Consider the following 115,343-nt stretch of genomic DNA (forward strand, 5'->3'; position numbering starts at 1 on the left):
AAAAGGTGAAAGACTAAATCACCCAGAGGGTATTACAGTTGATAATAGTGACCATACTTTAGCAACTAAGTTATACCAAAACAATGCGAAGGTTCATTTCAATGACCATATGATGAAATCTACTCCTATGAAAGAGAGATTAATGTATGGTGGAATTGTTATCTCTATGGCAAGAGCAATTTCATTTAATGGCTTACAAAATGCACAATGGATGTATGCTATTAATAGTGGAGCTCATGCTAACCCAACATATGCAGGAGATACTATCTATGCATACACAGAAGTGATTGATACTATTGATCATAAAAGAGATGATATTGGTTTATTAAGATTAAGAACAGTTGCTGTTAAAAATCAAAAACCCCAAGAGATTGAAACACCAAAAGGTGAAGATGGTAAGTACTTAAAAAATGTAGTACTTGATTTAGATTACACTGTTGTAATCCCAAAGAAAAAAACAAAAAAATAAGTTAATTAGAATTGTTGAGACAACTCGTTGTCTCCTTTAGAGTTTTGCTTCTTTTAACGGGAATTTATTTCCCGTGTTAAAAAGAAGACAAAGAATAAAAGGTCCCATTTTTAAATTGAGGGACGAAATTAAAAAAAGGAATTTATTATGACACACCCTAATGAAGCACTATTTGAATCTGGAAAATCTTTACCGATTATTCCTACTTGTGAGCACTTTGCAGGAAGCGAAAAGCTAATCAAAAAAGGTTTTGAGATGCAAAGAAAACTTGGACCTGTTTTTGATATCACTTGTGATTGTGAAGATGGAGCTGAGACTGGTAAAGAAGTTGAACATGCAGAAATGATTGTTAGAGTTGTAAATTCAGAAGATAATCCATATGCAATGGCAGGTACACGAATCCATGATTTCTCTCATCCAGATTGGAGACAAGATGTTGATATTTTAGTACCAGGAGCTGGTGAAAAATTAGCATATATTACATTACCAAAATCTACTTCTTATGAAGATGTAAAAACTCAAGTTGAATATGTTCAAAAAGTGGCAAAAGAAGCTGGTATTTCAAGAGAAATTCCAATTCATATCTTAATTGAGACTCATGGTGCATTACAAGATGTTGAAAAAATCGCTACATTACCATGGTTACAAGTATTAGATTTTGGTTTAATGGACTTTGTATCAGGATACCAAGGTGCTATTCCTGCAATTAATATGAGAAGTCCAGGTCAATTTGACCATAGATTAATTGCAGCTGCTAAAGCAAAAGTTGCACAAGCTGCTATTCAAAATCATGTTATTCCTGCACACAATGTAACATTAGACCTTAAAAATCCATACCAAACTTATAAAGACGCCCAAAGAGCTAGAAATGAGTTTGGATTTATGAGAATGTGGTCAATTTACCCAACACAAGTACAAGCTATTGTTGATGCAATGAAACCAGACTTTACTGAGTTAGAAGCTGCACAAAATATTTTATTAGCTGCACAAGATGCTGAGTGGGGACCAATTCAATATGATGGTGAGTTACACGATAGAGCAACTTATAGATATTTCTGGGAACTAGTTCAAAGAGCAAAATTCTCTGGTGCTAAATTATTAGATGATGTTGAAAAAAGATTTTTTGCATAATTTAAAGATAAATAGTATAAAATGCCATTAAATTTTAGATAAGAGACTTTTCTCTTATCTAACTTAAATAAAAAAAGGATAAAAAATGAAACTCTTAGCCATAGTCAAGGTCAGAAATTCAAGTGAGATTAGATTTACTCCCAGGTAGAACATTAGACAATATAACTACTTAGTAAAACTTCTCAAAACTCTCACTTTAAACAATCACCCAAAATAAAAAACTTATTGTCAACATAAAACAAAAGAGGTAAAAAAATGAATAGATATCATTTAAATATTGAAGAATTAAAAGATTATTTAGGTTTTGGTGTTGCAGGAAACTTTGCAAATCATTTAGGTGAAGCAGGAGAAGCTGACGAATTTTCTGTTATAAAAACAGAAGAAAAAGATGCTCCAAAAGGACTTTTCCCTTTTTATATTCCAAATCATAACAGTTTTTTAGGTAACTTTCCTATTAGTTCAGATAAAGTAAATCATAACAATATAGAACATCTTCAAGTTGAAGCTGAAGTTGCCCTACTTTGTGATTTTGTATATGAAAATGATAAATTAATAGATATTATTCCTAAATATTTTGGAGCATTTAATGACTGTTCAAATCGAATTCAAGATGGAAATAAATTAAGTACTAAAAAAAACTGGGGAGAGAACTCAAAAGGAATTTCAAATGATTTAATAAAAATTGATTCTTTTGAAGAAGATGGAATTTTAAATAAATATCATATTGCTTCTTTCATTAGAAGAAATGGAATTTTAAAAGATTATGGAACAGTTAGTGCAGTAAGATCATACTCTTACTTTTTTAAACAATTAAAAGATTGGATGATTGATAAATTTAATACCCAAGAAGATATGGGACCATTAGAAGAACTTAAACCTTTTATAAAATATATGAATAAGTATAAAGGTCTTTTAATAGCTGCAGGAGCAACTGCTTATACTGATTTTGGGAAAACTCATTTTTTAGAAAAAGGTGATGAAATTTTTGTTTATGTTTATGATGCACACTTTCATTCTTTTGAAGATATAATGCAAGATATGTCAGGAATGGATTTACATCTTTCTAAATGTAGTAAATTACATCAAATCGTAGAATAAAATCACAGTAAAAACTGTGATTTTAATATTTACAATCATTTTTATAGAATAAGTTAATCTTATAATTTTTTTTCATAATTTGGATACTTTTTAAATATAATTGCTACTGTTTTGATACTTTTCTTTGCTATAATTAGAGTATAAATACATTTAGGAGTAAACAAATGTTAAAAAGTAATAAAATGAGTTTTGGAAATAAACTTCTATTTTCAATCATTGGTACAACTTTAATTGTCTTTAGTTTAACTATATTCTTTGTTACTAAATATTCTTATGAAGCAACACAAACAAGTGCGCAACAGTATATACAAGAATTATCCAATAGTTATGCTTCAAAGGTACAAGGGGAAGTAAATCTTTCAGTAAAACTGCTAAAAGCTTTAAAAACAAAGTTCCAAGAAGCAATAAATCATGACACTATTCTTAATAAAAAAGAAGTAATTGCCATGTTAAGTACAATATTAGAAGATAATTCTCAACTAATAGGTATTTGGTGGGGGATGAAAGATAAGACTCTACTTTTTGAACCTAGAGATATTGCTGAAAACTCTCCTAAATCATGGTATACAGAAGATAATGAATTTTCTCCTTATATTACAAGGGGAGAAGGTGGAAAAGTAATATTACAAAGTTCTTCTACTTATAATGAAGAAAATGCTTGGGTAAAAGGTCCTAAAGAAAGTGGAAAACTTTTTATAACAAAACCTTATTTATATCCTGTAAATGGAAAAGATGTTTTAATGAGTACAGTAGCTATTCCTTTATATAAAAATGGCACTTATGTTGGTGTTATGGGTATAGATATATCCCTTGATACTTTTGTAAAAATGTCATCATCAAAAAAAGTATATGATACAGGTTATACATTTTTATTAGATTACTATGGAATGGTATTAGGTCATCCAAATAAAGACTATTTAGGTAAAAAAATTCTAGATTTCTCAAAAAATGATAAGGATTTTACAAAAATAGTAAATGATAGTAAAAAAGGATTAGATTACTCATTTATAAAAGAATCATTAGATACTGATATAAAATCTTATTATTATGCAAAACCTTTTGAAATAGGTAGCACAGGTAAATTTTGGACTTTTGTAGTATTAGCTCCTGTTGAAGAATATTTATCATTAGCAAACTATATTAGAGACTTTTCTATTGTTGGTTCACTTTTCGGTATTTTAATTATTGCTTTAGTAATTTACGTAAGTATTAGAAAGTTAAAAATAAATTTAGATTTAATTAGTTCAGGACTAAGTTCTTTCTTTAAATATTTAAATAAAGAAGACAAAGATACAAAAGAAATAGCTCTATTTTCAGATGATGAATTTGGAAAAATGGCAAAAGATATTAATAGTAATATTGAAAAAATCAAAGTAGGTATAGAAGAAGACAATAAACTAATTAACAATGTTAAAACTATTGTAAATAGAGTTTCAGATGGATACTTAGATAAAAAAATAGATGCATCCACTTCAAATGATTCTTTAAATGAATTGAAAAACTTATTAAATGATATGCTTTCAAATCTAGAAGAACTTATTGGAAAAGATTTAAATAAAATAAGTGATATTCTTGCAAAATATACACAAAGAGATTTTACTGCTAAACTTGAAATTGAAACATCAGGGAAAATAGGAAAAGAGCTTATTGAAATGAATAGAATGATGACTAGTATGCTTCAAGATAATCAAGAAGATGGTTTGTCATTACAAAAAAGTTCTAACGAACTTACATCAAATGTTCAAACATTAAGTAGTAATGCCACTTCACAAGCAGCAAGTTTAGAGCAAACAGCTGCCTCAATTGATGAAATTACTAGTAATATTGAAAGTACAAGCCAAAAAGCACAAGAAATGTTAAGTATTTCAAATGAAACAAAAACTTCTGCAAACCAAGGTAAAGAATTAGCAACGAATACAGTACAATCAATGGATGAAATAAATGAAACGGTAATGACTATTAATGAAGCTATCACAGTAATTGACCAAATAGCATTTCAAACAAATATTCTATCACTAAATGCAGCAGTAGAAGCAGCAACAGCTGGAGAAGCTGGAAAAGGTTTTGCAGTTGTAGCACAAGAAGTTAGAAATCTAGCATCAAGATCAGCTGAAGCAGCAAAAGAAATTAAAGATTTAGTTGAAAATGCAACAGCAAGGGCAAATAATGGTAAATCAATAAGTAGTAAAATGATTGAAGGATTTAACCAATTAGAAGAAAAGATTGCAAAAACAAATAGTTTAATAGATGATGTTTCAAATGCAGCAAAAGAACAATCAATTGGAATGACACAAATTGCTGATGCTATGGGACAATTAGACCAGTTTACTCAAGAAAATGCATCAATTGCCGATAAAACAAATGGCATTGCAAGACATACAAATAGTATTGCAAATGATGTAGTAAATAATGTTAATAAAAATAAATTTGAAGGTAAAGAACTTTAGTTAGAGTTTATACTCTAACTAAATTAAAAACTTTTTTTCTCTCTGATCTTCGAACTTTCTTTAAATAATAGTATTCTTTTTTAGATTTTATATTGACATAAACTTATTTTAAATATATAATCCTTTTAAATATTTTTTTAAGGAGTTACTATGAAGGGTTTTGCAATGATGAGTATAGGACAAGTTGGATGGGTAGATAAAGAACGTCCAAATTGTGGTCCAATGGATGCAATATGTCGTCCGATTGCTTTAGCTCCATGCACATCTGATGTTCATACTGTATGGGCAGGAGCACTAGGAGATAGACATGAACTAATTTTAGGTCATGAATCTGTAGGAGAAATTGTAGAAGTTGGTTCTTTAGTAAAAGATTTTAAAGTTGGAGATAAGGTTTTAATTCCAGCAATTACACCAGATTGGAACTCATTAGCAGCCCAAGGTGGATATTCTATGCACTCAGGAGGTTTACTTTCTGGTTGGAAATTTTCAAATTTTAAAGATGGAGTTTTTGCTGAGTTCTTCCATGTAAATGATGCAGATGGTAATCTTGCTTTATTACCTCAAGGAATGGATTTAGCAAGTGCTTGTATGCTTGCAGATATGGTTCCAACAGGCGTTCATGGAGTTGAACTTGCTGATATCCAATTTGGAGACAAAGTTGTGGTCATTGGTATTGGACCTGTAGGACTAATGGCTGTTGCAGCAGCTTCAATTAGAGGAGCTTCTGAAATATATGCTGTTGGGTCAAGACCAAATTGTGTTGCCTTAGCTAAAGAATTTGGAGCAAGTGAAATTATAAATTATCATGATGGAGATATTGCTGAACAAATTTTAGAAAAAGTTGGATTAGTAGATAGAGTAATTATTGCAGGAGGAACAGTTGATACTTTTGCTCAAGCAATTAAAATATTAAAACCTGGTGGAAAAATTGGAAATGTAAACTATCTTGGAAAAGGAGACTCTGTAAATATTCCTAGAGTTGAATGGGGATTTGGAATGAGTCATAAATCAATAGTTGGTGGTTTAATGCCAGGAGGTAGACTTAGAATGGAGAAATTAGCTTCATTAGTAACTTCAGGAAGATTGAACCCAGGAAAACTAGTAACACATACTTTTAAAGGTTTAGAAAGTGTAGAAGAAGCACTTTTATTAATGAAAGATAAACCAAAAGATTTAATAAAACCTTTAATTCTTTTATAAAATATATTTGTAGAAGTTTTTACTTCTACAAATCAACCATAGCTTTAAAAAAAGCTCCACTTCTTCCTACATTTTCCACATGAACATGAAATCTTTCATCTAATCTTCCATCTTCTATATATTGTTTTTTTACTTCAAGTATTATTGGTGTTGTCTTCCCAGGAATATCAACTTTTTGGTAAAACTCACAAAAAAGTGCTGTTTGAGTTGAACTTATCATAGGGGGAAAGTCATTAAGTGGTCTTTCTACTTCAATTTCATACTTTTGCACTTCACTATCTTCTTTATCTAAATTATTAGCACAAAGCTTTACTTGCTCTGTATTTTCTTTATTTACAAAACATATAGTTGCTTTTTTATGTTTTAAAATATTATGTAAACTATCTTTGGGTACACCTTTTTCCTTTTCTCCAATTGATACAATTACTACAGCAGGATTACTTGAAAGAGGAACAAAATAAGAAAATGGTGCAGCATTTATTACTCCATCATCTTCTGTAACAATCCAAGCAATAGGTCTTGGAACAACAGTATCTGACATAATTTTATATCGATTTAAGTCATTTACTTCTTTATAGTCAATAATCATCTAAATTCCCTTATTTTAAATAAATTTTATAATAATAAAAACTCTTTATAAATAGCTTAAAACTGTAGTTTCTATTTTAAAAACAATTTGATATAATCTTAGCAAAAAAGGTATTATAAGTGAAAGATGTAATAGAAATCTTTAAAGAACTTACAAACTTAAATAGATGTAGTGGAAACTATAATGATTTTATAAACTATATAAAAGAGTTTGCAAACAAGTATAATTATGAATGCTTAATAGATAATTACAATAATATTTTATGTAAAAAAATAGATTCAAAAGCAATATTATGTATTCAAAACCATTATGATATTGTTTGTTTAATTGACAATTGTATTCCAAAAATTATTGAAGAAAATGGATTTTTTAAAGCAGAGAATTCTACTCTTGGAGCAGATAATGGAATTGGATGTTCTTATATGTTAAACCTTATGTCACAAGATTATGATTGTGAATTTTTATTTACAAGTGATGAAGAAATTGGACTTATTGGAGCTAACAATTTAGAGCATAAACTAAATGCAAAATATATGTTAAATATTGATAGTGAAGAAGAAGGTGAAATCTGTATTGGGTGTGCAGGGGGAGTTGATATTTTTGGAAAAACCTTTAATAAAGAAATTATAAAAAATAGTGATAATTATGAGCTATATGAAATAAAAATTTCAAATTTACCAGGAGGTCATAGTGGAGTTAATATTCAAGAAAATAGACCAAATGCAATTAAACTGTTTGGAAAACTTGTAAAGGAAAATAGTGGTTTATTGTTAGACATAAATGCAGGAGAAAGAATAAATTCAATCCCTGTAAATGTAAAAGCAATAGTAGCCTTTAAATCTTATCCAAAAAATTTCAATGAAGATTTTGTGTGTATAGAGAAAATAGATACTAAAAGCGAACATCTTACTGTTTGGAATAGTGATATTACTAATTTCATTTATACATTTGCCAATGGAGTAAGAGCTTATGATGAAAATTTAAATGTAGTTTTAGACTCTATTAATTTAGCAAAAATCACTACAAATATTGACTGTATTGACATTGAATTAAGTGCAAGATCAATGGACAATGAAAATTTAGAAACAATCAAAAAAGAAACAAGTGCTCTACTTGAAACTTTTGGGTTTGAAGTCACTACAGCAGGAAAATATCCAGCGTGGAAACCTGATGTAAATGAATTTACAAATGAGGTTTTAAATATTTATAAAACTTATGATTCTTCTGCTTCATTAGAAGCAATTCATGCAGGTTTAGAATGTGCTATTTTTAAAGATAAATTTCCCCATATGAAATTAGCTTCTATTGGTCCAAATATTTTTAATCCCCATTCAAATAAAGAATCAGTTGAAATAAATTCTATTGAAAAGGTTTATAAAATAGTAAAAGAAATAGTTGATAAATTTAGACCTTAATATGAAAACTTTTTACATAAACAATAATTGGGAATATCATAGTTTAGAAGAAAAAATAAAAGAATTAGAAAAGTTTTTTTTCTCTTTAAATAAGGAAGAAGTTACTTTTGATTTTTCTTCTTTAAAAAATATTGATTCTTCAGGAATAATACTTTTAATAAAATATATAAAACTTATAGAAAAAACATCAAAAGTAAATTTGAAAAATATTTCAAAAAAACATGAAAAAATGCTTAATTTATACTCTTCAAACTATACACATGAAGAAAGTACAAAAGAGTATAAAAGTAATTTTATTGAAAACATAGGTAAAGAAGCAATTTCTAATAAAAATAGTTTTCTTGACTTTATGTCTTTTATTGGAAGAGTTTTTACTTTTTTTATATATTTAGTTTTCAATCCATCAAAATATAGATTTAAAGCAACTATTAATCAAATGGAAATTGCAGCTATTCATATTTTACCTATTATTGCCCTTGCTCTTTTTCTTGTAGGTTTTGTAACTGCTTACCAAGGAGCTGACCAATTAAATAGATTTGGAGCAGCAATTATTGTAATTGAAATGTCTACCATGTCAATGTTTAGAGAAATTGCACCTTTTTTAGCAGCAATTATTGTTGCAGGAAGAAGTGCTTCTTCTTATACTGCACAAATTGGAACTATGAAAATAACAGAAGAAATAAGTGCAATGAAGACAATGGGTTTTGATCCTGATATTTTTTTAGTGATTCCTAGAATTGTAGCTTTAGTAATAGTTATGCCTTTATTAGTTTTCTTTGCAGATATTTCTTCACTTTTAGGAGAAATGGTAATTACAAAGATACACTTAGGTGTTTCATACACCCAATTTATTGATAGAATTTATGAATACGTTGAAGTTAGACATATTTTATTAGGTCTTTTTAAAGCTCCATTATTTGGTCTTTTAATAGCTCTAATAGGATGTTATAGAGGTTTTCAAGTAAAAAGTGGAACAGATATAGGGAAATATACAACAAAAGCAGTTGTTGATTCTATCTTTTGGTTGATTATTATTAATGCTTTAATTTCATTATTATCAATTGAGTTAGGATTTTAAAATGATAAAAGTAAAAAATCTTTCTACTTCTTTTAATGATAAAATGGTACATGATAATATCAGCTTAGAAATAAACAAAGGTGAAATTTATGGTATTTTGGGAGGTAGTGGAAGTGGGAAAACTACTCTACTTCGCCAAATCATAATGTTAGATAAAATACAAAAAGGTGAAATAACTATTTTAGAACAAAATATCAATAAATTAAAAATAAAACAAAGAGAGTTTATAAAAAGAAACTGGGGTGTTTTATTCCAATTTGGTGCCTTATTCTCTTCTTTAAATGTTGTAGAAAATGTTGGTATTATGTTAAAAGAGTATACGAAGCTACCAAAAGATTTAATTAATGATATTGCATATACAAAATTAAAAATGGTAGGACTAGATTTAAAAGTAGGAAAACTTTATCCCGAAGAACTAAGTGGAGGAATGAAAAAAAGAGTTGCACTTGCAAGAGCTTTAGCTTTAGATCCACAAATACTTTTTTTAGATGAACCTACTTCAGGATTAGATCCAGCTAGTGCAAAAGCCTTTGATGATTTAATTTTAGATTTAAGAGAAATGCTAGATTTAACTGTTGTAATTATTACCCATGAATTAAATACTATTAGAAATGTACTAGATAGATTTTCTATTATTTCAAATACAAAAATAGCTTTTTCAGGAACCTATGAAGAGGCATTAAATCTAAATAACGATACAATTAACAAGTTTTTAAAACTTTCAAAGGATAAAACTCTTGGAAAATAAAGCTAGATATACAGTTGTTGGGCTATTCTTAATTATTTTTGCAAGTGCTATGATTGCATTTGTTATTTGGTTAGCAAGATATGACATTGATAAAATCAATGCAAAAGAGTTTAGACTTTATAGTAAAAACTCCATTTCAGGTTTAACAGAAAACTCAATTGTTATTTATAAGGGCTTAGATATAGGAACTATTGAAAAAATAAGAATAAATTCCCAAGACCTAGAAGAGATTGAAATTATACTAAAAATCACAAACCCAAATATTATAAAAGAAAATAGTTATGCAATAATTCAATCACAAGGTGTAACAGGAAATAAAATTGTTGAAATAGATGGAGGTACGCAACAAGCAAAACCACTATTTAAAGACAATAAAAAATTTGCAATAATTCCTTTAAAAAAATCTTTCATTGAAAAGTTAACAACAAATGCTGATAGTATTGGTATAAAATTAGAATCAGTACTAAAAAGTTTTGAAAAAATGTTAAATGATAAAAATCTAAAAAACATTGAAAATATTTTAAATAATACAAATAAAGCTTCAAAAAACTTTGATACTACAATTACAAAGATTAATACTCTTGTAGATAGCTCATTATCAAATACTTTAGAAAAAATTGAAAAGCTAACAGAAAATATAGACCATATGGTAGAAAATGATGTGGAAAATACTTTAAATAATTTTAATAGCTTAAGCATTGAAGCAAAAAAAGTTATTGAAAGTGATATTAGATTATTAATTTCTGATTTAAGAGATACTACGAACTCTACTCAAAATCTAGATGTGATTTTAAATAAAGTAGAAAATACACTAGAAAAGATTGACTCAACAGTAGATGAATTTAATCAAAATGGAGGGAATATGATTTTTAATACTAGAGCATTAGAATATGGACCAGGAGAGAAGAATGAACTTCCTTAGAATTTTAACTTTAGTAATATTTTTATTTTTATTTTCAGGATGCTTTAGTTTAACAAAAGAACTCCCTCCTCAAAAAACATATACTATAGGATTAAATAATAAAGAAATTAAAAAATCAAAACTAAACACAAAAAAAAGTCTTAAAGTATATGAACCAAAAGTAATTAATAGTTTAAATACAAAAGCAATGAATTATATAAAAGACAATATTTATAAATCATCATATGTTCTAAGTAAATGGAGTGATGAACCTTCAAGAATGATTCAACAGCTAATAAGTAGTTATTTAAATAAAACTCAAATATTTGAATATGTAAGTAGCTCAGATTTAAGACTAAAAAGTGATTACAAACTTTTAAGTGAACTTATAAGCTTTGAACATATCTATATAAAAAACAACTCCTTTGCAAGTTTAGAAATACGAGTTTTTTTAATTGATAATAAATCAAAAAAGACATATTTTCAAACTTTTTCATATTTAGAAAAACTTCCTGAGAATACCACAAAAGAGTATGTTGTAACTATGAATTCAATTTCTAAAACCTTTACAGAAGATTTAACATTATTTATTATTAACTCTTTAAATAATCATACTATAAAATAGAATATTCATTTAATTTCTTTACTATTTTAGGATATAATTTAGTAAAGGATAGATATGAATAATAAAAATGAATTAACAATTTTAAATATAATAAAGTACGGTCCTATTGTATTTATAATCTCTTTATCATTAATAATTTTTGTATCTTTATATTTTAATTATAAGAATACTTTCTTGGAAGAAAAGAAATCAATTGAAAAACAATATATAGAAAAAAATAAATTAAATATAAAAGAAAAAATTGAAGCCACATATAGATATATAAAAAATGAACAAAAAACAACAGAAAAAAAGCTTCAAGAAAATCTTAAAGAGAAAGTTTATGAAGCTTATAACATTGCAATGAATATTTATAAAGAGAATAAACACTTAGATAAAATAAGAGTTCAGAAAATGATAACTGATGCATTAAGAACTATTAGATTTAACAATGGTAGAGGATATTTTTTCATATATTCTTTTGATTATGAGTGTATTATGTTACCTTTAGCACCACAATTAGAAGGAACAAACTTTTATAACTTTAAAGAAGGAAAGGGTTTATATCTAACAAGAAATATAATAAAAAGTCTTGAAAATAAAAATGAATCTTTTTTAAAGTGGTGGTATTTTAAACCAAGTGATATGAAAACCCAGTATAAAAAACTAGGCTTTAATAAAAAATTTGAACCTTATAATTGGTATATAGGAACAGGTGAATATATTGATGATTTTAAAAATGATATAAAGAAACAAGTTTTAGACCACCTTCTAAATCATGAGTATACAAAAAAAGGGTATATCTTTATTTTTGATTATGATAAAAATTATTTACTACATAAGGACGCTTCTTTAATTAATAAAAATGCCAAAGACTATAACGATAGAACTAGTTATAAAATTGTTGAAAATTTAATTAGCAAAGCAAGAAAAGAAGACTCTACTTATATAAATTATATTCAAAACAAAAGACCAAAAACTAATAAACCAGCAAAAAAAACTAGCTATATTAAAAATATTCCTAATTGGCAATGGGTTATGGGTATGGGCTTTTATGAAGAAGATGTAAATAAAATAATAGAAAGACAACGAAAAATTCTAGAAAATAGATTTGAAAATGATGTACTAAGACTTTTTATCTTTTCTTCTATTTTCACTATTATTTTATTAATGATTTCAGTAAGAATATCAAAATTCTTAGAAAATAGATTTGATAAATACCAAGAACAAATTAGAAAAAACCTTGAAGAGATTACTCATCAACAAAATATCTTAGCACAACAATCAAAAATGGCAGCAATAGGTACTATGATAGGGAATATTGCCCACCAATGGAGACAACCTCTATCTTTAATTTCAACTGCAGCAACAGGTATAAAACTAAAAAAAGAGATTGGGGAATTAGATGATAAAGAACTTTTTGAAAATTTAGATTATATAAATGACTCTACTCAATACTTATCAAAAACTATTGATGATTTTAGAAACTTTTTTACAAGTAATAAATCAAAAAAAGAGTTTTCTATAAAAGAAGCTTTTGAAAATACTTTTAATCTTATTAATGTTCAATTTAAAAACTATGATATAAAGATAATAAAAGATATAGGAAAAACAGAAATTTATGGAATACAGACAGAATTAGTTCAAGTTTTAATCAATATTTTAAATAATTCAAGGGATGAACTTTTAAAAGAGAAAATAGAAGATAAACTTATTTTCATAAAAACCTACGAAGAAAATAACTTTTTGTTTATAGAAATAAAGGATAATGCAAAAGGCATAAGTAAAGAAGTCTTAGAACATGTCTTTGAACCATATTTTACAACAAAACATCAATCTCAAGGAACAGGTATAGGATTATATATGAGTCAAGAGATTATTGTAAAACATATGAGAGGTCAAATTGAAATGATGAATATAAGTTATACTTATGAAAAGAAGCAATACCTTGGAGCTCAAACAATTATAAAACTACCTCTTAAATAAGTATATGTGAATAAGAGTAACTAAAATATATTAGAAATAAGATTTCTTAAACTAGCACTTCATATCATAAACACTAATTGGATATAATCAAGTTTAAATTTATTCAAAAGGTTATAGAATGGGAAAGATTACTGAAAATGATATTATTAATAGTATTGCAGATGCCTGTCAATACATCTCTTTTTATCATCCAGAAGACTTCGTAAAAGGGATGGTTGAGGCTTATGAAAAAGAGGAGTCTGAATCAGCAAAAAATGCAATAGGTCAAATTTTAATAAACTCTAAAATGTGTGCAATGGGACATAGACCTTTATGTCAAGATACTGGTTCTGTAAATATTTTCATCAAAGTTGGTTTAAAAGCCGATTTAGATATTTCAAAAGACTTAGAAGAACTTTTAAATGCAGGTGTAGCAAAAGGTTATACTGATCCAGATAATACATTAAGATATTCTGTTGTATCTGATCCAGCAGGTGAAAGAAAAAATACAAAAAACAATACTCCAGCAGTAATTCACTACTCAGTAGATGCAAACTCTGATAAACTTGATATTACAGTTGCAGCTAAAGGTGGAGGAAGTGAAAACAAATCTAAATTTGCAGTATTAAATCCATCTGATTCTATTTATGATTGGGTAATGTCAAATGTTGAACAAATGGGTGCAGGATGGTGTCCTCCAGGAATTTTAGGTATTGGTATTGGTGGAAACCCTGAAAAATCAATGCTACTTGCAAAAGAAGCTTTAATGGGACATGTAGATATTCATGAACTTAAAGCAAGAGGTCCTCAAAATGCCCTAGAAGAATTAAGACTCAAATTATATGAAGATATCAATAAAATAGGAATTGGAGCGCAAGGGCTTGGTGGTTTAACAACAGTTCTTGATGTTAAAATTTTAGATTATCCATGTCACGCAGCTTCTTTACCTGTAGCTATGATTCCTAACTGTGCAGCAACAAGACATATTCATTTTGAACTTGATGGAAATGGAGCAGCTAAATTCAACAAACCTGATTTAGATCTTTGGCCAGATATTGAACTTCCAATGGATACAATAAAAAGAGTAAATATTGAAGATTTAACAAAAGAAAATTTATCTCAATTTAAATCTGGTGATACTTTATTGTTATCAGGGAAAATTCTAACAGCAAGGGATGCAGCTCACAAAAAAATTGTTGAGTATAAAAATGCTGGTAAACCACTTCCAAATGGTGTTGACTTAAAAGGTAGATTTATTTATTACGTTGGACCTGTTGATCCAGTAAGAGATGAAAAAGTTGGACCTGCAGGACCAACAACTTCTACAAGAATGGATAAGTTTACTAAAGATATGATGGAAATTGGTATTATGGGGATGATTGGTAAAGCTGAAAGAAAGCAACCAACAATTGATTTAATTAAAGAGTATAAATCAATGTACTTAATTGCAACTGGTGGAGCTGCTTATTTAATTTCACAATCTATTAAAGATGCAAAAGTTCTAGCATTTGAAGAAATGGGAATGGAAGCAATTTATGAATTTGAAGTAAAAGATATGCCTGTAACTGTAGCAGTTGATACAGAAGGTACTTCTATTCATACAACTGGTCCAGCTAAATGGAGAAGTATTAAATAAATACAATAAGAGATTTTTCTCTTATTGTTTCTATATTTCACTCTTCCTTTTTTTCTTCTTATATTTTTGATAATAATTATTGCAATTAAATTTAACTTTGATATAATCTTTTTTTAACAATTTATTAAAGGATAATTTATGAATTATAGAATTGAAAAAGATACTATGGGAGAAATGCAAGTTCCAAATGATAAATATTGGGCAGCTCAAACACAAAGAAGTGTAGAAAACTTTCCAATTGGAAATGAAAAAATGCCTAAAGAAGTTGTAGAAGGATTTGCTTATTTAAAAAAAGCTTGCGCTATTGTTAATAATAAATTAGAAAGATTAGATAATACAAAATGTGATGCAATAAAACAAGCTTGCGATGAAGTAATAGAAGGGAAACTAGAAGGGAATTTTCCTTTAGTAGTTTGGCAAACGGGTTCAGGAACTCAGTCAAATATGAATATGAATGAAGTTGTGGCAAATAGAGCTAGTGAGATTTTAGGGAAAGACTTTAGAAAAGAAAAAGCTGTACATCCAAATGATGATGTAAATAAAGGACAAAGTTCAAATGACACCTACCCTACTGCGATGAGAATTGCATTTGTTCTTGAACTACAAAAGCAATTAATACCTGCAATTAATAAACTAAAAACAACATTTGAAAAGAAAAGTGAAGAGTTTAAAGATATTGTAAAAATTGGAAGAACACATTTACAAGATGCAACGCCACTTACATTAGGTCAAGAATTATCAGCCTATGTTGATATGTTAGATAAAGCTTTATTACAAGTAGATGATAGTATGAAATATTTAGTTGAACTTGCTATTGGAGGAACTGCTGTTGGAACAGGATTGAACTCTCATCCTGATTTTTCACCTATGGTTTGTGAAGTATTAAATGAACAAACAAATACAAAATATAGCTTTAAATCACATCCAAATAAATTCCATGCTTTAACTGCACATGATGGGGAAGTTGTTTTAAGTGGAGCTTTAAATGCTTTAGCTTCAAATCTTATGAAAATAGCAAATGATATTAGATGGTTAGCTTCAGGACCAAGATGTGGAATTGGAGAACTTAATATTCCTGAAAATGAACCAGGAAGCTCAATTATGCCTGGAAAAGTAAATCCTACACAAAGTGAAGCTATGACTATGGTTGCAGTTCAAGTTATGGGGAATCATACAACAGTTTCAGTTGCAGCTAGTCAAGGTAATTTTGAGCTAAATGTATTTAAACCAGTTATTGCTTATAATATTTTACAAGCTATAAAATTATTAAGTGATACAATGCTTGCTTTTAATGATAAATGTGCAGTAGGAATAGAAGCAAACAAAGAAAATATTAATAAATATTTAAATGATTCTTTAATGCTAGTAACAGCACTTAATCCATATATTGGATATGAAAATGCAGCAAAAATTGCAAAAACAGCTCATAAAAATGGAACAACATTAAAAGAAGAAGCTATTAAACTTGGATTATTAAGCGAAGAAGAGTTTGATAAATATGTAAAACCTGAAGAAATGACTTATCCAAAAAAATAATATTTATAAGTACAAAGCTTTAGGCTTTGTACTTTGATATTTTAAATTAATAATTAATACTTTATAATTCCAAGAAAATGCAGATGTCTCTTGGAAAAAACGAATAATTACTTACTAAATATTTTTACAAATAAACTTTACAAATATACAAATAAAACCTATATCAACTTTATAAAAGATATATTAAAAGATGATAATTTAAAAAAGTACGAGATTAAAAATATTTACTTAGATAAATTTAAAAAAAATATAAGTGTTCAAAATGAACTTTTTATTATTTTAGAAAATGGAAGACTTCAATTCTTAAATGAATACAATTTAATAAAATTTGAATATGAGAATAAGTGCAAAGTCAACTCTTTATTAAATATAAATATAAAAAACCAAAAAACCTATGAACTTATAAAAACAATCGAATCCCTACAAAAAGCTTTTTTTATATCTAATGATTTAAAAGATATAAAGTATATAAGCCATGATAAAATCCTTAATACCCATAAAAAACTATTTAATAACTATTTATCAAAGCCATTAATAAGTCTAATTTTAAATAATACAAAATATAAAGACAAAAACAATAATACTTTCAATCTATCCTTTCTAACTCCTAAAAAACATTTCATACAATATATTCAAATAAAATATATAATTAATATTTACCCCTTTGCAACGGATATACTTTTAAAAGAGAAACTAAATAAATTTTTTTCTACAGACATATCAAGTGTACAAATTTCAAAAATAAGAAAAAGGTATTTTATTCCAAATATGTATAAAAGAGTTGATACAAACTATGAAAGATTTGAGTTTTATTTTACTTCAAGAAAAATTCTTTGTAGTGAAAATTTATTAAAATATAAAAATATAGAAGCTGTTTATGAATTAGTAAGTAATCAAGATATTAATTATACCTATAAAAGTTCAACAACTATATACATAGGTTCAACAAAGAATTTATATAAAAGGTTAAACGAATATATAAATAAAAAAGGGCATACTACAAAAATAAAAAATTATTTCAATAATAATAGTATATATTTTAGAATAATAAAAACAAAACAGTTTAGAAACTTAGAGATACTTTTACTCCATGATTTTAAAGAATCTTATGGAGAACTTCCTCTTTTAAATAGTAACAATTCTTAATTATTTTTAAGATTAATCAAAATTACTATTAACTTTAATTATAAGATAAGATAAGATAAGATAAGATTCCCAAAATAACAAAGAGGAGTATCAATACAATGCTAAGTAGGCTAACAACAAAGGCTAAACTAATTTTTTTTCCTGTATTATTTATATTAATAGTACTTATATCTGCTGTTACATTCAGTTATTATTTTAAGATATCAGAATCAAGAAATAATGCAGCTTTAAAAACTGAAATATTTATTCAAGATATATTAAAAACAAGAATTTTAGTTTATCAATTTCTTTCACAAGCAAATAAAGAAAAATCACAAAAAGTAGTTGAGAGTTTAAAATTATTAAATAAAGATATTGCAACTTTTAGAGATTCATTAAGTCAAAAAGAGAATAGAGACTTATCAAATAAAATTCTAAAAACCTTGCAAGAATATTTAGTAAATTTTCAATTAGCGGCAAAAATCAAAACAGAAAATATTGATGATAAAAATTACTCTAAAGTAATCAAAAATATGACAAATTCAGGATTAGAATTAGAAAAACTTTTATTACAGATAAATAAAAGTGCCATAAAACTAAAAGAAGAATCAATTGTAGAAATGGAAATTGTTCTTTCTTTATTAGCCTTATTCTTTACTATTATATTTATCCTTGCTTCAACATTGATTGTTAAACAAGTTATTTCATCACTAGATGATTTTAAACATGGATTAGAAAGCTTTTTTAAATACTTAAATAGAGAAGTAAATGATACAAAACTCTTAAATGATTCAAAAGAAGATGAATTTGGACAAATGGCAAAAATTGTTAATCAAAATATAAGTATAACAAAGGCATCAATAGAAGAAGATAGAATACTTATTGATGAAACTATTGCAGTTTTAAGTGAGTTTGAACAAGGTGATTTATGCCAAAGATTACATATGAAAGTAAGTAATCCTGCTTTAATGCAACTAAAAGATGTCTTAAATAAAATGGCTAATAATTTAGAAGGTAATATTGATAATGTTTTAACTATTTTAGAACAATATAGTCAATATAACTACTTAAATAAAATTGACCAAAAAGGTTTAAAAGAGCATTTATTAAAACTTGCAAATGGAGTTAATGGTTTAGGAGAGTCTATTACAGAAATGTTAATAGAAAGTGAAAAAAATGGAACTACCTTAGATGAGAGTTCAAATGTTCTTATTCAAAATGTAGATACTTTAAATGTAAATTCAAATGAAGCTGCTGCTGCTTTAGAAGAAACTGCTGCTGCTTTAGAACAAATTACAGGTAATATAGTAAATAATACTGAAACTGTAGTGAAAATGTCAGAATATGCAAAATCATTGACAAGTGCAGCAACAAATGGACAATCATTAGCAAACCAAACAACAGAAGCTATGGATGAAATAAATGATAAGGTAACAGCAATAAATGAAGCAATATCAGTAATAGACCAAATAGCATTCCAAACAAATATTCTTTCATTAAATGCAGCAGTAGAAGCAGCAACAGCAGGAGAAGCTGGAAAAGGTTTTGCAGTTGTAGCACAAGAAGTTAGAAATCTTGCAAATAGATCTGCTGAAGCAGCAAAAGAAATAAAAGATTTAGTTGAAGATGCAACAGAAAAAGCAAGTTTTGGAAAAAATATAACTGATGATATGATTAAAGGTTATGATACATTAAATGATAATATCTCAAATACAACAAAACTTATTTCAGATGTTGAAATGGCAAGTCAAGAACAAAAACTAGGAATTGAGCAAATAAATGATGCTATTAACTCTTTAGACCAACAAACACAACAAAATGCTGCTATTGCAACACAAACCCACGAAGTTGCAGTACAAACAGATGGTATTGCAAAAATGATTGTTGATAGTGTAAATGATAAAGAGTTTAAAAGAGATCAAATAAAAACACAAGAAAATAATCTTGTAGTATAAAAAGTGAAATAAAATGCCCACAAGTTTACTTAAAAATTCTTTCGATTTTATTGTAGATGAAATTGATGCTTTAGTTTATGCTATAGATATAGAAAACTATGAAATATTATATACAAACAAAAAATGTAAAGAAGAGTTTGGAAATATTGTTGGGCAAAAATGTTATAAATCTCTACAAAATAAAAATAGACCTTGTATAGAATGCCCAACAAATAATAATGAAAAAAAAGAAGTTAATCACTCTTATAAATGGGAACATACAAATGAATTCAATAAAAAAACTTATTTATTTAGTGATAGAATCATTAAAAGTCACAATTCAAATAAATTAATCAAAGTTCAAGTTGGGATTGATATTACCACACAGAAAAATTTAGAAAAAGAAGTAGAACAACAACAATTAAAAACACTAGAAACTTTTGAAGCTTTATTTAACTCAACAATCGAAGCTTTAATTATTTACAATATGGATAAAAAATGTATTAATGTAAATGATATTGCACCTCGATTATTAGGTTATACAAAAGAAGAAATGATAGGTAAAGATGCCCTTAGTTTTATTGCCAGTGAATCACTTCATGTAGTTTCAGAAGCTATAAATAATTCAGACCAAGAACCTTATGAAGCTCTAATGTTAAAAAAAGACAAAACAACTTTTCCTGCATTAATTAGAGGTAAAAATATAACTTTAAATAGTAAAACAATTCGTATTTCTGCAGTTATAGATATAAGTAAAATTAAAGAAAAAGAAAAAGAGATATCAAAATTAGCTTTTTATGATTGTTTAACTCTCTTACCAAATAGAACTTTATTAAAAAGAAAAACTGAAAATTTAATTTCTTATAATAGACGACATTCAGATTATTGTTCTTTTATTTTTATTGACCTAGACCATTTTAAAACTATAAATGATACAAAAGGTCATCTTATTGGAGATCTTATTTTAATCCAATGTGCTAAAAGACTAGAAAATTTACTAAAAAAAGGAGACTTTATAGGAAGATTTGGTGGAGATGAATTTATTATTTTAGTTAATACTTATAAAAAAAACAAAGAAGAAGCAAAAAAAGAAATAGAAAAAATCACAAAAAAAATATTAAATACTATAAAAGAAACCTTTACAGTAAAACAAAATCAATACCAACTTAGTGCAAGTATTGGTATTGCAATGTTCAATGAAGATATTTCTTTTCATGAACTATTAAAAAGAGCTGATACAGCAATGTATTTTGTAAAAGATAAAGGAAGAGATGATTTTGGTTTTTTTGACCCAAAATTACAAAAGTCTTTGGAAAGAAAAGCCATTGTTTTACAAAGATTAAGAGAAGCAATAAATAATGCTAAGATAAATATTCATTTTCAAAAACAAGTAAACTCAAAAGAAGAAGTGATTGGAGTAGAAGCTCTTGCAAGGTGGGAAGATGAAGAGTTAGGATTTGTAAGTCCTGCCGAATTTATTCCAATTGCTGAAGAAAGTGGTTTAATTATAAGATTTGGACATTGTTTAATAGAAGAAACTGCAAAAGTTTTACAAGAGTGGCAAAATGATAAAGAAAAAAAACATTGGAGAATTTCCATAAATGTTAGTTTAAGTCAATTTCAAAGAGATGATTTTGAATATTTGATTAAAAATGCTATCTTAAAATATAAAATAAATGCTAATTTGCTAAGATTAGAAATCACAGAAAGTCTTTTATTAAAAAATGCAGATAAAGCTTTAGAAAAAATAGATTATCTAAAAGAATTAGGATTAACTCTTTCTATTGATGATTTTGGAACAGGTTATTCTTCTTTAGCATATTTAAAAAAACTTCCAGTTGATGAATTAAAAATTGATAAATCTTTTATTGATGATATTGTTACAAATAAAAGTGATGAAACAATAGTAGCTGCCATATTAGAAATAGGAAACCAATTTGGATTTGAGGTAATCGCAGAGGGAGTTGAAACTAAAGAAATATATGAGAAACTTTTGAACTTAGGATGTAAATATTTTCAAGGTTATTACTTTGCAAAACCCAAAAAAAAAGAAGACTTATAAAAAACACAAAGCAATAAATGCTTTGTATTTTTAAGAATGACTTTTAGCACCTTTATGATTTTTAACTATTGCTAACAACTCTTCTTCATTTAAAATTTTTAAACTTTTATTTTTATATTTTTCTATAACTTCATTTATAGTAACTCTATCATCACCCGCATAAAGTACTTTTATTTTTGTATTTTTAACTTTATTAAAAGGTTTGATTCCCATTTCTTTTATAATTAATTCTTCAATACCCTTACTTAAAAACCAATCAATTAGCATTGAACCTTTATTATATGGATTTGCTTCTATATCTAATTTTTCACCATCAAAAAAAGCAAAATATTTTGCTTTTCCAAAAAGAGGTGAAACCGCTGAGTTTTCTTTTTGTGTTTTTACTGGAAATACTATCATTTTTTTCTCCTTATTATAATAATGATATATATCTTGTGAAAGATTTATGAAAAGCATCAAAAAAAAGAAATATATAAAACTTTTTTTCATCACTTGAATCATTTACATCTTCTTTAAGTTTCTTAAAACTAATCTATATGAAATATAGATAACTAAAGGCCAAGTAATAAGCCATAAAATAGGTTCTAAATACTCCATGTTTTCTCCTAATAATTGTGTCCATGAGGATCTTCCATTTCCTCTTTTGTAATCTTTACCTTGTCCATTTGATACCAAACATAAGTTATATAAGCTATTACGAATGGAACCATTAAAGATACATAAGACATAGTTGTTAAAGTATAATGACTTCCTGAACTATTTTGAATAGTTAAAGAACTTTGCAAATCAAAAGTTGAAGGATAATAAGCTGTATTATTAAAACCTACATTTAAAAATAATGCCATTACAGTTAAAACAATCCCTACTCCACCTGTTTTAATACAACAAGTCATATTTAAATGAATAGTTGCAAAAACTGCAATAACAACCATTAAAACTCCAACAACAAACATACCTAAAACAATAGGCATATCTAAAAAGTTTTGAAGATATTTATACTCTTGTATAAAAACAAAAGCATTCTCATCATAAGCAAAACCATCTTTTGTAAATAAAAGAGATAAAAAAACTAAAAAGAAAAAAAGAAAAATCAACATATCTAGTTTTATACTTTTTATTGCTCTTTCTTTTATGGTTTCATTGTTTATATTATTAATAAAATAAAGTGCTCCAGAAATTCTTACTAAGAAGAATAAAGCAAAGCCTAATGACAAATTAAAAACACTCCCTAAAGCTTCTAACCCTCTATATGGAGTTTGCCAATGAGAAAAGTTATTTTCATCAACTAAAAAAGAAGAACCTGAAAAAAATGTAGCTATAGCAACACCTAATAAAATAACTCCTAAACTTCCATTTATAAATAAAAAACCTTCATAAACTTTTTGTCCTAAAAAATTATCTGGTTTTTTTCTATATTCATAACTAACTGCTTGAATAATAAAACAAAATAAAATTGCCATCCAAACCCAATATGCACCTCCAAAACTTGTAGAATAAAACAGAGGGAAAGCAGCAAATAAAGCTCCACCAAATAAAACTAAAGTGGTAAACCCTAATTCCCATTTTCTACCAAGAGAATTAATAAGCATAGTTTTTAAAACTTCATCTCCTTTTGATAACTTTCCTATTAAAGTTTGTCCTCCTTGAACAAACATAATAAAAGCAAAAAGTCCCCCAAGTAAAGAGATTATTATCCACCAATATTGTTGTAATTGTAATAGTGTTAATTCTTCAAACATCTTAGTGACCTCCATTTGGACCAATTTTTATCTGCTTTAACATGATTTTTATCTCTGCAATTAAAAGTGCAGTAAATAAAAAAGCAAATAAGAAAAAGGTAATTTGAACATTTGTACTTGAAATATTTGTAACAGCAACTCCTACAGGCATTAAATCCTGTATAGCCCAAGGCTGACGCCCTACTTCAGCTACAACCCATCCTGCTTCACTTGCTATATATCCTAAAGGAATAGAAAAAACTGCACTTTTTAATAAAAGTTTATATTCCATAATCTCTTTTTTCAAAGTAAAATATAATAAAAGAGCAAAAAGAACTAAAAACCAAGTTCCAAGAGCAACCATTAAGTGAAAAGTATAAAAAGTAATAGCAATAGGAGGAACAATATCTTCAGGTTTTTTAAGATGCCCATAACCAAAATATTGCATATTTTCTTCTAAAATACTCTGATATTCATTTGCCTTTAGCATATCATTATTTCTTTTTGCTTCTTTATAGTTTTTTAGTGCTTCTATTGCAATCTTTCCTTTATCAATTTTGGATTGGGCTGATTCTATATTATATTTTTCATTTCCATAAACCAAATCTTTAAGTCCAGGAACAAAGGCGTTTATATCATGATATCCCAATAAAGAAAGAACATAAGGTGCTTCAAATTCAAATAAAAAAACTTCTTCTTCATTATCTAATGTCTTTTTAGGATTTAAAGCTCCAACAGCAACAATTCCTGCTTGTTCTCTTCCTTCATACAAACCTTCCATTGCTGCTAATTTAACTGGTTGCTTAAGTGCAACTTGATGAGCTGATTCATCTCCTGTTAAGATAATAAAAATTGAAGTAATTAAACCAAAAGTTGCACCAACAATCATAGATCTTTTTGCAAAAAGAGTATCTCTTTTTTTAAGTAAATACCAAGCAGAAATCCCCACTACAAAAAGTGAAGCAACTATATATCCACTTGCAATAGTATGTAAAAACTTTGAAACTGCAACAGGAGAAAAAAGTACATCCCAAAAATTATCCATTTCATTTCTTACAGTATCAGGATTAAACTTCATTCCTGTGGGAAACTGCATCCAACCATTTGCTACTAAAATCCAAAGAGCACTAAGATTAGAACCAATAGCAACTAACCAAGTTGATAAAAGATGAAACCCTCGTGAAACTTTATCCCAACCAAAAAACATTACTGCAAAAAATGTTGATTCCATAAAGAAAGCTAAAATACCCTCTACAGCCAATGGTGCTCCAAAAATATCTCCAACAAACCAAGAATAATTTGCCCAATTTGTTCCAAACTCAAACTCCATTATAATTCCAGTTGCAACTCCTATAGCAAAATTAATTGCAAATAAAGTCATCCAAAACTTTGTAGTTCTTTTCCAAAAAACATCACCTGTTTTTACATAAATTGTTTCCATAAATGCAATTATAAATCCAAGTCCTAAAGTTAAAGGAACAAAAAGCCAGTGATAAATTGCTGTTAAGGCAAATTGAGCCCTGGACCAATCAACTAAACTCTCTTCCATTTTTACTCCTTTGTTATATTCTTATAAACAAAATCTATTTTTTCCTCTTTTGTTATATATTCAGTTTTAATAGTTTTGTCATGAATAAAATATTTTAAAAATATTAAAATCACTGCTAATTTTATGAAAACAATTTTCCATAAAGTTTTTCCCAGTGTCATATTTTTAAAGCCATCAATATACATATAAATAAATTTTTTACATTTGTTCATCTTATAATCCTATTATAATTTAAACTTATGAAAGTAATTATACTCCCACAAAATTAATTTTTAGTTAATTTTAAAATAAGATTTACTTATATAAGTAGAATATTATTCAAATTAGTTTTGAATAATATTTTAAGTTTAAAAGCTATTGTCTTAGAAGTTTAGTATTTATTACAGCAATATCATTTAAAGAACTAAAAATTAAAGCTGTTGCATCTTCAATCTCTTTTGCTGCTTCTTTTAAGTGTTTATTGTTTACTTTTTGAGCATTTAAGTCTACATAATTTTGAACTTTTAAATGTACATTTTTATGTCTTTCTTTTAAAGTATTCCATTCATTTGTTTTAGTAAAAGCTTCATTTTCTTTTTCTTGATTTTTCATCCAAGTTCCCAATTCACATAAAGATTCATTTTTCACTTCTATTTGTTTATAAGAGTCAAGTTCTTTAAAATAGTTTCTTTTAAAGTTTATATGGTCATTTTTATATTTTGAGATTTTTTGAATTAATTGAATATCATCTACCATATAATAATACTTATCATTTATTTCTGCTTGGGAAGTTATACCTAATAATCTAGTAGATAAAGAGGCTACTTCTTTAGAAAGATTATCAATATTTGTAGAAGTACTTGCATTTTTTTGTGTCATTTCATCTAGCTGAGCAACGGCATCATTTATTTGAAGCATTCCTACTTCTTGTTCTTTTATTGCAGTACTTACATTATCAATAATATCTTTTGTTTGAATTATTTTTTCAGATAATTGGGTATAACCACTTATCATTTCATTTGCAACATTTTTTCCTTCATTTGATTTTATTGCTGCATCTTCAACTAAATCTTTTATTTCTTTTGCTGCTTCAGCAGATCTATTTGCTAAATTTCTAACTTCTTGTGCTACAACTGCAAAACCTTTTCCAGCTTCTCCAGCTGTTGCTGCTTCTACTGCTGCATTTAGTGATAGAATATTTGTTTGAAATGCTATTTGGTCTATTACTGAGATTGCTTCATTTATTGCTGTTACCTTATCATTTATTTCATCCATGGAATCTGAAGTTTTATTAGCAAGCTTATTACCACTATTTGCACTTGAATTTAATTCATCAGCGATGCTTAACATCTTTGTAACATCATTTGAACTTGATTTCATATTGCTTGTGATTTGCTCTACTGCTGCTGCTGTTTGTTCTAAGTTTGAAGCTTGCTCATTTGCACTATTTGATAAAGATTGTGAAGAACGAGTTAAAATAGAAGTATTTTCTTCTAATTCTTTTCCTGCATTTGTTATCATCGCAATTAACTGAGAAGTTGCTTGTCCTAAAAGAACAGAACCTGTTGATAAAGTTCCAAAATCCCCATACATACCTATTTTTTCTTCTTCTTTTAATCTAAAATTATACTTACCGTTTGCATAACTATCTAAAACTTTATTTATATTATCAACTTTTTGTTTTGTATAAGTAATCACTTTATTAATAATTTCTTTTAAAGATTCAACCTCTTTTGTTGCACCCACTTGATGAATACGATACTCAAAGAAACCATTTGATACTTTTGTCATAATATCACTTATTTCTTCAACAACTTTTTTATCTTGCTCCATTATTTCTTCAATTTTTTTAATTTGTGTATTCATATCTTTTGTCATTAAGGCAAACTCGTCATTGCCTTTTACTTCAACTGGTTTGATATGTTCTTTTTCTCTAATTACATATAAAAAAAATGAATCTAATTGTGATTTAAAACTCTTTAAAGATTTTACTATCTTTCTTGTCATTAAAATGCTTATAAAAAATACAAGAGCAATCATAAAAGAGATAAAAGAAATCATCACAACAAAATCTTGGTTTATCTTACTATTCTTAACTTCAATATAATTTTTTATTTCATAAGATAAAGTATCACTTAAATTTGAGAAAAAATTAATTCTTCTTGTAGATACTTCAAACCATTTCTTATCATCTGCCCCATACATATTACTTGTAAGTTTTTCTAATGCTATAGTTGCTTTTTTATTGTCAATTTGAATTAAAGAGTTAATTTCTAAAATGTTTTTATTAGCATTATGGGCCTCCATAATATCTAAAGAACTTCCCATATAGTTATCAAAAACTCTTTTTATATCTTTTAAAAGTCTTTTTTCTTCTTTTGAAATATCTTTTATTCTTCTATATTTGTTTACATTTCGTAAGATTCTTGTATGAAACTTTTGAATTGTATTCATATATTTATCATCACCGCTTAATATATAGTCTTTAAAACTATGAACCAAACCTCCATATCCAGCATATTTTTGAATATCAGATAAAATACTATCTTTATGACTTTTATTAAAAATTATATTTCTAAATTTTTTTATTTCTTTACAATCTTTACATTCAAACTGTTTATCCAATAACTTTGCTTGTTCTTCATTTGAAACATTTTTAAAAAGTTGCAAAAAAGTTTCTTGGGAAGAGACAACAGAAGAAAATTCAAAATAATCATCATTTGATAGTTGCTGCTTTTCAAAAATCTTTCTTACAATTCTTCTTTCTTGTGAAGCTTTTTCTGTGACATTTGCAATTGAAATATAAGCTTGTAATTTTTTTGATAAAACTCCATCATTGCTATAACTTAATATCTCATCCATAAAAGACAAAATTGTATTTATTGCTTTATCATAATAAGAAATTAAATCTTCATCACTAATGGCAATTTCATCTACTTTTTTTCTTATAGAATTTAATTTATTAAGACTTTCTTTTAATTCTTGAATTTTTTCTACAACTTTGGGGGAATAAGCAGAGATATTAAAAACTTTTGCATATTCATTTAACTGTATTAGTTTTTCATCACTTGCTTGTCGTAAGTTTATAAGCTCATTTTCATACTCTTTTCCATAGGTTTCTGTAAACATTAAACTTATTTCTCGTTCTTCTTGAAGTTTACTTAACAAAGCATTTGAATATATAGATAGTTGTAAATACTCCTTTGTTTTAAACATAGACTCTTTTTGTTCTAATTTATTTAATAAAGTATTTACTGATAAAAAAAGAATTGTAATAATGGGAAGAGCTAAAATCAAAAAGATTTTATTTTGTAAAGAAAACTTATTCATTATCTTTGACCTTAAAATTATTTTTTGGTCATCATAATATAGACTTTTGATTACATCGAAGTTACATAAGGCTTTTTTCTGAAATAAAAAATTATTACTGTTACTGTTTTAATCTATCTTTTGCTGATTTTATTTCATATTTATATTTATAAATCATATAATCAACTAAATTTGTTCCTTTATTTCTTGAAAAGAAAAATAAGATTTCGATTATTCTAATAACTGATTTAAAAAAACCTGCAAAAGGAATTAAATAAGTAATAACACTTTCTAATCTTTTATTAGGATAGTATTTTTCAAACTCTGTTTTTAATTCACTTAAAACTTCATCTTCTTCCATAAGTTCTTCAGCTGTTTTTTCACTCATTACTTTAAAAGCTATAGTTAAGTTTACTAAAAACATAAAAACATTTAAATTCCAACCTATAAAAAATATTTCAAAATAAGACATTTTTATTTCTCCATTTAATTATTAAATTTAATTCTAGCAAAATAATCATTAAGTTTATTTGCATTTAGTTTTTTTCATATATTCTTTTTGTATAATACATTTTTTAAAGGAACTCCATGAAATTATTAGAAACAAATATTACTCAAACTATTGAAGAAATCTACTTAGTAGAAACTTTTAATCTAAATAATAAAACTATTTTAGAACTTGGTTGTGGAAATGCTACTATGACAAAAAAAATCGCTTCAAATGGTTTTGATAGAAAAATTATTGCCTGTGAAGTAGATGAAATACAACATAAAAAAAATTTAGAAGAAAAAATTGAAAATATAGAATTTATCTTAACAGGAGCAGAAAATTTACCCTTAGAAGATGAATCAATAGATTTTATCTTAATGTTTAAATCTTTTCATCATATTCCAAAAGAGTATATGAAAAAAGCACTTGATGAAATAAAAAGAGTTTTAAAACCAAATGCTCTTGCTTATATTAGTGAACCTCTTTATCAAGGTCATCAAAATGAACTTGTTTCTATTTTTCATGATGAAAAAGAAGTAAGAATTCAAGCTTTTGAAGCTATAAAAAATGCTGTTGAAAAAGAAGAGTTTAAACTTTTTCAAGAAATATTTTTTCAAACAGAAGTTTCCTATGAAAATTTTGAAGACTTTGAAAAAAAACAAATGAATCTTAGTTATAACGATAATCAAATAACAGAAGAATTAAAAAATAAAGTAAAAAAAAGATATGAAAGTTTTGGAGGAGGAAAACAAACCTTCTTAAAACCATTTAGAGTTGATATATTACAAAAGGTATAAAAAAACATGGAAGAAATCATTACACAAGAAGAATATAATAAAAATATACAAACCCTTATTTCATGGGCTCATGCTTATTATGTGGAAGATAATCCACAAGCTACTGATGAAGAATATGACAAATTAGCAAGAACTTGTTTAGCTTATGAACAAACTTATCCACAAAATTCCCACCCAAACTCTCCAAATAAAAGAGTTGGTGGAGTTATTTTAGAAGGCTTTGAAAAAGCAAGTCACCTTTCAAGAATGTGGTCACAAGAAGATGTATTTGATACTGAAGAGTTAGAAGATTGGATCAATAGAGCAAAAAAAGTAAATACAAATTTAGAGTTTATGTGTGAGCCAAAATTTGATGGGGCGTCATTAAACCTTATTTATGAAAATGGTATTTTAAAACAAGCAATTACAAGAGGTGATGGAAATGTGGGAGAAGATGTTACAAATAATGTTAAAACTATCCACTCTATTCCCCTTCAAATAGAAGAAAAATCTCTTTTAGAAATAAGAGGTGAAATAGTTATAAAAAAAGCTGATTTTGAGAAAATCAATGAGCTTAGACTAAAAAATGAAGAACAACCTTTTGCAAATCCAAGAAATGCAGCTTCTGGAAGCTTAAGACAACTAGACCCAAGTATTACAGCCTCAAGAAAATTATTTTTTAATGTTTGGGGAGTAGGACAAAACTCTTTAAACTTCAAAAAAATCTCAGAAAAAATGGACTATATCTATTCTTTAGGTTTTGTAAAACCTCCCTTACAAATAGTTGTTAAAGATGTTGAAGGTATAGAAAAAGTTTATCATGAAATAATTGCTTCAAGAAATGATATTCCTATGATGTTAGATGGAATGGTTGTAAAAATTGATGATATAGAAACCCAAGAGGAACTAGGATATACAGTTAAATTTCCTAGATGGTCATGTGCTTATAAATTTCCAGCAGTTGAGAAAACAACAAAAATAAAAGATATTATTCAACAAGTTGGAAGAACAGGAGTTATTACTCCTGTTGCAGTAGTAGAACCCACGCATATAGACGGAAGTATGGTAGAAAGAGCTTCTTTACACAACTATGATGAAATCCAAAGACTTGACTTAAGAATCAATGATGAAGTAATTATTATAAAAAGTGGAGATATTATTCCAAAAATTACAAAAGTATTTCATGATAGAAGAGATGGTACACAAGAAAAAGTTCAAAGACCAACAAAATGTCCTAAATGTGGAAGTGAACTTCACGATGAAGGTACTTTAATTAAGTGCCAAAATCTTGACTGCCCAGCAATTGTTACAAACTCTATAATCTATTTTGCAAATAAAAACTGTATGAACATTGATGGTTTAGGAAATAAAATTGTAGAACTACTTGTAAATGAAAAAAAGATTTATGATATTTTAGACCTTTACTCTTTAAAATATGAAGACTTACAAGACTTAGAAGGCTTTAAAGAAAAGAAGATTTCTAATCTTTTAAATGCAATTGAAAATACAAAAGGAACTGAACTTCATAGAGTTATAAATGCTTTAGGAATAGAACATATTGGAGAAGTAGCTTCAAAACAAATCTGCTTAGAGTTTGGATTAGAAGTAATAAATATAGATCTAGACTCACTTATAGCTCTTGATGGTATTGGGGAACAAATGGCTAAATCATTTGTTGATTTTATGAGAGTAAATAAAGAGCTTGTAAGTAAACTAATTGAAATAATAAACCCAAAAGTTGAAGTAAAACAAGAAGTAAGTGAAAATGCTTTCAAAGGAAAAACTGTAGTTTTAACAGGAACAATGAGTAAAAGTAGAGGTATTATAAAAAAAGATCTTGAAGCACTTGGAGCAAAGGTAAGTTCATCTGTATCTAAAAAAACAGATTACTTAATCTACGGAGAAGATGCAGGAAGTAAATACGACAAAGCTGTAGATTTAGGAGTAAGTACTCTTACTGAAGAACAAATGTTAGAAATGATTTAATCATTTTTAACATTTTTTTCAATTAATTCTTGTAAATCTACTAAATCATCATCTTCAATAAGAGTTTTTCGATATTTATTCTCTAATTTATTCATCATTTTATCTATTTTTTCTTCTTGAGAAAAAACAATTTGCTTTTTTTGACTAAATAAATTAATAAAGATTTTCAACTTTGAGCATAAAATTTCTTCATCCACTGGTTTTGATATAAAATCAACAATATTTGAAGATAAACTATATGCTTTTTTCTGATATTCAGAAGTATTATATATTCCTGTAATTAATATAATAGGAATATGTTTTGTTGACTCTACTTCTTGTAAATACTCAACAAACTGAAAACCATCTACTTCTGGCATTTGAACATCACTTAAGATTAAATCTATTTCATTTTTAATTATTATAACTAAAGCATCTTTTACACAAGTGGCTTCAAAAATTTCAATATCTAAAAAACTATCTTCTAAAAGAAGCTTTAAAGCGTACACATTTTCATAAATATCATCTAGTACTAAAATCTTAAACTTATTCATAATACATCCTTTTCTCAATTTTTATTATAACTAGACATAGTATTAAAATAGTATTATAAGTTTTTATTAGGTTTATATTGTTACTTTTTACTATAATTAATAAAGATAAGAAAAAAAAATAGCAAATCTATCTATATTTTTTTCTTTTATTTCATATAATAAATTTAATAAAATACCAAGAGGTTATATAAAATGGGTAAAAATGATAAATCACTAACAATGACAATGCTAATGACACCAGACAAAGCAAACTTTACGGGAAATACAGTTCATGGTGGAGAAATATTAAAAATGCTTGACCATGTAGCTTATGCCTGTGCTGCTAGATATTGTGGAACTTATGTAGTTACCTTGTCTGTTGATATGGTTTTATTCAAAGACCCTATTAAAATAGGTTCTTTAGTAACTTTCCATGCTTCTGTAAACTATACAGGTAGAACTTCAATGGAAATTGGAATAAAAGTTATATCAGAAGATTTTAAAGACCATACTTTAAAAAATACAAATGTATGTTACTTTACTATGGTTGCAGTAAATGAAGATGTTAAACCAGTTCCTGTTCCTAAACTAGAACCTATAACGGAAGATGAAAAAAGAAGATATAACGACGCTATAAAAAGAAGAGAAAGAAGGATGTCTTCTAAACATTCAAAACATCACTAATTAAAAAAAGAGTCTTTTAAGACTCTTTTGATTCGATATATTCTTCGTAAGTTCCTTTAAAATCTACGATAGAACCATCATCTTGAATTTCAATAATTCTATTTGCATAAGCATCAAGTAGTTCCCTATCATGAGATACACAAATTACAGACCCTGGATATTCTAAAAGTCCTTCTCCAAGTGCAATAATTGCTTCAAGGTCTAAGTGGTTTGTTGGTTCATCTAGTACCATAAAGTTTGGTTGCTCTAACATGATTTTAGATAACCACATTCTATGTTTTTCTCCCCCTGAACAAGATTCCACTTTTTTCTCTTGCTCTTGACCATTAAATAACATTCTTCCAAGGCAGTTTCTAATTTCATTGATATCTGCATCTCTATCAAAACTTCTTAACCAATCATATAATGTCATATCACCTTTAATAATATCAGTTGCATTTTGAGGAAAGTATCCATTTTGAATAGTAGCACCCCAATGAACTTCTCCTGAATCAGGTTTAACATTTCCAACTAATATTTCACATAAAGTTGTTTTTCCAATACCATTTGGACCAATCAGTGCTATTTTATCACCTTTTTCAACTGAAAAAGAGATATCATTTAATACTTGCTCATCATATGATTTAGAGATATTTTTTACAGTTAATAACTCTTTTCCTACTTCTCTTTTTTGTCTAAAAATAATTGAAGGGTCTCTTCTACTTGAGATTTCAATTTTTCCCATATCTAATTTATCTAATTGTTTTTGTCTAGAAGTAGCTTGTTTTGCTTTTGAAGCATTTGCTGAGAATCTTGCAATAAATTTTTCAAGTTCTTCTTTCTCTTTTTGCTTTTTACTCATATCTGCTTGAGCTTGTTTTGCTAATACAGTTGAGGCAATATACCAATCATCATATGTTCCTGTAAATTCTCTTATTTGTTTATAGTCAACATCTAAAATATGAGTACATACTGCATTTAAGAAGTGTCTATCGTGAGAGATAACAACCATTGTACCATCATGGTGTTGTAGTTGATTTTCTAACCATCCAATTGTTTCAATATCTAAGTTATTCGTAGGCTCATCTAAGAATAATACATCTGGTTTTGGGTATAAAACTTGTGCTAAAAGAATCTTGAATTTATCTCCACCAGTTAATGATGACATTAAATCAGTATGTTGTGATGCAGGAAAACCTAAATCTTCCAAAATCTTTGTAATTTTTACATCATACTCATAAGTTGGATCTTCTTCTACACAAACGATTTCTAACTCGGCAAGTCTATTATTTACTTCATCAGTAAACTCTGGACTCATATATAACTCTTCTTTTTCTTTTATTGCATTATATAATCTTTTATTACCTAATAAAACTGTATCAAATAATGTATACTCTTCATAAGCAAATTGGTTTTGACTTAATGTTCCAACTTTTTTACCATTTTGAATTTGAACTTCACCTTCAGTAGCATCATCTTCACCTGAAAGTATTTTAAGAAAAGTTGATTTACCAGCACCATTAGCACCAATAAGACCATATCTCTTCCCTGTATCTAATTTTAAATTTATATCTTGAAATAACACTCTTGGTCCGAATGCTTTTTTAAGATTTACAACTTGAACCATAAAACTAACCTTTTTTTACTTGATTTTGGGCGATTATATCTAAACTTCAATATAATATCAACTAAGATTTTACTTTTGTTTTGGAAAAGAGAAAATACTTTAAAACTTCTACTATAAATATAATAATAAATGAAATAAATATAATCAATGTCCAAGCATTTAAGCTTATTGGCGTTGTTCCAAAAGCACTATTCATCAAAGAATTATTTGTAAATATTATTTGTAATATCACCATAATTCCTACACCATATAAAAGGTTTTTATTATCAAAAGGATTTATTTTAAAAGTTGACTTATGTAAATTTTTACAAGTAAAAAGATAAAATATTTCTATAAAAACAAAAATATTAACAGCAACAGTTCTTGCATAATCTTCTGTCATTCCTTTTAAAATATAATATTCAAAAATTGTTGTTGAAGTAATAAGCATATAAATAGCCACACCTAACATCATTATAAATAACTCTTTTGACAAAATAGGTGTAGAAGGATTACGTGGAGGTCTTATCATAATATCTTCTTCTTTTTTCTCAAAAACTAACATAAGTCCTAAGAATATTGCTGTTGTCATATTTATCCACAGAATCTGAACAGGTAAAATTGGTAAACTAAATCCAAGCATTACAGAAAAAAGTATTACTAAACCTTCTCCTAAATTTGTAGGAAGAGTCCAAGTAATAAACTTAATTAAATTATCAAAAACATTTCTTCCTTCTTTAACTGCGGTAGCAATAGAACTAAAGTTATCATCAGTTAAAAGCATATCAGCAGCTTCTTTTGCTACTTCAGTACCTGATTTCCCCATAGCTATTCCAATATCTGCTTGTTTTAAAGCAGGAGCATCATTTACACCATCACCTGTCATAGCAACAACTTCTTGTCTTGCTTGTAAAGCATCAACTATTCTTAATTTTTGTTCTGGTTCAACTCTTGCAAAAACTTTTACTGTTTTTAACTTTTCAATAAGTTGTTCATCTGATAAATTATGTAGCTCTTTAGCATTTAAAGTTACATCTTCAAAACTATCATCAACTTTTAGAATTCCCATCATTTTTGCTATAGAGAAAGCTGTTAAAGCATGATCTCCTGTAATCATAATGATATTTATTCCAGCTGTTTTACAAGCTTTTACTGATTGTATTGCTTCTTGTCTTGGTGGATCAATCATTGCAACTAAACCTAAGAAAACAAACTCTTCTTTTAGTATATTTTCTTCAATTTTGTCTATGTTTGTCTCTTTTTTTGCAATTGCTAAAACCCTTAGTCCTTGTGAAGCTAAGCTTACTGCTTCTTCTTCTATCTTTTTCAAATCTATTTTTTCTATACTATTTTCACTTAGCATTGTTTGACATAGAGGTAAGACTTTTTCAATTGAACCTTTTATATGTATCTCATTTATATCTTTTTTTACATTTTTATTTAAAGTTGCCATATATTGTCTATCAGATTCAAAAGGCAAAATATCTAATCTCTTATAAGTTTTATTGATTTCATATTCATCAATTTTCATTTTAAGTGCTGCTACAATTAAAGCACCCTCTGTTGGGTCTCCACTGATTTCATATTCTTTGTTTTTTTCTACTAAATAAGCTTCATTACATAAATAAGAAGACAGTAAAGTTTCATATACTGAGTTTGGTATTTTTTCTAAAACTTTTTTATCTAAAAGTACATCTCCCTTAGGTTCATACCCTACTCCATTTACTTCATATAAATTATCTGAAGTAAAGATTTTAGTAACAAACATTTTATTTTGGGTTAAGGTTCCTGTTTTATCAGAACAAATTGTAGTCACACTTCCTAAAGTTTCAACAGCAGGAAGTTTTCTTATAATTGCATTCTTCTTAGCCATTTTATGTACACCAATAGCTAAAGTAATAGTAACAGCAGCAGGAAGTCCTTCAGGAATTGCTCCAACTGCAAGTGCTACTGAAGCCATAAACATTTCAACAAAACTATAATCTCGTAGAACTCCAACAAATAAAGTAAAAGCTGCTAATACTAAAATAATATATAACAATAATTTACTAAATTGAGATATTTTTTTTGTAAGGGGAGTTTCTAAAGATACTGTTTCACTAATCAAATGAGCTATTTTACCAACTTGTGTATGTCCAGCAGTTGCTACAACGATTCCTTTAGCTCTGCCATATGTTACAAAAGTTCCTGAATAAATCATATTATTTCTATCATTAAGTAGTGTATTTTCTTCAATTTTCTCAATTTCTTTATTTACCGGTAAAGATTCTCCTGTTAGCATAGATTCATCTACTTTTAAATCATTTACATCTATAAGTCTCATATCAGCAGGAACTTTAAAACCTGACTCTAAAAGAACAATATCTCCAGGTACTAAATGTTTTGAAGATATCTCATGCTTTTTACCTTCTCTTATTACAATAGCATTAGTATCAACTAGATTTTTTAATGATTCAATAGCTTCTTGAGCTTTTATTTCTTGTACAAAACCTACAATTACATTTATAATAATAACAGCAAAAATAACTGCACTATCAATATATTCTCCTAAAAAAAATGTTATTAAAGAAGCAGCTAATAAAATATATATCAAAGCATTGTGAAATTGCATAAAAAACTTTTTTAATTTTGTTTCTTTTTGCTGTTGTTTAATTTCATTTAATCCAAAAAAATCTTCTCTATGTTTTATATCTAAAGGAGATAAGCCTTCTTGTATATCACTTTCAAAAAGTTCTGCAGTTTTTTCAGTACTTAGTGCATGCCAATTTTCATTTAACAAATGATTCATATTTACTACTCCTATAATACATTTTATATAAAAAATATAAATATTTATTATATTATAGAAACTACACTTATAAAGTATTTAGGCTTAAGTATAAAAAAGATTAAAAAGCTATGAACTTGAATTTAAATTAAAAATTCAGGCTCATGATAATAAAAACCTTGAGAATAGTTTATACCTAAAGATTTAACTATTTCATCAACTTCTTTATTATGAATAAATTCTGCTACAGTTTCAATATTAAGAACTTTTGCAAAATTTACAATAGTAGAAACTGTTAATTTCAAGTTATCATTTACATGAATATTCTTTATTAAAGAACCATCAATTTTTAAAATATCTACATTTAATTTAATTATATATTCAAAATTTGAATACCCCGTTCCAAAATCATCAATTGCAACTTTACAACCTAGAGCCTGAACTTCTTTAATAAAATCTCCAACTTCATCAAATCGTTCTATTCCTTCAGATTCTACAATTTCAAGAATTACTCTATTTGCAGTATTTGTTTCCTTTAACTTCTCAATTAAATAATCAATAATTCTTCTATCTTTAATGTCTTCTATCATTAAATTTATAGAAAAAGTCACATCTTTATCTTTAAAGTAATTACAAGCTTTATCTATAACAATTTTTGTCATCTGAGGATATAGTCTTGCTTTTTTTGCATGATTTAAAAATTTAAAAGGAGAAACTATAGTTCCATCTTCTTGTCTTAGTCTCATTAAAACTTCATACTTGAAATCATCACTTTTATTACTTACTATTTTTTGACCATATATCAAAATATTATCTGTTTCTATTGCTCTTTTTATATCTTTTGTTAAAGCAATATTTTCTTTAAGTTCTTTATATATAGGCATATTTTCATCAAAAACAACAATATCCTTATGGGTTTGTTTTGCCCATTGTAAAGCTACTTCTGCTTGAGTTAAAAGCTTATTTCCACTCTCTGCTGATATCCCAACACAATATGAAATATCAAATTCATAGTCATTTATTTTATATTTTTGAAAATCTAAATTATAAATAAAACTATCACAAGTTTTAAGTAGTTCCTCTTCTTCTAAATTCCCAAAAGCTAAAAATGCAAAAATATCACCTGAAAGCCTATATACTTTTAGATTAGTTGATCTATATTTTTTTAATCTTTTTGATAACTCTTTTAAAATTTCATCACCAATTTCAAAACCATAAGAATCATTTATATCTTTAAATCTATCAATATTTATAATTGCAAGTTTTGGTTTAACAAACTTTTTAATATCGTCTAAAAGTCTTTGTCTATTTGGTAAAGAAGTTAAATCATCAGTAAACTGTTCATAAATAAGTTTATCTTTTTCAAACACAGGTGTAAGGTCATTTCTTATTCCAATAAATTCTACTATTTCATCATTTTTATCTAAAATAGGAACAATAGTTGTATCAACAAAGTATGATTCTCCATCTTTATTTCTATTTTCAATAACACCTTTAAAAGTTTTTTTCTTTAGAACTGTTTGCCAAAGATTTTTAAAAAACTCTTTTTTTGTATTTGGATGTCTTATTATATTATGACTTTGACCTATTAACTCTTCTTTTTTATAACCTGAAATTTTACAAAAGTTATCATTTACATAAGTGATAATACCTTTTTTATCTGTTTTTGAAACAATAGAACTTTCGTCTAATGCTTTTCTAAATTCTTCTAATAAAAAGATTTTATCTATTAGTTCTTCCCATTCATGATTAGTATTTAAAATACTATTAATTTCAGTAAAATACTTATTTTTATTTTCTAATCTTAAATTTTGTTCTTCTAAACTTTTTTTATACTCTTTTTCTTTTTGAATATCTCGAAAGGCTGTAAAAAGCATTTCTTTACCATCAATAGTTACTGTTTTTAAAGTAACCTCTACAATAAACTCTTCTTCTCTTAAGTTTTGATGAACCCATTCAAATTGTATGAATCCAATTTCAGAACACTCTTTAATTAATTCATTTGCTTTTTCTTGAGACTTTCTTCCATCTGGTTGATATTCTGGGGATATTTGAGAAGGGTGAACTTTATATAAATCGGATTTCGTGTTAACTTTGAAAATTTCTACACTTGCTTCATTTGCTTCTACAATGACATTATTATAAACCAAAAACATAGGGATGTGTGCACTTTCAAAAAGTTTTTTATAATGAGATTCACTAATATAACTCAAAAAATATCCTTTTATTAAAATCATACATGATAAGGACTATTATAACATCGCAAAGATAACATCTTAATAAAACCTTAACTTTTGTCTTACTTTTTATAAGATTACATAAAGTTACTACAAAAAATACTTTAATATTATATCATTATACATTAATAAAGGGGTCGGTTATGAAAAATTCAAATAAAAGAATCTGGTTAGTTGGAGGAAGTAGTGGTATAGGACTAGAATTAACAAAAATCTTTTTAGAAAATGAATTCAGAATAATAGTTAGTTCAAGAACTGCTTCAAGTAGTGAAGAACTTTTAAAGTTAAAAGACTCTTACAAAGAAAACATTTATTTACTAGATTTTGATGTGGAAGATACTGAAAATATTGAAACTAAGATAAAAGAAGTTTGGCAAGTTTTTGATGGCTTAGACATTTGGTTTTACAATGCAGGGGCTTATGAAGTTATGGATATGAAATCATGGGATTATAAAAAGTTTGCTTTAATGAATAGTACAAACTATTTAGGTGTTATTAATATCATGACAAATATCTCAAAATATTTTATAAAACAAAAAAGTGGTAAATGGATTTGGAATTTAAGTCTTTCAACATACTTTGGACTTCCAAATGGTGGTGGTTATTCTGCACCTAAAACAGCTTTATTAAATCTTGCACAGTCAATTCATCCTGAATTACAACAAGAGAATATCGATTTACAAATTATAAATCATGGTTTTGTTAAAACTAGACTTACTAGTAAAAATAGTTTTGATATGCCTCAACTTATGGAACCAAAATATGCAGCAGAAGAGATTTTCAAAGGTATTACAAAAGATAAGCGATTTGAAGTAAGATTTCCTACAAAACTAAGATTGTTTTTACAGTTTTTAAGTTTGATTCCATATAAATTTTCTCTAGCTATTACAAAAAGGTTGATAAAATGAAAGCACAAGACTATGCCTCATTCTTTGAATCTATAGACAAAGATACTCCCTTAAAAGAGTATGCAAAGTTTTTTGACTTAAATGCTAAATTTAAAGACCCTTTTCATGAAGTAAAAGGATTACAAAATATTTTTAGAGTTTTTTTGAATATGTATAAAAAACTTGATGAGCCTAAGTTTAAAGTAGATGAGATAGTTGAAAGTCGAAATATTGCTTATATAAAATGGACTTTTACTTTTAAATTTAAAAAAGAAGAAAACCTACAAAGCTTTGAAGGAGTTAGTAGAGTTATTTTTAATTCTGATGATAAAGTAATTTTGCATGAAGATTTTTGGGATGCTGCTTCAAATCTATATGAAAAACTACCTGTGATATCATTTTTAATTAAATTTGTAAAAAGAAAAATCAATGGCTAAATCAAACTTACTCTATTATAGTCTTCTTGCAGTACCTTTAGCAATACTTGGATTACCTTTATATATTTATTTGCCAACATTTTACGCAAAAGATATTGGCATAGATATGGCTTTAGTAGGAGGAGTTCTTTTTTTAGCAAGATTTTTTGATGTATTTTTAGACCCTTATTTAGGATACTTAAGTGATAGAAGTAAACAAAAATACAATTCTAGAAAACCTTTAGTAGCTATTGGTACTATTTTACTAATAATAAGTTTTTATTTACTAATTAATCCAAAAGAAGAGTATGCAAGCATTTGGTTATTTGCTTTTTCTTTTTTAGTATATATTGCATGGAGTATGGTAAATATTCCATACCTTACATGGTCTGCTGAAATAACAAATGATTACTATTATAAAACAAAACTAAATAGTGTTAGAGAAATAGGAACAATAGTTGGTGTTCTTATTGCTCTTTTACTTCCTTTTTTATTTTCTATTTCAAGTAATACAAAAGAAGTATTAGACTTACTATTTGTTATTTTTATTATACTTTTTACTTGTTTTACAATAATTTCATTATTTAAAATAAAAACAGTAACAAGTGAAAACATTGAAAACTTTAAATTTTCATATTTAAAAATTATTTATAAAGAATTGCCAAAAATTAAATCTTTACAAATAGGATACTTTTTTAATAACCTTGCAAACGCTATTCCTGCAACTTTATTTTTACTTTTTATTGAGTTTGTAATAAAAGAACCAAAATCAAGTGGATTACTTCTTATTGTATATTTTCTTTCTGGGGTTTTAGCTCTTCCTGTGTGGACTGCTATTTCAAAAAAAACAAGTAAAAAAAGAGTCTGGATTTATTCTATTGTTTTAGCATCAGCTTCTTTTATTTTTGTTCCATTCCTAGGAGAAAATGATTTTGTTCCTTTTCTAATAATTTGCATAATCTCAGGTTTTTCTTTAGGTGCAGATTTAGCTTTCCCTACTTCTATTCATTCTGATATAAGCCAAAAAGCAGAAGAGATTAAAAACAACTGTTCTGGATTACTTTTTGGACTTTGGGCTATGATTACAAAACTATCCCTTGCTTTAAGTGTTGCAATATCTTTTGGTATTTTAGGGCTTTTTGATTTTAATGAAAACAACCCAAGTGATAATTCTATTTTAACCCTTACTCTACTTTATGGACTAGCACCTGTTATTTTAAAAATTACTGCAATTATTTTTATTAATAAATACAAAGAAGATAAACAATAATTTATTAACTAACATTTTTTTTATACAAAAATCCTTCAATAACATATAAAATGTATATTGAAAGGAGTTTTAAATGAAATTATTATTTTTTACACTTATATTTGTTTCCCTACAATTATTTGCACAAACTCCTATTCAAATAAACACACCAAAGCCTGTAGAATATGTTAGTCCTAAAAAATTTTCAGGGCTTTGGTACGAAATAGCTAGAACTTATAATAAATTTGAAGAAAACTGTGTAGCTGCTACAGTTGAATATAAACCAATAAATGACAATAAATTAAAAGTTTTTAATAGATGTTTTGAATATGAAATTGGTGGAGAACTTATTTCTTACAATGGAATTGTTGAACCACTATTAGAAAATAATTTAGCAGTACTTGATAAAACCTATTATTGGATTTTTTCTAAAGAGTATAGAATTATCTATTTAGATAAATCTTATCAAACAGCAATTATGAGCGATGAATCTATGAAAAACCTATGGATTATGCATAGAAACCCATTTATGGAAGAAAAAAAAATTAAATAAGCTTATTAAATTTATAGATAATTATATGGACACATCAAAATTAATATTTACAAAACAAGATAAAAATGGAAGATACAAATGAAAGAAAAAAGATTAAAAATAGCAGTTCTAGGAGCTGGAATTAGTGGCTTAGGCTCTGCATATTTATTAAGCAAAAAACATCACGTTGACCTTTATGAAAAAAGTTCAAGACTAGGTGGTCATGCTAGAACTACTTTTGTGAAAGAAGATAAAAAAGAGTTTGGTGTTGATACTGGATTTTTAGTATTTAACCATGAAACTTACCCTTTATTAACAAAACTATTTAGACAGTTAGATGTAAAAATTGAGAACTCTGATATGAGTTTTGCATTTTGGGATACAAAATCTAATACAGCTTACAATGGTCAAGATTTAAAAGGGATGTTCTTCCAAAAGAAAAATCTATTTAACCCAAGTCATTACATTATGATTAAAGATATTTTGAAATTTAATAAAAAAGCAAATGAAGATTTACAAAACGATAGTGAAGACTTAGACTTAAGCTTAGGAGAGTATTTAAAGCCCTATTCAAAATATTTTAAAGACAGATATATTATTCCGATGGGAGCATCAATTTGGTCAACACCTACTAAAAAAATGAATGAATTTCCAGCAAGAGCTTTTTTAAACTTTTTTAAAAATCATGGCTTATTAGGAGTTGATACTCACCATCAATGGCTTACTGTAAGTGGTGGTTCTATAAACTATGTCAATAAAATTGCCCTTGAGGTATCGGGGAAAATATATACTAACTCTACAATTAAATATATAAGAAGAGAAAAAGATAAAGTTATTTTAGTACATGAAGATTCAAGTGAATCAGTTTATGATAAAGTAATTTTAGCAATGCATGCCCCTGATGCATTTGCAATGTTAGAAAAACCAAGCAAAGATGAAACAGATATTTTATTAAGTTTTAAATACAAAGATAACGATGCTGTTTTACATACTGATACAAAAGCTTTATTCCCTAATAAAAAAGCCTATGCCGCTTGGAATTACAAAACAGATGGAAAAGAAGACAATGTAACTCTTTCTTATTGGTTAAATACTTTACAAAATCTAAAAAAAGAAAAAGAGTATTTTGTCTCTTTAAATGAAACACAAAATTTAGATAATATAATTGAAAAGATTAACTATTCCCATCCTCAATTTGATTTAAAAGCCATAAAGGCACAAGAGAAAAGAGAGCTTATAAATGGGAAAAATAATACTTATTATGCAGGAGCATATTGGAGATATGGTTTCCATGAAGATGGATTATATAGTGCAAATACTATAGCAAAAGAGTTTGGGTGCCAATTATGAAACATTTAATTTTTGATGGAATGATTTATCATAAAAGATTTCTTCCTAAAGAGCATAGTTTTAAATATAAATTTTTTATGCTTGATATTGATTTATCATCTATTAAAGATATTAAAAATAAAGTTTTTTCATATAATAAATTTAACCTATTCTCATTTTATTCAAAAGACCACTTCGGAAATAAAGAAGACTTTTTAAAAAATATAGATTTCTTACTAAAAAGTTTTGCAATTAAACCAACACAAAAGATGAGATTCTTAACTCTTCCAAGAATTGCAGGTTTTGTTTTTAATCCAATTAGTGCATTAATTCTTTTTGAAGACAATAAACCAAGCTTTCTTATTGCAGAAGTGCATAATTACAATGGAGGAAGAGTAATCTACCCTGTAGAGCTTACAAGCTCAAATAACAAAATTTATAAAGGTAGAACTAAAAAAGATATGTATGTTTCTCCATTTTTCAAAAGAGATGGGGATTATGAATTTACATTAGTTTATAATGAAAAAGATTTAAATCTAAGTATAACTCTTTTTGAAGATGAAAAGAAAAAATTAACATCTAATTTTACAGCAAAAGCTAAAGAGTTTACAACTAAAAATTTAAGAAGTATATTCTTTAAACATACATTCTTAACTTTTTGGGTTGTTACAAGAACAATATATCAAAGTATAAAACTTAAATTATTAGGTTTAAAATGGAATAAACCAATTGAAAAAGATACAGTAAGGAGATACTGATGGAAACTTTATGGAACAAAATAGGAGATAAATTTCTATCTAAGATAAAAAGAGGTGATTTAGAAGTTCACTTTAGTAATGGTAAAGTTAAAACCTATGGAGACAAGACTTATCCAAAAGCAACATTAGTTTTAAATAATGGAAATCTTTTTAAAAGATTAACTTTCTATGGAGATATTGGTTTTGCAGAAAGCTATATGGACAAAGATTTTGATTGCGATGATTTAACTTCATTAATAAAAATTGCTCTTTTAAATTCAAATGAACTTCAAACAAAAAGTGAAGATGAAAAGAGTTTTAGTTTATATAATCTATTTCCATTTTTTAATAAAATGAAACATCTTCTTAGAAAAAATTCTAAAACAAGAGCACAGAAAAATATTCAAGAACACTATGATTTATCAAATGATTTCTTTAAACTTATGCTTGATGATACGATGATGTACTCTGCTGCAGTTTTTCAAAATGAAAATGAAGATTTATTTGAAGCCCAAAATAGAAAGCTTGATATTTTAGCAAAAAAGCTTAATCTAAAAAAAGGTTCAAAGGTTCTAGAAATTGGTTCTGGTTGGGGAGCTATGGCTATGCATTTAGTGAAAAAATATGAATGTGAAGTAACTACTTTAACCCTTTCAAAAGAACAAAAAAAGCTTTGTGAAGATAGATTTAAAGAGCATAAAATAGAAGAGTCAATAAACATTATGCTTAAAGACTATAGAGATATGCAAGGGCAATTTGATGCAATTATTGCAGTTGAAATGTTTGAAGCTGTTGGGCGTGAGTATTTTGATGTTTTCTTTAAAAAATGCCAAAGTTTATTAAACCCAAGTGGTGTTTTAGTTATGCAAATAATTACTATGCCTGACCAAAGATATGATTCATATTCAAAAGGAACAGACTTTATTCAAAAGTATATTTTCCCAGGAGGACATCTTCCTAGTGTTGGAAAAATACTTGAAACAACAACTAAACATACAAAATTAAATTTACTTCATATGGAAGAGTTCACTGAACATTATGCAAAAACACTAAATGTTTGGCATAAAAACTTTTTAGACAATCTTGATGAAGTTCAAAAGTTAGGTTTTGATGAATACTTTATCAGAATGTGGAAGATGTATCTTTGTTATTGTGAAGCTGGATTCTTAACAAGAAATATCAATCTTGTTCAACTAGTATTTACAAGATATGAAAACATAAATTTAAATAAAGGACTTGTGGCATGAAAAATTTAAATAGATTTTTTAGCATATTTTTAATTGCTTTAGCAATTTTATTTTTTACAGGATGTAGCAAAATGCAAATAGAAGATTTTAAAAACAAAAGCCCAGAGTTTGTACCTCAAGAATATTTTAACGGTAAACTAACAGCTTATGGGTTAGTAAAAGATAGAAGTGGAAAAATCATCAGAACTTTTAAGGGAACTCTTATTGGTTCTTGGGATGAAAATGGTGTTGGAACTTTAAATGAAGAGTTTCTTTATGATGATGGAGAGGAGCTTACAAGAGTTTGGAAGTTAGTACCTACTGGTGAAAAAACTTTTGATGCAACTGCAGGAGATATAGTAGGAACTGCTAAAATGCAAGCTTTAGGGAATACAGTTATGATGGATTATGTAATGAGAGTTCCTTATAATGATAGCACTATAGATATTAGTGTAAAAGACTGGCTTCATTTACAAGAAGATGGTGTAATTATAAACCACTCAAAAATGAAAAAGTTTGGCTTTACAGTTGGAGAACTAGTTATTACAATAATAAAAGATTTTCCTAATTGACATATTTATCCTACAAAAAAACATTATATTAACATAAAATAGTCCCTAAAGAACTTGAATATAAGATTTTGTTTATTTCCCTACTTTAAAATCTTTCAAGTTCTTTTCTATTCTAATTACTTTTTAATATAAGATTCAAGACAATATCATAAATGAAAATCTAAGGATAATAATGAAAATCGTTTTAACAATTGCTGGAAGTGACAGTAGTGGTGGAGCTGGTATTCAAGCTGATTTAAAAACATTTGAAGCTTTTGGAGTATTTGCTTGCAGTGCTTTGACTGTTTTAACAGCCCAAAACACTCAAGGAGTAAGTAATATTCAAGAAATCTCACCAGAGTTTGTACAAGAACAAATACAGAAAGTTTTAGAAGATTTTGATATAAGTGCTATAAAAATAGGAATGCTTTTTTCAAATGAAATTATTGATATTGTAAGAGAAACTATCAAAGATTTAAATATTCCCATAATTTTTGATCCAGTATTTATTTCAAAAGCAGGTTCAAAACTTCTAAATGATGATGCAATTGAAAACTTAAAATCTTTATTCCCTTATGCTAATATCATTACTCCAAACCTTTATGAGGCAAAAGAGTTATTTGATTATGATTTATTAAATGAAAAAGCAATTAATGAAATTTCAAAATTACCTTGTAAGGTAGTAATAAAAAATGATATTATAAAAAAAGATAATGAAGATTTTAGTATGGACACACTTTTTGACAAAGAAAACAAAAAAGTTTTTTATACAAAATTAGTTTCAACAGACAATAATCACGGAACAGGTTGTAGCTTTTCAAGTGCAATTGCAGCAAATATTGCCTTAGGTAAGTCTTTAGAAGAAGCTATTAAGATTTCAAAAGAGTTTATATATCAAGCTATTTTAAATGCTCCAAATATAGGTCATGGAAAAGGGCCAATCGCCCATAAAAAAGGAAAAGAATGTCTGAAAGATTAAAAGGTCTTTATGTAATTAGTGATGATATTTTAACACCTAAAAATACTATTTTAAAACAAATTGAAGAGGCTTTAAAAGGTGGTGCTAAAATAGTACAACTTAGAGATAAAATTTCTAAAGATGAAGAGATAGAAGAACTTATTTTAAAATTGCAAGAACTATGCAGAAGATATCAAGCAATATTTATTTTAAATGATAGGATTGAATTAGCTATAAAACTTAAATGTGATGGTCTTCATATTGGGAAAAGTGACCACCATAGAGTTGAAGAAGTTAGAAAAGATTACAAAGGTATCTTAGGAATTTCATGTTATGGAAACTTAGACCTTGCAAAAGAGATGGAAAGAAAAAATGTAGATTATGTAGCTTTTGGTTCTTTTTTTACTTCAAAGACAAAACCAAATGCACCTACAGCAAATAAAAAAATTATTAAACAAGCAAAAGAAGAACTTAAAATTCCTGTTTGTGTAATTGGTGGAATCACAAGTGAAAACTCTAAAGAACTTATAAAAGAAGGTGCAAATATGACAGCTGTTATAAGTGATATTTGGAAAAGTACAGATATAAAAAAACAATGTGAGAGCTATAACTTTAAGATATAAAAGGAATAAGAATGAGAAAAAAAGGAATTATTTTTATTGCCCATGGTAGTAAAAAAGAAGAATCTAATAAAGAGTTTATAGAAATGGTAAATAAAATTTCTCAAAAAGACAATAATTATGATTTTATAAAACCAGCTTTTTTGGAACTTGTTACCCCTGATATAAAAAGTGTTGCAACTGAGTTTATTATAAAAGGAGCAAAAAGAATTGTTTTTTATCCTTTTTTTCTAAACTCAGGGAAACATGTTCAAATTGACATTCCAAACATAATAAAAGATTTAAGAGAAGAAGCTCCAGAAGTTAATTTTGAACTTTTACCTCATTTTGGGAAATCCCAAAAAATAGAAGAAATCATTTTAAGTGATATAAACTAACATTTATTTACTACAAAAATATTATAAGAAGATATAAAATAAAATGAAGGAAAAAATATGATGAATTTGAAAATTGCACTTGAATGGTTTATGAACCCTGACCACTTACCTTTCATAGCAGGAGTTTATACTAATGCTTACTTAAAAGAAGGATTAGAAGTTGAACTTATTGAGCCTAAAGAGCATTATGATGGATTTAAAGAATTAACCGAAAATAAAATTGATATTCATATAAATGAACCTATCCACCTTTTTGAACACTATTTTGAAGGCATAAAGTCTTTAGGTACTTTTTTTGAAACAGATGGTGGAGTTTTAGTTAGAAAAGAGAGTGTTAATAAATTAAAAGAGAATAAAAAATTTAAAATAACAACACCTGAAGCAAATGAAATTACAAATAGAATTGGTTTTGAAATTTTAAATAGATATGCAAAAAAAGAAGGTTTTGAATTAGACAGAAAAAATATTGAATTTGTACAAAAAGATTTTTGGCATATAAATAACCTAAAAGAAGATGAAACTTTAGATGCTGCTTGGTTATGCTTTTACAATTTTGAAGCAATTGAAGCTAGTTATGAAGGTTTTGAGTTTTTATTTATAGATCAAAAGCTTTCACCTTATCCTAATTTTTCTGCTTTAGAACTAATTTCTACAAATGAGACTTTTGAAAAAAAATTTAGAGAATTAAATATTTTTATGAAAGTTACAAAAGATATGATGCAAAGACTTCAAGATGTAGACTTTGCAAAAGATGTTTATTATAAATTTACAGAGGAAAACAAATCTGAACTTATGGATAAAATTATTGAAGATACAATTACAAGATTTAATGAAAATTTTGCACCAAGTGATTACCAATGGAAAAATCTATATTCATTTTTAGAAGAGTTAAATATTATAAAACTAACTAAGAAAAAATATGAATCAATTTGGTACCATAACTAAAAACAAAGGATATAAAATGTTAAAAGAATTAATCTACTCAGGCTTAGGCGCTGCTGTTATTGTTAAACATAAAGTTGAAGAAGAAATAAAAACTTTAGAAAAAAAAGGCAAAATTAAAAAATCTGATGCTAAAGAGTTTTTAAAAAGCTTAGAGAAGAAAGGCAAAGCAGAAGATAAAAGAGTAAAAAAACAAATCAAAGCTTTAATAAAAGAAGCTATTGAAGACTTAGATTTAGTTACAAAAAAAGATTTAGAAAAATTAAAAGAAGAATTAAAAAAATAATCTGGAGATTCAAATGCCTGACTTATCAAAAATGAGACAAGAATATGTTTCAAAAGGCTTACATAAAGAGGACTTAGAAATAAATCCTTTTAAACAGTTTGAAAAATGGTTTAATCAAGCTTTAGAAGCTGAACTTATAGAACCTAATGCCTTTACTTTAAGTACAGTTGGACTTGATTTAAAACCAAGTCAAAGAACTGTTTTACTTAAAATGTATGATGAAAAAGGTTTTGTATTTTTTTCAAATTATAAAAGTAAAAAATCACATCATATTGATGAAAACCCAAATGTCTCAGCTCACTTTGCTTGGTTAGGTCTTGAAAGACAAGTAAGAATTGAAGGAAAAATTTCTAAAATTTCTAAAACTGCTTCTATGAAATATTTTTTATCTAGACCAAAAGGTAGTCAACTTGGGGCTTGGGTTTCTCACCAAAGTCAAGTTGTAAACTCAAGAAGTGTTTTAGAATCAAAGTTTGATGAAATGAGAAAAAAGTTTTCAAAAGGAGAGATTCCTTTTCCCTCATTTTGGGGTGGTTATCAAATAGTTCCTACTTACTTTGAATTTTGGCAAGGTGGATTAAATAGACTGCATGATAGATTTATTTATGAACTAAAAGATGATGAAACTTGGGATATTAATAGATTAGAACCATAAAGGATTTATTATAAAATTTTATTCACCACTTAGAGTTTACAGGGTTTTTATATTTTTATTAACGGTTTATTTAGTAATCAAAAAAAAGAAAAGCTTTTTATTTATAAGACCACTTAAGCCAAAAAAATTAAAACATACAATTGTTAAATTAGGAGCTTCATTTATAAAATTAGCACAAGTTCTTGCTACGAGATCTGATTTTTTTAATGAAGAGTATTTAGATGAATTAAAAAATCTACATGATCAAATACCACCTATGAAACAAAAAGATTTTGAAGAGATTTATAATATTGCTTTCAAAGAAAAAGAAATCTTTAAAGAGTTTGATAAAGAACCTATTGCTTCAGCTTCAATTGGTCAAGTTCATAAAGCAATTTTACAAAATGATAAAAAAGTTGCAGTAAAACTAAGAAGAAAAGGTATTAAACAACAAGTTTTAGCAGATATAAAAATAATAAATATTTTTAATTCATTATTTAAACCTTTGTTTTCAAGTTACACTAAAAATTCTATTGAAGCCGTAATCTCAGAGTTTTCAAAGATGATTGTTGAAGAAGTTAGTTTAAATCAAGAGTTTCAAAACTTAAAAAACTTTAGAAAAGTATATAAGAAACAAAAAGTAAAATTCCCAAAACCATATAAAAAACACTCTTGTGACGATGCTTTAGTTATGAGTTTTGAAGAAGGTTTTAGATTTGATGATAAAGAAAACATCTTTAAACATAACATCGATTTTAAAAAGATTATCTCAAATCTAGTTGACTTTTATACAACTCAAATGCTTATAAACGGATACTTTCATGCGGACCCACATCCTGGAAACTTACTTGTAAATAAAAAAGGTGAACTCATTTTACTTGATTTTGGAATGGTAAAAACTGTTCCTAGTGAAAAAAGAGTTGCAATAATTGAGTTAATAAAAGCTGCAAATGAGCAAGACTATGAAAGCTATATCAATGCAAACAAAAAACTTGGAACAATAGCTTATGAAGCACCAATGAGTGAACTTACAGAGTTTACATCTAAAATGTTTGATATTTTCTCAAATGATAATCTTGATAGTGAATCAATGCAAAAACTTGCTTTTGAGATTCTTGAAAGTACAAGAGATTTACCTTTTAAACTTCCAAGTGATGCAATTTATATTTTAAGAGTTAGTGCTATTATTGAAGGTTTAGGAACAACTTATATAGAAAACTTTAATGGAGTAAAAGATATTTTACCAATACTTCAAAAAAATCTTCCAAAAGCTTTAGGTGCAAAAGAATCAATATCTGAGACAATTATTGAAGAAATAAAAGATTTACCTTTTATTGTAAAAGATTTTAAAACAATGATAAAAAAAGCTAGTGAAGGAAGCTTAGAAGTAGAACTCTCACGTAATCAACTTGAATATATTCAAGAGTCAACTAAAAAGCAAATAAAAACTTATAGTATCTCATTTGCTTTTTTCTTTGGTGCAATTTTTTATTTACTATATGGTTTTGAACCAAAAGAGATTTCACTAGTACTTTTTGCATTAGGATTTATAAGGATTTTATATAAATGAAAAATGTTGAATTAAATATAGAAGATAAAAACCGTTTAATACAAATGGCTTGGCAAGATAGAACTACTTTTGATGGAATAAAAAAAGAGTTCAAGGAAGAATGACAAAACATGAAAAAGAAGTTGATTTTAAACCAATAAGATTTAAAGGACCATGGTAATGTATAGATTTGGATTTTTTTGTTCAAAAAGTGATAATAGTTTATCAACAAATAGAACTATGAATTTAAACAATTTAAACTATGAAAATATTGAAAAAAAAGTAGCTCAAAATGCAAAAGAACTAATTGATTTACTAGAATACTCAAAAAGCCAAGACTACCCTATTTTTAGACTTGGAAATTCTTTTGTTCCTTTTATTTCCCATAAACTTTTTGATATGGGGTGGCTTGATAAATTAGCACCTATTTTTGATAAAACAAAAGAGAGATTAAAAGATTTTGATATAAGAATCACAATACATCCAGGACAATATACAGTTTTAAACTCACCAAAAGAGAATGTTATAGAAAACTCTTTAAGAGAATTAGAAATGTTTTTTTGGCTTTTTGATAGACTTGGAATTGATGATAATGGAACAGTACTAATTCATGGTGGTGGAGCTTATGGAGATAAAGTTTCTGCTATGGAAAGACTTATTGAAACTATCGAAAAAGAAGATTGGTTAAAACAAAGACTAGCTTTAGAAAATGATGAAAGAGTTTATACAGCAGATGAGATTCTTGATGTATGCCAAGCTACGAAAATACCAATGGTTTTTGATATATATCATCATAGCCTAAATTTAAGTGAATTTAATCCAAAAGATATACTTAAAACTTGGGGGAATAAAAGACCTAAAGTTCATCTTTCTTCAAAAGGTGAAGGTAAATTTGGGAATCACGCTGATTATATCGAAGCAAAAGACCTCTTTGAACTTGAAAATATGTTTACAGAAGATACTAAAAATATAGATATTATGGTTGAAGCAAAGAAAAAAGAACTTGCAATACAAAAGTTGAAAGAAAATATTACAAATTGTAATAAAAAATGCTCATAAAAATTTTCTAAGTTAAAATATCTTTATGAAAAAAGATATTTATGAAAAGATGCAAATCTTGGCAGATAGTGCAAAATATGACGTCAGTTGTAGTTCTAGTGGAAGTGATAATAACTATAAAACTGGAGAATTAGGAGCTACACATAATAGTGGTATCTGTCATACTTTTACAGCTGATGGAAGATGCGTTTCCCTTTTAAAAGTCTTACTTACAAATTTTTGTATTTATGACTGTGCTTATTGTATAAATAAAAAAAGTAATGACATAAAAAGAGCAGCTTTTTCACCTAGAGAACTTGCTGATGTTACAATAAACTTTTATAAAAGAAATTATATAGAAGGTCTTTTTTTAAGTTCTGGAATAATTCAAAGTGAAGACAATACTATGAATATGATATTAAGAACTTTAAAGATTTTAAGATATGAATACCACTTTAACGGATATATCCATGTAAAATTGATTCCTGGAGCAGATGAAAAATTAATAGAACAAGTAGTAAATTTAGCAAATAGAGTTAGCTCAAATATTGAACTGCCTAGTGATAACTCCTTAAAACTACTTGCTCCAAATAAAACAAAGGAAAAGGTTTTACAACCTCTAAAGTATGCAAGAGATATTAGCTTAGAAAAAGATACAAAACCAATAGGAATGAGTACCCAATTAATAGTTGGAGCAAGTCCTGAAAGTGATAAAGATATTTTAAAATTAAGTTCTGTGTTATATGACAAAGCACTTTTAAAAAGAGTCTATTATAGTGCATATATTCCAGTGAATGATGATAAAAACCTTCCAGCAATAATAAACAAACCACCACTATTAAGAGAACACAGACTTTATCAAGCTGATTGGCTTTTAAGATTTTATGATTTTTCTTATGATGAAATTGTAAATGATGAGTTTCCAAATCTTGATGAAGAAGTTGACCCTAAAACTTCATGGGCACTTTTAAACTTACAATACTTCCCAATGGAAATAAATAAAGCAAGTAAAGAGGAACTTCTTAGAATTCCTGGAATCGGCGTAAGAGGAGTATTTAAAATATTAAAAGCTAGACGTTTTAAATCTTTAGATTTTGAGGATTTAAAAAAACTTAAAATATCACTAAAAAGAGCAAAGTATTTTATAACTTGTAAAGGTAAGAATAAAATTAAAACTCCTTTTTATAAAGAAGATATAAGACAAGCAATAATTGCACCACCAAAAAAGAAAATAATACAACCTTCACTATTTGATATAAACTATAGTCATATTACAGGTGAACTATGATTTTAATCTATGATAAAACCTTTGAAGGCTTTTTAAGCTTAGTATATGATGTGTATTATGAAAACTTACATCCTACAAAAATCATAAATCAAAAGCCTGACACACTACTTTTAGAAGAAATAAAAGAAATAAAAACCTATGAAGAAAAAAGTCTAAAAGTTTTAGAAGCTATAAAAAACAAGTTTCCTAAAAAATGTTTTGAGTTAATACTTAATATTTTTATGTGTGATACCAAAGAGTTTGAACTATATCTTTTAAAATATATTATTTTAGGCTTTAAAAACAATAAGGAACTTTTTAATATAAATAACCCTGAAGTCTTTTTTTTACAAAATTTGGAAAAAGAATTATTTCGACATCTACATAAAATGACTGGCTTTACAAGATTTGAAGAACTTGAAGATGGAACTTTATATGCAAAAATTGAAACAAAGTTTAACATCGTATATTTTTTGGGCAAGCATTTTTATAAAAGATTAAATAATCAAAAATATATTATTCATGATATAAATAGAAAACTTGCATTTATAAAAAGCAGTGAATATTTAGGTGTTCAAAATATTGCTTATTTTGAAGAACCTAAACTATCACAAGATGAAAAAAAATTCAAAAAACTTTGGACAACTTTTTTTGAAGCAGTATCAATTGAAACGAGAGAAAATAAAAAATGTCAACAAAACTTTGTACCACTTTTATATAGAACTTATATGACTGAGTTTTTATAAAACTTAACTTTACATAAAAAACACATTATTTACATTTTTATGTAAATAAAAGCGTTTTAATATAAGTTAAAGATAAAAGTAAAATACCTCTTAAAAAATAAAGATATAAATATCAAAGTAACTTTTCATTAGTATTTAAATAGGAAGTATTATTAATACTCCCTAAACCTTATAAAACTTATATATAACAAATACTACTAAAACTACAGCAAAAGCTTCAAACAGAAACATTACTTTATAATCAAAATTTGAGATAATTATTCCTGCAATTACAGCAGAAATTATCCTTGTAAGAGAAAATAGACTTGATTGAATCGCATAATCAACAGCTTTACTTGAACTTCTACTATAATCCATTATAAGAGAAAATATAATTGCAGAAGAAAAAGTAATAGAAGCTGCACTTAAAGTAACTACAACTAATAAAGCAAAATATGAAAAATGTTCAAAATACTCAATACTAAATAGACTTAAAATAGTTATTATATTTACAAAAGCAAAAAGAATAAGTATACTTTTTTTAGAAAACTTTTTGCCCACAATACTGGCAATAAAACCAGCAAAAAAACCAATAATACTTCCATAAATTCCCACATAAAAAGCTACATTATCAGGGCTAACTCCTTTTAAAATCAAATAAGGTTTTAAGAACACCCAAACGGCACTTATAAAAGCGAAGTAGAAACTTAATATAAAAATCCAAATTCCTATATTTTTTTGTTTAAAAAAAGATATTAAAGCTTTAAAAGATACGGGTTCTTCTTTTATAGTTTTATTGTTTTCTTCAATAAAGTAAAGAGCAAACAATGATATTAAAACTAAAATTGACATTATTATAAAAGTATTTTGCCAAGCTAGATGATTATAAAAAAGTAAAAAAACTCCTCCACCTAAAAGTGCAGCTACAAAAAAAGAGCTTGATTTATATGAACCAGCAATTATTCTTTCTTCTTTTGTAAAAACTTTTATTGACAAGGCATTTAAAGGGATATCAACAAAAGTTGCAACTAAAGTTGTAAGTATTATTGCAAGTAGCACTATATATACATTATCTTGTAAAGATAAAAAACTAATTGCAAATAAAAGAATTGCATATAAGATTGTTATAAATATAATCCATTTTTTATAATGATTCTTTTCAAAAATAAACTTATCAATTGGAACAGAAAATAAAAACTTTATAACAGCAGGTAAACCTACCATTTGAAACATTCCGATTAACTTAGAATCAAAACCTTCCATTTGCAAAATCATAGGCATTCCCAACATAAAAAAAATAAAAGGACTCAAAAATGCTGCATGTAAAATACCAAAAAGAATATTCTTTTTTATTAGTTGTGTATTCATTTCTTTACTTTCTTACTATATGAATTTGAGTTTTTGTTAGAGGAAACTGTTCAGTAGTGTATGAATTTATATTTCTAAAACCTACTTTTTCAAAGGCTTGAGACAAGTGCATAGGTTTGAAAGTTGTTCTTCCTTGAAGTTTTAAGCCAAGAAAATAGAAAAAACTATCTTCATATTGTTCTTTTTCTTCCCCTATTTCCACATGGGCACTTATTAAAATTCCATTTGGATTCAAGGCTTTATAGATTTTTTCTAATACCTCATCTTTATTTTCAAAGAAATAAAAGATATTGCTACACCAAATAAAATCATAATTAGAACCTATTTCATCATTTTGAATATCTCCACCTACAAATTTAACTCTATTATCTAAATTATATTCACTAATATGCTCTTTTACTACCTCAGCTAAATCAGGGAAATCAAATAATACACCTGAAAGATTAGGATATTTATTTATAATTTCTAAGCCCAGTACTCCAGAAGAACAGCCTAGGTCTAGCATTTTTTTCATTTTGGGGAAGTCTTGTATTTCTTGAACTATTTCTAGAACAGTTTTTGAAATTAGATTCTTTTGTTCTTGTTTTAAAGATTTTTTTGAAGCATTTGCCCAAAGTTTTGAATTTTTTGCCAAGGCTTGTTTAGCTGAGCCTTCACTAATAAGTTTTGACATAACTTTTCTACTATGAGTACTAAGTTCTTTTCTATGTAAAAATACATCTCCACAATATGAAGATGTATTATATACGAAATATTTTTTTGCTAAAGAGCTGTTTATATAAAAACTTTTTTCTTTTTTAATTAAATCCATCATAGCCAATGCTTCTAAGAGTATTTGGGTATTTTCTTTATTAGTATTAAGATAAGAAAGTAGTTTTTCTAAATCTATATTCTCTTCTTCTAAATACATAAAAAGTTTTAATTTTAAAGCTATTGCTAGAACTTCTACTTTATTTTGTTCTAGAAGCATTGTTAGATATTTGTTTATTCCTATATTCATTTTCTTTCCTAAAACTTATATGCTAATTGAATACCAAATTCTCTATCATCAAAGTATGCTGTATTTGTACCATTTACAAAAGCATTTGTTGCATGATGTTCTTTATCAAATATATTTTTTCCATAAAAATAAATCTCAAAGTTTTTGGTTTCATATCCTATTTTTGTATTAACTAGTTCATATGCTTTTTGATAATATTTATTTTCAACATCATAATAAGTCTTTCCATAGCCATTTACATCTACCCTTGCAAAATATCCATCAAGATTTTTATATTGTAACCCTATATTAAAATTATATTTTGGAGCAAAGGTTGAATAGTTATCACTATAATCTCCATTTATGTCTTTATAGTCATCAAATTTTGTACTATTTATTCCTGTACTTGCAAAAAGTGTTAAATCCTCACTTAAAAAAGCTTGTAATTCTAACTCTATTCCTTTTGATTTTGCTTTTGCTGCATTTACCATATATACAACTGCAGGCATAGGCATTTCTTGTACTTGCATATCATCTATATCCATATAATAAATAGCTGAACTAAAAAGAAGTGAGTCATTAAGAAATAAACCTTTATATCCTAATTCATAAGAAGTAAGTGATTCTTCATCATAAACTTTATTTTCATTGCTTGGAGCAAAAGGATTAAATCCTCCACTTCTATAACCTTTTGCAACTGTAAAATAAGTAGAACTATCTTTGTTAATATCATAAATAAGTGATAGTTTTGGAGAAAAGTTATTAAAACTTTCTTCTAAATCAATATTTCGTAAAGCTACTTGTATATCTTTTTTCTCATAGTCATATCTTAATCCAGCATTTATACTAAGCTTTTGTGTTATTGGTGTAGTTACATTTGTAAAAACACTATATGACTTTGAATTTAAATCCTGAGGAACAGAATTTGAACCTGTTGGATCCATCATTGTAATTCTTTTAAAGAATACTTCATCATCTTGTTTATCTAAATATATACCTGATACAACTTTTGTATCTGCAAAATTGTTTTCCAATCTGAACTCTTGAGATAAAGTATCAAATTCATAGTCTCTATACATATGAACAATAGTATTAGAAGTTAAGTCACTATCTACTGCTGTTTTATCCTTGTGAATTCTTTTGGATGTTATTGAAGTAAATTTTGTATCTTCATTAATATCATAATCTACACTTAATGCAAAATTACTCGTAGTAGGTTTAACATATCCTACCAGATTTGAAGACACTTGAACATTATCAAGATTTAATCCAGCTTTTGCCCAATCTGAAGAACCATTATTCATTTCCATTCTCGAAGCAATGAATGAAATATCTAAATTATCTGTAGGAGTATATCTAAAGTTTAATTTTCCATAATCACTTTCTTTGTCATTTTCATCTGCTCCTGTAAAAGTATTTTTTATATAGCCATCTTTTTCAGTATGCTTATATGTTAAGCTTCCATAAAACTTATCTTTTATTATTGCCCCTGAAACCTTTGCTCCAAATTCTCTTTTTCCATCAGTACCTATAGTAGTAAAGATTTTTCCTCTTGTTTCATTATCTGGCTTTTTTGTTATAACATTTATAACACCTACTTCTGAGTTTTTACCATATAAGGTTCCTTGCGGTCCTTTTAAAACTTCTATTCTTTCTATATCTAACAAACCATCATTAAAACCAAAACTACTCATAGTAGGAACCCCATCAACATACAGACTTACAGGAGTAGAAAAAGATACAATATTTGCAGCAACTCCTCTCATAGAAGGAGCTACTAAGCCTGGCTGACCAGAGTTAAAAAACATTAAAGATGGAACATAAGCTGCAATATCTTCTAAAGTCTCTATATTCTTATTTTCAATATCTTCATTATCTATAACTGTTACAGAAGCAGGAACTTTTAAAATATTTTCTTCTGTTTTAGTTGCTGTTATTGTAATATCATTTAAAGTGATATTTGAAGCTGCACTTAACGAAATAGCACTACATAAAAGTAGAGTTTTTATTTTCCTCATTTTGTATTCCTTAATAAAAATTTTACAATAGGTATTCTATAATTCTATATAATGATATTCAATATCATTAGTATTTCAAAAGGTTTTTTTTATATTCTATAAGGAATTATTATGTGCAAACTAGATTTAAATGATTATAGTCAATCTTCAAAAGATATAAGTTACTTTAATCCAAACCTACCAAAAGATATAGCTATAAGTAATAATGAAAATATTCAACTTCAAGAAGATTTTTATATATTAAGAACAAATTATAAGTTTAATCAAAAAACCCAATTAAAAGCAAAACAAAAAGGCAAAAAGTTTGTAATAACCTTTACTCTTAAAGGAAATGCAAAATACGAAAACCATAATAAACAAATAGTTGATTTCAAAAAAGGATATACTACTATTAGTATTTTTGAACAATCTAATGGCGTTCGAAGATTTGAAGATAAGGAAATAGATCAACTTAGAATAATACTAAATGAAAACTTTTTAAAAAGAAACTTTCAAACAACTCTTTTGGATAAATACTTAGATAACTCAAAAATTAAACTTATTGACTTTTCTCCCACAAGTTTTGAATCTCAAGTTTTAATAGAAGAAATACTTGATTATGAAAAAGATAGTGAGCTTAATTGTATTTATTTACAAAGTAAGGCCTTAGAAATTTTACACTTAGAAATAAATAGAATAAATAAAAACAATGATAAAAAACTATTTTTAGATGAATATGATACAAAACAAATATATAAAGCAAAAGAGATATTGTTTAAAAATATAAAAAATCCACCTTCTATTGTAGAATTAGCAAAACAAGTTCACCTAAATGAATTTAAACTAAAAAATGGTTTCAAACAAGTATTTAATACAACACCCTATAAACTATTATTTAAATATAAAATGCAAAAAGCCAAACAATTATTACAAAGTCAAGAATACAATGTAAATGAAGTAGCAAAAGAGTGTGGATATAAATACTCAAATAACTTTAGTGATGCCTTTTATAAAGAGTTTAATATCTCTCCAAAAAGTTTTATGAATATCAAGAAATGACATATCATTCTCCTTGACAACATACCATAAGGTATGGTACTATTTTTTTAAATATATTTATTCCCAATTTATAGGCTCTTTATTTATTCAACCAAGAATCACTTATGAGCAACAACAAAATTTAGACAAACTATTTTTAGAACTACTTCAAAGAGGGGAAAACAATGAATACTTTATTTACATTCTATATTTTTATAATAATGTTAGGAATAACATTAATTCATATATATTGGTATAAAGGTGGATATTGGCCAGGGGAAAATAAGCAAGACTTTATTGATAAAGTTATAGGAAGAGAAGTATCTTTACCTGGAAAAGGAATGTATACATTTGTTATAATTTGTTTCTTTATAATGGCTATTTTTCCAATTACTGTTTATTATAAAATTAATATAGGTATTAATACTTATGAGAAATATTTTTTTTTAGCTTTTGGAGTAATATTTACTTTAAGAGCTTTAGGTATGTTTATTCCAGTACTTGCAAAAAGGGCTACAAAAATATTTTTAGAATATAATAAAAAATACTATGCACCCCTTTGTATAACTCTTGCAATAGCTTATTTTGGTTTATACTATCTAAACCTTTAAATTGATAAAAATAAGCTACAAAAAAACAGTTTATTTATATAAAATATAAATAAAAAGGCAAATAAATGAAAAATATTTTATTTATCTCATTAACAATTTTTATCTTCACGGCTTGTTCTTATAAAGACCCAAATATAAAAAGTGTAAAAAAAGTTGATTTAGATAGATATCTTGGTGCATGGTATGAAATTGCAAGGTATGAACATAGTTTTGAAAAAGATTGTAAGAATGTAACTGCAACTTACAGTGTAAAAGAAAATAATGAAATAAAAGTTATCAATAGATGTACTAAAATAACTACCAATGAAAAAACAGAAGCTATTGGTGAAGCTTATGCTATAGATAATTCAAACTCAAAATTAAAGGTATCATTTTTTTGGCCTTTTTATGGAGATTATTGGATTATAATGCTTGATAAAAACTATTCTTATGCAGTAGTTAGTGAACCTAGTAAAAAATATCTTTGGATTTTATCAAGAGATAAAAAACTACAAGAAAAAGACAAAAGTATAATTTTAGAAAAATTGAACTCTTTAAATTATGATTTATCTAAACTTATTTGGACAGTTCAAGACTAGACTAAAAAAGTATAGACCTTAGTTTGGTCTATATACTTTAATATTTTTGTATCCTTTTGAATCAATTAGATATTGAGCGTGTAATTGACTTAAAATACCTTTATCACAATAAAAAAGATATTGTTTATCTTGAGGAAGTTTTTCAAACTCTTTTTTTAGTTTAAAAAATGGTATTTTTATGGTTTCACAAGAAGTTTCAATACAATCTTCACTTTGTCTTATATCAATAATAGTATATTCATTATTTGATATATCATTTACAACTTCTATCTCTCCTATACTATCTATATCAGCATCTATTTCATCTACATTTATAGTAATTGAATCTTCAACTGCTTTATTCAATACCTCATAATTAAACTTTAAAGCTTCTTTTTCCATTCTTGCAAAAGAACCATGAGTGATAGGATTCTTAGAAATAACTCCACAGTATTCTGGCATTGACTCAGCAAATCTTTTTGTTCCAATTTGATTTGCCATTTCCATAATTTCTGGCTTGTTCATAGTTGATAAAGGTCTTAATACAAGTTTATTTGTAACTTGGTCAATTAAAGCTAGATTTCTTAAAGTTTGACTTGAAACTTGGGCAACACTTTCTCCTGTAAGAAGAGCATCAATTCCCATTTTATCTGCTATTTTTTCAGATGCCATTAACATAAGTCTTTTAAGAGTTACTCCCATATAAGACTCACCTGTAGAATTAAATATTTCTGTTACTACATCTTCAAAAGGAACTGAAGTAAAAGTTACTCTATGAGAACTCCCAAACTTATTCCAAAGATAATATGCCACTTGTTTTACACCTATTTCATGTGCTATTCCACCAAGGTTAAAAAATACAAAATGAGTTTTTATTCCTCTTTTCATTGTTAAATATGAAGCAATAGTAGAATCAAAACCACCTGACATCAAAGATAAAATATCACCTTGTGTTCCAATAGGGAAACCTGATAAACCTTTATATTTTTGAGTAATTATATTTAATTGTTTATGTATAAGCTCAATATTTATAGTAACCTCTGCTGTTCTTAAATCAACACCCTTTGATTGAGGATTATTTGCAAGCATATAACCTCCTATCTTTTGTTCCATATCTGTTGATTTAAATTCATGTTCTCCTGTTCTTTTTGCTCTCACTACAAAAGTTTTATTTTGAATCTCTTTTGCTGTATGCTTATTTACAATCTCTTTCATTTCATCAAGTGTAGATACATCATCAAACTGTAAAGCTTCAAGAAGAAGTTCTATTCCTGGAGTTTCTAAAAGTCTTTGCCTAACTTCAATTACTGTATCAATTGGACATACTATTTCTATTTTATCAAAAAACTTTTTGTAATTTATATCTTCGCTAATTCGCCCAAGTATTGTCTTTATATTTCCAAAGAGCTGGTCTATCATCTGTCTTTTTGCTTTACTTCCTTTTACCATAACCTCTGGAAAAAACTTCACAATAAACTTTTGCGTTTTTGCTTTTGATTCACTCATTATTTTTCAAACCTTCTATTTTTTTAAAGGCAAAATTATATCATAATAAAAGTAAGGGTAAATTTTTTAAGCTTTTTTTTAAACTATGCAATTATAATTCTCATTATTGTTAGAATTAAGATAGGACTATGACAACTTATTATAAAGAAATCTTTTTATATGTTAAAAAAAACATTTCAGATACAAATTTAGCAAATGACATTACCCAAGAAGCTTTTGCAAGGGTTATTAATGCAAAAAAAAATACTAAAATTGAAAATGAAAGAGCTTTTTTATATAAAGTTACAAAAAATCTTATTATAGAACATAGTAGAAAAGATACCAAAACAAAAGAAATTTCATACGAAGAAGAAAAACATTTAAATGATACTTATGAAACAGAAAAAGAGTATGAACAACATAAACAAAAAATCTTGCTAAAAAAAGCTTTGCAACAACTTCCTAAACAAAGAAGACAAATATTTATTTTATATATAATTGATGGCTACTCAAGGGAAGAAATTGCTAAAATGCAAAAAATAAGTATGAATTCAATAAATTTACATATCTCAAGGGCAAGTGTTCAATTAAAAGAGATTATCAAGGAACTAGAAGAAAAATGACTGATATTTTTGAAACAGCAAGGCTTTGGTTAAATAAAGAACAAGAAGGCTTAAACTTAACTACCTGTAAAGAGTTCCAAGAATGGGTAAATAAATCTGCTAAACATAAAGAAGCCTTTGAAGAAGAAAAAGATTTTAGAGAACTCTTTAAAACTCTTCCAACAAATACTTTAGAAGAAATAAGCTTTGAAAACCAAAAAGAAATAAGAAAAGATAAATTTCTTAAAAAAATACTTAAAACTTCTTTTAGTGCAGCACTATTTTGCCTTATATTTTTTGCTTCATATTTTACTTATAATTATTATACTCCTAGTTTTGAGCAAACTTACCTTGCTGTAAATAAAGTGAAAAAAGATATAAAATTACCTGATTCTTCTATCGTCTCTTTAGATAAAAATTCTAAAATAGAAGTTAAATATTTTAAAAATAAAAGAAAAATACAAATTAAAGAAGGAAAAGCCTTATTTTTAGTTACTTCAAATAAATCTAGACCTTTTTTAGTTAAAACAAACAATACCATAGTAGAAGTTCTTGGTACAAAGTTTGAAGTACAAAAACAAAAAGACAAAGTACAAATTTCAGTAATAGAAGGAAAAGTAAGTGTTAAACATATACTTACAAATTCAAATGCTCAAATTTTAGCAGTTTTAGAAAAAGCAGACTCAATTGAAATAGATAAATTTGGCAAGATATCAAATCTTAAAAAGGTAAATGAAAAACTAATAGCTTCTTGGCAAAAAGATAAACTTCTTTTCAAACAAACAAAGTTAAAAGAAGTAATAGAAAAATTTTCAAAATATTTAGATTACAAAGTTATAATAGAAGATAAAAGTTTAAAAACCCTACCTATAAGTGGAGAGTTTTCAATAAATGATTTTGATAATTTAATGAAATCACTTTCTATAATTCATCCAATAAAAACCTATAAAATAGGTAATACATACTATATAAAGAAAAAAATTTAAAATTTTTGAAAAATTTCTGACATAAATATTAAACTTTTGCGTCTTCTATATTAAGAGAACAATTCTCAGAATTAATACAGGAGTAAAAATGAATCTTAGAAAAAAACTCATTTTGCCATCTTTGGCTTTTGTTTTAGCATCAAATTTATATGCTAATAAGTTGTATACAGTAGAAACAACATCTTTAGAAGATGCTATTTCAAAAATATCTAAAAAAGCTGAAATACCATATTTAGTAGACACAACTATACTAAAAGGTAAAAAAGCAAAAAAAATAAAAGATATACAAGGTTTAGAAAATGCCTTAAAGGCTATTTTAGAAGGCACTGAATTAGAAGCTATCATAGAAAATAATATGATTATGATAAAAGAAAAAAAAGAAATAAGACAAGAAACTATTGCTTTAAATGATGTGACAGTTACAAGTGAGAAACTTGAAAGAAATTTACAAGATACAACTACAAGTTTATCTGTAATAAATAGTAAAGTACTAAAAGATATGCATATAAATAATCTTAAAGACACTTTTTCTTTTATGGGAAATGTAAATACTTCAGATTGGCTAGATAGTGGTTTTGTGATTAGAGGGATAAACTCTGAAGGAGTTGGAGGACCAAGTGGAACACCTTTAGGAACCTTATATATTGATGGAGTAGCACAAACACAAGGAGGAACGAGAAGAGGTCCTACAGGAATGTGGGATGTTGAGATGGTTGAAGTGGCAAAAGGACCACAATCAACACTTAGAGGGAAAAGTTCCCTTGCAGGTGCAATATCAATAAATACAAAAGATCCATCTTTTGAAGAAGAAGCTGCAATAAGATTAGGTATGGGAAATAGTGAATATAAAGAAGCTGCTTTAATGGTAAATGTACCCATAAATGAGAATATTGCATTTAGAGTTGCAGGAGAATATAATCATTCAGAAGGACAAATAAATTATCCTACATATAAAGATTTACCTAGATATGACGAAAGAAATGATGATGATTATTGGCAAGGTAGAGCAAAACTACTTTATGCAAATGATGATTTAAAAGCTGTATTAACACATATTCGAAGTTATAATTCACCAAGCTATGATGATGTAATGTATGGTTCAGGTTTTGGTTATGACCTATCTGATAAAAAATGGACAGCTTCATGGCTTGATTGGATTGAAGCAAGATCAACAAAGACAAATCAAACATCTCTTGATACTAGTTACTTTTTAAAAGATAACCTTGAATTAAAACTATTCTTATCTCATGTTGATACAGAAGTTGAAAAAAAATCAATAAATTTAGCTAGAAATCAAATAGATACACAAAAAGAGCTTGTTCAAGAATTAAGTGCAAGATATACAGATGATAATTTTGAAGGGATTATCGGTTTACATTTAAGTCAAGCAGAAGATAGTAGTTTAAGGGACAATAAAAGTGAATTAAATACTAGTTCTATTTTTGGAGAATCAGAATGGCAATTTATTGATGATTTCAAACTTATAACTGGTTTTAGATATGAAATTGATAATAAAAAATATACTTCAAATGATGAAAACTATGATGAAGATTTTAATATATTTCTTCCAAAAATAGGAATAAAATATCAAATAGAAGATAAACAAAATATTGGTTTTGTTGTTCAAAAAGGTTATAGACCTGGTGGAGTTGATTTTGATGACTCAAATAATGAATCATATAAATATGATGAAGAAAATGCAATAAACTATGAGTTATCTTATCGTTCTTTATGGAATGAAGATACATTAAGATTTAATGCAAATATGTTTTATATGAAATGGAAAGAACAACAAGTATCGTATCAGCAAGATTTTTTTGACCCATATAGTGATAGAACAGTTAATGCAGGAGAATCTCACCTTTTAGGAGGAGAACTTGAACTAGCTTATGAGGTAAATCCTTCTTTTAATATCTTTTCTTCTATAGGTATTGTTAAAACAGAATTTGATGACTTTAAATTAAATATTGGCTCAGAGGTTATAAATTTTGCAGGGAAATCTTTTCCTCAATCTCCTGAAATTAATGCTTCTTTAGGTGCAAGATATAACCACCCTAGTGGATTTTATCTAGGAGGTAACCTTAATTATAATTCAGGAGTGTATTCAAGAAATATTTTAGAAGGTAGTGAAAGTTATAGAGATGAAAAATTATCTTCTTTTGCAGTAGTAAATCTTCAAACAGGATATAGATTTAAAAACTATAGTATAAACTTTTGGGTAGATAATTTATTTGATAAAGAATATATTACATATAGAGATGGAAACCCTTATGCTAATTCTCCACAAATGTATGCCACAATGGGAAAAGAAAGAAGATTTGGTATAAATATAGAAGCTAGGTTTTAATTTTTTACTAAAAGTATAGCCACGTAAGTGGTTATACCTTTTATAAAATGATAAAATATGAAAAATCAACTAGATAAATTATTAAAACAACGCTTACAAGCAGTCCATTCTATAGTAGGTATCAATCTTTCAATTCTTCTTTATATAATAACCTTTTTTGGTATATTTACAATATTCTTACCTTATATTCAAATTTGGGAGAAACCATCAAGACATATTGAAAATGTAAATCTGTATAAAATTGATTATGAAGAAATTTTAAATTATGTTACAGATAAATCAGAATTAAAAGAAATTAATCCTATAAATATTATTTTACCAGGCTATATGCAAGACCCTGTTATAAAGATTAATACAAGATTTAAGGAGGATTTACTTTTTAACCCTAAAACAAAAGAAAAAATTCAAGATGAAAAAAATTCAAAACTAGCTAACTTTTTAAATGAATTACACTATGGAGCACCATTAAAAAAAATAGGTTCTTACATTTTTGGACTTACAGCAGTAGGAGGAATGTTTTTAATACTTGGAGGAATATGGCTAATAATAAAAGTAAAATATAAAAAAAATAGTAAAAGTACAACAAGTAAATTTTCAAAATGGCATAGAAAAATTTTTATTTGGATTTTTATTCCTTTTATTATTATTCTTTTAACTGGTGCAATAATGAAAATAGGATATGAACTCTCTTCTCCTATGACATACTTAAGTTCAAAAGGTGAAACGACTAAAGTTTGGAAAATTATTGGTCCATCTCTTTTTCCAAAAGAATCTAACATAAATAAAAATAATAGAACTACAAAAATGCTTTCACTTAATAAATTAATAAAAAAAGCAAAAGAGATAAATCCTAATATAAATTATCAAAAAATTACACTTATAAATTGGGGTGATTCATCGGCAATTGCAAAGATTGAAGGATATAATCCGTATATACCTTTTTTTAATGGTTTATCAAATATTCCAAGTGTAACACTAAGTGGTGCTACGGGAGAAATGATAAACCAAAAAAATGTTTTTGATAGAAAATGGACAAATATCTTATATGATACAACTTTTTTTCTACATATACTTAGAGAAGTAGATATTTTCACAAGACTTCTTACTGCTTTTTTTATGTTCTTATGTATCTTAGGTTTAGGCTTTGGTATATTATTATATTTAGAAAAAAAAGCTAGAAAATTTCCTCTTAATATTCCTGTTTATAATGGTTTTGGTAAATTTTGTCTTTCAGGAATGATTGGAGTTATTCCTGCAACTGGATTGTTATTTTTCTTACAATGGTTACTTCCCTTTGATATGGAAAATAGATTTTTAATCCAAAAAGGATTATTCGCTATTTTTTGGATAGGAACTTTAACTTGGGCTTTTTATAGAATAAACTCTTATCAAGCTGCTAAAGAATTCTTATATATAGGAGCACTATTTTTTGTATTGAGTCCTTTTATTCACTTTTATAATAGTGGTTTTAATCCTTATGAACTTTACACTCAAAATATGATAAACATCTTAAGTGTTGATATTGGATTATTTATTTTTGGGGCTTTACTTTATTTTGTAGCTAAAAAGCTTCCAAGCCAAAGAAAAACTGTTCAAGAATTTTGGGCAAAAAGGTTGTAAGCTTTACTTACTCCTTTTTCCTCACTTCTTAAAACAAACTCTAATACTATTATTTTACATGTTTATTTAGTTAATTTTCAATTAAGTAAAAAGTTGTAATATTCATTTTTTTGCAACTTGGTTGCATTCATATTTATTAGGAGAGTTACAAGTGAGAAATTATGTTTTAGTGGGATTATCCCTCTTATGTTTATCTTCATTATTATACGCAGAAGATAAAAATAAAAATGATTTAGGAATAGTGAATATATCTAGTAAACAAGATAATAATTCATCTCAACTTTTAAAGGAATCATCAACTGGTTCAAGATTAGAACTAACTTTAAAAGAGATACCAGCAAGTATTGAAATTTTGACATCTGAGCTTATGGAACAAAGAGGTGATACAACAGTTATTGAAGCTATAACTAAAACTACTGGAATTACTGGTGGACAATCTGGACATGGACCTGGCGGTAAATTTATTGCCAGAGGCTTTTCAGCAGGGTTTCCAGGAATTGATTTTTTAACAGATGGAGTTAAATTAAATGGTTCAGCTTTTTCAAAACGAGCATTTGAAACTGCCAACTTAGATAAAATTGAGGTTATAAAAGGTGCAAGTTCTATATTAAATGGAGAAGGAAGTATAGGTGCAACTGTAAACTTAATCACAAAAAAACCAAACTTCAATGAGGAAGAAACAGAATTTGGTTTAAAAATAGGAAGCTACGATAGTTATAGATTGAGTTTTGGAGCAGGTGGCATAGCAATACCAGATATATTAGCATATAGAGTTGATGTAAGCACAAGAGAAAAAGGCTCTATTTTTGATAGAGAGAAAAAAACGGTAGATTCACTAAATGCAGGATTACTTTATAAAATAAATGATAATCTATTCACTTCATTAACAATTGATAAAACAAAAGATGAAGCTGAAAATATTTACATAGGGACACCTTTAATCAATGGTAAATTAGACAAAAAAGTAAGAGAAATAAATTATAATACTTATACTGATGGAATTGATGAAGGAGATAGTTTATTTATAAAACAAAATACACAATGGTTTGTAAATTCAAATTTAGAATTAAAAAATCAAATCTATTACCAAAATATGGATGCAGATGTTAGAAGACCATATAAAACCCTTCAAGTTGAGAATAGTGATAATGTTTATATTGCTGGAGCAGATATTCAAGAAAAACAAGATTTGATTGGAAATAGAATAGATTTAATCAATAAACAAGATATTTTTGGACGTGAAAATAAATTATTAGTAGGTGCAGATATTAGTAAACTGAATTTTCAAAGAGATATAAGTCCAACTTGGGGAGGGATTGAAACAAATATTTATAATCCAACACAAGGCTCATTTATAGATTTAAATGGTTCATATAGTACAAAAAATGTTGAAACTGATATTAATCAAATTGCTGTTTACCTAGAAAACCAACTTAATATAACAGATAATATAAAACTTTTATTTGGACTTAGACATGATACTATTGATGTAGATTGGAACTATTTTACAAGTAATACTGAAAAAGATAGAACATATAATGAGTTTTCATATAGAGTAGGTTTAATTTACGATTTATCTGATACAACAACCCTTTACACTTCTTATAATACATCAATAGAAGCAGGAAATAGTTTAGTACAAATGAATGTTAATCAAGTTGATTTGGATCTAACAAAAGCAAAACAATATGAAATTGGATTAAAACAATCATTTTTAAATGAAAAAGCAGATTTTTCTGTAAGTGCCTACAAAATATCAAAAGAAAATATATTTGTAAATGACCCAAATACAGTAGGAAAAGTTTTAAATGCAGGGGAACAATCTTCAAAAGGTTTAGAGTTTAGTTTAGGTATTCAAGCTTTAGAACAATTAAGAATAGATGCAAACTTAGCTTATACTGATGCAAAATATGATGATTTTATTACAGGTTCAAATAATTATACGGGAAATACTCCATATTCTGTTCCAAAATATATAGCAAATCTTGGAATTAGATATATACCAATTACAAACTTAGGTATTGGAACTTGGGTTAATTATGTAGATTCATTTTATGCAGATGATGCAAATACAGTAAAATTGCCATCATATACTACAATTGATTTAACACTTGACTATACATACAATAAAAACACAACATTTTCTTTTGCAATAAAAAATCTTACTGATGAGCTTTATGCTACAAGTTCAAGAAATAACTATAGTGTTTTTTTAGGAGACTCAAGAAACTTCGAATTTGGTATAAAATATAAATTTTAATAATAAGGATATAAGATGATAAAAAAAATAACTCTAATTACTTTATTAAGTACTGCTGTAGCTATACAAACTTTAGCACATGATTTATGGGTCCATGCTTCAGATTTCAAACCTAAATATAATAAAATAGGTACATCAACAATATTATATGCTGGATATGGACATAGATTCCCTGTTGAAAATGCCTATACAAAAGAAAATAGTTTCACATTACATTATCCTGATAATAAAAAGAAAGTTATTAAAGGGAAACTTTTAGCAAAACAAATGATTTTAAAAGAAAAAGGAAATTATATTGTTACTGGAAAAACAAAACCAAGTATTTGGTCTAATTTTGAAAATAGTAAAGGTGAAAAAGTTTGGCGTCAAGAGTCAAAAAACAACTTAAAAAATGTTATCTATAGTAAAAAAGTACATAAATATGCAAAAGGGATTTTGACTATTGGAGAAACTAATGATAAAAACTATTCAAAAGTACTAGGCGAAACTCTTGAATTTATACCTTTAGAAAATCCTAACAATATAAAAAGTTTAGAAAAAGAATTAAATGTAAAAGTATTATTTAAAGGGAATCCTCTATCAAATGTTGATGTTTATGGAGCATATGCAGGTTTTTCTAATAAAGGAGACTTAAAACTACTAGGGAAAACAAATATTAATGGAATTGTTAAAATTACACCGGAGCATTCAGGATATTGGATTTTAAAAGTAGAACATACAGAACCTACTTTAAAAGAATTTCAAAATAACTATGATGATGAAGCCTATGTAGCAACTTTAACTTTTCAAGTTCAATAAACAAAAATTGATACAATAATATAAATTATATATTATTGTATCTTTCTTACTTCACTTCTTGGAACAAACTCTAAAACAGTTGCATTTATACAAAACCTTCTATATCCAAACTCATCAAATACATGTCCTAAATGAATTCCACTTTTTTTAGCAAGGACTTCTACTCTATTCATACCATAACTATAATCTGGTTTTTCTATAGTTGACCCATCTACTGCTTTATAAAAACTAAGCCATCCAGTTTTTGAATTGAATCTATCTTTTGTATCAAAAAGTATATCTCCTGATACTTTATCTATAAAGACTCCATCAGGGGTATCTTTGAAAATATCATACTGTTTACAAAACCTTGAATCTGTACTTTTATTAAAAGCTACATTATAACTTTCAGTATCTTTTCCAAGTTTAAAAGCTCCTAATTGTTCATAAAATTCTTTTTCATTTAAATAGCCTCTATTACTAAAAACTTCTTTACCATCTTCAATAAAAAGTATTGTTGGTGTTGCATCAAGTTTTGTTTTTATATCAAAACCTTTTAACTGATTTTCTAAAACTGTTCGAAGAGGTATAGTTCCTTTATACTTAGAACTTACATCTTCTTCAAACTTTTCGCAATAAGGGCAATATCCTTGGGCTTTTATAACTATAATTTCTTTGCCTTTAAAAGGTTGAATTAGCTCTTTATTTACTTCTTTTTCTTTTTCAAATTTTACACCTGTTGCATGGTTTGGACAATAACCATTTGGATTTTTTGCTAAATAATCTTGATGATAAGTTTCTGCTTCATAAAACTTTTCTAAAGGTTTAATTTCAGTCACAATTTTTCCAAAGCCATGCTCTTCTAATAAACTTTGGTATTTCACTTTTGTATTTTTTGCTATGTTTTTTTGATTATCATTTGTATAAAAAATTGCACTTCGATAGTTATTTCCTATATCATTACCTTGACGATTTTTTTGAGTCGGGTCATGTATTTGCCAAAAAGATTTTATAAGTTCTTTAGCATTTGTTTTATTTGTATCAAATTTTACAAGTACCCCTTCTGTATAATTTACTATTTCTAAATTATTTTTTGTAGGAAGTTTTCTATACTCTAAGACTTTTTTATATGTAGGATTAGGATAATTACCTCCTACATAACCAGACTTTACATCAGTAACACCATTTAAATTTTCAAAGTGCTTTTCCACTCCCCAAAAGCAACCAGCTGCAAATACTATTTCAGCTATCATTATTAATCCTTTTGTAGTTTTTCTTTTATTATATTCTATAAATGTGTAGAGAAAATAAAACAAAAGCTAAAGTGCCTTTTAGCTATAATAATAACCTATCTTTCAAATAAACAAAGGTTATATTATCAAAAAAACAGCTATTCTTACTTTACTACTATTATCTATGACAACTATGATGTCAAATGTTGCAATTATTACAGCACTTCCTAGATTTCAAGACTATTTTAGTAGTATCAATCATATTGAATTTTATTCAAGACTTATGCTTACTTTACCTTCAGTTATCATTGCCCTATTCTCTCCTTTTTTAGGTCATATAATATTTAAATATGGCAAAAAAACATCTGCAATACTTGCCCTAACTATTTTTGCAATAACAGGAAGTTCTGGATTATTTTTAGATAGTTTAGAAGCATTTTTATTTTCAAGAGCTTTATTTGGAATTGCAATTGCCACATTAATGATTGTATCAACTTCTTTAGTAGGTGATTATTTTCAAGGAGAAGCTAGACATAGATTTATGGGATATCAAAGTGCTTTTATGTCCATTGGTGGGGTTATTTTTGTAGTAAGTGGAGGTTTATTGTCAGATATAAACTGGAGATTTACTTTTGGTATTTATTTAATTGGCTTCTTGCTTTTACCTATGATTATCTTTTTTCTAGTAGAAAAATCAAAAGAACAAATTGAAGAGGAAGTTCAGTTAGTACCTGCAAACCTTTTAGGTGTTTATTTCTTAGGTTTTTTCTTTATGCTTATTTTCTTTATTTTACCAACACAAATGCCTTTTTTAATAATGGATACCTTTAAAGCAAGTGGAAAACTTACAGGTTCTATTATAGGTATTGCTTTTTTGACTAATGCACTTGGAGCAATATATTTTTCAAAACTAAAAAAGAAATATAGTTTTTCTACTGTTTATTTAATAGCTTTAACTATAGTTGCCACAGGTCTTACAGCAGTGGGAATTATCCATAATGTTTATTATTTTTATCTAACTGCTATGCTTTTTGGTTTTGGTGGAGGTATTATGATGACAAATGTATCTGCTTGGATGTTAAGTAAAACAACTTTTGAAAAAAGAGTAAAAGCCTCAGGATATCTAACAAGTTCTTTATTTCTAGGACAGTTTGCTTCTCCTATAGTATTTTACCCTATTGTTAGGAACTTGGGAGTACAAAATTTTTTCTTAGCTATTGGAATATTTTTATTTATACTTGTTTTAATAAGTTCTTTATATAAAAAGTTAGTTTAAATACTAACTTTTATAAGTAAGCTCGAAGATAAGAACTTTCTATTAATTGTGTTTCATTAAATTCTTTAGCAAACTTAAATACTAAATTTGGGTTTCTTAAAAGCTCTCTTCCATAAGCTACAAAATCACAAGATTTATTTTCTAAAAGAGATTCTCCTTGTTTTGCTGTAGTTATTAAGCCTACTGCAATTACAGGGATATTTATATTTTCTTTTATTTTTTTTGCATACTCACATTGATATAAAGGTAAAAGTTCTGGCATTAAATCTGGCTCTTTTTGATTTCCACCTGCTGAAACATGAATAGAATCTACACCAAGTTTTTCCAACTCTTTTGATAAATAAATAGAATCTTCTATATCCCAACCATTTGTTTTCCATTCACTTGCAGAAATACGAACAATTAAAGGTAAATCAATCTGTTCTTTTAAAAGCTTAGCAATCTCTAAAGTTAATCTACATCTATTTTCTAAACTTCCACCATAGATATCTTCTCTTTTGTTTGTTAAAGGGGATAAAAATTCACAAAGTAAATATCCATGGGCAGCATGAAGTTCTAAGATATCATAGCCAGCCTCTTTTGCTCTTTTTGCAGAATCTAAGAATTGCTGTTTTATTAAATTTATTTCTTCTAAGTTTAAAGCTTCTGGAACTTTGAATTCACTATTTATATCAAAAGGTATTGAAGAAGGAGCGACAGGATTTGTCTGTTTTACTAAACTTTTTCTTCCAGCATGAGCAAGTTGAATAGCTATTTTTGAACCAAAATCATGAACTTGCTCTACAAGTGATTTATGTCCACTAAGTTGAGAATCTTCCCAAATTCCTAAATCATTATTAGAAATCCTTCCTCTTGCTTCTATTGCTGTTGCTTCAACAATAATTAAACCTACATTGCCAAGAGCTTTTGAAGTATAATGAAGAGAGTGAAAAGGTTTAACTTTTGCACTATCATCACTTTTGTACATACACATAGGAGGCATTACAATTTTATTTTTTAATTGACAATTCCCAATATTACTAGGACTTAAAAGTAAACTCATACTTACTCCTTAAGTGAATTATTTAATATACTCTACAATATCCTCTAGTTTTTCTCTTTGTTGAGAAGATTGTTCATTAATTCTATATCCAAATGGTAAAACTAAAGATAATTGATATTTTGAAGTATCTAGTTCTAATATTTTTTCAACTTTTTCTTTTTCAAAACCTTCAATAGGACAAGAATCAACACCTTTGATTGCTGCAGCTGTCATCATATTAGAAGCAGCAAGATATGTCTGTTTTGAAGTCCAAGAATAAACATTCTCATTTGTTGAAAGTGTTTCTTGTAAATGTGTAGCATAAAGATTTAAATAAAAATCCAACTTTTCTTGAGGCATTTCTCTTCTTCCAAACTTTCTTCTAGGAACCCCAGATTCTGGTTTAACATCCTCAATTGCTACAAGAATAATTACAAGATGAGAACAAGTAGTTATTTGAGGTTGATTCCAACAAACTTCTTTTAATTTTTCTCTTAATTCATTATTTGTTATAACTAAAAACTTCCAAGGTTCCATACCAAAAGAAGAAGGAGATTTTCTTCCTGCTTCTAAAATATATTCTAAATCAGAATCTGAAATTTTTTTTGTTTCATCAAAAATTTTACAAGCATGTCTAAAATCCATAGCTTCCATAAATGTTTTTTCCATAAATAAATCCTCTATATTTTAATTTTTTATTGTAACAATTTTTTTTAATCACTTCATTTACATAAGTAAAGATTTATTACTTAAAATTCTCTTTTAAAGTATTTTCAAACTTTTTAAATTCTTTTTCTAAGTCTAAATCTCCTTTAAAAATATCATGTACTGAATAAGTTTTTAAAGGTTCTAAACCACAAAATTGGAATGTCTTATGAACTGCGACATGGGCTTCATCTAAAGATAAACCATCAAAGAAACCATTTTTATTACCAAATTCTGATTCTGGGCAATTATAAGTTAAAGACAACATATATTTACCTTTTAATAGTCCTCCACTTCCATAAGTCTTTGAAGAGTCTTCTCTACTTCTTCCATCACTTGCATAATGTTTGCCTTGAGTAAGAACTTCATCAAAATATTTTTTTGTAATCCAAGGAACACCCATCCAATATACAGGGTATTGAAGTAAAATATAATCTGCCCAAACTAATTTTTCAATTTCTTCTTCTTTATTATAACCTTCCTCAATATGTGTATATTTTACTTCAAAACCATTTTCCAAAAAGAACTCTTTTGCTTTTTTAATATAATTATTTGTAAGTTCACCTTTTGCAACTACATCATAATATTGATGACCATTTAAAATTAAAACTTTTTTATTTTCACTTTGATTCATGATTTTTACTCCTAAAGATTAGATTATTTGTGCTTTTTTTCTTAAACCTCTTCTTGAATTAAAAAGAAGAACTGCAACAAAAGATAAAGCACAACCAACTATTGTTGATAACATTATCTCTTCCCCATAAATTATCCAACTAGAAATAATTGCTCCCACAGGAACTATAAACATAAATACTCCCGTTTGATGTGCTCCTATTTTACTAGCTGAGATAAAAAAAAGTGCTGTACTAAAAGTTCCAGCAAAAATTCCAATAAATAATATATTCCACCAGAAGATTGAATCAAAATTGTTTAAAACAAAAGGATGAAAAGGTAAAGCAAAAAACATATTTATAAGACCTGTCACACCAAATACAACTAACGTATAAAACATAGGATCAACTCCTCTTTGTGCAGCTTTTTGAGCTATTATTGTAACAATAGACCAAACAACAGCACACTCTAAAAAGTAAGAGCTATCTACATTTAAAAAGCCTAAACCTTCAAAAGGTATTTTCAACAAAATAATTGCTCCAAAAATCCCTACACTTAAAGCAAGAATTTGTTTTGTTGTTATTTGTGTTTTAAAAATTGTTAGAGACATTAAATAAGTAAGTATTGGAGAAATAGCTGTTACAAGTGTCCCTCCATATCCTGCTTGTCCATGTGAAAGTCCTGCAAAAAACAAATAATTGAAAAAAGCAATTAAAGCTCCTGCAAGAACCATATAAAAAACTCCTAACTTATCAGCTTTAAAAGAAGTTTTCATATAAAAGATTATAGGTATTACTGTAATAAAAGATATAGCATATCGCCAAAACGCTGCCACTTCGGCATTTGAATGTTCTGCTGCTGCTTTACCTGAAGTCCAAGCCATACCCCAAATAAGCATTGCAACGATCATTCCTATAAAATATTTTGTTTTGTTTTCACTTTGGGTCATATAATTCCTTAATTTCAGCGAAATGCTTTGGAATTATATTTTAGATAAACTTAATTTACCCTTACTTTACTTTAGGTAAGTAATGTAAATTTATTATCTTTATGTTATAATCAAAAAATGGAGTATAAGAATGTATTATATAAACAACAAAGAATATAAGTGTTCCGTCGCAGTTACTTTAGATATTTTCAATGATAGATGGAAATTAGCAATAATTTGGCATTTATTAGATGGAGAAAAAAGATTTAAAGAATTACATGAAACAATTAGTGAAATTACTCAAAAAACTTTAACTGTAAAATTAAAAGAATTAGAAGAAAAAAATATCATAAACAGAGAAGTTTTTCCTGAAATCCCACCTAAAGTTGTTTACTCACTTACAGATGTTGGAGAAAAACTAAAACCTGTACTAGAAGAAATGTATAATTGGGGTATTTTATACAGTTCAGCACATGGAGAAATTACTGGTGAAAACTCTTGTTATGTAAATTTAGGGAAGAAGTAATTAATGGAAAACTTTATCTTAATAATACTATGTATTGTTATAGGTTATGGTTTAAATAGACTACATATTTTTTCAAAAGATGCAGCTACTACTTTAAACCAATTTGTTATTTATGTTTCTTTACCTGCAATGATTTTATTACAAATACCTAAATTAACTTTTTCAATGGATACTTTAATTCCTGTAATCATTGCTTGGCTTGTGATGTTCATAACAGCAATACTAATCTTACTTTTATCAAAATTTTTTAATTTTTCAAAAGAGATTACAGGCTCACTTATGCTTGTAGCTATTTTAACAAACTCTTCTTTTCTTGGTATTCCAATTTTAAATGCTTATATGGGAGAAAGTGCTTTACCTTATGTTTTAGTTTATGACCAGTTAGGAACCTTTATTGCCTTAGCTACATATGGTACTTTTATTGCTTCTTACTATTCTAGTAAAAGCGAATTAAGTTTTAAAATTATTCTTTATAAAGTCTTAACTTTCCCACCTTTTTTATCTTTAATTGTGGCTTTATTTCTAATAGGTGTTGAATTTAATGAAAACCTTACAAAAGTATTATCAGCTTTAGCAGCAACTATAGTACCTGTTGCTTTAGTTGCAGTTGGATTACAATTAAAATTAAAACTACAAAAAGAAGAAATAAAACCTTTTAGTGTAGCTTTAACTGTAAAATTAATTATTGCACCACTAATTGCATTTTTAATTTGTAAACTTTTTTCATGGGAAGGAGATATTTCAACAATCTCGATTATGGAAGCAGGAATGGCACCAATGATTACAGCAGGTGCAATTGCATCAATGGCAGGGTTAGCGCCAAGACTTAGTTCAGCAGTTGTTGGCTATGGGATTATAATATCATTTATTACTACTTACATATTATTTATGCTAATTTCCTAATATAAGAAAAAATTATTGATAAAATACAAAAACTACATAAAAACTAAACATTAATATTGTATTATCTCTAAAATTTTTTTATTAGGATGTATATATGTTCAAAACCGCAAGAAATATTCTATTAGCTTTATCTTTGACTACAGGTTTAAGTGCTGCTGATAAGTTATCAAAACAAGAGATAAATCAAATTCAAACTTTACCATTAATTAAAATGGCTCAAGTAGAAATACAAAATGGAGTTGATTTTGGAAGTTTATATGGGTTAAGTGTAAAAGTAAAAGGTAGAATGGATACTATTTTTTTAACAAAAGATAAAAAATATTTACTTCCAGGGGATGCTATAAATACTCAAGATGGTCAACCTTTAACTTTACCAGTTGATTTATCAGCAACAGTAGGAAAAGAAGCTTTCACTTTTGGAAAAGGGAAAGACGAATATATTCTTTTTACAGATCCTGAATGTCCTTATTGTAAAAAATTTGAATCGTACTTTTCAGAAATTGAAGATAAAGTAAAAATTAAAGTATTTTTCTATCCTTTATCATTTCATGAAAATGCAAAAGATATTTCACTTTATATCATGAGTCAAAACTCTTATGAAGATAAGGTTAGAACTATGACTGAAACTACAAAAGATAGTGAAGATTTTAAAAATAGAAAAATATCTAAAGATAAACTAAGCAAACTTGAAAAGTCTTTAGATGAACAAATGAAAATAGCTCAAGATCTTGGTATTAGTGGAACACCATCATTATTTGATAAAAATGGAAATAAAGTTATTTGGGCTGTAATGCTTGAAAAATACGGAGTTTCTGTAAAATAATAACTAGTAGAATTTTTCTACTAGTTATTATCTATTGTATCTAGATAATATTCTGCTAATTTGTAAGGATCCTTTTCTTTACTAACATTTTCATGTTCTTCTTCAAAATACTCACATTTTTTCATTACCAATATATTGGATAAACTTTGTTTTTGTGTAAATTATTATAAAAAAGTGCAGGAGGATGGACTACTTTAGCAATCATCATTAGAGCAATTGCACTTGCTAATGCTAAAGCCATACTCCACCATTGAGGTCCTATTATATGAAAAAAGAACAAACCTACAAAAGTAGCTATAAAATGTCCAAATATCACATTTCTTTGTCAAGGAAAAAACTTATCTTAAGTCTTTTTCATATCGTTTAAAAAAAACTAAACAAAGAACTACACCTAAAAGGGCTAAGCCAGCACCTACAATTGAAGGATAAACAAAAGATAAACCAAATAATAAAGGAATACCACCAACAAATGCTCCTAAAGAATTTGACACATTAAAAGCTGATTGAATAAATGCTGCACCTAACATTTCAGAGTTTTTTGCACTTTTTAACATTACCATATTTATAGGAGAACTAATACTCATAGCTAAAGCTCCACATATAAAAGTAAGCAATATTGCTATTGTTTTATTTTCTGAGAAGAAAAACACTAAAACTAAAGATAAAACCATCATAGAAAGTAGAAATATCAATGCTTTTAAAGGATTATATTTATCGGCTAAATATCCCCCAAAAATATTTCCTACAACCATACCAGCTCCGGCAACTATCATCATATAAGATACACTAGCTTCATCAAATCCAGATACATGAATAAGTAAAGGAGCAATATAACTAAACCAAGCAAAAAGCCCTCCAAAACCAATTGAAACTATCATTAGCAAATGCCAAGCCTTTAAAGTCTTAAAAAACTCTAATTCTTCTTTAAAAGTAATAGTTCTTAAAGGTTTTAATTCAGGAAGCCATTTATATAAAGCAAAAATAGTTATTATTCCTATTATAGCAACTATTCCAAAAGCAAATCGCCAATGAAGATGGTGTCCTATAAAAGTAACAAGAGGAACCATAGCTAAATTTGCAACAGTAAGTCCTGTAAACATTGAAGCAATTGCTTGTGCAGATTTTCCTTCTACAGCAAGTCTTGTAGCAACTACAGTCCCTACTCCAAAAAAAGCACCATGGGGAAGCCCACTAAAAAATCTTGAAAGTAAAAGGGTATTATAATCAGGTGCAAGAGCAGAAAGAGCATTAAAAAATGTAAAAAGAATCATAAAAACAATAAGAACATTTCTTGGGGCAAACTTTGCACTTAATGCAACAAGAATGGGAGAACCCACTACTACACCAAGAGCATATGCAGAAATTAAATGCCCTGCAATAGGTATAGAAACTTCAATATCTTTTGCAACATCAGGCAAAAGTCCCATAATCACAAACTCTGTTGTACCAATAGCAAGGCCACCAAGAGCTAAAGAAAAAAGTTGTTTAGTCATAAGCTAAGTCTTTGTATTAATTTTTGGAAATTGTAGTAAAAATAAATGATTAAAAACTTAAATTAACTAATTAAAAAACTATTCTATCTCACAAATTTTTATAGCAGTTCGTAAAAAGGCTGTTAAATATATATTGTCCTTTGCCTTTAAAGATTTATCAATTTTTGTTTTTATTTCATCTAAAGCTTTTTTAAACCCTTGATAAAATTCATAACTTGGAGTTGGTTTATATTCTAAGTTTTTTAATTGTAAATAAGAAATTATACTTTTTGCAGTGGTTGGTTTTACAAAATAATCTTTGTCTCTATTAAGGTAATAAGGGACTAGACTTATTAAAGTCCATTTTGCTAGATTATACTCTTTTAATATCTCAACTATCCCTTCATATCCTTCTTTTTTATTTCCATAAAGTAAATCATATAAAGCAATAGAAAACATATCTTTTTCATACATTCCTAATTCTTTAAAGGCATCTCTTAATTTCATTTTGTCATAAAAAGATATAACTACGGATTTATATACTATTTTTACAAAATTATCACAAATAATTTCAGGTTGAGAAAAGTTGTCTTTTTTGAAAAACTCTTTAGACAACTCTTCTAATTTTGAAGGATTAAATTTTTTTATTTGTTTAACTAATCTTTCATCTTCAAAAACCTCTGGATATTCTTCTAAAAATTCAGCTTCTAAATCTTTTAAGGCTTCTGTATTCATTTTTTTAACTTAAGATTTTTTTACAAACTCTTGTTTTAATTTGATAGCCCCAACACCAGGGATTTTACAGTCAATATTATGACCATCATTTCCATCAACTAATCTGATACCTTTTACTTTTGTACCAACTTTGATTCCAGAAGAACTACCTTTTACTTTTAAATCTTTTATTACAGTTACATCATCACCGTCATTTAAAATATTTCCATTTGCATCTTTTACAACAAGTGTATCTTCTTCCTCATCAATTGAATCTTTAGACCACTCATAACCACACTCTGGACAAATTAATAAACTTCCATCTTCATAAGTATATTCACTATTACATTTTGGACAATTTGGTAGTTGTTCCATGCTTCTCCTTTTATTTTGATAAGAAGGCATTATACTATAATTATACTTTTTAACTATTTTATTAAAAACCCTCTTTTATATCAGGTATATTATTTATCATTTCTTTATAGCTTTTATTACTGCTTAAAGCTTTTACAACAACATCTAAAGGTCTTGAATAATATACTTTTAGAGCATATTCATTTTCTTGTAACTTAAATGCTAATTTTTCAATACCTGGAGTAAACTGAGCATCTACTCCTTCTTTATTTCCCCTTGCATCAATTTTATACCATCCATAATCTTTTAAATAAACAGCATTTAATCCATGTAAACAAAAACTATTATCTTTATATTCATCACAAGAAAGTCTTTGATAACATAAAGCAGTGGGAATATTGTTTGCTCTTAATAAAGCAGCAAGTAAGTGAGACTTTGCAAAACACCACCCTGTTTTGTACTTTAAAACTTCACTTGCTTTTAATGTTGTTATATTATCTTTATAATCTCCACTATGATGAATTTCATCTCTAACATATAAAAAACATTTTTTTGCAATCTCTTCATCGCTATTACAATCTTTTGAAAGTTCTTTTGCTAGTTTTTCAATAGCATTATTTGAATAATCAATAATATCTGTTTCTTCTAAATAACTTTTTTTATCAATCATTATTTTTTATACCTCATATTTTATTTATAATATCTTCCTACATAATCAAGAATATCTATTCTTATTACAGCTGTTCCTTTTACCATTTTTTCAGGTAATTCCTTATTCTTTAAATGTGGAGTAAATTTTTCAACAATTTTTGATAAAGCAGTATGTTTTTCATTAAAATCATTAATAAGACTTGCCCTTCCTCTAAGAATAATACTGTTAAACTCTGTATTAACATCACAAGGATTTTCAACTCCTTCATATAATAAAGAAATCATTTCATCTATTTCAAAACAAACATTTGAATTAAACTTTATATTATCAATTTTTTTTCCTTTTGGTAAACCATGCATATATATTTTATTATCAAAATATACAAAATGCATAGGTAAAATATAAGGATAACCATCTTCACTATAAGTTCCTAAGCGTCCTACTTCTGAACGAGAAAATAAATCACTTATTTGCTCTTCTGTTAGTAAATGTGTTTTTGTTCTATGTCTCATTTTTCATCCTTTATTTTAATTCATCAAGGGATTTTTGAAATCTTTTAAATCCTAGCTTTATCTCTTCTTTTGAAATATTTAAAGCAGGTAAAAACCGTACAATATCTTTCCCCGATTTTAAAACTAAAACTTGGTTTTTTAAACATATTTCAAGTAAGGATTGAAGTTTTTTTTCTTCTTTTAATTTTAAACCTAACATCAAGCCTATTCCACTTTTAGAAGAAAATAGTTTTTTATTTTTCTTTAAAATATTTTCAAGCTCTTTTTGAAAAAGACCAATAGTATTTTGTATCTTTTTTGCTTTATATTTTTCTTCTAAAATATTTAAAACCTCAACTGCTGTTTTTGTACATAAAGGATTTCCACCAAAAGTTGAACCATGATCACCTTTTTTAAAAATATTTTTTTTATTTGTCATCATCAAGCCAATAGGTAAACCACCAGCTAAACCTTTTGCCATAGTTATAATATCTGGCTTTAATTCAAAAAAATTAGAAGCTAGAAATTCTCCTGTTCGATAAATTCCTGTTTGAATTTCATCTACAACAAATAAAACATCTTTTTCTTTTAAGTAATTATTCAAATTCTGCAACTCTTTTTTATCAAAAGCTTTTATTCCACCTTCGCCTTGAATTAACTCAAGCATCACTGCGACGCTGTTTTTATTTATTTTATTTTTTATATCTTCCAAATCTTTTGCATAAATGAACTCATTTGGAAAGGGTTCAAAGCCTAATTGTTTATCTTTTTGTCCTGTTGCATTTAAAGTAGCTAAAGTTCTTCCATGGAAAGAATTTTCTAAAGTAATAATATTATGTTTTTTAATACCTTTGTTTTTTGCATATTTTCTTATAAATTTAATTGCTGCTTCATTTGCTTCTGCTCCACTATTACAGAAAAAACCTTGCATATTTTTATATCCACTTAATACTGCTACTTTTTTTGCACATTCTTTTTGGGTTTTTATAGGGTAAATATTTGATAAATGAATAAACTTTTTTGCTTGTTTTGAAATAGTTTCTACAAGTTTTTTATTTCCATGTCCTAAACAGTTTACTCCAATCCCTGAGGTAAAATCTATATAGTCTTTCCTTTTTTTATCAAATAAAGTAGAGCCTTTTCCATATAGAAACTCAACAGTAAAAGGATTATATACATCTAATAAATATTTGTTCATTTCTTTCCTTAAGTATGATAAACTTCAAATTGTTTATCTTTTTCTTTCAATTTATATCTTTTTTCCAAAGATTCTTTAAAGGGTTTACCTAAAAACTCTGATTCGATAGCCTTCTTTGCTAAAGTCATATTAAAACTTGGGTTTACAATCAACTTATTTAAAAGTTCTATTGATAAATTAGCTTCTTGTCTTTTTATAAACCTCATTTCATCATCTTTACAAATAGTTCCTTCTTTTAAAACCTTTGCATACCAGCCTGTATATCCACTATCAAAAATAAATTTTGTCATCTGTTTTTGATTTGTATTTGCACTTAATTTCCAACAAGGCTGCCTTGGCTGTGTTATTTGAATTTGGCTTTCCCCTATTTCATAAATATCTCCAATACATATATCTTCTTCACTTATATTTGATAAAATTAGGTTTTCTCCAAAATGTGCCATTTCATCTATTTCAAAATTTGTATTACACTCTTTGCTTATTTTTTCATATGTTTTTTTTGAAAACAAAAATAAGGCTTTATTCTCTCCACCATGATGAACTAAGTCCGCTTGTTCATCTTCTTTAAATCCTGTTTTTGTTAAAAAAGCTTTTTGGATTGGATATTTTTTGATTGCAGAAATAAACTCTTTCCTTTTTGTTCCTTCCAATGTTTTCTTTTGTACCTTTCCAACTTTTAAATAAAGTACTTTTGCTAATTTTTCCATAGGTTTACTCCTTTACTATATACCTGCTTGAAATCGCTAATCTATTCCAACTATTTATTACAATAGCTAACCACTCAACTGCTATAAGCTCTTCTTTTGATAAAATTTCTTTAGCTTTTTCATAAACCTCATCAGGTACTTGATTTTCATTTACTAAAGTAATTGCTTCAACTAAAGATAAGCAAGCCCTCTCTTTTGAAGAAAAATAATCACTCTCTTCCCAGGCTGCAACTAAACTTATTCTTTCAATACTTTCTTTACAAGCTAAAGCATCTCTTGTATGAAGTCTTACACAATAAGAACACTTATTTATTTGAGAAGCTTTTAATTTAAGTAAATGAAAAAAACCTTCGTTTATACCAGCTTTTATAATCAATTCTTTTACATCTTCTTCCATATTTGATAATTTTTTATATAATGAAGGAACCTCATTAGCCATATTAATTCTATTTGTCATACTACTTCCTTACATATTTAAGTTTTATAGAAGTATAATATCAACAAACTGTACTTCAATCAAGATACAATTTATATATTTTTTACAAGGTCACTTATGTATAAACTTGAAAAATCATCAATTCCTTTATATATTCAGTTATATGAACAAATAAAAAGTGATATTCAAAACAATAACCTTGCAGGTACAAAACTTCTATCTATTAGAAAAATGTGTCAAGAATACAAACTAAGTAAAACAACTGTTGAATCTGCCTATAATCAGCTTTATGCAGAGGGTTATATAGAAAGTCGTCCTCAAAGTGGTTTTTATGTAAGTGAAGATATTTACAAAGAGTTTAAACAAAAAAATAAAAATATTTCAGAAGAAAAAATTTCTGAAAAAGAATATAAATATAATTTCTTTCCCGCTCAATATAGTGATGATGTTTTCCCTAAAAGACTTTGGGTAAAGCTACATAGTAAAGTTATTACAAATACAAACTTAGGTTTATATCCAAATAAACAAGGAGATTTACAACTCAGAAAAGAGATAAAAAACTACTTAGCAAGTTCAAGGGCAGTATTTTGCGATGAAGAACAAATTATTGTTTGTAGTGGCTTTTCTGATTCTATGTTTATTCTTGCTAGTATTTTAAAAGATTTTACCTCTTTTATTAGTATAGAAAACCCTGGATATAAAGTTACTCCAAAAGTTTTTAAGCAATTTGGCTATAAAATCAATCCTGTCTCTATCACAAAACAAGGAATTGATTTAAAAGAACTTGAAGAAAGTAAAAGCAAACTTGTATATGTAACTCCTTCTCATCAATATCCAACTGGAATTACTATACCTATTTCAAAAAGAATAAAACTTATAAATTGGGCAATTGAAAATAATAGTTATATAATAGAAGATGACTATGATAGTGAATTATCTTATAATAATCATCCTATTCCATCACTACAAGGAATTAATAATAATGAAAGAGTAATTTATTCTGGTACTTTCTCAAAAGCTTTATCCCCTGCTTTAAGAATAAGTTATCTTGTTTTGCCTAAAAAACTTTTAGAAAAATATATAAATACTTTTGATTTCTCCTTTTCAGGAGTTCCTATTGATATACAAAAAACATTGGAAGCCTTTATAAAAGAAGGCTACTGGGATAAACACATAAGAAAAATGAGAGCTTTAAATAAAAAGAAACATGATTTAATGAAAAAAGCTATTACAATATATCTTAAAGATACAGTAAAAATATTAAGAGAAGGTAGTGGTTTAGCTATATTAATTAAACCTACTGTAAAAATTGACTGGAAAAAGCTTGAAAAACTACTTGAAGAAAATTCTATAAAAATATATTCAATACAATTTGATACAAGTCTAAATGAGGATATTATAAACCTAGGATTTGGATGTTTTAAAGAAGAGGAAATCTTTCTTGCAGTAGAATCATTTTCTAAAGTTTGGTTTAATGCTATTATAAAATAAAAGGATAAGAAATGCTAAGAAAAAACCTAAAATATATTATTGCTACTTGTTTAATAAGTTTATCAATTTTATTAACAATTTTAGTTCCTGGTGGACCCATAGAAACGAGAGACTTTTCCCATTATGATATTTGGATATTAAGTTTATTTAATATCTTTCTTACTAGTTTAGGAATTATTAGTATTATCACTGCATTTCTTATAATAAAACAAATTAAATATTCAATATCTACTACAATAATTATTTCTTTACTTTATATATTTGTTTACTTATCCGATTTATTCAAAATCTTTCCTATTAGCAATATTCCTATGTCTAATGCTCTTTTTACTATTGAATTTATTAGTACAATAATTGCAATATCACTTTTATATCTTTGCATAAAATATGACTTCACTACAAAAGAAAATAATAGTACTTTTAAAATACCTACTTTTTTTAAAATATTATTAATATTAATTATTTTTCTTTTTTCTATTGCTATAATATTATTTGCAACTAATTCAGCAATGGGGAATTAATTCAAGCTTTTTTCTAAGTAAAAATTGGTTATCATTTGTCAAATTTATTTTCTCAGGGCAAGGTGAAATTCCTTACTGGTGGTAACTATACTAACTTATAGAAGTCCACGAGCGCCTTATTTTTAAGGGTCAAGCAGATTTGGTGTAAATCCAAAACCAACAGTTAAAGTCTGGATGAAAGAGAATATAAAACTATATTATTGTTCAAAATATTAGCTTTATAAAAGCCCTGATTCAATAAGTTTACTTTAATAAAAAGGAAACCTATGAATCAACAAATCGTAAGTTGGAATACAAAAAAAAATATTGAGAATGCTATAAAAGCATTACAAGCAGGAAAAGGTGTTATCGTAACTGATGACAAAAATAGAGAAGATGAAGCTGATATAATCTACAGCGCTCAATACATATCAGAACAACAAATGGCTTTATTAATAAGAGAATGTAGTGGCATAGTTTGTCTTTGTTTAACTTCGCAAAAAGTAAATGAATTAAATCTTCCTATGATGGTACAAGCAAATAACTCAAAATATCAAACTCCTTTTACTATTTCAATAGAAGCAAAAAACAATGTTACAACAGGAGTTTCTGCAAAAGATAGAGTTACAACTATAAAAGCAGCCATAAAAGAAGATGGAATAAACCATATAGTTTCTCCAGGACATATATTTCCTTTAAAAGCTAGAGATGGTGGAGTTTTAGAAAGACAAGGACATACAGAAGCAAGTATTGATTTAATGAAATTGTCAAAACTTCAACCTACTGCTGTTTTATGTGAACTTACAAATGAAGATGGAACTATGGCAAAAGGTGAACAAATAACAAATTTTGCAAAAAAATACTCAATGCCTATTTTAAGTGTTCAAGATATTATAGAATATAGATTAAATAACTAACTAAGGAAAAACTTTGGATATTATAGACTTTGAAAATATTAATGTAGGTTATGATGAAAAAATTGTATTAAAAGATATAACTTTAAAAATCAAAGAAAAAGAACATTGGGCAATTCTTGGAGCAAACGGTTCTGGGAAATCTACTTTAATGAAGTTAATTCAATCAGAGATTCATCCAAGAAGAACAAAACCTTTTAAAAAAGAAATTTTAGGGAAAAGTACCTACTCTGTTTTTGAACTAAGAAAAAATTTAGGAATTATTACAAATGATTTACATAACTACTTTGCAAGAGAAGCTAGTTTTTTAACAGGATACAAAGTTGTTTTAAGTGGGCACTATAGTTCTGTTGGAGTTTTTGCTTTTCAAGATTTTTCAGAAGAACAATTAAGTAAAGCAAAAGAAGTTATGAAATTTCTTGAAATAGAACATCTTACAAGTAAAAAAGTAAATGAAATGTCAACTGGAGAATTAAGAAAATGTATAGTTGGTAGAGCACTAATTCATAATCCTAAGGCTTTTATATTAGATGAACCAACTGTAGGACTAGATATTAAAGCACAAATAAATTTTATAAAAATGCTAAAAAAACTTTCAAAAGAAGCTTCAATAATACTTGTAACCCATCACTTAGAAGAAATTTTTGAAGAAATCACTAAAGTAGCACTAATTCATAATAATACAATATTTAAAAGTGGAGATAAAAAAGACTTACTTACAAGTGAAAATCTATCAACAATATTTGATACTAAACTACATCTTAATGAAAAAAATGACAGATATTTTATAGAAGAGATTCTTTAATCTCCTCTATAAATAAAATCTAAACTTTATAAAAGACCAAGAATACAGCACTTTATTTAATATAATCTATATTTATTATAGTTTTATAAGTTAAACTTATTTAACTTTAAAAAAATTTTAAAGAATACTCTGCTAAACTTTCATCAGTAAAGGAAAAAAATTATCCTTTAATATTTTTTATAAGGAGTTCAAAATGGCTTGCGATACAGGAGCAAAACCAATTGACGAAACTAAAAATGTTTCAACTGAAAATAATGAAAACAATACAAATAATTTAGAAAAAAAGGAAGAAAAAATGAGTTCAAGTTTAGTATTAAGAAAATCACCTGAGTTTAAAATGGAAGCATATGATGCAAAAACTGGTCACTATACAGAAGTAAGTAGTGAAGATTATAAAGGTAAATGGCATGTTGTTTGTTTTTACCCAGCTGACTTTACTTTTGTTTGTCCAACAGAAATTGCAGCAATGAATGCAAAATATGACGAGTTCCAAGAACTTGGTGTTGAAATTTTAGCAGTTTCTACTGATACAAAATTCTCTCACAAAAGATTTGTAGAAACTGAGCCTTTATTAGAAGGATTAAAATTAACTATCGGTGCAGATGGTACTGGTGCAGTTAGTAGAGCATTTGGAGTAATGATTGAAGAAGAAGGTGTTGCATTAAGAGGAAGATTTTTAATTAATCCTGATGGTGTAGTTGTAGCACAAGAAGTTCAAGCTCCAATGGTAGGAAGAAATGTAAATGAATTCTTAAGACAAGTAAAAGCTTGGCAACATGCAGAAAAAACTGGTGAAGTTTGCCCAGCAGGTTGGGTTCCAGGTAAAAAAACATTACCAGTAAATACTGATGTAGAGCAAATGACTGGTAGAGTTGGTGATTATATCACTGTTGAAGAAATCATGTCTTAATAATATTAAGTAACCCCTCCTTCTCCTTGGGGTTACCTTAATATTAAGATTTTATATATAAAATAAGGGTTTTATTAATTATCATCTATTAACCCCAAACTCCTTTTGAAAAAAATCATCCATTTTTTCTTCATATTGTTCTTGTGTTATATAATTACCATCATTAATTCTTCTTTCAGCATCTAATACTCTTTTTTGTACTTCTTCTATACTATTTATAGTTAAACTAGATGGATAATCATTTTTAACAGTATCTATTACTTCAACTTTTTTATCTTTTATAAAACTATCTATCATAGCTTTAAAGTGTGGAAAAAAATCATCATCAATTTTTAAATTCATTGTTGGCATCTTATTTCTCCTTGGATATTTTAATTATATCATATTTTAATCAAACATTTGTGAAATAAATTAAAAAAGTAAATGCTTATCAAATAGCACAAGAGATGATACAACAAAATATCACTCAAACAGAACTAGCGAAGATGATAAACTAGAATTTATTGGGAAATCATAAGAAATTTTTTTTAAATTTTTTTTGATTTTTCAATATCTATAAAGTCAGTTTGATTTTCTCTTTTTTCTAAAATATCCAAATGCCAATTTGGTGTAAATTCTTTTAAATCTTGGTTATCTAAACTATAATAATTATCATCTATTTATAAAAAAGGATGAAAAATCCTTTTTTATTTTTAGAATTTATATTTTAATGAAAATGTAAAATTTCTAGGTGCACCATAAGAACCTGCTAAAAATTGTTCATCAAGAGAATCATAATATTTCTTATCAAAAAGATTATTTATATTAACACTTAGCTCTAAGTTTTTATTCATTTCATATTTACTCATTAGATTGACTACATAATATGATTCTTGTTCTGCATAAACATTAGACCCTGCTGTCATCAAAGATGCTGTATCAAAAAATATCTTATTTTGCCAATTTATACCTCCCCCTAATGTTAGCTTATTAATCTTATATGTAGTCCAAATTTTTATCATATGTTCTGGAAATACAGTATTGATTTGTTTCCCATTTTCATCATCTGTCTTTGCATAGGTGTAACTCATTTGTGCATTCAGGTTCGGTATTATCTCTCCAACAACTTCAATATCAATACCTTTTGTTTTGGCTCCATCTATACTTTTATATGCGGCATCTGTCGTTCCAATAATGGTGTTTTCAGCATCTACAACTGCTAAATCAGTTTGATCAATTTGATATAATGCGATACTACTATTTAAAGCTCCATTAAATAACTCATTTTTATATCCTATTTCATAATTTATTGATTCTAATGGATCTAAACTTTGTCCATTTTTATCTCTATAATCTTGAGGTTGAAATATTGTAGAATAGCTTGTATAAATTGTATGTTCATTATTTAAATCATATACTAAACCTACATAAGGGGTAAATGCATTTTCTTTAAATGTTTTATCACTGTTATATTGAGTAAGTTCAGTCCAATCCCATTTCTCTTTTATTTCATATTTTGAGAATCTTCCTCCAAAAATTAAAGATAAATCATCATTTGGATGTATTCTACTTGCTAAATAGGTCCCACTTTGAGTGATGTCTTTATTCGATTTATAAAGTGCTCCATCTGTAACAGTTCTAGGTGTATTATTTCCCCAAGTATAATAATTAATTAAACTTCCATCAACTCCTGAAATATCTTTGCCAGGTATATGTTCATTTTGATATTTAGAATAGTTATAACCCACAACGAGCTCATGTTCTCTTCCAAAAAGTTGATATGTTCCATCTAAAGTAAGGTGTAAACCAGTTTGTGACTGCTCTGTTGTTCCTTTTGCACCCCAAATTCTTACAGAATCACCAGTATCTTTATCAAATAAACTTCCAGCAGATTCACCAAAATTAAATTCTCTATCAGTATTTAGATGATTTATACTTGCTTTTAGTTTCCAATCATTATTAAAATAATGATTTACCGTAGTAAAAATATTATAAGTGTCCTTATTATCATAACCCCATTTTATTGCTTGACTATTTGATCTATCAAAATCAGTTCTTGAAAGGTCATCATAAAATAATAGTGATCCAACACTTGAATGACCTATAGGATTATATTCTTGATAATCTAACCCAATATTAACTAAAGTATTATCTGATATATCTGCTTCAACAATACCATATAGTACTTTTTTTTCTTCTTCAAGATAATCAACAAAACTTTTATTTTTTTGGTAAGCAGCTACCATTCTTGCTCGAATTGAACCACTGTCATTTAAAGAACTGGACACATCTGCATTAATTCTATATAAATCCCACGATCCAGCTGTAACTTCAACATTTCCTTGAAATTCAGTTGTAGGTTTTTTTCTAACCATATTGATTGTTCCTGATGGCTCTCCTGATCCTGTCATAAGCCCTGCCGCACCTCTTAAAACTTCTATGTGATCATAGATAACTGTATCTGATAATGCTTGGGATACTGTTTGTGTTCCTGTGTCTGAATATGTAGGGATACCATCTAATTGATAACTTGATATCTGATAACCACCTCTTGAGTATATTTTAAATCTTGAATTCCCTTGACTTTGAACATTAATACCAGGCGTTTGTTCTAGAAGCTGAATCATACCATCTAACCCTTGATCTTCAATTCTTTGTCTAGACATAATACTAATTGACTGAGGAGTTTCTTTTAAAGACATATTTAGTTTGGTAGCTGTACTAGTTTCACCTAAAGTATACGAGGATGTATTATCTGTTTTTGTTGATCTTGATATTATGTCAAATGTACCTAAATCATTTCCATTTTTAGAAGAGTTTTTTACTTCACTTTTTACTATAACTATTGCTTCATTTTTTATAATAGCTTTTAGTCCTGTTCCTTGTAAGAGTTTATCTAAAGCTTTTTGAGTACCTTCAATATTTTCAATATTGTTGATTTTCTCAAATTCTAGTAATTCATCATTTGCGATATATGATAAATTTGATTTTTTTGATATAATCTCTAATGCCTCCTTTAGAGTCTTGTCTTTTATAGTATATACTTCATCGGCAAATAAGTTCATACTAAAAGCTAAAACTAAAGAAGAGGCAACTAATGCCTTTTTTCCATAATTCATTATATGTTCCTTTTTTATAATTTTGAGAATTGTTATTATCTCTAAACATTAAACGAACGAACTGAAAAAAACGGACACTTTTTTTTAACAAATTTTAAAATTTGTTAATTTTTGTAGAAAGATTAAATAAGGTTTTACTTCTGAGTTATTTTTATAACATCATTATCTTTTTGAATTTTAATAGGATATATTAACTCAATTGCTTCTAAAAAAGTATCATACTTCAAAGTAGAAAACTTTCCTGATATTTTTAGTTGAGATAATTCATAAGTTTCAAATTTCATCTTTTTATTTGAATACCGTTCAAATAAAGAAGAAGCTTCTTTTAATGTTGTTTTATCAAATTTTATTATGTCATTTTTCCAATTTGCTATTTCATTTATATTTATTAATTCTTCATGGTTTAGAAACTTGCCATTTTCATCTAAAGATAGAGTATCTGCTTTTTTTAATTGGATTAAAGTCTCCATTTTTCCATATGAATTATAAATATGACTTACTTTTACAAGCCCTTCTAAGACATTTATTTTTATGATATTATTTAAATGTACAACTTCAAATTTTGTACCTAAAACTTCAATTACTATATTTCCTGTTTTTATTAAAAATGGTTTTTCTTTATCTTTGGCTATACTAAACATAGCTTTACCACTATTAAGAGTTACTGTTCTTTTTGTGTTATAATATTTTACTTCTATTTGTGTTTTTACATCTAAATCTATTGTAGAATTATCTGGTAACTTTATATTCAGTTCTTTGGTATTTGCTGTTATGTAGTCTTGAGAAAAGTTTGCTTTAAAATAATAGTTATTTACCTTAAATAAAGAAAAAACAACTAAACAGGCAATAACTATTGAAGCTATTAAATACCTACTTTTGTAAAATAAATTAGCTTCTTTTTCTTCTTTTGTTATTTCATCTTCAAGCTCTTTTAAAAAATCATTATCTAAATTTATACACTCATTTATTAACTTTTTATTTTCATCATAAGCTGTCCTATGATGGATATTTTCAAGCCAAAGGTTTAACTGGTTTTCTTCTTCTAAAGTCAAACCTTCTTTTTCTTTCATAAGCCATTGATTTGCTTTTTCATTTATTTGTGTTTTTAAATTCATTAATAATCATTTCCCATTTGTTCTTTTATCTTTAAAATGGCTCTTGAGATATTTTTTTCAACAGCATTTGTACTAATACCCATAATTTTTGCAATATCTTTTCTTGTATAATTTTTATAATAATATAGCATAAAGGCTTTTTTGTTTTTTGTTGAGAGTTTTTTAATGCACTCTTTTAACTTTTTTTGTCTAAGTTCATCTGAAACTATTTCTTCTGGTTTCTCTTTATCAGGGATAGAGTGTTGGTCTTCTTCATATGAAGTTTGAGGAAGAGTTTTATCTTTTCTTACTTTGTCTATTACTAAATTTTGTGCAACTTTATATAAGTATGCTTTTTTGATAGTAATATCTTCTTTTTTACTTATTTCTAAAACTTTTGTATAGGTTTCTTGGGTCAAATCTTTTGCTAAAATTTTATCACCTGTTAGCCTTTGAATATAATAAAATATTTCATCATAATGCTCAATCATTTTCCCAAAAAACCCACTTACATAGTTTTAATAATCATTATTATAAATTATTTTACTTTAGAATTATCTTATTAAGAAAAGTTCTACTTCTTTACACTTGCTACAATAATATTATCTTTTAATAAAATGAAAGTAGCAAAAGATGAAATTAGTATTCCTATTATCATCCAAATATTTATTAATTTAAATTCAAAAACAAATAATAAAATTGCAATAGTTGCAGGGTTTAAGTATATATAAGCCATTACTTTTCTTGGTCCTAAAATTACTGTACCTTTTTGATATAAATAAGAAGTAATCAAAGTTGCGGCTATACTTAAATATGCTACATATAAAAACTGTGTATTATCAATTTTATTCCACTCTAAAGGAATATTTAGAAAAAATAAAGCAAGAGCCATCCAAATAGAACCTCCAACTAAAGTCATAAAAACTAAAACTATCATTTTGTCGTCTTCTTTATAAAAAAATTTAGCACAAATAGAATATAAAGCCATTGAAGAAATGGAAAAAAGAAATAAAATATCTCCTTTATTTAAGGACAAAGATAAAAACATATCAAGACTTCCTTTGAATACAACAATTGAAGTACCAATAATTCCTATAAAATAAATCAAGTATTGTTTAGAAGATATCTTTTGTTTAAAAACAAATATTGCAAAAAATGCAGTTAATAAAGGAACTAAAGTAAAAATTGTACCTGTATTTAATGCTGTGGTATATTCTAAAGAAGTGAATAAACCAATAAAAAATGCTGAATAAAAAAAGCTAATTATCATCGCTCTTTTAAAAGTAGGAATCACTTTTTTTCTAAACTCTTTTTTTATAAATACAAAAGGAGCTAAAGCTAATGATGCAATAATAAATCTTAATAAATTTATAGAAATAGGATCTATTATTCCTGATAATTTTTGGGAGACAATAAATGAACCACCAACTAGAAATGTTGCTACTAATATAATCAAATGTGCATTTAAATCTTTTGACATAATCTTTCCTTTTTTTAATGGAAGAATATATAAATAATTTTATATTGTCATTTACTTATGTTGATTTTTTACAAAAATTCTTATATGCTAAGAAAAAAATTTATAAGTAATATAATGAATATAAACAATAATCAAGTTTTTGATTCTTTAAAAGAAACTATGGATTCTTATTTTCCACTTTCTAAAGAGACTTGGGAAGAATTAAAAAAAATTTGTAAAATTAGAAATATAAAAAAAAATGAATACGCTTTTGATTTTTATGATAAAGTTAATGAAATAAGTTATGTATATAAAGGACTCTTTAGAACTTTTTCTTTAAATGAAAAAGGAGAAGAATATACTAAAAACTTTTTTTGGGAAACTAGACTTTATGGTCCTATGGTTGCTTTATTAAATAATAAACCTCTTACATCTATTGTTCAAGCTTTAGAAAATTCTATTGTAATAGAAATAAAACATGACAAATACAGAGAGCTACTTTTAAAATATGATGATTTGAAAATGTATCATATTTTATATTTAGAAAAACACTGGATATTACAAAAAGATGAAAGTGCTTATTCCTTAGTATTAGAAGATGCAAAAGAAAGATATAAAAGATTTCAAGAAGAATATAAACATATTATTTCAAGGCTTCCTCAATATCATATTGCTTCTTATTTGGGGATTTCTCCAACTCATTTAAGTCGAATAAGAAAAGAACTAAAAGAAAAATAATTATGTTAAAATCATCAATAATGAAAGAAATTTCTTTTAAAGAAAACAAGCTTATTTTTAAATATATGAATAAAAAGCACTCTTTTTCAAAACATATCCATGAAAATAACTATATGCTTGGAGTTTGTTTAGCAGGGAAAAGTATTTTTTCAATGGACAATAAAGATTTTGAAGTAAACAAAAATATGTTATGTTTAATACCTCCAAACACTGTTCATTCTTGTAATTCTTTTGAAATAGAGGATAAATGGGAATATCTAACTTGTTTTATACCTAAAAAACTTTTTGAAGAAGTAGCAAATAGTATTTGTTCAAAAAGTAATGTAACTTTCAAAAAATATTTTATAAAAGATGATGACTTATCTAAGTATTTAAAAGAGCTTATTTCTACAACTTTAAGTTCTGAAAAAATTGCAAATGATGAAATCATAAACTTTATAAATCTATTTTGTGAAAAATATATGACATATAAAGAAAAAATCAAAACCATAGAAAATGAGAAATTTGAAGTGCTTTTTGAATATCTTAAAAAAGAAAACTATGATATAAAAGAACTAACTTTTTATGAAATGGCAAATATTATGAAAATGAATCCTTATTATTTTCATAGACTTTTTTCTAAAACTATTGGTTTAACACCTCAAACATTTATAAACTTTCTTAAGGTTTCAAAAGCTACAAAACTCTTAAAAGAGTATCAAAATCTCTCTTCTTTAGCTCAAGAATGTGGTTTTTATGACCAAGCACATTTTACAAAAGAGTTTAAGAAATATCATGGAATAACACCAACAAAATATAAAAGTATTTAAAATTGTTCAAAATATTACAATACATAATTTCTTGAAAATGCTAAAATTCACAAAAAATGCAAAAGGAAAAAAATGTTTAAAAATATTGCTTTTATTGTTATCCCCATATTTTTATATTTATCACTATTTAATTTTATTGAAGAACAAAAAGATTTACTACTTATATCTTTAATCCTTACTACAATAATATATTGGGCTACAAATATAGTTCCCCTATACTTTTCATCACTAATATTTTTATTTACTTGTTTAGTCTTTTCTTTAAGTACCAAAGAGATAATCTTTTCAGGGTTTTCATCTTCTGCTTTTTGGCTAGTTGTAGCAGGAATGTTAATTGCAACTGCTATTAAAAATGTAGAATTAAACAAGCGATTTACTAACTTCTTTGCTTTTATACAAAATATGACTTATCTAAAGATTTTGATTCTAATATCTGCTCTTTCTCTTGGTTTTAGTTTTATTATGCCTTCAAGTGTAGTAAGAATTGTATTATTAGTTCCTTTTGCTATTAGCCTTGCCAAAGCTTTAGGCTTTGAAGAAAAAGACAAAGGGTATATTGGAATTTTACTAAGCTTTATTCTTTGTAGTTCAATTCCTGCTTTTACTATCTTACCTGCAAATGTTCCAAATATGATTTTAAGTGGTTTAACAAAAGAAATATATGACTATGAGTTGCTTTTTTCTCACTATTTATTAGCAAATTTCTTTATTTTAGGTTTTATAAAAAATATAGTTATTGTGAGTTTGATTTATCTATTTTTTAAAGATAATATCAAAGATAATAAAATAGAAAAAGAAAATACTACTTATAGTAAAAATGAAAAAATAGTGATGATAACATTAAGTATTTTATTGCTTCTTTGGTTGAGTGATTTTATACATAAAATACCACCAAGTGTTATTGCTATTATAGGAATTTTATTTTTAGCATATCCAAGTATAAATATCATAAAAGCAAAAGATATTAACACAGTAAACTTTTCATCATTGATTTTTGTAGCAGCAATTATTAGTCTAGGAAGTGTTGTTGCAAATAATGATTATATTAAAGATAGTTTACTACAACTTGTAAATCTTTATGAACCTTCAAAGTACGAAGTTTTTGACTATATCAAATTAACTTTACTTATGTCTTTAAGTGGTATTATAATTACCCAACCAACTATTCCAGCCATATATACACCTATTGCCGAACATTTAAGTACAATAAGTAGTTTTAGCTTAGATGAAATATTCATGATGCAAGTTGCAGCTTTTTCTAATGTATTTTTTCCTTTCCAAGCTCCTCCTTTAGCAGTAGGACTTGCATTATCTGGAATAAAACAAAAATATATGTTAAAAGTAGTATTGCTCACAGCTTTAATTACTATAGTATTTTTATATCCTTTAGAAGCTTATTGGTTAAAATTTATAAGATAATAATTTTAGAAAGTTTTAACTAGACTTCTAATATAGTTCCATTTAGTAATGATTTTCAATACTAAATAACTATTTAGGAATTCACTTGGTAATAGAATTTGCAATATATTTTTTAGCAGCTTTTTTTGAAATATTAGGGTGCTATAGTTTTTGGATGGTTTTTAAACTTGAAAAATCATCTTTTTGGCTCTTTTTAGGAGTAATTTCTTTGATTCTTTTTGCTTATTTACTTACAAAAATAAACTTAGAATTTGCTGGACGAGCTTATGCTATTTATGGAGGTATTTATATTATCTCTTCATTAGCTTGGTTGTTTTTTGTAGAAAAACAAGCTTTTAATAAATGGGATATTATAGGTTCACTAGTTGTATTTACAGGAATTTGTATTATTCTTTTTGGAAATCAAAAAGCTATAAGTAATATATAATTGCTCCATTAAAATGCTTTTTGTGATAAATTTAAAAAAAGGGAAAGATTCCCTTTTTAATTAACTTTTTATTAAAAGTATTATGGTAGAAAAAGTAGATATCAATATACCCATAATTACCCAATAACTTAAAACTTGAGAAGATACGATAAACATAAGTATTGCAATTGAAGCAGGAGTTAAATAAGTATAAGCCATAATTTTCTTAGGTCCTAAAATCACTGTACATTTTTGATATAAATAAGCAGTAACCAAAGTTGCAGGTATACTAATATACCCTAAAGAAACAAAATCATCACTACTGATTCTATCCCATTGTAAAGGTACATTAAATATAATTAAAGCAAATGACATCCAAATGCAACCACCAACTAATGTCAGGAAAACTAAAACAAATAACTCATCATCTTCTTTATAAAAATATTTTGCACAAATAGAATACATAGCTATAAATAAAATAGAAATAAAGAAATATGTATCACCTTTATTTAAAGTAAGTGACAAAAAAAGTTGTAAACTTGCTTTAAATACCACAATACAAGTTCCAATAATTCCCAAGAAATATACTATATATTGTTTTTTTGGAATTTTTTGTTTAAAAAACATCATTGATAATAAAGCAGTAAGCAAGGGTACAAGGGTAAATATTGCTCCTGTATTTAAAGCAGTTGTATATTCTAAAGAGATAAACATTCCTATTAAAAAAGATGTGTAAAAAAAACTTATTATAAATGCTCTTTTAAAAGTTGAAATAAGTTTTACTCTATACTCTTTTTTTAAAAATATAAAAGGGAGTAAAGTTAAAGTTGCTATTAAAAATCTTAATAAATTAATTGAAATAGGATTAATTAATCCTGATAATTTTTGAGATACTAAAAATGATCCTCCTGATATAAACGTTGCAAATAAAATTAAGATATGTGCATATAATGTTTTTGACATAAAATATCCTTTTTTGATATAGATTATCAAAATAATTTATTTTTGTCATATACATAGGTTGATTTTTAAATAAATTTGTAATATCCTTTCTAAAATATTAAAGATTATTTATGAATACAAGTACAGAAGAAATATTTAACTCACTTAAAAAAACTTTGGATTCTTATTATCCTATTTCAGAAAAAACTTGGGAAGATTTTAAAAATATATGTATTATAAAAGAAATAAAAAAAAATGAATATGCCTTTGAACTTTATGATAAAGTAGATGCTTTTTCTTATGTATATAAAGGTTTATTTAGGACATTTTCATTTAATGAAAAAGCAGAAGAATATACAAAAAAATTTTTCTGGGAAACTAAATTTTATGGACCAATGGTTGCACTATTATATAAAAAATCCATAAATGCAGTAGTTCAAGCAATAGAGGATTCAATAGTTATAGATATTAAACATGATAAATATAGAAAACTTTTAGAAAAATATGATGATTTAAAATTTTTCCATATTTTTTATTTAGAAAAACATTGGGTATTAGAAAGAGATGATATAGGTTCTTCTCTTGTTCTTGATAATGCCAAAAAAAGATATGAAAAATTTAATGAAGAATTTAAAAACATTATAAATAGAATTCCTAAATACTATATAGCATCATATTTAGGTATCTCACCTACTCATTTGAGTCGTATAAGAAAAGAATTAAAAAAAAATAATACTCTTTCTTCATAAATATATTTACTAATATTTTTTAACTTAATATAAATTTGTTTACATATGTGAAGGTAACTATATATATCGAAGTATTGAATTTACTTCATCTTCTTCTAGTGAAAAGTTTTTTATATCTAAATCTTCTATCATATGAGTTTTTGAAGTTGTTCCATTAAGAGGGGTTATTCCTATTTGATTTAAAAACTTATAAAAAATTTGAGGTACAGTTCGTTTATAGTTTTTTGCTAATGTTTGAATTTCTGTAAGTTTTAGTAAATGAGGATTTGCAGTTAGTGACCAAAAACTTTGATATACAATACCTCTTTGTCTTGCAAACTCTCTTATTTCTTTATCATATTGTGTTTCACTATAAAACCTATTTTGAATTACACTTGGTTTTACCTTTGCAGTATCATAAAGATATGCAAGTAAATTCAAATCATAACAATTTGAAATACCTATTTGCCCTACTTCACCAGAAGTAACAAACTCTTCCATAGTTTTATACACTTTTAATAAATCCTCTAAAGGAGCAAAGGGAGAATGAATAAGATAAGAATCTATAAAATCTGTTTTTAGATTTTGTTTTGACTTATAAAAAGATTTTTCAAGTTGAATTAAAACATTATCACTAGCTTCATAGGGCATATTATTTCTATCTTGTCCAGATATAGGAGTAAACTTTGTTTGAAGAAATATATCTTTTCTATTAATACCTTTTTTAATGGCATTTTCTAAACCCTCTCCAACTAAATCTTCCCTGTAATGCTTTGGCTGACAAGCAGTATCTATGGCTTTAAAACCACTTAAAAGAGCTTCTTCTACTAAAGAAGCAGTATTCTCTTTTTTCCATGCTGTTCCATAAATCATATTTATCATAATTACTCCTTTAGATAAAGCCTTATTTAATAGAAATATATATTTCTATCTCATCTTCTTTTGCATATTTTTCAAAATCAAAATTATATGCTCGTTCATATTCACAAGATTCAGACTCAAAATAAGCCCATATCTCTTTCCAAGTTTCTATTACTACTTCAGGAAATTCACCCTTTTTTGAAAATACTAAATATTTATCTTTTTCTATAGTAATGGCATTTTTAGGTTTTGTAACTTCTACTCCAATTGTATAATCATAATCAGAGTTTACATCATTTTCATATTTATTATAAACTCCATACATAGCCATATTTTTTGCTTTATTGAAAGTTTTACTTTCTATATTTTCATCCACATACTGTTGCCATAAAGCTGGAATTTTACCTTCTTCACTAAATTCTATTTCATTATTTGTTCTTGTACTAATACCTGCTACATAAAATTTTTCTAAATATTTTACTTTCATTTTTTCTCTTTCATTATTTTGTTTGTAAGTTTATCATATTAAAACCTCTAAATTAAAATTAGATGGACTTTTTTCTGAAATTTTCCAAGTTTTTGTTTTAATATTCTTTATAAAATGCAAATCATGACTTACAAATAAAACTGTACCTTTATACTCTTTTAAAGCCTCTTGCAAAGATAAAATTGAATCAATATCCATATGATTAGTAGGTTCATCTAATATCATAAAAGCTATATTTTCTAATAAGGCTTTAGCAAACAATAACTTTTTTAACTCCCCAGAACTTGGAAAGTCATTATTTAATAGAGTTTTAGCATTTGAAGACAATCTTGTTATAAAAGTAAAAAGTTCTCCTTTTTTTTCATTAGATAAATTATTTATCTCTTCAAATAACTCTTGTGCTTTTTTTAAGTCAATTTCTTGGGGAAGAAACAATATTTCATCTAAGTTTAGTCTTGAAACTATTTGTTTAATAAAAGTAGATTTCCCCACGCCATTGTCTCCCAAAAGAACTATTTTATCTCCTTTATTTATACAAAGTTCAGGATAAAACAAAGTTTTTTTATCTGTTAGTTTTATACTACCCTCTTCAATAAAAAAAGGGAAAATATCATTTTTACTTGATATTTGTTCTATTGCTATTCCTTTTTTATACTCTTTATCTAAATTAATTTTTTGTGAATTTAATTGTTGTAGTTTTGTATTAAAAGTATCTACTTTTTTTGAATCATTTTTATCTTTTCCTGTTAGCTTTGCTAAGTTTATTTTTTCTTTTAAACTTTTATCTTTTTTATCAATACTTTTTTTTGAAAGTCTTGATTTACTTTTAGAAACTTTTTCTTTTTGACTTTGAATATTTTTTTGCAAAGATTTAATCTTTTGATTTTGTTTTTCAAACTCTTTTTTCAAACTGTCTTGTTCTTTTTTAAACTCGTTTATTGCTTGTGAATAAAAAGTATTGTACTTATAAAAAATCTTATTTTTTATGATAATAGTATGAGTACATAAAGAGTCTAACACTTCTTTGTCATGACTAACTATTATTCCTATTTTATTAAAAGTAGTAAGTGCTTTTATTACTAGTTCTTTTGTAGAAATATCTAAATGATTTGTAGGCTCATCTAAAAGCAAGATATCAACATCACTATAAAGAGCAATGGCTATTTGTATTTTTTTCTTCTCTCCAAAACTTAAAGACTCCCAGCGATAAAGCCACTCATCTTCTATACCCAATAACTCTTGTAATTTATATTTTTTGCTTCTATAGTCCTCTCTAAACTCTTCAAAATTATCAGGTAAAGAATACATTTTTTGCTTACAATAATATACTAAATTATTACCAACTATTGTTCCTGTATTTGCTTTTAATTTTTTCGAAATAAGCTTTAACAAAGTAGTCTTACCTGAGCCATTTTGTCCTACAATAGAAGTAAAACCATTTGTAAACTCTAAATTTAAATTTATTAAAATATCATTATGTAAATATTTATAAGAAAGATTGTTTATTTGTAAATGTTGCATTGAAATTCCTTGATTATGCTATAAAAGATCAAGGATAATTGTATTTTTTTAAATTTTATCCTTGAATTTATAATAAAGTATTCATTTCTTTTTCCTTTGTAATTTTATATAAAACATGCTCTGCTAAACTGTGATTTTTTGGAAGCAAAGGATGAAAAAAATTATTGTTAGTATTTTTCATACCAATTCGTTCCATAACAAGATATGACTTTTTATTTAGTACTGAAGTAAAAGCATAAACCTCTTCTAACTTTAATTCTTCAAAAGCAAAATTCAAAACTGCTTTGGCTGCTTGAGTAGCATAACCTTTCCCCCAATATTTTTTATCTAACCTCCATCCTATCTCGACACAAGGATTAAAAGGTAAATCATATCCAGGTTTATTTAATCCTACAAAGCCTATAAACTCTTTTGTAGATTTCTCTTCAACAGCCCAAAATCCCCAACCTTGAATAGAGATAAGAAAACGACACTTATCTGCTAATTCATCACTTTGATTCTGAGTTAATATATTTGGAAAATATTTCATTACATCTTTGTCTGAATTTATTTTTGCAAAAGCTTTATAATCACTATCTTTCCACTGTCTTAATCTTAATTTTTCTGTTTGTATTTCATATATCTTTTTCATATTTTTATTTATACCTTATTGTATTTATAAAAAATATCTTAAAACTGATACCCTATACTAATAAAACTAAAAATATCTTTTTTATTATAAAAATCTATATTTGCATTTTCTTTTTTATATCCTAATTTAAAACTTAAATAAGTATTTTTATAATTCAAGGGTTGTTTCCATTTTAATTCACTTATAATACCATAACTATCACTTTCAATTGTTTCATTAAAAATAGGATTAATCTCTTCATACTCTTTTGTTGAATATTCTGTTAATAACATTAATTCTAAATATCTATTTATTTCAGTCATTACTCCAAAATCTAATCCATAGCTATTATAAGAACTAGCTTTCCCCTCAGCAAAATATTTTTCATAATTGATATTATATATTAAAGCTAATTTTTTATTTATTATATGACTTGTTTCTAAAGAGATTCCATGTCTATTTCCTTCACGTTTTAATACATCTAATACACTTTCTTTATCATAGGATTTATTACTATACTTATATTTAAGCTTTGTCATAATATCTTCATTTAAATGCATACTATATCCAATATATGCTCCCACTTCATTTGTATCTGTTTCTTTTCTTTCTGAAGCTATCAAAAATGGATTTTCCCATTCTTCCTTAGCCAATAAATCGATATTTATTCCTATATCAAAAGTTCCCTTATTAACTTCTATTTCACTACCTAAACTAAGTCCACCCATACCAGATTCTGTATAGATATTAATTTTGTCATTAACATCATAACCATAATAAAAGCCTATATAAGGATTTGCCATTGTATCAGATTCAGCATTTTCATATTTTAAAATAGTTCCTTTTGATTCAGTAGAAAAATTATCTTTAGATTTAAAAATTCCACCACCTAATTCAATATAGTTTTGTTCCTTTGCACATAATGTACTTACCAATAAAGATAAAAATATTACTCTTTTCATGTTTGTCCTTTTTATTTAAAAAAGTATATTTAAATTTTATGTGGAAATATGGGGGTTCACACTTTTTAGCCATAATTTTTATGTATAATATTTATATAACAAAAAGGAGAAACTATAAATAGATTAAAAAAACTTAAGATTCTTTATATTGATGATGAAGATTTTATTAGAGAAAATGCTGTTGAGTATTTAAAATTTTATTGTGATAATGTTTATGAAGCAAAAGATGGAGAAGATGGTTTAATAAAATATAATAAATATAAACCTGATATTATTATTACAGATATTAAAATGCCTAAACTTAATGGACTTAATATGATTAAAAGAATTAGGCAAAAAGACAAATTAAGCAAAATTATAGTTGCAACAGCTTTTCTTGAAACTTCTTATTTACTAGAAGCTATAGAGTTAGGTTTAATTAAATACTTAGTAAAACCACTTTCAGAAGATAATTTATTGCCTGTTTTAAAATTATGTATAGAAAATATAATTGAAGAGAAATCTATTTTTAATATAGATAAAATTTTTACTTTTGATCTTTTTAATGATTCTCTATTTTATAAAGAAAAACAAATAATATTGACTAAAACAGAACTTTCTTTTTTAAAACTTCTTATTACAAACCGTAATAGAGTTGTAAAATATTCTGAATTTAATGATAAAATTTGGAATGGAGAGATGAGTGATAATGCCTTAAGGTCAATTGTAAAAGAACTAAGAAAAAAAATCTCAAAAAAAGCTATTAAAAATGTATCTGGTATAGGTTATCAAATAAATGAGTAAAATGATAAAGCTTCCTATATATATATTTCTTATATTAAACTTTTTAAATGCAGATATCATAAAAAGTATAGAAATACTAACTCCAACAAAAAGTTATTCAAACCTTGAAGACATAAAAAAATCAAAAGATTTTAAAACAATAAATCTACCTGTAATAATTAGTACAAAAGATAATCATTATCTTAAAATATCTTTAGATAATACCCAACTAAATAACCAAAATAAAATATTAGAGTTTAATAAGGAAGTAGAACTTTTAGAGTTTAATAAAAGTATACATATCTCCTCTTTAAATAAAGACTCAATTATTGAATACTCTATGAATAGTCCATATAATATTTTATTTTTAAAAATACCAATAGATATAAACAATAAAGATTTTCTAAATTATACAGATTTTGATATAAATATTTATGAAAAAAATGAATTTATTTCAAAACAGATGTTTTTGAATAAATTATATGGGGTAGCTTATGGTATAGTTTTTGCTGCATTTTTATATTACTTAGCTTTATACATATTTAATAAAGAAAAAAGCTATATTTTTTACTCTTTAACACAATTATCAATGTTATTTATTCTCTTTTCAGTATTATCAAAAGAACTATCGAGTAATAAAACTATGATGGATATCATACTTTTTTCTTTTTTCTTATTTTCAAATCTTTTTACACAACACTTTTTAAATACCAAATATAAAAGTCCAAAAATCCATTTTATATTAAAGCTTTCAATATACATTTTTATAATAAACTTGTTAAGTGGACATCTTTTTAATTTTTATTTTTTTGAGGAAAGTGCCCCTTTATCAAGCCTTTTAGTGATATATATCATTGCTGCTATAAGATGTTATGAAAAAAATAATTTTCCTATACTCTTTTACTTGTTAGCATGGAGTCTTTTAATATTGTCTTTTTTATTTATACAGTTAGAATTTTATTTTATTCAAAAAGGTATAACTATTAATCCAAGCTTACTAATGCATTTTATTTCACCTTTAGAATCACTAATTTTAGCATTTGCATTATCTTATAAGATGAGTATATTAAAAAAAGAGAAAAATGAACAAAAAGAACTTTTATTACATCAAAGTAAACTAGCTTCAATGGGAGAGATGATAAGTAATATTGCTCATCAATGGAGACAACCTTTAACTCACATTTCATATATTTTTATGAATTTAAAAACTTCTTTTGAAAAAGATAGATTAACTCAAGAATATTTTTATAAAAAAACAAATGAAGCAACTATGCAATTAAATTTTATGTCAGAAACAATTGATGATTTTAGAAACTTTTTTAAAGTAACTAAACAAAAAGAAAACTTTTCCATAAATAATGCTATTAATGAGGTAATTCAACTACTAAGTGGTATATTAAAAACAAATAACATTACTGTAAGTCTAAATGCTAGTGAAGAAATTATTATACAATCTTATAAAGGGGAGTTTTTACAAGTTTTATTTAATATTCTTAATAATGCGAAAGATGAATTAATTGAAAAAAACAAGAAAAATGCTAATATAAAAATTAATCTTCAAAAAAATAAAGAAATCACAATCCAAATCATAGATAATGCTGGAGGAATAAAAAAAGAAATCCTAGATAAAATCTTTGAACCCTATTTTACAACAAAAGACAAAGGTTTAGGTATAGGTTTATATATGAGTAAAACTATTATAGAAAATCATATGAATGGAAAGTTAAATGTGAAGAATAATGAAGATGGTGCTATTTTTAGTATTATTTTACCTTAAATTTTTATCATAATTTTTGTATTATTAATTTATGAATCATTTAGAAAAAATAAAAGAATTTTACCAAAGAAACAAATTGGATTATATCCCTAAAAATTTCCTTGGTCATTTTAATGTTTTTAAAAGAGCCAACGGCACAACTTCACAAATAACTTACAATAAAAGAGATTATTTTAAAATCACTTTATTAAAAGGTAAAATCAAAATTAATTATGCAGATAAAACTGTACAAAGTGACAATTATGCTTTAATGTTTTCAGACCCTTTAGTTCCATATAGTTGGGAGCCTTTAGATGAAAACCAAGACGGATACTTTTGTATTTTTACAGAATCTTTTTTTAATAAATTTGGTCAAATAAGAGATTATCCTGTATTTCAAACAAATCAAAACAAAGTGTTTATCTTAGATGATTTTGCACGTAAGGAAGTAGAAAAGATTTATCTTAAAATGCTTGAAGAGATAAATTCAGACTATACTTACAAAGAAGATGTTTTAAAAAACTTAGTTTTTGAGCTTATTCATTATGCTATGAAAATACAACCTGCTTCTATAATAGATTTAGAAAAAGAAGAAAAAAAATCAAAAATATATTTACTTTTTAATGAACTTCTTCAAAGGCAATTTCCTATTGAATCTATTTACCAAAGACTAGAGCTAAAAAGTGCTGCAGATTTTGCAAGACAATTAAATATTCATACAAATCATTTAAATAAAGTTCTAAAAGAGAATACAAATAAAACAACCTCTGAACTAATAGCTCAAAGAGTTATGCAAGAAGCAAAGGTTTTACTCAAACACACAACTTATAATATCTCTGATATCTCTTTTTGTTTAGGTTTTGAAGAGCCTTCTTATTTTATAAACTTCTTTAAAAAAAGAGAAAATACAACTCCTTTAAAATATAGAAAATCAATAAATATTTGATTTTTATAATTTTTTATTTGAATCTTACATCATAAAAATTTATCCTTTTTGTTACTATTTTTATATCAAAAATGAAAAGGAGTAAAGATGAAAAAGATTATTGTTCTTTGTATTTTAGTTATTTTACAAACAATATCACTTGCAGAAGATACACAAAAAGGATTAGAAATGAAATCAGAAAGATTTAAAATAGGTTGGGAAAAACTAAAAGAAGTAGATGGTAGTGCTGGTGAAAATGTGGTTAAATCATTAAAAGATATAGCCCCAGACTTTGCTGATTTACTAATTGAATTTCCATTTGGAGATGTTTATAGTAGAAAAGAATTAGACTTAAAATCAAGAGAAATAGCTACTATTGCAGCACTTACAGCTATGGGAAATGCAAGCCCTCAATTAAAAGTACATATTCAAGCAGGATTAAATGTAGGATTGACAAAAAAAGAGATTGTGGAAATCATAATGCAAATGTCAGTTTATAGTGGTTTTCCTTCTGCTTTAAATGGTTTATTTGCAGCAAAAGAAGTTTTTGAGAATGAAAAAAAGTAATATATTGCCTTATAAAGGCAATATATTATCTTCCATAATAAGAAATAAGTGAAGCTTTTGCAAGAGTATGACTATTTAAATAGTATCCTACTACTGCTGGATTAGTATTTTTATCTAAACCTAATTTATCTGTATCTAAAGCATATACTGTAAAAATATATCTATGAGCTTTATCTCCTTTAGGAGGACAAGCACCACCAAAACCACTTTTACCATAATTTGTAATACTTTGAACTATATTTTTATGCTCTTTAGAACCAAATCCTGTTTCTAAAGTCGTTTTATCTTTTGGGATATCAAAAACTACCCAATGCCACCATCCAGAACCTGTAGGAGCATCTGGATCATAAACTGTTACAGCAAAAGATTTTGTTCCTTTTGGAGCATTTTCCCATGATAAATCAGGAGAAACATTTTCACCAGTACAACCAAAGCCCTTAAATTCTTGTGTTTTTGTTAATTGACCTTTTAAAGTATCACTTTTTAAAGTAAAGTTTTGTGCAAAAACACTTACTGCTATAAAAGTTAAGGCAAGTAATATTTTTTTCATTTTTTTCCTTTTTGTAAGATGATGTTATTATAAACTATAATAATCAAAAAAAATATTAGAAATAATCTAAATTTTGTTGTTTTCTATAGATGCTTTAAAATGATTATTTTTATAAATTGAAAACAAAAAACTTCTAAACTCTTTAGATAAAGGGCTATTTAAAACATTTAAAAAAGCTTCTTCAAGTTTTAATTTTATTATTTCTTCTTTATTTTCATTAGAACTTTTTATATAGTGACAAGTTGAATCCATAAGTATTTTTAACTCATCAGTTTTCTTTAAATTTAAAACTTCTATTTCTTTTATATTTTTTTCATCTTCAAAAGAAATATTGTATTTAAACATAAAATCAAGTAATACAGAATCCTCATAAGAAAATAGCATTGCTTCATAATACTCATCTAAAACTTCACTCATAATATAAGAACCACTTTTTAAAAATAAAAAATGTTTTTCATCAATTGACAAATCTTCATTTTCTAAGTGCAAAATTTTTGTACCCTTTTTCACTAGAATCAAGGTATTTGTATCTAATAACACTTCATTTTTATATTGAGGTTCTTTTTGAACATAATTAAAACATGAAAAAAACAAGTTAGGTATTTCTCTTTTCATTTTCTCTCTATTTTATATATTTTTCAATAGCTTAAATCACAAAAAAGAAGCTTTTGGATAAACTATTAAAAATAATTATAACAAACTTTGAGGTAATAATGAAATATAAAATATTTGTTGATGGACAACATGGAACAACAGGACTAAAAATCCATGAAATGCTAGAAAATCGAGAAGAGATTGAACTATTAAGCATAAAAGAAGAAGAAAAAAAAGATATAAATAAAAGAAAAGAACTTCTTAATAGTGCTGATTTAGTTTTTTTATGTCTTCCTGATGCTGCTTCAATAGAATCAGTTAGTTTAATTACAAATGATAAAGTTAAAGTAATTGATGCAAGTACAGCTCACAGAACAAATCCTACTTGGACTTATGGAGTGCCTGAATTAACTTCAAATAATAGAGAAAAAATAAAAAATTCTACTAGAGTTTGTGTACCAGGTTGTCATGCAAGTGGTTTAATCATAGCGATGAAACCTCTAATTGTAAATAAACTATTAGCAAATTCTCAAAAACTAATTTGCCATTCAATCACTGGTTTTAGTGGTGGTGGTAAAACTATGATAGAAGATTATGAAAATGGAAAGTTTGAAGATATTGGAGGTCAAAGACCTTATGCTCTTTCACTTAATCATAAGCACCTACCAGAAATGAAATATATTTTAGAACTTGATGAAGCACCAATCTTTACTCCAAGTGTAGGTAATTTCAAACAAGGTATGCTTGTAATGAGTTATTTAGCAAAAAAAGATTTTCAAAAAGAAATATCAAGAAAAGAGATTTTAGAATTATATAAAAATTACTATAAAGATGAAACTTTTATAAATATTATAGAAGATAATGAAACTTATCTTGACGCAGGATTATTAAATCCTATGAAATGTAATAATACAAATAGTTTAGAAATTTCTGTCTATGAAAATGATACAGATTTAGTAATCATTTCAAGACTTGATAACCTTGGGAAAGGTGCATCAGGAGCAGCAGTTCAATGTATGAACCTTATGCTTGGAATAGATGAAACAAAAGGTTTAAAAACAGTTAAAAACTAGAAGATTTTTTATCTTCTAGTTAGTTTTTTTATACTCTTTTGCAAAATCTATTGCATTTTGAACAGCTTTTTTTGCTTGTGGAGAGTTTTTCCAACAAGTACTATTTAAAATATCTGAAACAATATCTGTAATCTCTTCAACACTACTTTTACTTAACTGTTCCAAAGAGTTTATTCCAGCTTGTTCAAATCTTTTTATTACAGTTTCACCTACAAACTTTACTTGTAATAACTTCTCTTTTTCTTCTTTTATAAAAGCCATATTTAATCCTTCTTACTTTGTACAAAGTACATATCTTCTAAACTCTTTATAGTAATATAAGTTACTGTAATGTGTATTACTATAATTTATTTGAATTGTAAAAAGTTCTTATCTTAATCTAGTCTTAGGATTCATCAAGCCCATATATCGCCATATGGGTTTGTCTAAATTATCATCATTAATTCTACTAATATTAATCACTTTATTTTTCTTTTTCTTCTTTTCTCATTTATCTTATCTAATAAACTACTAGTAAAAATACTTCCTGGAATTGCATAAAAAGCAATTCCTAAGGCACTTACAAAAGTAGTGAGAATTCTACCTAATGTAGTAATTGGATACATATCTCCATAACCAACAGTAGTAAAAGTTGTAACAGCCCACCACAATGTAGTTGACATACTTGTAAATACTTCTGGTTGAGCTTTTGATTCTACAAAATAAACTAAAGGAGTTAAAGTAAATAATAAAACAAATATTGCTATGACAATGTAAAGAAACTCTTCTTTTTTTTCTCTAAAGATTTCAATTATTATCTTATCAAACTCATTAAACTTTGCTAATCTAAATAATTTAAATATTCTAATAACTCTAAGACCTCGTAAAAAACCTAAATCAATATTAAAAATTGTTAAATAAAAAGGCAATAATACAATTAAATCTATAATCATAAAAGGAGTAAACATATATTTCACTCTATTTTTTTTCCTAGAATAAATTCTCAATATATATTCAATAGTAAATAAAAAAATATTAATCATATTAATTTTTTGGAAAGTATTAGAATATTCACTTAATGTTTTTTCTGTTTCAAGAAACATTACAGTTATACTAATAAGAATATTTAAATATATTAATACTTGAAAAAATACACCAAACCTATGTCTTGTTGGCTTTTCAAAAATTAAATATAGTTTACTACGAAAATCCATATTCTACTTTCTAAAAATTCTTAATCAAATCCATATAAACTTTAGTTAAATCTTCCACTTCTTTAACTGTTGTTCGCTCCCCAACACTATGAATAGTATCATTGATAACACCAAACTCAATAGCTTCTATACCAAATGCTCCAAAATATCTAGCATCAGATGTTCCACCAGCTGTTGAGTGTTTTGTTTTTATATTTAATACTTTTTCTATTGAGTTTTCCATAGCTTTTACTACTTTTGATTCTTTATTTGTAACAAAAGGAAAAGAGCCTTGAGTTGTTTTAAAATCATACTCTAAGCCTTCAAGATTTTTATGAATAAACTCTTCTACTGATTCTCTTGTTGTATTTGTTGAGTTTCTTACATTAAACATAAGTTTTAACTCATTTGGTGTTACATTTGTAACTTCCATACCACCTCTTATATCAGTTATTACCATCTTTGATGGGGCAAAATACTCATCTCCATTATCAAGGTTATGACCTGCTATTTTAGGCAAGATATGAGCAAAGTTATGAACTGGATTTATACATTTCTCAGGATAGGCAGCATGACCTTGTTTACCTTTTATAGTTATATATCCGTTTATACTTCCACGTCGCCCTACTTTTATTGCATCTCCAAATACTTCTTCACAAGTAGGTTCTGCCACAACTGCGAACCCAGGAATAAAATCTATTTCTTTTAGATGTTCAAGCATTTTTATAGTTCCATAAGTTCCCTCACCTTCTTCATCACTTGTCATTAAGATAGATAAAGTTCCTTTGAAGTTTTGTGAATGTTTACAGGCATATAAAAAAGCAGCATCTCCACTTTTCATATCTTGCGTACCACGTGCAGTAATTACACCATCACAAATTTCAGCGGCAAAAGGATCAACTTCCCAGCCATTTCCAACTGGAACAACATCAATATGACCTGCAAAACATAAGTGTTGTGGTGTATCATCAAACTTTTTATAATAGAATCTATTTTTTACACCTTCCATATCTACTTTTATGCAAGACCAAGTATCACCTAAATACTCTTCTATAAAATCAAAAGCTCCATCATCATTAGGAGTTATTGATTTAAATCTTAATAATTTTTGAAATAATTCGATAACAGTCATTTTTTTCCTTTTTCGTAAACGGATTGTAGCTAATATTAAGTTATAATTATATTGAACATAAAAAAGGTATTTTATGAAAAAAAACAAACTATTAATAATCATTTCTTCAATTTTTATTATTTATTCACTATTAGGATTTATTATTCTTCCAAAAATCTTAAAGCCTATTATAATTGAAAATATTAATAAAAATATCACTCAAACTGCTACTTTAGAAAAAATTGAATTCAATCCTTTTCTTTTAAATTTTTCTATTCATAATTTTAAAATCTCACAAAATGAAAAAACTACTTTTAGTTTAGAAAAACTTTATGTAGACTTTAACTTTTTTAAGTCAATAGATAAAAGATATCTTGCTTTTAAAGATTTAAAAATATCAAATGTTTTTGTTCATATTATAGAAAATGAAGATAAAAGCTTTAACGTAGAAAAACTACTTAAAGAATCAACTGATGATACAAAGACAAAAGTTTCTACAGAAGAGTCAACACAAACAATAAAATTTCAAATATTTAAAACAATAATAGAAAAAGCAAAGGTAAAGTTTACAAAACTTGAAAAAAATAAAAAACCTTTTGAAGTTGAGATAAATGATTTAAATTATACTTTATATGATATGGGAACTTTTAGTAATAATTTAGCTTCACATAATTTGGATATTTTAATCAACAAACACGCAAAATTACTTATTAAAGGTGGAATGAAATTATCTCCATTTCATATGTATGGAAATGTGAAACTTACAAATTTAAAACCTGGTGAATATTTAGCATATAAAGCTGAATTATTTAATTTTGATTCACCAAAAAAATCTACTATTGATTTAGACTTTGGATATATTCTTGATTATAAAGACAGTTTAACAATTGATATAAATAATCTAAACTTTGATTTAAAAGATTTAGAGTTAATACAAGAAAAGAATACTCTTCTTTCTTTAAAAGCTTTAAATTTAAATAATCTTAATCTAAAGTATCCACAAAACAATGTTTTAGTTGAAAACTTTACTTTAAACAAGCTAGATACAAATATTACAGTAGATAAAGAAGAAAAAATAAATCTAAACAAACTATTTAATCTACCTAAAGAAGAAACTAAGACAGAAGAAAAAAGTAAAAAAGAAGAAAACTCAAAACCTTGGAATATCAAAGTAAGTAATTTTAATTTAATTAAATCAAAACTTACTTACTTTGATGAAAATGCAATGTTAAATCTTTTAGGAGAAAATATCGATTTATCTTTGAAAGATTTATCATATGATGGGTCAAAAGCTTTACTAGAAAAAGCTACTTTGAAAAATGAAGTATTTGATTTTAATAGTAAAAAAGATGAGATAAAAGTAAAAGCTCAAAATTTAAATCTAGAAATTAACCAAACAAATTTTCATGATAATAATCTTTTTATAAATAGTATCAAACTTTTAAATCCTTCACTTGAGTTTAATGATAATAAAACAAAAAAAGAGATTTTAGCAAAAGATTTAACACTAGAAATTCAAGACTTAAAAAAACAAAAAGAAGATATTGAA

Annotated in this window: 111 protein-coding genes, 1 pseudogene and 1 riboswitch (2 of these 113 only partly in view); of the genes and pseudogenes, 67 read left to right on the top strand and 45 right to left on the bottom strand. The window is 26.5% G+C overall.

All coding sequences use genetic code 11. The features are described 5' to 3' along the window. From CP965_RS02970 to CP965_RS02990, 5 genes are all read left to right on the top strand, one after another. Positions 1–469 carry the 3' portion of a MaoC family dehydratase gene (locus tag CP965_RS02970; protein ID WP_228712660.1) on the top strand. It extends 593 nt beyond the left edge of the window, so only the last 469 of its 1,062 coding nucleotides appear in the window; the start codon falls outside the window, past its left edge; the stop codon is at positions 467–469. A gap of 147 nt (positions 470–616) precedes the next feature. Continuing rightward, a complete protein-coding gene (locus tag CP965_RS02975) occupies positions 617–1,600 on the top strand; it encodes an HpcH/HpaI aldolase/citrate lyase family protein (protein ID WP_129060567.1) in 984 nt (327 codons plus the stop codon). 255 nt (positions 1,601–1,855) lie between these two features. Then, the gene (locus tag CP965_RS02980; RefSeq protein WP_129060568.1) at positions 1,856–2,698 is read left to right on the top strand and encodes a DUF5718 family protein; all 843 of its coding nucleotides are present in this window, start codon (positions 1,856–1,858) and stop codon (positions 2,696–2,698) included. Positions 2,699–2,862: 164 nt separating this feature from the next. Next, a complete protein-coding gene (locus CP965_RS02985; RefSeq protein WP_129060569.1) occupies positions 2,863–5,145 on the top strand; it encodes a methyl-accepting chemotaxis protein in 2,283 nt (760 codons plus the stop codon). A gap of 150 nt (positions 5,146–5,295) precedes the next feature. Continuing rightward, a complete protein-coding gene (locus tag CP965_RS02990) occupies positions 5,296–6,345 on the top strand; it encodes an NAD(P)-dependent alcohol dehydrogenase (RefSeq protein ID WP_129060570.1) in 1,050 nt (349 codons plus the stop codon). A gap of 25 nt (positions 6,346–6,370) precedes the next feature. Here the strand turns inward: CP965_RS02990 and CP965_RS02995 are convergent, their stop codons facing one another. Next, entirely contained in the window at positions 6,371–6,934 is a 564-nt protein-coding gene (locus CP965_RS02995; RefSeq protein ID WP_129060571.1) for a flavin reductase family protein, read from the bottom strand. Positions 6,935–7,053: 119 nt separating this feature from the next. Between CP965_RS02995 and CP965_RS03000 the strand changes: the two genes are divergently transcribed. The 11 genes from CP965_RS03000 to CP965_RS03050 all read left to right on the top strand — a co-directional run bounded on the left by CP965_RS03000 (position 7,054) and on the right by CP965_RS03050 (position 21,938). Beyond that, positions 7,054–8,349: a M20/M25/M40 family metallo-hydrolase gene (locus CP965_RS03000; RefSeq protein WP_129060572.1), complete on the top strand. Its 1,296-nt coding sequence runs from the start codon at positions 7,054–7,056 to the stop codon at positions 8,347–8,349. A 1-nt stretch (position 8,350) separates the two neighbouring features. Then, positions 8,351–9,427 (top strand): MlaE family ABC transporter permease, encoded by a 1,077-nt coding sequence (locus CP965_RS03005; protein WP_129060573.1) that lies wholly within the window; start codon positions 8,351–8,353, stop codon positions 9,425–9,427. A gap of 1 nt (position 9,428) precedes the next feature. Next, positions 9,429–10,175 (top strand): ABC transporter ATP-binding protein, encoded by a 747-nt coding sequence (locus CP965_RS03010; RefSeq protein WP_129060574.1) that lies wholly within the window; start codon positions 9,429–9,431, stop codon positions 10,173–10,175. Then, positions 10,165–11,097 carry an MlaD family protein gene (locus tag CP965_RS03015; RefSeq protein WP_129060575.1) on the top strand — a complete coding sequence of 311 codons (933 nt, stop codon included), beginning with the start codon at positions 10,165–10,167 and terminating at the stop codon, positions 11,095–11,097. The genes CP965_RS03010 and CP965_RS03015 overlap by 11 nt, the downstream gene beginning before the upstream one ends. Next, on the top strand, positions 11,084–11,701 hold the full coding sequence (locus CP965_RS03020; RefSeq protein ID WP_164970982.1) for an ABC-type transport auxiliary lipoprotein family protein: 618 nt from the start codon (positions 11,084–11,086) through the stop codon (positions 11,699–11,701). The genes CP965_RS03015 and CP965_RS03020 overlap by 14 nt, the downstream gene beginning before the upstream one ends. A gap of 54 nt (positions 11,702–11,755) precedes the next feature. Then, on the top strand, positions 11,756–13,666 hold the full coding sequence (locus CP965_RS03025) for a sensor histidine kinase (protein ID WP_129060577.1): 1,911 nt from the start codon (positions 11,756–11,758) through the stop codon (positions 13,664–13,666). Positions 13,667–13,784: 118 nt separating this feature from the next. After that, positions 13,785–15,281, top strand: a complete 1,497-nt coding sequence (locus CP965_RS03030) for a fumarate hydratase (protein WP_129060578.1) — start codon at positions 13,785–13,787, stop codon at positions 15,279–15,281. A gap of 138 nt (positions 15,282–15,419) precedes the next feature. After that, complete coding sequence (gene fumC, locus CP965_RS03035) at positions 15,420–16,817, top strand: class II fumarate hydratase (RefSeq protein WP_129060579.1); 1,398 nt, start codon at positions 15,420–15,422, stop codon at positions 16,815–16,817. Between the two features lie 90 nt (positions 16,818–16,907). Next, the gene (locus tag CP965_RS03040) at positions 16,908–17,963 is read left to right on the top strand and encodes a GIY-YIG nuclease family protein (protein WP_129060580.1); all 1,056 of its coding nucleotides are present in this window, start codon (positions 16,908–16,910) and stop codon (positions 17,961–17,963) included. 98 nt (positions 17,964–18,061) lie between these two features. Further along, positions 18,062–19,897 carry a methyl-accepting chemotaxis protein gene (locus CP965_RS03045; RefSeq protein WP_129060581.1) on the top strand — a complete coding sequence of 612 codons (1,836 nt, stop codon included), beginning with the start codon at positions 18,062–18,064 and terminating at the stop codon, positions 19,895–19,897. Between the two features lie 13 nt (positions 19,898–19,910). Continuing rightward, entirely contained in the window at positions 19,911–21,938 is a 2,028-nt protein-coding gene (locus CP965_RS03050; RefSeq protein ID WP_129060582.1) for a sensor domain-containing protein, read from the top strand. Between the two features lie 30 nt (positions 21,939–21,968). Here CP965_RS03050 and CP965_RS03055 read toward each other — a convergent pair whose 3' ends face one another. The 6 genes and pseudogenes from CP965_RS03055 to CP965_RS03080 form a co-directional block, all read right to left on the bottom strand. Continuing rightward, a complete protein-coding gene (locus CP965_RS03055; RefSeq protein ID WP_164970983.1) occupies positions 21,969–22,337 on the bottom strand; it encodes a NifB/NifX family molybdenum-iron cluster-binding protein in 369 nt (122 codons plus the stop codon). A 206-nt stretch (positions 22,338–22,543) separates the two neighbouring features. Continuing rightward, positions 22,544–23,677 (bottom strand): cytochrome d ubiquinol oxidase subunit II, encoded by a 1,134-nt coding sequence (gene cydB / locus CP965_RS03060; RefSeq protein WP_129060584.1) that lies wholly within the window; start codon positions 23,675–23,677, stop codon positions 22,544–22,546. 1 nt (position 23,678) lies between these two features. After that, positions 23,679–25,205 carry a cytochrome ubiquinol oxidase subunit I gene (locus CP965_RS03065; RefSeq protein ID WP_129060585.1) on the bottom strand — a complete coding sequence of 509 codons (1,527 nt, stop codon included), beginning with the start codon at positions 25,203–25,205 and terminating at the stop codon, positions 23,679–23,681. A 2-nt stretch (positions 25,206–25,207) separates the two neighbouring features. Continuing rightward, positions 25,208–25,417 (bottom strand): DUF4492 domain-containing protein, encoded by a 210-nt coding sequence (locus tag CP965_RS03070; RefSeq protein WP_129060586.1) that lies wholly within the window; start codon positions 25,415–25,417, stop codon positions 25,208–25,210. Between the two features lie 703 nt (positions 25,418–26,120). After that, positions 26,121–28,514: pseudogene (locus CP965_RS03075) on the bottom strand (methyl-accepting chemotaxis protein); the annotation flags it as partial. Positions 28,515–28,614: 100 nt separating this feature from the next. Next, positions 28,615–28,965, bottom strand: coding sequence for a hypothetical protein (locus CP965_RS03080; RefSeq protein WP_129060588.1), 351 nt, complete (start codon positions 28,963–28,965; stop codon positions 28,615–28,617). A gap of 116 nt (positions 28,966–29,081) precedes the next feature. Between CP965_RS03080 and CP965_RS03085 the strand changes: the two genes are divergently transcribed. Together CP965_RS03085 and ligA are read left to right on the top strand one after the other, a co-directional pair. Beyond that, positions 29,082–29,780, top strand: coding sequence for a class I SAM-dependent methyltransferase (locus tag CP965_RS03085; RefSeq protein WP_129060589.1), 699 nt, complete (start codon positions 29,082–29,084; stop codon positions 29,778–29,780). An 18-nt stretch (positions 29,781–29,798) separates the two neighbouring features. Continuing rightward, entirely contained in the window at positions 29,799–31,745 is a 1,947-nt protein-coding gene (gene ligA / locus CP965_RS03090; RefSeq protein ID WP_129060813.1) for an NAD-dependent DNA ligase LigA, read from the top strand. Here ligA and CP965_RS03095 read toward each other — a convergent pair. Continuing rightward, positions 31,742–32,278 (bottom strand): response regulator, encoded by a 537-nt coding sequence (locus CP965_RS03095; protein ID WP_129060590.1) that lies wholly within the window; start codon positions 32,276–32,278, stop codon positions 31,742–31,744. The genes ligA and CP965_RS03095 overlap by 4 nt on opposite strands. Positions 32,279–32,470: 192 nt before the next feature. Between CP965_RS03095 and CP965_RS03100 the strand changes: the two genes are divergently transcribed. Further along, a complete protein-coding gene (locus tag CP965_RS03100) occupies positions 32,471–32,941 on the top strand; it encodes an acyl-CoA thioesterase (protein WP_129060591.1) in 471 nt (156 codons plus the stop codon). A gap of 16 nt (positions 32,942–32,957) precedes the next feature. On the opposite strand, the gene abc-f is transcribed toward CP965_RS03100, so the two are convergent. The 3 genes from abc-f to CP965_RS03115 form a co-directional block, all read right to left on the bottom strand. Beyond that, positions 32,958–34,547, bottom strand: coding sequence for a ribosomal protection-like ABC-F family protein (gene abc-f / locus CP965_RS03105; protein ID WP_129060592.1), 1,590 nt, complete (start codon positions 34,545–34,547; stop codon positions 32,958–32,960). Positions 34,548–34,608: 61 nt separating this feature from the next. Beyond that, positions 34,609–37,314 carry a cation-transporting P-type ATPase gene (locus tag CP965_RS03110; RefSeq protein WP_129060593.1) on the bottom strand — a complete coding sequence of 902 codons (2,706 nt, stop codon included), beginning with the start codon at positions 37,312–37,314 and terminating at the stop codon, positions 34,609–34,611. Between the two features lie 122 nt (positions 37,315–37,436). Continuing rightward, positions 37,437–39,506, bottom strand: a complete 2,070-nt coding sequence (locus CP965_RS03115) for an EAL domain-containing protein (RefSeq protein ID WP_164970984.1) — start codon at positions 39,504–39,506, stop codon at positions 37,437–37,439. Positions 39,507–39,673: 167 nt separating this feature from the next. Between CP965_RS03115 and CP965_RS03120 the strand changes: the two genes are divergently transcribed. The 19 genes from CP965_RS03120 (at position 39,674) to CP965_RS03210 (ending at position 54,874) form a co-directional block, all read left to right on the top strand. Beyond that, entirely contained in the window at positions 39,674–40,438 is a 765-nt protein-coding gene (locus tag CP965_RS03120) for an SDR family NAD(P)-dependent oxidoreductase (protein WP_129060595.1), read from the top strand. Next, the gene (locus CP965_RS03125) at positions 40,435–40,854 is read left to right on the top strand and encodes a nuclear transport factor 2 family protein (protein WP_129060596.1); all 420 of its coding nucleotides are present in this window, start codon (positions 40,435–40,437) and stop codon (positions 40,852–40,854) included. The genes CP965_RS03120 and CP965_RS03125 overlap by 4 nt, the downstream gene beginning before the upstream one ends. Continuing rightward, on the top strand, positions 40,847–42,103 hold the full coding sequence (locus CP965_RS03130; RefSeq protein ID WP_129060597.1) for an MFS transporter: 1,257 nt from the start codon (positions 40,847–40,849) through the stop codon (positions 42,101–42,103). The genes CP965_RS03125 and CP965_RS03130 overlap by 8 nt, the downstream gene beginning before the upstream one ends. A 73-nt stretch (positions 42,104–42,176) precedes the next feature. Next, a complete protein-coding gene (locus CP965_RS03135; RefSeq protein WP_206732235.1) occupies positions 42,177–42,635 on the top strand; it encodes a lipocalin family protein in 459 nt (152 codons plus the stop codon). Positions 42,636–42,713: 78 nt separating this feature from the next. Then, on the top strand, positions 42,714–43,964 hold the full coding sequence (locus CP965_RS03140) for an NAD(P)/FAD-dependent oxidoreductase (protein ID WP_129060598.1): 1,251 nt from the start codon (positions 42,714–42,716) through the stop codon (positions 43,962–43,964). Then, positions 43,961–44,701: a DUF1365 domain-containing protein gene (locus CP965_RS03145; RefSeq protein WP_129060599.1), complete on the top strand. Its 741-nt coding sequence runs from the start codon at positions 43,961–43,963 to the stop codon at positions 44,699–44,701. The genes CP965_RS03140 and CP965_RS03145 overlap by 4 nt, the downstream gene beginning before the upstream one ends. Beyond that, the gene (locus tag CP965_RS03150) at positions 44,701–45,927 is read left to right on the top strand and encodes an SAM-dependent methyltransferase (RefSeq protein ID WP_129060600.1); all 1,227 of its coding nucleotides are present in this window, start codon (positions 44,701–44,703) and stop codon (positions 45,925–45,927) included. The genes CP965_RS03145 and CP965_RS03150 overlap by 1 nt, the downstream gene beginning before the upstream one ends. Continuing rightward, positions 45,924–46,478: a DUF3833 domain-containing protein gene (locus CP965_RS03155; protein WP_129060601.1), complete on the top strand. Its 555-nt coding sequence runs from the start codon at positions 45,924–45,926 to the stop codon at positions 46,476–46,478. Before CP965_RS03150 ends, CP965_RS03155 begins: the two co-directional genes overlap by 4 nt. A gap of 172 nt (positions 46,479–46,650) precedes the next feature. Then, entirely contained in the window at positions 46,651–47,436 is a 786-nt protein-coding gene (gene thiD, locus CP965_RS03160) for a bifunctional hydroxymethylpyrimidine kinase/phosphomethylpyrimidine kinase (protein ID WP_129060602.1), read from the top strand. Further along, complete coding sequence (thiE, locus tag CP965_RS03165) at positions 47,421–48,038, top strand: thiamine phosphate synthase (RefSeq protein WP_129060603.1); 618 nt, start codon at positions 47,421–47,423, stop codon at positions 48,036–48,038. The genes thiD and thiE overlap by 16 nt, the downstream gene beginning before the upstream one ends. Before the next feature lie 11 nt (positions 48,039–48,049). Next, the gene (locus CP965_RS03170) at positions 48,050–48,412 is read left to right on the top strand and encodes a sirohydrochlorin chelatase (RefSeq protein WP_129060604.1); all 363 of its coding nucleotides are present in this window, start codon (positions 48,050–48,052) and stop codon (positions 48,410–48,412) included. Positions 48,413–48,469: 57 nt separating this feature from the next. Continuing rightward, positions 48,470–49,357 (top strand): ABC transporter substrate-binding protein, encoded by an 888-nt coding sequence (locus CP965_RS03175; RefSeq protein WP_129060605.1) that lies wholly within the window; start codon positions 48,470–48,472, stop codon positions 49,355–49,357. A 16-nt stretch (positions 49,358–49,373) separates the two neighbouring features. Next, on the top strand, positions 49,374–49,640 hold the full coding sequence (locus CP965_RS03180; protein WP_129060606.1) for a hypothetical protein: 267 nt from the start codon (positions 49,374–49,376) through the stop codon (positions 49,638–49,640). 13 nt (positions 49,641–49,653) lie between these two features. Then, positions 49,654–50,295 carry a pyridoxamine 5'-phosphate oxidase gene (pdxH, locus tag CP965_RS03185; RefSeq protein WP_129060607.1) on the top strand — a complete coding sequence of 214 codons (642 nt, stop codon included), beginning with the start codon at positions 49,654–49,656 and terminating at the stop codon, positions 50,293–50,295. A 256-nt stretch (positions 50,296–50,551) separates the two neighbouring features. Beyond that, positions 50,552–51,844, top strand: a complete 1,293-nt coding sequence (locus CP965_RS03190; RefSeq protein ID WP_129060608.1) for an ABC1 kinase family protein — start codon at positions 50,552–50,554, stop codon at positions 51,842–51,844. Further along, positions 51,841–51,948 carry a DUF2805 domain-containing protein gene (locus CP965_RS03195; protein ID WP_129060609.1) on the top strand — a complete coding sequence of 36 codons (108 nt, stop codon included), beginning with the start codon at positions 51,841–51,843 and terminating at the stop codon, positions 51,946–51,948. Before CP965_RS03190 ends, CP965_RS03195 begins: the two co-directional genes overlap by 4 nt. Positions 51,949–52,003: 55 nt before the next feature. Further along, positions 52,004–52,882, top strand: coding sequence for a UV DNA damage repair endonuclease UvsE (gene uvsE / locus CP965_RS03200; protein ID WP_164970985.1), 879 nt, complete (start codon positions 52,004–52,006; stop codon positions 52,880–52,882). Positions 52,883–52,907: 25 nt separating this feature from the next. Beyond that, on the top strand, positions 52,908–54,149 hold the full coding sequence (locus CP965_RS03205; RefSeq protein ID WP_129060611.1) for a putative DNA modification/repair radical SAM protein: 1,242 nt from the start codon (positions 52,908–52,910) through the stop codon (positions 54,147–54,149). Next, positions 54,146–54,874 carry a TIGR03915 family putative DNA repair protein gene (locus CP965_RS03210; RefSeq protein WP_129060612.1) on the top strand — a complete coding sequence of 243 codons (729 nt, stop codon included), beginning with the start codon at positions 54,146–54,148 and terminating at the stop codon, positions 54,872–54,874. The genes CP965_RS03205 and CP965_RS03210 overlap by 4 nt, the downstream gene beginning before the upstream one ends. A gap of 162 nt (positions 54,875–55,036) precedes the next feature. On the opposite strand, the gene CP965_RS03215 is transcribed toward CP965_RS03210, so the two are convergent. The 3 genes from CP965_RS03215 to CP965_RS03225 are packed head-to-tail and all read right to left on the bottom strand — an operon-like array spanning position 55,037 to position 59,218. Then, complete coding sequence (locus tag CP965_RS03215; protein ID WP_129060613.1) at positions 55,037–56,221, bottom strand: MFS transporter; 1,185 nt, start codon at positions 56,219–56,221, stop codon at positions 55,037–55,039. 4 nt (positions 56,222–56,225) lie between these two features. After that, positions 56,226–57,221 carry a class I SAM-dependent methyltransferase gene (locus CP965_RS03220; RefSeq protein WP_129060614.1) on the bottom strand — a complete coding sequence of 332 codons (996 nt, stop codon included), beginning with the start codon at positions 57,219–57,221 and terminating at the stop codon, positions 56,226–56,228. Positions 57,222–57,229: 8 nt separating this feature from the next. Continuing rightward, positions 57,230–59,218, bottom strand: a complete 1,989-nt coding sequence (locus CP965_RS03225; protein WP_129060615.1) for a TonB-dependent receptor — start codon at positions 59,216–59,218, stop codon at positions 57,230–57,232. A gap of 111 nt (positions 59,219–59,329) precedes the next feature. On the opposite strand from CP965_RS03225, the gene CP965_RS03230 reads away from it, so the two are divergent. The 3 genes from CP965_RS03230 to CP965_RS03240 all read left to right on the top strand — a co-directional run bounded on the left by CP965_RS03230 (position 59,330) and on the right by CP965_RS03240 (position 61,424). After that, entirely contained in the window at positions 59,330–60,256 is a 927-nt protein-coding gene (locus tag CP965_RS03230) for a helix-turn-helix transcriptional regulator (RefSeq protein WP_129060616.1), read from the top strand. 164 nt (positions 60,257–60,420) lie between these two features. Continuing rightward, complete coding sequence (locus CP965_RS03235) at positions 60,421–60,846, top strand: DUF3995 domain-containing protein (RefSeq protein WP_129060617.1); 426 nt, start codon at positions 60,421–60,423, stop codon at positions 60,844–60,846. A gap of 65 nt (positions 60,847–60,911) precedes the next feature. Further along, positions 60,912–61,424, top strand: a complete 513-nt coding sequence (locus tag CP965_RS03240; protein WP_129060618.1) for a lipocalin family protein — start codon at positions 60,912–60,914, stop codon at positions 61,422–61,424. An 18-nt stretch (positions 61,425–61,442) separates the two neighbouring features. Here CP965_RS03240 and thiI read toward each other — a convergent pair whose 3' ends face one another. Continuing rightward, entirely contained in the window at positions 61,443–62,909 is a 1,467-nt protein-coding gene (thiI, locus tag CP965_RS03245) for a tRNA uracil 4-sulfurtransferase ThiI (protein ID WP_129060619.1), read from the bottom strand. Between the two features lie 128 nt (positions 62,910–63,037). On the opposite strand from thiI, the gene CP965_RS03250 reads away from it, so the two are divergent. The 6 genes from CP965_RS03250 (at position 63,038) to CP965_RS03275 (ending at position 71,501) form a co-directional block, all read left to right on the top strand. Beyond that, positions 63,038–63,511 carry an RNA polymerase sigma factor gene (locus CP965_RS03250; protein ID WP_129060620.1) on the top strand — a complete coding sequence of 158 codons (474 nt, stop codon included), beginning with the start codon at positions 63,038–63,040 and terminating at the stop codon, positions 63,509–63,511. Beyond that, complete coding sequence (locus CP965_RS03255; protein ID WP_129060621.1) at positions 63,508–64,476, top strand: FecR family protein; 969 nt, start codon at positions 63,508–63,510, stop codon at positions 64,474–64,476. The genes CP965_RS03250 and CP965_RS03255 overlap by 4 nt, the downstream gene beginning before the upstream one ends. An 88-nt stretch (positions 64,477–64,564) precedes the next feature. Further along, positions 64,565–66,823: a TonB-dependent receptor gene (locus tag CP965_RS03260; protein ID WP_129060622.1), complete on the top strand. Its 2,259-nt coding sequence runs from the start codon at positions 64,565–64,567 to the stop codon at positions 66,821–66,823. Positions 66,824–66,880: 57 nt separating this feature from the next. Further along, positions 66,881–68,443: a PepSY-associated TM helix domain-containing protein gene (locus tag CP965_RS03265; protein WP_129060623.1), complete on the top strand. Its 1,563-nt coding sequence runs from the start codon at positions 66,881–66,883 to the stop codon at positions 68,441–68,443. Between the two features lie 151 nt (positions 68,444–68,594). After that, positions 68,595–70,703, top strand: a complete 2,109-nt coding sequence (locus tag CP965_RS03270) for a TonB-dependent receptor (RefSeq protein WP_129060624.1) — start codon at positions 68,595–68,597, stop codon at positions 70,701–70,703. Between the two features lie 15 nt (positions 70,704–70,718). After that, the gene (locus CP965_RS03275; protein ID WP_129060625.1) at positions 70,719–71,501 is read left to right on the top strand and encodes a DUF4198 domain-containing protein; all 783 of its coding nucleotides are present in this window, start codon (positions 70,719–70,721) and stop codon (positions 71,499–71,501) included. 32 nt (positions 71,502–71,533) lie between these two features. Here the strand turns inward: CP965_RS03275 and msrA are convergent, their stop codons facing one another. Continuing rightward, positions 71,534–72,733, bottom strand: coding sequence for a peptide-methionine (S)-S-oxide reductase MsrA (gene msrA, locus CP965_RS03280; RefSeq protein WP_129060626.1), 1,200 nt, complete (start codon positions 72,731–72,733; stop codon positions 71,534–71,536). A gap of 139 nt (positions 72,734–72,872) precedes the next feature. Between msrA and CP965_RS03285 the strand changes: the two genes are divergently transcribed. Next, positions 72,873–73,988 (top strand): MFS transporter, encoded by a 1,116-nt coding sequence (locus CP965_RS03285; RefSeq protein WP_323807967.1) that lies wholly within the window; start codon positions 72,873–72,875, stop codon positions 73,986–73,988. 10 nt (positions 73,989–73,998) lie between these two features. On the opposite strand, the gene CP965_RS03290 is transcribed toward CP965_RS03285, so the two are convergent. The 4 genes from CP965_RS03290 to CP965_RS03305 form a co-directional block, all read right to left on the bottom strand. Beyond that, on the bottom strand, positions 73,999–75,030 hold the full coding sequence (locus CP965_RS03290) for an NADH:flavin oxidoreductase/NADH oxidase (protein ID WP_129060628.1): 1,032 nt from the start codon (positions 75,028–75,030) through the stop codon (positions 73,999–74,001). An 18-nt stretch (positions 75,031–75,048) separates the two neighbouring features. Then, complete coding sequence (locus CP965_RS03295) at positions 75,049–75,678, bottom strand: NAD(P)H-dependent oxidoreductase (RefSeq protein WP_129060629.1); 630 nt, start codon at positions 75,676–75,678, stop codon at positions 75,049–75,051. Positions 75,679–75,754: 76 nt separating this feature from the next. Beyond that, positions 75,755–76,348 carry an NAD(P)H-dependent oxidoreductase gene (locus tag CP965_RS03300; RefSeq protein WP_129060630.1) on the bottom strand — a complete coding sequence of 198 codons (594 nt, stop codon included), beginning with the start codon at positions 76,346–76,348 and terminating at the stop codon, positions 75,755–75,757. Positions 76,349–76,366: 18 nt separating this feature from the next. Beyond that, positions 76,367–77,275, bottom strand: a complete 909-nt coding sequence (locus tag CP965_RS03305; protein ID WP_129060631.1) for a DMT family transporter — start codon at positions 77,273–77,275, stop codon at positions 76,367–76,369. 130 nt (positions 77,276–77,405) lie between these two features. On the opposite strand from CP965_RS03305, the gene CP965_RS03310 reads away from it, so the two are divergent. From CP965_RS03310 to CP965_RS03320, 3 genes are all read left to right on the top strand, one after another. Further along, a complete protein-coding gene (locus CP965_RS03310) occupies positions 77,406–77,780 on the top strand; it encodes a winged helix-turn-helix transcriptional regulator (RefSeq protein WP_129060632.1) in 375 nt (124 codons plus the stop codon). Positions 77,781–77,783: 3 nt separating this feature from the next. Then, the gene (locus CP965_RS03315) at positions 77,784–78,683 is read left to right on the top strand and encodes an AEC family transporter (protein ID WP_129060633.1); all 900 of its coding nucleotides are present in this window, start codon (positions 77,784–77,786) and stop codon (positions 78,681–78,683) included. Positions 78,684–78,777: 94 nt separating this feature from the next. Continuing rightward, positions 78,778–79,506: a thioredoxin fold domain-containing protein gene (locus CP965_RS03320; RefSeq protein ID WP_129060634.1), complete on the top strand. Its 729-nt coding sequence runs from the start codon at positions 78,778–78,780 to the stop codon at positions 79,504–79,506. A gap of 124 nt (positions 79,507–79,630) precedes the next feature. Here the strand turns inward: CP965_RS03320 and CP965_RS03325 are convergent, their stop codons facing one another. The 9 genes from CP965_RS03325 to CP965_RS03365 all read right to left on the bottom strand — a co-directional run bounded on the left by CP965_RS03325 (position 79,631) and on the right by CP965_RS03365 (position 85,551). Beyond that, a complete protein-coding gene (locus CP965_RS03325) occupies positions 79,631–79,822 on the bottom strand; it encodes an HPP family protein (RefSeq protein WP_129060635.1) in 192 nt (63 codons plus the stop codon). A 22-nt stretch (positions 79,823–79,844) separates the two neighbouring features. Further along, positions 79,845–80,999 (bottom strand): MFS transporter, encoded by a 1,155-nt coding sequence (locus tag CP965_RS03330; protein ID WP_129060636.1) that lies wholly within the window; start codon positions 80,997–80,999, stop codon positions 79,845–79,847. Between the two features lie 78 nt (positions 81,000–81,077). Beyond that, a complete protein-coding gene (locus tag CP965_RS03335; protein WP_129060637.1) occupies positions 81,078–81,713 on the bottom strand; it encodes a hypothetical protein in 636 nt (211 codons plus the stop codon). Between the two features lie 9 nt (positions 81,714–81,722). Next, positions 81,723–82,067: a zinc ribbon domain-containing protein YjdM gene (locus CP965_RS03340; protein ID WP_129060638.1), complete on the bottom strand. Its 345-nt coding sequence runs from the start codon at positions 82,065–82,067 to the stop codon at positions 81,723–81,725. A gap of 61 nt (positions 82,068–82,128) precedes the next feature. Next, positions 82,129–82,716: a transglutaminase-like domain-containing protein gene (locus tag CP965_RS03345; protein WP_129060639.1), complete on the bottom strand. Its 588-nt coding sequence runs from the start codon at positions 82,714–82,716 to the stop codon at positions 82,129–82,131. Positions 82,717–82,736: 20 nt separating this feature from the next. Continuing rightward, positions 82,737–83,210, bottom strand: coding sequence for a pyridoxamine 5'-phosphate oxidase family protein (locus CP965_RS03350; RefSeq protein ID WP_129060640.1), 474 nt, complete (start codon positions 83,208–83,210; stop codon positions 82,737–82,739). A gap of 10 nt (positions 83,211–83,220) precedes the next feature. Beyond that, a complete protein-coding gene (locus CP965_RS03355) occupies positions 83,221–84,387 on the bottom strand; it encodes an acetylornithine transaminase (protein ID WP_129060641.1) in 1,167 nt (388 codons plus the stop codon). Positions 84,388–84,395: 8 nt separating this feature from the next. Further along, a complete protein-coding gene (locus CP965_RS03360; protein WP_129060642.1) occupies positions 84,396–85,094 on the bottom strand; it encodes an MOSC domain-containing protein in 699 nt (232 codons plus the stop codon). Between the two features lie 4 nt (positions 85,095–85,098). After that, positions 85,099–85,551 (bottom strand): carboxymuconolactone decarboxylase family protein, encoded by a 453-nt coding sequence (locus tag CP965_RS03365; protein ID WP_129060643.1) that lies wholly within the window; start codon positions 85,549–85,551, stop codon positions 85,099–85,101. A 96-nt stretch (positions 85,552–85,647) separates the two neighbouring features. Between CP965_RS03365 and pdxR the strand changes: the two genes are divergently transcribed. The 5 genes from pdxR (at position 85,648) to CP965_RS03390 (ending at position 90,150) form a co-directional block, all read left to right on the top strand. Beyond that, entirely contained in the window at positions 85,648–87,021 is a 1,374-nt protein-coding gene (pdxR, locus tag CP965_RS03370; protein ID WP_129060644.1) for a MocR-like pyridoxine biosynthesis transcription factor PdxR, read from the top strand. 11 nt (positions 87,022–87,032) lie between these two features. Then, positions 87,033–87,542 (top strand): hypothetical protein, encoded by a 510-nt coding sequence (locus CP965_RS03375; RefSeq protein ID WP_129060645.1) that lies wholly within the window; start codon positions 87,033–87,035, stop codon positions 87,540–87,542. Between the two features lie 44 nt (positions 87,543–87,586). Next, positions 87,587–87,732, top strand: a riboswitch (FMN riboswitch). A gap of 76 nt (positions 87,733–87,808) precedes the next feature. Then, positions 87,809–88,438 carry a 3,4-dihydroxy-2-butanone-4-phosphate synthase gene (ribB, locus tag CP965_RS03380; RefSeq protein WP_129060646.1) on the top strand — a complete coding sequence of 210 codons (630 nt, stop codon included), beginning with the start codon at positions 87,809–87,811 and terminating at the stop codon, positions 88,436–88,438. Between the two features lie 13 nt (positions 88,439–88,451). Continuing rightward, positions 88,452–89,240 carry an ABC transporter ATP-binding protein gene (locus CP965_RS03385; protein WP_129060647.1) on the top strand — a complete coding sequence of 263 codons (789 nt, stop codon included), beginning with the start codon at positions 88,452–88,454 and terminating at the stop codon, positions 89,238–89,240. Between the two features lie 337 nt (positions 89,241–89,577). Next, on the top strand, positions 89,578–90,150 hold the full coding sequence (locus CP965_RS03390) for a peroxiredoxin (RefSeq protein WP_407646390.1): 573 nt from the start codon (positions 89,578–89,580) through the stop codon (positions 90,148–90,150). Between the two features lie 81 nt (positions 90,151–90,231). On the opposite strand, the gene CP965_RS03395 is transcribed toward CP965_RS03390, so the two are convergent. The 5 genes from CP965_RS03395 to CP965_RS03415 form a co-directional block, all read right to left on the bottom strand. Continuing rightward, on the bottom strand, positions 90,232–90,501 hold the full coding sequence (locus tag CP965_RS03395) for a hypothetical protein (RefSeq protein WP_129060649.1): 270 nt from the start codon (positions 90,499–90,501) through the stop codon (positions 90,232–90,234). Between the two features lie 341 nt (positions 90,502–90,842). Continuing rightward, positions 90,843–93,248 (bottom strand): TonB-dependent siderophore receptor, encoded by a 2,406-nt coding sequence (locus tag CP965_RS03400; protein ID WP_129060650.1) that lies wholly within the window; start codon positions 93,246–93,248, stop codon positions 90,843–90,845. A gap of 134 nt (positions 93,249–93,382) precedes the next feature. Beyond that, positions 93,383–94,363 (bottom strand): FecR family protein, encoded by a 981-nt coding sequence (locus CP965_RS03405; RefSeq protein WP_129060651.1) that lies wholly within the window; start codon positions 94,361–94,363, stop codon positions 93,383–93,385. Next, on the bottom strand, positions 94,363–94,833 hold the full coding sequence (locus CP965_RS03410; RefSeq protein WP_129060652.1) for an RNA polymerase sigma factor: 471 nt from the start codon (positions 94,831–94,833) through the stop codon (positions 94,363–94,365). Before CP965_RS03410 ends, CP965_RS03405 begins: the two co-directional genes overlap by 1 nt. Before the next feature lie 83 nt (positions 94,834–94,916). Continuing rightward, positions 94,917–95,822, bottom strand: coding sequence for a DMT family transporter (locus CP965_RS03415; protein ID WP_129060653.1), 906 nt, complete (start codon positions 95,820–95,822; stop codon positions 94,917–94,919). Positions 95,823–95,936: 114 nt separating this feature from the next. Between CP965_RS03415 and CP965_RS03420 the strand changes: the two genes are divergently transcribed. The 4 genes from CP965_RS03420 to CP965_RS03435 all read left to right on the top strand — a co-directional run bounded on the left by CP965_RS03420 (position 95,937) and on the right by CP965_RS03435 (position 99,194). Beyond that, on the top strand, positions 95,937–96,539 hold the full coding sequence (locus tag CP965_RS03420) for a Crp/Fnr family transcriptional regulator (RefSeq protein WP_129060654.1): 603 nt from the start codon (positions 95,937–95,939) through the stop codon (positions 96,537–96,539). Positions 96,540–96,541: 2 nt separating this feature from the next. Further along, positions 96,542–97,348, top strand: coding sequence for an AraC family transcriptional regulator (locus tag CP965_RS03425; RefSeq protein WP_129060655.1), 807 nt, complete (start codon positions 96,542–96,544; stop codon positions 97,346–97,348). Positions 97,349–97,420: 72 nt separating this feature from the next. After that, complete coding sequence (locus CP965_RS03430; protein ID WP_129060656.1) at positions 97,421–98,767, top strand: SLC13 family permease; 1,347 nt, start codon at positions 97,421–97,423, stop codon at positions 98,765–98,767. 85 nt (positions 98,768–98,852) lie between these two features. After that, on the top strand, positions 98,853–99,194 hold the full coding sequence (locus CP965_RS03435; protein WP_206732236.1) for a YnfA family protein: 342 nt from the start codon (positions 98,853–98,855) through the stop codon (positions 99,192–99,194). Between the two features lie 60 nt (positions 99,195–99,254). On the opposite strand, the gene CP965_RS03440 is transcribed toward CP965_RS03435, so the two are convergent. After that, complete coding sequence (locus tag CP965_RS03440; protein WP_129060657.1) at positions 99,255–100,136, bottom strand: DMT family transporter; 882 nt, start codon at positions 100,134–100,136, stop codon at positions 99,255–99,257. A gap of 110 nt (positions 100,137–100,246) precedes the next feature. Between CP965_RS03440 and CP965_RS03445 the strand changes: the two genes are divergently transcribed. Beyond that, positions 100,247–100,864 (top strand): Crp/Fnr family transcriptional regulator, encoded by a 618-nt coding sequence (locus tag CP965_RS03445; RefSeq protein ID WP_129060658.1) that lies wholly within the window; start codon positions 100,247–100,249, stop codon positions 100,862–100,864. Positions 100,865–100,921: 57 nt separating this feature from the next. Here the strand turns inward: CP965_RS03445 and CP965_RS03450 are convergent, their stop codons facing one another. The 5 genes from CP965_RS03450 to CP965_RS03470 all read right to left on the bottom strand — a co-directional run bounded on the left by CP965_RS03450 (position 100,922) and on the right by CP965_RS03470 (position 105,284). Continuing rightward, positions 100,922–101,725, bottom strand: a complete 804-nt coding sequence (locus CP965_RS03450) for an aldo/keto reductase family protein (protein ID WP_129060659.1) — start codon at positions 101,723–101,725, stop codon at positions 100,922–100,924. A gap of 22 nt (positions 101,726–101,747) precedes the next feature. Continuing rightward, entirely contained in the window at positions 101,748–102,191 is a 444-nt protein-coding gene (locus tag CP965_RS03455; RefSeq protein WP_129060660.1) for a GyrI-like domain-containing protein, read from the bottom strand. Positions 102,192–102,224: 33 nt separating this feature from the next. Continuing rightward, positions 102,225–103,712 (bottom strand): ATP-binding cassette domain-containing protein, encoded by a 1,488-nt coding sequence (locus tag CP965_RS03460; protein ID WP_129060661.1) that lies wholly within the window; start codon positions 103,710–103,712, stop codon positions 102,225–102,227. Positions 103,713–103,779: 67 nt separating this feature from the next. Further along, entirely contained in the window at positions 103,780–104,343 is a 564-nt protein-coding gene (locus tag CP965_RS03465) for a GNAT family N-acetyltransferase (protein ID WP_129060662.1), read from the bottom strand. Positions 104,344–104,381: 38 nt separating this feature from the next. Next, positions 104,382–105,284 (bottom strand): surface lipoprotein assembly modifier, encoded by a 903-nt coding sequence (locus CP965_RS03470; RefSeq protein WP_129060663.1) that lies wholly within the window; start codon positions 105,282–105,284, stop codon positions 104,382–104,384. Between the two features lie 147 nt (positions 105,285–105,431). Here CP965_RS03470 and CP965_RS03475 point away from each other — a divergent pair, with 147 nt between their 5' ends. From CP965_RS03475 to CP965_RS03490, 4 genes are all read left to right on the top strand, one after another. Further along, positions 105,432–106,067 (top strand): response regulator transcription factor, encoded by a 636-nt coding sequence (locus CP965_RS03475; RefSeq protein WP_228712671.1) that lies wholly within the window; start codon positions 105,432–105,434, stop codon positions 106,065–106,067. After that, positions 106,060–107,823, top strand: coding sequence for a sensor histidine kinase (locus tag CP965_RS03480; protein ID WP_129060665.1), 1,764 nt, complete (start codon positions 106,060–106,062; stop codon positions 107,821–107,823). Before CP965_RS03475 ends, CP965_RS03480 begins: the two co-directional genes overlap by 8 nt. Positions 107,824–107,899: 76 nt before the next feature. Beyond that, complete coding sequence (locus tag CP965_RS03485) at positions 107,900–108,748, top strand: helix-turn-helix domain-containing protein (RefSeq protein WP_228712661.1); 849 nt, start codon at positions 107,900–107,902, stop codon at positions 108,746–108,748. A gap of 87 nt (positions 108,749–108,835) precedes the next feature. Continuing rightward, positions 108,836–109,294, top strand: a complete 459-nt coding sequence (locus tag CP965_RS03490) for a carboxymuconolactone decarboxylase family protein (protein ID WP_228712662.1) — start codon at positions 108,836–108,838, stop codon at positions 109,292–109,294. A 25-nt stretch (positions 109,295–109,319) separates the two neighbouring features. On the opposite strand, the gene CP965_RS03495 is transcribed toward CP965_RS03490, so the two are convergent. Together CP965_RS03495 and CP965_RS03500 are read right to left on the bottom strand one after the other, a co-directional pair. Then, the gene (locus CP965_RS03495) at positions 109,320–109,844 is read right to left on the bottom strand and encodes a YbhB/YbcL family Raf kinase inhibitor-like protein (protein ID WP_129060667.1); all 525 of its coding nucleotides are present in this window, start codon (positions 109,842–109,844) and stop codon (positions 109,320–109,322) included. Positions 109,845–109,910: 66 nt separating this feature from the next. Continuing rightward, positions 109,911–110,459 (bottom strand): hypothetical protein, encoded by a 549-nt coding sequence (locus CP965_RS03500; protein WP_129060668.1) that lies wholly within the window; start codon positions 110,457–110,459, stop codon positions 109,911–109,913. 53 nt (positions 110,460–110,512) lie between these two features. Here CP965_RS03500 and argC point away from each other — a divergent pair, with 53 nt between their 5' ends. After that, positions 110,513–111,511 carry an N-acetyl-gamma-glutamyl-phosphate reductase gene (gene argC, locus CP965_RS03505; RefSeq protein ID WP_323807962.1) on the top strand — a complete coding sequence of 333 codons (999 nt, stop codon included), beginning with the start codon at positions 110,513–110,515 and terminating at the stop codon, positions 111,509–111,511. A 15-nt stretch (positions 111,512–111,526) separates the two neighbouring features. Here argC and CP965_RS03510 read toward each other — a convergent pair whose 3' ends face one another. From CP965_RS03510 to dapE, 3 genes are all read right to left on the bottom strand, one after another. Continuing rightward, the gene (locus CP965_RS03510; protein WP_129060670.1) at positions 111,527–111,772 is read right to left on the bottom strand and encodes a helix-hairpin-helix domain-containing protein; all 246 of its coding nucleotides are present in this window, start codon (positions 111,770–111,772) and stop codon (positions 111,527–111,529) included. Between the two features lie 197 nt (positions 111,773–111,969). Then, on the bottom strand, positions 111,970–112,704 hold the full coding sequence (locus tag CP965_RS03515) for an ion transporter (RefSeq protein WP_129060671.1): 735 nt from the start codon (positions 112,702–112,704) through the stop codon (positions 111,970–111,972). A 10-nt stretch (positions 112,705–112,714) separates the two neighbouring features. Continuing rightward, entirely contained in the window at positions 112,715–113,815 is a 1,101-nt protein-coding gene (gene dapE, locus CP965_RS03520) for a succinyl-diaminopimelate desuccinylase (RefSeq protein ID WP_129060672.1), read from the bottom strand. Between the two features lie 73 nt (positions 113,816–113,888). Between dapE and CP965_RS03525 the strand changes: the two genes are divergently transcribed. Beyond that, positions 113,889–115,343, top strand: partial view of a DUF748 domain-containing protein gene (locus tag CP965_RS03525; protein WP_129060673.1) — the 5' portion only. 1,440 nt of this gene lie beyond the right edge of the window; the window shows 1,455 of its 2,895 coding nt (coding positions 1–1,455); the start codon lies at positions 113,889–113,891; the stop codon falls past the right edge of the window.

The organism is Halarcobacter mediterraneus (assembly GCF_004116625.1).
Taxonomy (GTDB): domain Bacteria; phylum Campylobacterota; class Campylobacteria; order Campylobacterales; family Arcobacteraceae; genus Halarcobacter; species Halarcobacter mediterraneus.

Excerpts from the sequence above, each read along its gene's own strand:
- CP965_RS03220 (WP_129060614.1), bottom strand. The coding sequence starts at position 57,221 with ATGAATATAGGAATAAACAAATATCTAACAATGCTTCTAGAACAAAAT.
- CP965_RS03415 (WP_129060653.1), bottom strand. The coding sequence starts at position 95,822 with ATGTCAAAAGATTTAAATGCACATTTGATTATATTAGTAGCAACATTT.
- CP965_RS02985 (WP_129060569.1), top strand. The coding sequence starts at position 2,863 with ATGTTAAAAAGTAATAAAATGAGTTTTGGAAATAAACTTCTATTTTCA.
- CP965_RS03350 (WP_129060640.1), bottom strand. The coding sequence starts at position 83,210 with ATGAGACATAGAACAAAAACACATTTACTAACAGAAGAGCAAATAAGT.
- CP965_RS03150 (WP_129060600.1), top strand. The coding sequence starts at position 44,701 with ATGGAAACTTTATGGAACAAAATAGGAGATAAATTTCTATCTAAGATA.
- CP965_RS03490 (WP_228712662.1), top strand. The coding sequence starts at position 108,836 with ATGAAAAAGATTATTGTTCTTTGTATTTTAGTTATTTTACAAACAATA.
- CP965_RS03155 (WP_129060601.1), top strand. The coding sequence starts at position 45,924 with ATGAAAAATTTAAATAGATTTTTTAGCATATTTTTAATTGCTTTAGCA.
- CP965_RS03020 (WP_164970982.1), top strand. The coding sequence starts at position 11,084 with ATGAACTTCCTTAGAATTTTAACTTTAGTAATATTTTTATTTTTATTT.
- dapE (WP_129060672.1), bottom strand. The coding sequence starts at position 113,815 with ATGACTGTTATCGAATTATTTCAAAAATTATTAAGATTTAAATCAATA.
- abc-f (WP_129060592.1), bottom strand. The coding sequence starts at position 34,547 with ATGGTTCAAGTTGTAAATCTTAAAAAAGCATTCGGACCAAGAGTGTTA.
- CP965_RS03375 (WP_129060645.1), top strand. The coding sequence starts at position 87,033 with ATGCTAAGAAAAAACCTAAAATATATTATTGCTACTTGTTTAATAAGT.
- CP965_RS03365 (WP_129060643.1), bottom strand. The coding sequence starts at position 85,551 with ATGACAAATAGAATTAATATGGCTAATGAGGTTCCTTCATTATATAAA.
- CP965_RS03400 (WP_129060650.1), bottom strand. The coding sequence starts at position 93,248 with ATGAATTATGGAAAAAAGGCATTAGTTGCCTCTTCTTTAGTTTTAGCT.
- CP965_RS03050 (WP_129060582.1), top strand. The coding sequence starts at position 19,911 with ATGCCCACAAGTTTACTTAAAAATTCTTTCGATTTTATTGTAGATGAA.
- CP965_RS03430 (WP_129060656.1), top strand. The coding sequence starts at position 97,421 with ATGTTTAAAAATATTGCTTTTATTGTTATCCCCATATTTTTATATTTA.
- CP965_RS03125 (WP_129060596.1), top strand. The coding sequence starts at position 40,435 with ATGAAAGCACAAGACTATGCCTCATTCTTTGAATCTATAGACAAAGAT.
- thiD (WP_129060602.1), top strand. The coding sequence starts at position 46,651 with ATGAAAATCGTTTTAACAATTGCTGGAAGTGACAGTAGTGGTGGAGCT.
- CP965_RS03455 (WP_129060660.1), bottom strand. The coding sequence starts at position 102,191 with ATGAAAGTAAAATATTTAGAAAAATTTTATGTAGCAGGTATTAGTACA.
- CP965_RS03145 (WP_129060599.1), top strand. The coding sequence starts at position 43,961 with ATGAAACATTTAATTTTTGATGGAATGATTTATCATAAAAGATTTCTT.
- CP965_RS03465 (WP_129060662.1), bottom strand. The coding sequence starts at position 104,343 with ATGAAAAAGATATATGAAATACAAACAGAAAAATTAAGATTAAGACAG.
- CP965_RS03235 (WP_129060617.1), top strand. The coding sequence starts at position 60,421 with ATGAATACTTTATTTACATTCTATATTTTTATAATAATGTTAGGAATA.
- CP965_RS03310 (WP_129060632.1), top strand. The coding sequence starts at position 77,406 with ATGTATTATATAAACAACAAAGAATATAAGTGTTCCGTCGCAGTTACT.
- CP965_RS03395 (WP_129060649.1), bottom strand. The coding sequence starts at position 90,501 with ATGCCAACAATGAATTTAAAAATTGATGATGATTTTTTTCCACACTTT.
- CP965_RS03295 (WP_129060629.1), bottom strand. The coding sequence starts at position 75,678 with ATGGAAAAAACATTTATGGAAGCTATGGATTTTAGACATGCTTGTAAA.
- CP965_RS03180 (WP_129060606.1), top strand. The coding sequence starts at position 49,374 with ATGTTAAAAGAATTAATCTACTCAGGCTTAGGCGCTGCTGTTATTGTT.
- CP965_RS03495 (WP_129060667.1), bottom strand. The coding sequence starts at position 109,844 with ATGAAAAAAATATTACTTGCCTTAACTTTTATAGCAGTAAGTGTTTTT.
- CP965_RS03205 (WP_129060611.1), top strand. The coding sequence starts at position 52,908 with ATGAAAAAAGATATTTATGAAAAGATGCAAATCTTGGCAGATAGTGCA.
- CP965_RS03110 (WP_129060593.1), bottom strand. The coding sequence starts at position 37,314 with ATGAATCATTTGTTAAATGAAAATTGGCATGCACTAAGTACTGAAAAA.
- CP965_RS03175 (WP_129060605.1), top strand. The coding sequence starts at position 48,470 with ATGATGAATTTGAAAATTGCACTTGAATGGTTTATGAACCCTGACCAC.
- thiI (WP_129060619.1), bottom strand. The coding sequence starts at position 62,909 with ATGAGTGAATCAAAAGCAAAAACGCAAAAGTTTATTGTGAAGTTTTTT.
- CP965_RS03130 (WP_129060597.1), top strand. The coding sequence starts at position 40,847 with ATGGCTAAATCAAACTTACTCTATTATAGTCTTCTTGCAGTACCTTTA.
- CP965_RS02995 (WP_129060571.1), bottom strand. The coding sequence starts at position 6,934 with ATGATTATTGACTATAAAGAAGTAAATGACTTAAATCGATATAAAATT.
- CP965_RS03215 (WP_129060613.1), bottom strand. The coding sequence starts at position 56,221 with ATGAATACACAACTAATAAAAAAGAATATTCTTTTTGGTATTTTACAT.
- CP965_RS03195 (WP_129060609.1), top strand. The coding sequence starts at position 51,841 with ATGAAAAATGTTGAATTAAATATAGAAGATAAAAACCGTTTAATACAA.
- CP965_RS03265 (WP_129060623.1), top strand. The coding sequence starts at position 66,881 with ATGAAAAATCAACTAGATAAATTATTAAAACAACGCTTACAAGCAGTC.
- pdxH (WP_129060607.1), top strand. The coding sequence starts at position 49,654 with ATGCCTGACTTATCAAAAATGAGACAAGAATATGTTTCAAAAGGCTTA.
- CP965_RS03085 (WP_129060589.1), top strand. The coding sequence starts at position 29,082 with ATGAAATTATTAGAAACAAATATTACTCAAACTATTGAAGAAATCTAC.
- CP965_RS03240 (WP_129060618.1), top strand. The coding sequence starts at position 60,912 with ATGAAAAATATTTTATTTATCTCATTAACAATTTTTATCTTCACGGCT.
- CP965_RS02975 (WP_129060567.1), top strand. The coding sequence starts at position 617 with ATGACACACCCTAATGAAGCACTATTTGAATCTGGAAAATCTTTACCG.
- CP965_RS03405 (WP_129060651.1), bottom strand. The coding sequence starts at position 94,363 with ATGAATTTAAAAACACAAATAAATGAAAAAGCAAATCAATGGCTTATG.
- CP965_RS03305 (WP_129060631.1), bottom strand. The coding sequence starts at position 77,275 with ATGACCCAAAGTGAAAACAAAACAAAATATTTTATAGGAATGATCGTT.
- CP965_RS03355 (WP_129060641.1), bottom strand. The coding sequence starts at position 84,387 with ATGAACAAATATTTATTAGATGTATATAATCCTTTTACTGTTGAGTTT.
- CP965_RS03135 (WP_206732235.1), top strand. The coding sequence starts at position 42,177 with ATGAAATTATTATTTTTTACACTTATATTTGTTTCCCTACAATTATTT.
- CP965_RS03425 (WP_129060655.1), top strand. The coding sequence starts at position 96,542 with ATGTTAAAATCATCAATAATGAAAGAAATTTCTTTTAAAGAAAACAAG.
- pdxR (WP_129060644.1), top strand. The coding sequence starts at position 85,648 with ATGTATAAACTTGAAAAATCATCAATTCCTTTATATATTCAGTTATAT.
- CP965_RS03500 (WP_129060668.1), bottom strand. The coding sequence starts at position 110,459 with ATGAAAAGAGAAATACCTAACTTGTTTTTTTCATGTTTTAATTATGTT.
- CP965_RS03070 (WP_129060586.1), bottom strand. The coding sequence starts at position 25,417 with ATGAACAAATGTAAAAAATTTATTTATATGTATATTGATGGCTTTAAA.
- CP965_RS03230 (WP_129060616.1), top strand. The coding sequence starts at position 59,330 with ATGTGCAAACTAGATTTAAATGATTATAGTCAATCTTCAAAAGATATA.
- CP965_RS02980 (WP_129060568.1), top strand. The coding sequence starts at position 1,856 with ATGAATAGATATCATTTAAATATTGAAGAATTAAAAGATTATTTAGGT.
- CP965_RS03250 (WP_129060620.1), top strand. The coding sequence starts at position 63,038 with ATGACAACTTATTATAAAGAAATCTTTTTATATGTTAAAAAAAACATT.
- CP965_RS03170 (WP_129060604.1), top strand. The coding sequence starts at position 48,050 with ATGAGAAAAAAAGGAATTATTTTTATTGCCCATGGTAGTAAAAAAGAA.
- CP965_RS03120 (WP_129060595.1), top strand. The coding sequence starts at position 39,674 with ATGAAAAATTCAAATAAAAGAATCTGGTTAGTTGGAGGAAGTAGTGGT.
- cydB (WP_129060584.1), bottom strand. The coding sequence starts at position 23,677 with ATGTTTGAAGAATTAACACTATTACAATTACAACAATATTGGTGGATA.
- CP965_RS03080 (WP_129060588.1), bottom strand. The coding sequence starts at position 28,965 with ATGTCTTATTTTGAAATATTTTTTATAGGTTGGAATTTAAATGTTTTT.
- CP965_RS03255 (WP_129060621.1), top strand. The coding sequence starts at position 63,508 with ATGACTGATATTTTTGAAACAGCAAGGCTTTGGTTAAATAAAGAACAA.
- CP965_RS03190 (WP_129060608.1), top strand. The coding sequence starts at position 50,552 with ATGAAACAAAAAGATTTTGAAGAGATTTATAATATTGCTTTCAAAGAA.
- CP965_RS03470 (WP_129060663.1), bottom strand. The coding sequence starts at position 105,284 with ATGAAAAGAGTAATATTTTTATCTTTATTGGTAAGTACATTATGTGCA.
- thiE (WP_129060603.1), top strand. The coding sequence starts at position 47,421 with ATGTCTGAAAGATTAAAAGGTCTTTATGTAATTAGTGATGATATTTTA.
- CP965_RS03010 (WP_129060574.1), top strand. The coding sequence starts at position 9,429 with ATGATAAAAGTAAAAAATCTTTCTACTTCTTTTAATGATAAAATGGTA.
- CP965_RS03510 (WP_129060670.1), bottom strand. The coding sequence starts at position 111,772 with ATGGCTTTTATAAAAGAAGAAAAAGAGAAGTTATTACAAGTAAAGTTT.
- uvsE (WP_164970985.1), top strand. The coding sequence starts at position 52,004 with ATGTATAGATTTGGATTTTTTTGTTCAAAAAGTGATAATAGTTTATCA.
- CP965_RS03065 (WP_129060585.1), bottom strand. The coding sequence starts at position 25,205 with ATGGAAGAGAGTTTAGTTGATTGGTCCAGGGCTCAATTTGCCTTAACA.
- CP965_RS03300 (WP_129060630.1), bottom strand. The coding sequence starts at position 76,348 with ATGAATCAAAGTGAAAATAAAAAAGTTTTAATTTTAAATGGTCATCAA.
- CP965_RS02990 (WP_129060570.1), top strand. The coding sequence starts at position 5,296 with ATGAAGGGTTTTGCAATGATGAGTATAGGACAAGTTGGATGGGTAGAT.
- CP965_RS03100 (WP_129060591.1), top strand. The coding sequence starts at position 32,471 with ATGGGTAAAAATGATAAATCACTAACAATGACAATGCTAATGACACCA.
- CP965_RS03315 (WP_129060633.1), top strand. The coding sequence starts at position 77,784 with ATGGAAAACTTTATCTTAATAATACTATGTATTGTTATAGGTTATGGT.
- CP965_RS03030 (WP_129060578.1), top strand. The coding sequence starts at position 13,785 with ATGGGAAAGATTACTGAAAATGATATTATTAATAGTATTGCAGATGCC.
- CP965_RS03210 (WP_129060612.1), top strand. The coding sequence starts at position 54,146 with ATGATTTTAATCTATGATAAAACCTTTGAAGGCTTTTTAAGCTTAGTA.
- CP965_RS03095 (WP_129060590.1), bottom strand. The coding sequence starts at position 32,278 with ATGAATAAGTTTAAGATTTTAGTACTAGATGATATTTATGAAAATGTG.
- CP965_RS03335 (WP_129060637.1), bottom strand. The coding sequence starts at position 81,713 with ATGAATACAGAAGCCTTAAAAGATTTAGAAGCTGAATTTTTAGAAGAA.
- CP965_RS03420 (WP_129060654.1), top strand. The coding sequence starts at position 95,937 with ATGAATATAAACAATAATCAAGTTTTTGATTCTTTAAAAGAAACTATG.
- CP965_RS03390 (WP_407646390.1), top strand. The coding sequence starts at position 89,578 with ATGGAAGCATATGATGCAAAAACTGGTCACTATACAGAAGTAAGTAGT.
- CP965_RS03450 (WP_129060659.1), bottom strand. The coding sequence starts at position 101,725 with ATGATAAATATGATTTATGGAACAGCATGGAAAAAAGAGAATACTGCT.
- CP965_RS03340 (WP_129060638.1), bottom strand. The coding sequence starts at position 82,067 with ATGGAACAACTACCAAATTGTCCAAAATGTAATAGTGAATATACTTAT.
- CP965_RS03275 (WP_129060625.1), top strand. The coding sequence starts at position 70,719 with ATGATAAAAAAAATAACTCTAATTACTTTATTAAGTACTGCTGTAGCT.
- CP965_RS03140 (WP_129060598.1), top strand. The coding sequence starts at position 42,714 with ATGAAAGAAAAAAGATTAAAAATAGCAGTTCTAGGAGCTGGAATTAGT.
- msrA (WP_129060626.1), bottom strand. The coding sequence starts at position 72,733 with ATGATAGCTGAAATAGTATTTGCAGCTGGTTGCTTTTGGGGAGTGGAA.
- ribB (WP_129060646.1), top strand. The coding sequence starts at position 87,809 with ATGAATCAACAAATCGTAAGTTGGAATACAAAAAAAAATATTGAGAAT.
- CP965_RS03445 (WP_129060658.1), top strand. The coding sequence starts at position 100,247 with ATGAATACAAGTACAGAAGAAATATTTAACTCACTTAAAAAAACTTTG.
- CP965_RS03045 (WP_129060581.1), top strand. The coding sequence starts at position 18,062 with ATGCTAAGTAGGCTAACAACAAAGGCTAAACTAATTTTTTTTCCTGTA.
- CP965_RS03055 (WP_164970983.1), bottom strand. The coding sequence starts at position 22,337 with ATGATAGTATTTCCAGTAAAAACACAAAAAGAAAACTCAGCGGTTTCA.
- CP965_RS03345 (WP_129060639.1), bottom strand. The coding sequence starts at position 82,716 with ATGATTGATAAAAAAAGTTATTTAGAAGAAACAGATATTATTGATTAT.
- CP965_RS03360 (WP_129060642.1), bottom strand. The coding sequence starts at position 85,094 with ATGGAAAAATTAGCAAAAGTACTTTATTTAAAAGTTGGAAAGGTACAA.
- CP965_RS03260 (WP_129060622.1), top strand. The coding sequence starts at position 64,565 with ATGAATCTTAGAAAAAAACTCATTTTGCCATCTTTGGCTTTTGTTTTA.
- CP965_RS03515 (WP_129060671.1), bottom strand. The coding sequence starts at position 112,704 with ATGGATTTTCGTAGTAAACTATATTTAATTTTTGAAAAGCCAACAAGA.
- CP965_RS03410 (WP_129060652.1), bottom strand. The coding sequence starts at position 94,833 with ATGATTGAGCATTATGATGAAATATTTTATTATATTCAAAGGCTAACA.
- CP965_RS03005 (WP_129060573.1), top strand. The coding sequence starts at position 8,351 with ATGAAAACTTTTTACATAAACAATAATTGGGAATATCATAGTTTAGAA.
- CP965_RS03025 (WP_129060577.1), top strand. The coding sequence starts at position 11,756 with ATGAATAATAAAAATGAATTAACAATTTTAAATATAATAAAGTACGGT.
- CP965_RS03440 (WP_129060657.1), bottom strand. The coding sequence starts at position 100,136 with ATGTCAAAAACATTATATGCACATATCTTAATTTTATTTGCAACGTTT.
- CP965_RS03480 (WP_129060665.1), top strand. The coding sequence starts at position 106,060 with ATGAGTAAAATGATAAAGCTTCCTATATATATATTTCTTATATTAAAC.
- CP965_RS03460 (WP_129060661.1), bottom strand. The coding sequence starts at position 103,712 with ATGCAACATTTACAAATAAACAATCTTTCTTATAAATATTTACATAAT.
- CP965_RS03320 (WP_129060634.1), top strand. The coding sequence starts at position 78,778 with ATGTTCAAAACCGCAAGAAATATTCTATTAGCTTTATCTTTGACTACA.
- CP965_RS03330 (WP_129060636.1), bottom strand. The coding sequence starts at position 80,999 with ATGACTAAACAACTTTTTTCTTTAGCTCTTGGTGGCCTTGCTATTGGT.
- fumC (WP_129060579.1), top strand. The coding sequence starts at position 15,420 with ATGAATTATAGAATTGAAAAAGATACTATGGGAGAAATGCAAGTTCCA.
- CP965_RS03290 (WP_129060628.1), bottom strand. The coding sequence starts at position 75,030 with ATGAGTTTACTTTTAAGTCCTAGTAATATTGGGAATTGTCAATTAAAA.
- CP965_RS03225 (WP_129060615.1), bottom strand. The coding sequence starts at position 59,218 with ATGAGGAAAATAAAAACTCTACTTTTATGTAGTGCTATTTCGTTAAGT.